At 73.3% G+C, this 115343-nt stretch carries 90 protein-coding genes and 1 pseudogene (1 of these 91 running past the window's edge); 31 read left to right on the forward strand and 60 right to left on the reverse strand.

Annotation, left to right across the window (positions count from 1 at the left end):
* The 3 genes from BUE44_RS27680 to BUE44_RS27690 all read right to left on the reverse strand — a co-directional run.
* Window positions 1-581: sigma-70 family RNA polymerase sigma factor (locus BUE44_RS27680; protein WP_143172598.1), on the reverse strand; the 581-nt coding region annotated here is incomplete at its 3' end.
* A 117-nt stretch (window positions 582-698) separates the two neighbouring features.
* Complete coding sequence (locus BUE44_RS27685; RefSeq protein WP_073501744.1) at window positions 699-1145, reverse strand: DUF2267 domain-containing protein; 447 nt, start codon at window positions 1143-1145, stop codon at window positions 699-701.
* Between the two features lie 139 nt (window positions 1146-1284).
* Complete coding sequence (locus BUE44_RS27690; protein ID WP_073501745.1) at window positions 1285-1716, reverse strand: Hsp20/alpha crystallin family protein; 432 nt, start codon at window positions 1714-1716, stop codon at window positions 1285-1287.
* A gap of 80 nt (window positions 1717-1796) precedes the next feature.
* Here BUE44_RS27690 and BUE44_RS27695 point away from each other — a divergent pair, with 80 nt between their 5' ends.
* Together BUE44_RS27695 and BUE44_RS27700 are read left to right on the forward strand one after the other, a co-directional pair.
* Window positions 1797-2519, forward strand: a complete 723-nt coding sequence (locus BUE44_RS27695; RefSeq protein WP_235002516.1) for a type III effector protein — start codon at window positions 1797-1799, stop codon at window positions 2517-2519.
* A 585-nt stretch (window positions 2520-3104) separates the two neighbouring features.
* Complete coding sequence (locus BUE44_RS27700) at window positions 3105-3446, forward strand: MerR family transcriptional regulator (protein ID WP_073501746.1); 342 nt, start codon at window positions 3105-3107, stop codon at window positions 3444-3446.
* Window positions 3447-3590: 144 nt separating this feature from the next.
* On the opposite strand, the gene BUE44_RS27705 is transcribed toward BUE44_RS27700, so the two are convergent.
* Window positions 3591-3947, reverse strand: coding sequence for a PRC domain containing protein (locus BUE44_RS27705; RefSeq protein WP_073501747.1), 357 nt, complete (start codon window positions 3945-3947; stop codon window positions 3591-3593).
* A 127-nt stretch (window positions 3948-4074) separates the two neighbouring features.
* Complete coding sequence (locus BUE44_RS27710; RefSeq protein ID WP_235002518.1) at window positions 4075-4596, reverse strand: DinB family protein; 522 nt, start codon at window positions 4594-4596, stop codon at window positions 4075-4077.
* A 336-nt stretch (window positions 4597-4932) separates the two neighbouring features.
* Here BUE44_RS27710 and BUE44_RS27715 point away from each other — a divergent pair, with 336 nt between their 5' ends.
* From BUE44_RS27715 to BUE44_RS27740, 6 genes and pseudogenes are all read left to right on the forward strand, one after another.
* The gene (locus BUE44_RS27715; protein ID WP_079190144.1) at window positions 4933-6315 is read left to right on the forward strand and encodes an MFS transporter; all 1383 of its coding nucleotides are present in this window, start codon (window positions 4933-4935) and stop codon (window positions 6313-6315) included.
* A 356-nt stretch (window positions 6316-6671) separates the two neighbouring features.
* Window positions 6672-6995, forward strand: a complete 324-nt coding sequence (locus BUE44_RS27720) for a plasmid stabilization protein (protein WP_073501748.1) — start codon at window positions 6672-6674, stop codon at window positions 6993-6995.
* Window positions 6996-7049: 54 nt separating this feature from the next.
* Complete coding sequence (locus BUE44_RS27725; RefSeq protein WP_073501749.1) at window positions 7050-10142, forward strand: FAD-binding and (Fe-S)-binding domain-containing protein; 3093 nt, start codon at window positions 7050-7052, stop codon at window positions 10140-10142.
* A 64-nt stretch (window positions 10143-10206) separates the two neighbouring features.
* Window positions 10207-12018 carry a thiamine pyrophosphate-requiring protein gene (locus BUE44_RS27730; RefSeq protein ID WP_073501750.1) on the forward strand — a complete coding sequence of 604 codons (1812 nt, stop codon included), beginning with the start codon at window positions 10207-10209 and terminating at the stop codon, window positions 12016-12018.
* Between the two features lie 3 nt (window positions 12019-12021).
* A pseudogene (locus tag BUE44_RS27735) lies at window positions 12022-12213 on the forward strand (enolase C-terminal domain-like protein); the annotation flags it as partial.
* A 145-nt stretch (window positions 12214-12358) separates the two neighbouring features.
* The gene (locus tag BUE44_RS27740; RefSeq protein ID WP_073501751.1) at window positions 12359-13402 is read left to right on the forward strand and encodes an SDR family oxidoreductase; all 1044 of its coding nucleotides are present in this window, start codon (window positions 12359-12361) and stop codon (window positions 13400-13402) included.
* A 15-nt stretch (window positions 13403-13417) separates the two neighbouring features.
* Here BUE44_RS27740 and BUE44_RS27745 read toward each other — a convergent pair whose 3' ends face one another.
* The 3 genes from BUE44_RS27745 to BUE44_RS27755 form a co-directional block, all read right to left on the reverse strand.
* Entirely contained in the window at window positions 13418-14380 is a 963-nt protein-coding gene (locus BUE44_RS27745) for a TIGR03557 family F420-dependent LLM class oxidoreductase (protein WP_073501752.1), read from the reverse strand.
* 30 nt (window positions 14381-14410) lie between these two features.
* Window positions 14411-15115 carry an HAD family hydrolase gene (locus tag BUE44_RS27750; protein ID WP_073501753.1) on the reverse strand — a complete coding sequence of 235 codons (705 nt, stop codon included), beginning with the start codon at window positions 15113-15115 and terminating at the stop codon, window positions 14411-14413.
* Between the two features lie 91 nt (window positions 15116-15206).
* Window positions 15207-15473: a DUF4235 domain-containing protein gene (locus BUE44_RS27755; protein WP_073501754.1), complete on the reverse strand. Its 267-nt coding sequence runs from the start codon at window positions 15471-15473 to the stop codon at window positions 15207-15209.
* Between the two features lie 498 nt (window positions 15474-15971).
* Here BUE44_RS27755 and BUE44_RS27765 point away from each other — a divergent pair, with 498 nt between their 5' ends.
* Window positions 15972-16364 carry an ATP-binding protein gene (locus BUE44_RS27765; RefSeq protein WP_235002521.1) on the forward strand — a complete coding sequence of 131 codons (393 nt, stop codon included), beginning with the start codon at window positions 15972-15974 and terminating at the stop codon, window positions 16362-16364.
* 222 nt (window positions 16365-16586) lie between these two features.
* A complete protein-coding gene (locus BUE44_RS27770; RefSeq protein ID WP_159450309.1) occupies window positions 16587-16889 on the forward strand; it encodes an STAS domain-containing protein in 303 nt (100 codons plus the stop codon).
* A gap of 589 nt (window positions 16890-17478) precedes the next feature.
* Here the strand turns inward: BUE44_RS27770 and BUE44_RS27775 are convergent.
* Entirely contained in the window at window positions 17479-19038 is a 1560-nt protein-coding gene (locus BUE44_RS27775) for a sensor histidine kinase (RefSeq protein WP_073501823.1), read from the reverse strand.
* 248 nt (window positions 19039-19286) lie between these two features.
* Here BUE44_RS27775 and BUE44_RS27780 point away from each other — a divergent pair, with 248 nt between their 5' ends.
* Window positions 19287-20072, forward strand: a complete 786-nt coding sequence (locus tag BUE44_RS27780) for a response regulator (RefSeq protein WP_079190138.1) — start codon at window positions 19287-19289, stop codon at window positions 20070-20072.
* Between the two features lie 56 nt (window positions 20073-20128).
* Here the strand turns inward: BUE44_RS27780 and BUE44_RS27785 are convergent, their stop codons facing one another.
* The 28 genes from BUE44_RS27785 to BUE44_RS27915 all read right to left on the reverse strand — a co-directional run bounded on the left by BUE44_RS27785 (window position 20129) and on the right by BUE44_RS27915 (window position 54001).
* Window positions 20129-21130 carry a Rossmann-fold NAD(P)-binding domain-containing protein gene (locus tag BUE44_RS27785; RefSeq protein WP_073501757.1) on the reverse strand — a complete coding sequence of 334 codons (1002 nt, stop codon included), beginning with the start codon at window positions 21128-21130 and terminating at the stop codon, window positions 20129-20131.
* Between the two features lie 74 nt (window positions 21131-21204).
* Entirely contained in the window at window positions 21205-21717 is a 513-nt protein-coding gene (locus BUE44_RS27790; protein WP_143172595.1) for a hypothetical protein, read from the reverse strand.
* The gene (locus BUE44_RS27795; protein WP_073501759.1) at window positions 21714-22580 is read right to left on the reverse strand and encodes a hypothetical protein; all 867 of its coding nucleotides are present in this window, start codon (window positions 22578-22580) and stop codon (window positions 21714-21716) included. The genes BUE44_RS27790 and BUE44_RS27795 overlap by 4 nt, the downstream gene beginning before the upstream one ends.
* Entirely contained in the window at window positions 22577-24190 is a 1614-nt protein-coding gene (locus BUE44_RS27800) for an AMP-binding protein (RefSeq protein ID WP_073501760.1), read from the reverse strand. The genes BUE44_RS27795 and BUE44_RS27800 overlap by 4 nt, the downstream gene beginning before the upstream one ends.
* Before the next feature lie 12 nt (window positions 24191-24202).
* On the reverse strand, window positions 24203-24562 hold the full coding sequence (locus BUE44_RS27805; RefSeq protein ID WP_073501761.1) for a DoxX family protein: 360 nt from the start codon (window positions 24560-24562) through the stop codon (window positions 24203-24205).
* Window positions 24563-24614: 52 nt separating this feature from the next.
* Entirely contained in the window at window positions 24615-24932 is a 318-nt protein-coding gene (locus BUE44_RS27810) for an acyl carrier protein (RefSeq protein ID WP_073501762.1), read from the reverse strand.
* A 62-nt stretch (window positions 24933-24994) separates the two neighbouring features.
* Window positions 24995-26722 carry an acyl-CoA dehydrogenase gene (locus BUE44_RS27815; protein WP_073501763.1) on the reverse strand — a complete coding sequence of 576 codons (1728 nt, stop codon included), beginning with the start codon at window positions 26720-26722 and terminating at the stop codon, window positions 24995-24997.
* Window positions 26719-28563 (reverse strand): acyl-CoA dehydrogenase family protein, encoded by a 1845-nt coding sequence (locus BUE44_RS27820; RefSeq protein WP_235002522.1) that lies wholly within the window; start codon window positions 28561-28563, stop codon window positions 26719-26721. Before BUE44_RS27820 ends, BUE44_RS27815 begins: the two co-directional genes overlap by 4 nt.
* A 3-nt stretch (window positions 28564-28566) precedes the next feature.
* A complete protein-coding gene (locus BUE44_RS27825) occupies window positions 28567-30336 on the reverse strand; it encodes a fatty acyl-AMP ligase (RefSeq protein WP_073501765.1) in 1770 nt (589 codons plus the stop codon).
* Between the two features lie 437 nt (window positions 30337-30773).
* Complete coding sequence (gene hypE / locus BUE44_RS27830) at window positions 30774-31814, reverse strand: hydrogenase expression/formation protein HypE (RefSeq protein ID WP_079190146.1); 1041 nt, start codon at window positions 31812-31814, stop codon at window positions 30774-30776.
* Between the two features lie 37 nt (window positions 31815-31851).
* Window positions 31852-32976 (reverse strand): hydrogenase formation protein HypD, encoded by a 1125-nt coding sequence (gene hypD, locus BUE44_RS27835; protein ID WP_073501767.1) that lies wholly within the window; start codon window positions 32974-32976, stop codon window positions 31852-31854.
* Entirely contained in the window at window positions 32973-33299 is a 327-nt protein-coding gene (locus BUE44_RS27840) for a HypC/HybG/HupF family hydrogenase formation chaperone (protein ID WP_073501768.1), read from the reverse strand. Before BUE44_RS27840 ends, hypD begins: the two co-directional genes overlap by 4 nt.
* A 74-nt stretch (window positions 33300-33373) precedes the next feature.
* On the reverse strand, window positions 33374-35815 hold the full coding sequence (gene hypF / locus BUE44_RS27845) for a carbamoyltransferase HypF (protein ID WP_073501769.1): 2442 nt from the start codon (window positions 35813-35815) through the stop codon (window positions 33374-33376).
* Window positions 35815-36669 carry a hydrogenase nickel incorporation protein HypB gene (hypB, locus tag BUE44_RS27850; protein WP_073501770.1) on the reverse strand — a complete coding sequence of 285 codons (855 nt, stop codon included), beginning with the start codon at window positions 36667-36669 and terminating at the stop codon, window positions 35815-35817. Before hypB ends, hypF begins: the two co-directional genes overlap by 1 nt.
* 3 nt (window positions 36670-36672) lie before the next feature.
* Window positions 36673-37065, reverse strand: a complete 393-nt coding sequence (locus BUE44_RS27855) for a hydrogenase maturation nickel metallochaperone HypA/HybF (protein WP_073501771.1) — start codon at window positions 37063-37065, stop codon at window positions 36673-36675.
* Between the two features lie 120 nt (window positions 37066-37185).
* A complete protein-coding gene (locus BUE44_RS39860) occupies window positions 37186-37293 on the reverse strand; it encodes a DUF6893 family small protein (protein ID WP_407640067.1) in 108 nt (35 codons plus the stop codon).
* Window positions 37287-37865 (reverse strand): hydrogenase maturation protease, encoded by a 579-nt coding sequence (locus BUE44_RS27860; protein ID WP_079190139.1) that lies wholly within the window; start codon window positions 37863-37865, stop codon window positions 37287-37289. The genes BUE44_RS39860 and BUE44_RS27860 overlap by 7 nt, the downstream gene beginning before the upstream one ends.
* Entirely contained in the window at window positions 37862-39283 is a 1422-nt protein-coding gene (locus BUE44_RS27865) for a hypothetical protein (RefSeq protein ID WP_200804545.1), read from the reverse strand. Before BUE44_RS27865 ends, BUE44_RS27860 begins: the two co-directional genes overlap by 4 nt.
* Window positions 39280-39951 (reverse strand): DUF6084 family protein, encoded by a 672-nt coding sequence (locus tag BUE44_RS27870; protein WP_073501772.1) that lies wholly within the window; start codon window positions 39949-39951, stop codon window positions 39280-39282. The genes BUE44_RS27865 and BUE44_RS27870 overlap by 4 nt, the downstream gene beginning before the upstream one ends.
* A complete protein-coding gene (locus tag BUE44_RS27875; RefSeq protein ID WP_073501773.1) occupies window positions 39948-40595 on the reverse strand; it encodes a DUF5947 family protein in 648 nt (215 codons plus the stop codon). The genes BUE44_RS27870 and BUE44_RS27875 overlap by 4 nt, the downstream gene beginning before the upstream one ends.
* Complete coding sequence (locus BUE44_RS27880; RefSeq protein WP_073501774.1) at window positions 40592-41131, reverse strand: NifU family protein; 540 nt, start codon at window positions 41129-41131, stop codon at window positions 40592-40594. The genes BUE44_RS27875 and BUE44_RS27880 overlap by 4 nt, the downstream gene beginning before the upstream one ends.
* Entirely contained in the window at window positions 41128-42927 is a 1800-nt protein-coding gene (locus BUE44_RS27885; RefSeq protein ID WP_235002524.1) for a nickel-dependent hydrogenase large subunit, read from the reverse strand. The genes BUE44_RS27880 and BUE44_RS27885 overlap by 4 nt, the downstream gene beginning before the upstream one ends.
* 67 nt (window positions 42928-42994) lie before the next feature.
* Entirely contained in the window at window positions 42995-44071 is a 1077-nt protein-coding gene (locus BUE44_RS27890; RefSeq protein WP_073501776.1) for an NADH-quinone oxidoreductase subunit B family protein, read from the reverse strand.
* A 363-nt stretch (window positions 44072-44434) separates the two neighbouring features.
* Window positions 44435-47731 (reverse strand): lectin, encoded by a 3297-nt coding sequence (locus BUE44_RS27895; RefSeq protein WP_235002525.1) that lies wholly within the window; start codon window positions 47729-47731, stop codon window positions 44435-44437.
* 364 nt (window positions 47732-48095) lie between these two features.
* Window positions 48096-50492: a LuxR C-terminal-related transcriptional regulator gene (locus tag BUE44_RS27900; protein WP_235002527.1), complete on the reverse strand. Its 2397-nt coding sequence runs from the start codon at window positions 50490-50492 to the stop codon at window positions 48096-48098.
* A gap of 8 nt (window positions 50493-50500) precedes the next feature.
* The gene (locus BUE44_RS27905; RefSeq protein ID WP_073501777.1) at window positions 50501-51502 is read right to left on the reverse strand and encodes a class I SAM-dependent methyltransferase; all 1002 of its coding nucleotides are present in this window, start codon (window positions 51500-51502) and stop codon (window positions 50501-50503) included.
* Window positions 51499-52701, reverse strand: a complete 1203-nt coding sequence (locus BUE44_RS27910) for a DegT/DnrJ/EryC1/StrS family aminotransferase (protein ID WP_079190147.1) — start codon at window positions 52699-52701, stop codon at window positions 51499-51501. The genes BUE44_RS27905 and BUE44_RS27910 overlap by 4 nt, the downstream gene beginning before the upstream one ends.
* A 166-nt stretch (window positions 52702-52867) precedes the next feature.
* Window positions 52868-54001 (reverse strand): type III polyketide synthase, encoded by a 1134-nt coding sequence (locus BUE44_RS27915; RefSeq protein WP_265737184.1) that lies wholly within the window; start codon window positions 53999-54001, stop codon window positions 52868-52870.
* A gap of 324 nt (window positions 54002-54325) precedes the next feature.
* Between BUE44_RS27915 and ispH the strand changes: the two genes are divergently transcribed.
* Entirely contained in the window at window positions 54326-56347 is a 2022-nt protein-coding gene (ispH, locus tag BUE44_RS27920) for a 4-hydroxy-3-methylbut-2-enyl diphosphate reductase (RefSeq protein ID WP_073501779.1), read from the forward strand.
* A 102-nt stretch (window positions 56348-56449) separates the two neighbouring features.
* A complete protein-coding gene (gene ispG / locus BUE44_RS27925; protein ID WP_073501780.1) occupies window positions 56450-57607 on the forward strand; it encodes a flavodoxin-dependent (E)-4-hydroxy-3-methylbut-2-enyl-diphosphate synthase in 1158 nt (385 codons plus the stop codon).
* A 124-nt stretch (window positions 57608-57731) separates the two neighbouring features.
* Here ispG and BUE44_RS27930 read toward each other — a convergent pair whose 3' ends face one another.
* The 11 genes from BUE44_RS27930 to BUE44_RS27980 all read right to left on the reverse strand — a co-directional run bounded on the left by BUE44_RS27930 (window position 57732) and on the right by BUE44_RS27980 (window position 71146).
* Window positions 57732-59141, reverse strand: coding sequence for an alkaline phosphatase family protein (locus BUE44_RS27930; RefSeq protein ID WP_073501781.1), 1410 nt, complete (start codon window positions 59139-59141; stop codon window positions 57732-57734).
* Complete coding sequence (gene eboE, locus BUE44_RS27935; RefSeq protein WP_073501782.1) at window positions 59138-60307, reverse strand: metabolite traffic protein EboE; 1170 nt, start codon at window positions 60305-60307, stop codon at window positions 59138-59140. Before eboE ends, BUE44_RS27930 begins: the two co-directional genes overlap by 4 nt.
* The gene (locus BUE44_RS27940) at window positions 60307-61158 is read right to left on the reverse strand and encodes a TatD family hydrolase (protein WP_073501783.1); all 852 of its coding nucleotides are present in this window, start codon (window positions 61156-61158) and stop codon (window positions 60307-60309) included. Before BUE44_RS27940 ends, eboE begins: the two co-directional genes overlap by 1 nt.
* Window positions 61158-61835, reverse strand: a complete 678-nt coding sequence (locus BUE44_RS27945; protein ID WP_073501784.1) for an EboA domain-containing protein — start codon at window positions 61833-61835, stop codon at window positions 61158-61160. The genes BUE44_RS27940 and BUE44_RS27945 overlap by 1 nt, the downstream gene beginning before the upstream one ends.
* Window positions 61832-62791, reverse strand: coding sequence for a sugar phosphate isomerase/epimerase family protein (locus tag BUE44_RS27950; RefSeq protein ID WP_107415851.1), 960 nt, complete (start codon window positions 62789-62791; stop codon window positions 61832-61834). Before BUE44_RS27950 ends, BUE44_RS27945 begins: the two co-directional genes overlap by 4 nt.
* A complete protein-coding gene (locus BUE44_RS27955) occupies window positions 62788-63663 on the reverse strand; it encodes an SCO3242 family prenyltransferase (RefSeq protein ID WP_073501785.1) in 876 nt (291 codons plus the stop codon). Before BUE44_RS27955 ends, BUE44_RS27950 begins: the two co-directional genes overlap by 4 nt.
* Window positions 63663-64886, reverse strand: coding sequence for an inositol-3-phosphate synthase (locus BUE44_RS27960; RefSeq protein ID WP_079190141.1), 1224 nt, complete (start codon window positions 64884-64886; stop codon window positions 63663-63665). Before BUE44_RS27960 ends, BUE44_RS27955 begins: the two co-directional genes overlap by 1 nt.
* A 113-nt stretch (window positions 64887-64999) precedes the next feature.
* Window positions 65000-66181, reverse strand: a complete 1182-nt coding sequence (locus BUE44_RS27965) for a ScyD/ScyE family protein (RefSeq protein ID WP_073501786.1) — start codon at window positions 66179-66181, stop codon at window positions 65000-65002.
* Window positions 66182-66460: 279 nt separating this feature from the next.
* Complete coding sequence (locus tag BUE44_RS27970; RefSeq protein ID WP_079190142.1) at window positions 66461-67993, reverse strand: MFS transporter; 1533 nt, start codon at window positions 67991-67993, stop codon at window positions 66461-66463.
* Window positions 67994-68091: 98 nt separating this feature from the next.
* A complete protein-coding gene (locus BUE44_RS27975; protein WP_073501787.1) occupies window positions 68092-69870 on the reverse strand; it encodes an FAD-dependent monooxygenase in 1779 nt (592 codons plus the stop codon).
* Between the two features lie 214 nt (window positions 69871-70084).
* Window positions 70085-71146 (reverse strand): AfsR/SARP family transcriptional regulator, encoded by a 1062-nt coding sequence (locus BUE44_RS27980; protein ID WP_079190149.1) that lies wholly within the window; start codon window positions 71144-71146, stop codon window positions 70085-70087.
* Between the two features lie 585 nt (window positions 71147-71731).
* Between BUE44_RS27980 and dxs the strand changes: the two genes are divergently transcribed.
* Together dxs and BUE44_RS27990 are read left to right on the forward strand one after the other, a co-directional pair.
* The gene (gene dxs / locus BUE44_RS27985; protein ID WP_073501788.1) at window positions 71732-73717 is read left to right on the forward strand and encodes a 1-deoxy-D-xylulose-5-phosphate synthase; all 1986 of its coding nucleotides are present in this window, start codon (window positions 71732-71734) and stop codon (window positions 73715-73717) included.
* Between the two features lie 47 nt (window positions 73718-73764).
* On the forward strand, window positions 73765-74682 hold the full coding sequence (locus BUE44_RS27990) for an aromatic prenyltransferase (RefSeq protein WP_073501789.1): 918 nt from the start codon (window positions 73765-73767) through the stop codon (window positions 74680-74682).
* 87 nt (window positions 74683-74769) lie between these two features.
* On the opposite strand, the gene BUE44_RS27995 is transcribed toward BUE44_RS27990, so the two are convergent.
* A complete protein-coding gene (locus BUE44_RS27995) occupies window positions 74770-75702 on the reverse strand; it encodes a sigma-70 family RNA polymerase sigma factor (protein ID WP_073501790.1) in 933 nt (310 codons plus the stop codon).
* A gap of 208 nt (window positions 75703-75910) precedes the next feature.
* Between BUE44_RS27995 and BUE44_RS28000 the strand changes: the two genes are divergently transcribed.
* Window positions 75911-77728, forward strand: coding sequence for a protein kinase domain-containing protein (locus BUE44_RS28000; RefSeq protein WP_073501791.1), 1818 nt, complete (start codon window positions 75911-75913; stop codon window positions 77726-77728).
* Window positions 77729-78102: 374 nt separating this feature from the next.
* Here the strand turns inward: BUE44_RS28000 and BUE44_RS28005 are convergent, their stop codons facing one another.
* The 3 genes from BUE44_RS28005 to BUE44_RS28015 form a co-directional block, all read right to left on the reverse strand.
* Window positions 78103-79506: a cytochrome P450 gene (locus tag BUE44_RS28005; protein WP_235002531.1), complete on the reverse strand. Its 1404-nt coding sequence runs from the start codon at window positions 79504-79506 to the stop codon at window positions 78103-78105.
* A 135-nt stretch (window positions 79507-79641) separates the two neighbouring features.
* On the reverse strand, window positions 79642-80703 hold the full coding sequence (locus BUE44_RS39385; protein WP_265737183.1) for a ParB/RepB/Spo0J family partition protein: 1062 nt from the start codon (window positions 80701-80703) through the stop codon (window positions 79642-79644).
* Window positions 80704-80903: 200 nt separating this feature from the next.
* Window positions 80904-83084 carry an MMPL family transporter gene (locus tag BUE44_RS28015; protein WP_073501792.1) on the reverse strand — a complete coding sequence of 727 codons (2181 nt, stop codon included), beginning with the start codon at window positions 83082-83084 and terminating at the stop codon, window positions 80904-80906.
* A 286-nt stretch (window positions 83085-83370) separates the two neighbouring features.
* Between BUE44_RS28015 and BUE44_RS28020 the strand changes: the two genes are divergently transcribed.
* Both BUE44_RS28020 and BUE44_RS39390 read left to right on the forward strand, forming a co-directional pair.
* Window positions 83371-84510: an adenine nucleotide alpha hydrolase family protein gene (locus BUE44_RS28020; RefSeq protein ID WP_073501793.1), complete on the forward strand. Its 1140-nt coding sequence runs from the start codon at window positions 83371-83373 to the stop codon at window positions 84508-84510.
* Window positions 84511-84568: 58 nt separating this feature from the next.
* On the forward strand, window positions 84569-87157 hold the full coding sequence (locus tag BUE44_RS39390; protein ID WP_200804546.1) for a type I polyketide synthase: 2589 nt from the start codon (window positions 84569-84571) through the stop codon (window positions 87155-87157).
* Window positions 87158-87386: 229 nt separating this feature from the next.
* Here the strand turns inward: BUE44_RS39390 and BUE44_RS28030 are convergent, their stop codons facing one another.
* From BUE44_RS28030 to larB, 5 genes are all read right to left on the reverse strand, one after another.
* Window positions 87387-91256, reverse strand: a complete 3870-nt coding sequence (locus BUE44_RS28030; RefSeq protein WP_143172596.1) for an amino acid adenylation domain-containing protein — start codon at window positions 91254-91256, stop codon at window positions 87387-87389.
* Window positions 91246-92550: a beta-ketoacyl-[acyl-carrier-protein] synthase family protein gene (locus tag BUE44_RS28035; RefSeq protein WP_073501796.1), complete on the reverse strand. Its 1305-nt coding sequence runs from the start codon at window positions 92548-92550 to the stop codon at window positions 91246-91248. Before BUE44_RS28035 ends, BUE44_RS28030 begins: the two co-directional genes overlap by 11 nt.
* Before the next feature lie 20 nt (window positions 92551-92570).
* Window positions 92571-92843: an acyl carrier protein gene (locus BUE44_RS28040; protein WP_073501797.1), complete on the reverse strand. Its 273-nt coding sequence runs from the start codon at window positions 92841-92843 to the stop codon at window positions 92571-92573.
* A 170-nt stretch (window positions 92844-93013) separates the two neighbouring features.
* The gene (gene larC, locus BUE44_RS28045) at window positions 93014-94219 is read right to left on the reverse strand and encodes a nickel pincer cofactor biosynthesis protein LarC (protein WP_073501798.1); all 1206 of its coding nucleotides are present in this window, start codon (window positions 94217-94219) and stop codon (window positions 93014-93016) included.
* 419 nt (window positions 94220-94638) lie between these two features.
* Complete coding sequence (gene larB / locus BUE44_RS28050) at window positions 94639-95352, reverse strand: nickel pincer cofactor biosynthesis protein LarB (protein ID WP_073501799.1); 714 nt, start codon at window positions 95350-95352, stop codon at window positions 94639-94641.
* 54 nt (window positions 95353-95406) lie between these two features.
* Here larB and BUE44_RS28055 point away from each other — a divergent pair, with 54 nt between their 5' ends.
* The 13 genes from BUE44_RS28055 to BUE44_RS28115 all read left to right on the forward strand — a co-directional run bounded on the left by BUE44_RS28055 (window position 95407) and on the right by BUE44_RS28115 (window position 111248).
* On the forward strand, window positions 95407-96234 hold the full coding sequence (locus BUE44_RS28055) for an asparagine synthase-related protein (protein WP_073501800.1): 828 nt from the start codon (window positions 95407-95409) through the stop codon (window positions 96232-96234).
* A 172-nt stretch (window positions 96235-96406) separates the two neighbouring features.
* Window positions 96407-98713 (forward strand): HAD-IB family hydrolase, encoded by a 2307-nt coding sequence (locus BUE44_RS28060; protein WP_143172597.1) that lies wholly within the window; start codon window positions 96407-96409, stop codon window positions 98711-98713.
* The gene (locus BUE44_RS28065; protein ID WP_073501802.1) at window positions 98710-99936 is read left to right on the forward strand and encodes a zinc-dependent alcohol dehydrogenase; all 1227 of its coding nucleotides are present in this window, start codon (window positions 98710-98712) and stop codon (window positions 99934-99936) included. Before BUE44_RS28060 ends, BUE44_RS28065 begins: the two co-directional genes overlap by 4 nt.
* Before the next feature lie 9 nt (window positions 99937-99945).
* A complete protein-coding gene (locus BUE44_RS28070; RefSeq protein ID WP_235002534.1) occupies window positions 99946-101523 on the forward strand; it encodes a lactate racemase domain-containing protein in 1578 nt (525 codons plus the stop codon).
* The gene (locus BUE44_RS28075) at window positions 101520-102437 is read left to right on the forward strand and encodes a lysophospholipid acyltransferase family protein (RefSeq protein ID WP_073501804.1); all 918 of its coding nucleotides are present in this window, start codon (window positions 101520-101522) and stop codon (window positions 102435-102437) included. The genes BUE44_RS28070 and BUE44_RS28075 overlap by 4 nt, the downstream gene beginning before the upstream one ends.
* A 94-nt stretch (window positions 102438-102531) precedes the next feature.
* Window positions 102532-103095: an outer membrane protein assembly factor BamB family protein gene (locus BUE44_RS28080; RefSeq protein ID WP_073501805.1), complete on the forward strand. Its 564-nt coding sequence runs from the start codon at window positions 102532-102534 to the stop codon at window positions 103093-103095.
* A 193-nt stretch (window positions 103096-103288) separates the two neighbouring features.
* Window positions 103289-105634, forward strand: a complete 2346-nt coding sequence (locus BUE44_RS28085) for a glycosyl hydrolase family 18 protein (protein ID WP_073501806.1) — start codon at window positions 103289-103291, stop codon at window positions 105632-105634.
* Window positions 105635-105811: 177 nt separating this feature from the next.
* Window positions 105812-107434 carry a restriction endonuclease fold toxin-2 domain-containing protein gene (locus tag BUE44_RS28090; protein WP_073501807.1) on the forward strand — a complete coding sequence of 541 codons (1623 nt, stop codon included), beginning with the start codon at window positions 105812-105814 and terminating at the stop codon, window positions 107432-107434.
* Between the two features lie 17 nt (window positions 107435-107451).
* Window positions 107452-107904, forward strand: a complete 453-nt coding sequence (locus BUE44_RS28095) for a hypothetical protein (RefSeq protein WP_073501808.1) — start codon at window positions 107452-107454, stop codon at window positions 107902-107904.
* 88 nt (window positions 107905-107992) lie between these two features.
* Window positions 107993-108727: a dienelactone hydrolase family protein gene (locus BUE44_RS28100; RefSeq protein ID WP_073501809.1), complete on the forward strand. Its 735-nt coding sequence runs from the start codon at window positions 107993-107995 to the stop codon at window positions 108725-108727.
* 113 nt (window positions 108728-108840) lie between these two features.
* Window positions 108841-109713, forward strand: coding sequence for a helix-turn-helix domain-containing protein (locus BUE44_RS28105; RefSeq protein ID WP_073501810.1), 873 nt, complete (start codon window positions 108841-108843; stop codon window positions 109711-109713).
* Window positions 109710-110015: a DUF397 domain-containing protein gene (locus tag BUE44_RS28110; RefSeq protein WP_073501811.1), complete on the forward strand. Its 306-nt coding sequence runs from the start codon at window positions 109710-109712 to the stop codon at window positions 110013-110015. Before BUE44_RS28105 ends, BUE44_RS28110 begins: the two co-directional genes overlap by 4 nt.
* Window positions 110016-110120: 105 nt before the next feature.
* Window positions 110121-111248, forward strand: a complete 1128-nt coding sequence (locus BUE44_RS28115; RefSeq protein WP_200804547.1) for a MerR family transcriptional regulator — start codon at window positions 110121-110123, stop codon at window positions 111246-111248.
* An 80-nt stretch (window positions 111249-111328) separates the two neighbouring features.
* Here BUE44_RS28115 and BUE44_RS28120 read toward each other — a convergent pair whose 3' ends face one another.
* The 3 genes from BUE44_RS28120 to BUE44_RS28130 all read right to left on the reverse strand — a co-directional run.
* Window positions 111329-112900, reverse strand: a complete 1572-nt coding sequence (locus BUE44_RS28120; RefSeq protein ID WP_407640068.1) for an alpha-L-arabinofuranosidase B — start codon at window positions 112898-112900, stop codon at window positions 111329-111331.
* Between the two features lie 137 nt (window positions 112901-113037).
* Window positions 113038-114054: an ABC transporter permease gene (locus BUE44_RS28125; RefSeq protein WP_073501813.1), complete on the reverse strand. Its 1017-nt coding sequence runs from the start codon at window positions 114052-114054 to the stop codon at window positions 113038-113040.
* On the reverse strand, window positions 114051-115343 hold the 3' portion of the coding sequence (locus BUE44_RS28130) for a sugar ABC transporter ATP-binding protein (protein ID WP_073501814.1). It continues 315 nt past the right edge of the window; 1293 of the gene's 1608 nt are visible here — the last part of the coding sequence; its start codon lies off the right edge, out of view — the gene reads right to left on this strand; the stop codon is at window positions 114051-114053. Before BUE44_RS28130 ends, BUE44_RS28125 begins: the two co-directional genes overlap by 4 nt.

The following is a 115343-nucleotide window of genomic DNA, read 5'->3' on the forward strand; positions in this document are numbered from 1 at the left end:
CCCGCGGTGTAGCCGTTGGAGGCCACCAGGCCCTCGATGACCTCTTCCTCGGTGATCTCCAGGTACGCGGCCAGTTCCGCCACGCTCGGCGGCGCGTCCAGCACGGCCGTCAGGTGGTCGCGGGCCTTGGCCAGCTCCACCCGCAACTCCTGCAGGCGGCGCGGCACATGCACCGCCCAGGAGGTGTCGCGGAAGAACCGCTTCATCTCCCCCACGATGTACGGCACCGCGAAGGTGGTGAACTCCACCTCGCGCGACAGGTCGAACCGGTCGATCGCCTTGATCAGCCCGATCGTGCCGACCTGCAGGATGTCCTCCCACTCCTCCGGACCGCGGCTGCGGAACCGCCGCGCGGAGAAGTGCACCAGGGACATGTTCATCTCGATCAGCGTGTTGCGGGCGTAGCTGTACTCGCGGGTGCCCTCTTCGAGGGTCTGCAGCCGGTCGAAGAACAGCCGGGACAGCTCCCGCGCGTCCTTGGGGGCGACCTTGCCCGCGTCCTCGATGAAGGGAAGGCCGGCGGTCTGCTGGTCGGACTCCGCCGAGCGGGCCGCCGGGCCCGAGGGGGCGGACGCGTCCATCACAGCGATCTCGGTGGTCATGTCATCACCTCTCGGGCTTTCGTTCGGCTGCGACTCTAATGCCCCGCTGGGAGCCGGGCATGCACACAATTTCATCCGAACAGGCGTCGGGGCAATTCAGGCGGCCTGGACCAGCTCGGCACGCCCGAACAACAGCGCGTATCCGGAGGGGAGTTCATCCAGGATTCGGGTCAGCAGGCCCGGGTCCGCCAGGGCGGCGACGGCGCCGAGTACGGCACCGGTGTCCCACCGGGCGACGGCGGGGCTCGTACCGGAGCGGGCGGCGACGTCCTGGACGAAGCCCCAGCCGGTGAGGGGTTGGGCCGCGGGCGCCGCGCAGTGGAGGGGACGGGCGGCCTCGGCGGGCAGCTGGGCGGCGAGCTCGGCGCGCAGGTCGCCGCCCAGCTGGGCTGCGAGGGCCGCCAGGACGGTGCGCGTGACCTGCTCGGCTCGCTCACGGGTCGGGTAGGCGCCGTCGTAGCGGATGCGTTCCAGCGTCTGGTCGTAGCTGGGCGCCGGTGCGTTCCGGCGCCGTCCGGGCTGCGTGGGCACGGGAGTGGGCATGGGCGGGGAGCGGACTTTCCGTCTCGGGCGGCGGCCGGCCCGTCAGAGGGACCGGCCGCCGCGTGCGGGGGTGGGCTTCTCGGTGGGCGGCGCGCTCGGCCCTCCGGGAGGCGGTTCCCGCCTCCCGGAGGTGCCGGGTTCAGCCGGCGATCTCCTGCCGGGCCGGCTTCGCGCCGACGGCGATCTTGCGGGGCTTGGCGCGCTCGGCGACCGGGATGCGCAGCGTCAGCACCCCGGCCTCGTAGTCGGCCCGGATGCGCTCGGTGTCCAGGGCGTCCGCCAGCACGATCCGGCGGGAGAAGACGCCGAGCGGCCGCTCGGACACGTCCATCTGCACGCCGTCGCCCTGCGCGGTGGGGCGCCGCTCGGCCTTGACGGTCAGAGTGTCGCGCTCGACGTCGATGTCGATCGCCTCCGGGGAGACCCCGGGCAGGTCGAAGGAGACCACGTACTCCTCGCCGTCGCGGTAGGCGTCCATCGGCATCGCCGCCGGCCTCGACCAAGTGCCGGGGCGCAGGAGCTGCTCGGTGAGTCGGTCCAGTTCACGGAAGGGGTCGGTACGCATCAGCATCGCGGAACACCTCCAGTAGGTCGGGCAGTTGCTGCCGGGTGTCGTTCACCTGCCCACCGTTGTACCATGTCATCCATCCGATGACAAACATCTTCGTCACCCGGAAGGTGACACTGGAGGACACCACCGTGACAGCCGACCGAACCGCGCCGCCCGGTCCCCCGGGAGACGGCACGGCCACCTCCTTCCTCACCGCCGCGGCAGCCCTGGAGACCATCCGGGCGGCACTGAACGACGCCGCCCACGCATCCGCCGGCGACGACCCCGGACCCGCGGAAGGCCCCCAGCAGGCCCTCGCCTCCCTGATGCTGCTGCGCGAAGTACGCGAGCAGCTCGCCGGCTGGGAGACGGGCCTGATCGAGACGGCCCGGACAGCCGGCGCCACGTGGGCCGACCTGGCCACCCCCCTCGGCGTCGCCAGCCGCCAGGCCGCGGAACGCCGCTACCTGCGCCTGCGCCCCGGCACGCCCGGGTCCACCGGCGAGGAGCGGGTCAACGCCACCCGCAACCAGCGCGCCGCCGACCGCACCATCGACAGTTGGGCCCGGGCCAACGCCTCCGACCTGCGCAGGCTGGCCGGCGAGATCACCGCGCTCACGGACCTGCCCACCACCGCCGGCTCCGCACTCGGCCACCTCGACACCGCGCTCGCCGCGGACGACGCCGCCGGTCTCCTCAGCCCGCTGGCCGCCACCCGCCCCCACCTGCGAACCGGCCACCCGGACCTGGCCAGCCGCATCGACACCGTCACCCGGCACACCGACCGGCTCCGCGCCCCGCGGGGCGGCGACTCGCCCGCCTGACGACCGCCGGCGCCTCGCGGCCCAAGTTAGCTCTGCTTCGAACACCGAAAAATCTATCGCGGCGGAAGTAGACATGGCGCGGCGGTGTGGTTAAGGTTTCTCTCGTAGCCAGAAGGACAGCAGGGCCGGGCAGAGACGAACTGCCCGGCAGCGGTACCCGCAGTACAGCAGTCGCAGTGCGCAGGACGGTGCGGTGGTGGAGTTCCGAAGCCAGGGTTGTCGCAGGACGGCGACGGGGCTGACGACCGGACCGGGTGGCCTGAGTGATGAGGGGCCGCCACCAGCAGGACAGAAGTAAGCAAGCAGTTCCGAAGGCAAGTGCTGACAAGAGGGAAGAACGGAGGAGCAGCGCGCCATCAGGATCGCCCGGGTGGATCAGAGAGCCCGGGTACCGCAGGACATCGATAGTGAGGTGGTCTCCGGTCAAGCAACCGCGATCCCCGCAGGTCCCGCCGTCCCCCCGGCAGGCATGCGGACACAGAAGGCCGGCGCAGTCCAGAGGCCGGCAGATGGTGTAACCCGTTCCTTCGGGGCCTTGGTGCCGTACGGCACCAAGGCCCCTCCAGCGTGTTCCAGAGAGGTGCGATGACAGCAGGCGATTCCTACGGCCGGCTCGAAGACGACGACTATCCCGCCTACACGATGGGCCGGGCCGCCGAGATACTCGGCACCACCCAGGGCTTCCTGCGCGCCATCGGTGAAGCCCGCCTGATCACCCCGCTGCGCTCCGAGGGCGGCCACCGGCGCTACTCCCGCTACCAGCTGCGCATCGCCGCCCGCGCCCGCGAACTCGTCGACCAGGGCACCCCCATCGGGGCCGCCTGCCGCATCGTCATCCTCGAGGACCAGCTCGAAGAAGCCCAGCGCATCAACGAGGCACTGCGCCGGTCCGGCCACTCCAGGCTCGGCGACCGGGCCGACGCCTGACCCCTCCGCGCCGACCGGGCCGGCCGCCCCGCCGCGGGTGTTTTTCCCCCGGGCGGCGGTCCGTTCACCTCGGCGCCTGCCGAACGCGACAACAGGGCGGCCCGGACATCTGCTCGTCCGGGCCGCCCTGTGCTGCGCGTGAGGTCACTCGCGGGTGGCCTGCGTGCCGTAGTAGCCGCCGACCTGCTGGTGGTAGTCCGGGTCGGTGGTGTGGCTGTCCTTGTCGAACTCCGGCGCGCCCTTGATCTCGTCCTTCGTCCGCGAGACGCGCACGACCTTGGCGTCGTGGTCGATGGCCTCGATCGTCCCGGCGGGCAGCAGGACCGACTTGCCGAAGATCCAGACTCCGGTGTCGACCACCAGGTAGGCGCCGCCGACCTCGTTCGAGTGCTTGTCGACCTTGCCGATGTGACCGTCCGTCGCCTCGACCTTGTAGCCGACGACGTCGGCGTCCGCCTGATAGCCGGAAGTCGCCCCGTAGCTCCAGATGTTGTCGCTCATAGTTCGCGTCCTTCCGTTGCCGTACAAAGCTGTGAAGCGGTCGCACCACGTGTGGTCGGTCGCTGCTTCACGCAAGGGCGGCTACCCCCGCGCCATGCGGGCACACCTCCGGCTCCGACGTCAGGACCTAGCGGGGGCCGAGGCCGGTGCGGCCGTCGAGGAGTTCGCGTGCGGTGTCGAGGTGGCCCAGATGGCGGGCGGTCTCCTCGATCATGTGGAGGGCGATCCCGCGCAGGTCGGCGACCTCCCCGTCCGGGTCGTTGCCGTGCCCTCGTGCCGGCTTCGCGTCCAGCGGCGTGGTCGCCAGCAGGTCGTTCGCCCGCTCGCACTGCTCACGGTAGAAGGCGAAGACCTCCGCGACCGGATGCGCCGAGGTCATCAGGTTCTCGTCGTCGCCGGGCCACGGCACTTCGGACGCCGTCCCGCCGAAGACCGTCTGGAACCAGTACCGCTCGGCGTAACCGAGGTGCTTGACCAGCCCGAGCGGCGTCCATCCCGAGGGCACGACCGCGGTCCGCAGCTGCTCGTCGGTGAGCCCCTCGAGAATGGCCAGCGCACTGGCCCGCTGCGCGTCCAGGTAGTGCCGCAGGGCAGCGGCTTCCGCGGTCATCGTGCCGGTGGGACGCATGGTCGATCTCTCGGGTGACACGGCCGCATTTTATGCCCGGGGACTCCTGCGGGGGCAAGGCAGGCGGACGGCGCCCGCAGGCAGGCCCCGCCGGCTGTGGCGGCGGGCCGGGGCGCCGGCGCCGGGGGCCGTCCCGGCGCATGATCGGCGCCCGACCGGGCACCCGTGTCCAGGTCGGACGCCTGCCCGGGGGCAGCGGGTGTGACCGCGATCCGCCGGTGGTGAATCCCCGTGCGTCAGGGAAAGGACACCCCACCCGTGCACCTGACTCGTACGACCTCGCAGCAGGACTCGGCCGAGGGGCGGGACACCTCCGCCCGGTGGCGCGCGCTGGCGGTCTGCCTTACCGCGAGTTTCATGACGCTGCTGGACGTGAGCATCGTCAATGTGGCGCTGCCCTCGATCCGCACCGGGATCGGCGCGTCGCAGAGCGGCCTGCAGTGGGTGCTGTCGGGTTACGCCCTCGCCTTCGGCCTGGTGCTGGTGCCGGCCGGGCGCGTCGGGGACATCCGCGGCCGCCGGAATGTCTTCATGGTGGGACTCGTGGTGTTCACCGTGGCCAGCTCGCTGGCCGGCGCGGCGCAGAACGAGGGGTGGCTGGTGGCCGCGCGGCTCGTCCAGGGGGTGGCCGGCGGCATCCTCGTCCCGCAGGTCTCCGGATTCATCCAGCAGATGTTCCGCGGGGCGGAACGCGGGCGGGCCTTCGGGCTGCTCGGCGCCACCATCGGCGTGTCCACCGCCGTCGGGCCGCTGCTCGGCGGGCTGCTGATCCAGCTGTTCGGGACGCATGAGGGCTGGCGCTGGGTCTTCTACGTCAACCTGCCGATCGGCGTCGTGCTGCTGCCGCTCGCCTACCGGCTCCTGCCGGGCGGGCGGCAGCGGGACGGCGGCGGACGGGCGCGCGGCGATCTCGATCCGGTCGGCGTCGTCCTGCTGGGCCTGGGGACGGTGGCGCTGCTCCTGCCGTTCGTCCAGGAGCGGGAGTGGCCGGGCGCGCAGAAATGGGCACTGCTCCCGGTGGCCCTGGCCGTCCTCGGCGGCTTCGTGGCCTGGGAGCGGCACTACGGCCGCAGCCACGAGCCGCTGGTGAACCTGGCGCTGTTCCGCCGGCGCTCGTACGGGCTCGGCACCATGCTGTCCCTGCTGTACTTCGCCGGCTTCACCTCGATCTTCTTCGTCATGACGCTCTTCCTCCAGAACGGGATGCGGTATTCCGCGCTGGAGGCGGGCGCAGCCATCACGCCGTTCGCCCTCGGCTCGGGCACCGCGGCGGCGATCGGCGGCCGCGTCGTGACCCGGATCGGCCGCCCGCTGGTCGCGGCGGGCCTGGGCATGGTGGTCGTCGGGCTGCTCGGCACGGTGCTGGCCGTCCACCAGGACAGCGGCCGGTCCGTGGGACTGGTCACCGCGCTGCCGCTGCTGTTCGCGGGCGTGGGCAGCGGGCTGGTGATCTCGCCGAACCAGACGCTGACGCTCAGTGAGGTCCCGGTGGACCGGGCGGGCAGCGCCGGGGGCGTCCTCCAGACCGCCCAGCGGATCGGTTCCGCGGCGGGTATCGCCGCTGTCGGCTCGGTCTTCTTCTCCAAGGCCGGCGGTGCCCGCCCCGACTGGTCCGCCGGGCTCCAGGCCGGGCTGATCACCTCGGCCGGCCTGGCCGCGCTCGCCCTGGTGGTCGCGCTCGTCGACGTCACGACGGGTCCGCCCAACGCGGCGCAGGAAGCCGGCGACGGGAAGCCCTGACCCGGCTCCGGCACAGGCTCCCCCGGTGAGCGGTGACGGCGGTGCTGCGCCCCACTGGGTGCGGGCCATCGGGACGGAGATTGCGCGCCGCGGGGCGTCCGGTGCGCGGGCCGGGTACGGGGGAAGGGCTGCGGGCCGACGGCCGTGGTGTCCGTCCCGAGGTGAACCGCCGGTAGCCGGGCGGCGCCCGTCCCCTACGGGAGCCGCATGCGTACGGGATGCCGCGCCGGGCAGGCGGACGGCGACGGCCCTTCGGATTCCCCCTGCCGGGCCCGGTGCGCACCGAGATGCCGCGCAGCCGGTCGAGCAGGCCCGTGCATGCCGGTGGGCCGACACACAGAGAGAAGGTGGGTGTGATGCCCAGGGGATCGAACGCCAAGCGCGAACGGCAGTACGAGCACATCAAGGACAGCGCCAAGGACCGCGGCGCGTCCGACAAGCGCGCGAAGGAGATCGCGGCGCGCACGGTGAACAAGGAGCGGGCCCGTGCGGGCGAGTCCCGTACCGCGAGCCGCACCTCCACGCAGGACATGTCGTCGTCGAAGCGGGGCGGGCAGCGCTCCCACTCCGGCTCGCAGGGCCCCACGAAGGACCAGCTGTACAACGAGGCCCGGCAGCGCGGCATCAAGGGCCGCTCGACCATGTCGAAGGCGGAGCTGAACAAGGCGCTCGGCCACTGACGAGCCGCCCACGGCTGAGCCGCCGTTCGTGAGAGCAGCACCGGGGAAGGCGCGATGACCACGACCGCAGGACCGCAGCCGGCGGCGAAGGAGCCCGACGGCGCACTGGACGTCGAAGCCCTGGAGCGCGCGCTGCGCGCCGAGGTGGACGGCGAGGTGCGCTTCGACGCCGGCAGCCGCGGCGCGTACGCCACCGACGGTTCGAACTACCGGCAGGTCCCGATCGGCGTGGTGGTCCCGCGCTCGGTCGACGCCGGAGCGGCCGCGGTGGCGGTGTGCGCCCGCTTCGGGGCGCCGGTGCTGTCCCGGGGCGGCGGTACGAGTCTGGGCGGGCAGTGCACGAACACCGCGGTGGTCCTCGACTGGACGAAATACTGCGACGCCCTGGTCTCGGTCGACACGGACGCGCGCACCTGCGTGGTCGAGCCGGGCATCGTGCTGGACGAGCTGAACCGGCGGTTGGCCGCGTACGGCCTGATGTTCGGCCCGAAGCCCTCCACGCACAGCCACTGCACGCTCGGCGGGATGATCGGCAATAACTCCTGCGGAGCCTCCGCCCAGGCGTACGGCAAGACGGTGGACAACGTCCGCCGGCTGGAGGTCCTGACCTACGACGGCGCCAGGATGTGGACGGGCCGCACGTCACCACGGGAGTACGAGGAGATCGCCGCCGCGGGTGGCCGCCGCGCCCAGCTCTACACGGGCATGCGCGAGCTGGCCGACACCTACCTGGCCGACATCCGGCAGGGCTACCCGAAGATCCCGCGCCGGGTGTCCGGCTACAACCTCGACGACCTGCTGCCCGAGAACGGCTTCCACGTCGCACGGGCGCTGGTCGGCAGCGAGGGCACCCTGGTCACCGTGCTGCACGCCGAGCTGGACCTGGTGCCGGTCCCGGCCGCCCAGGCGATCCTCGTCCTGGGCTATCCCGACATCTTCGCGGCCGCCGACGACGTGACCCCGGTCCTGGAACACAGCGAGCCGGCCCAGCTGGAGGCGATGGACGGCCGGATGGCGCAGCTGATGCGGGAGGAGAGCAGCCATCTGGAGTCGCTGAACTCGTTCCCCGAGGGCGACAGCTGGCTGCTGGTGCAGTTCACCGGCGTCGACAGCCACGACGTGGACCGGCAGGCCCGCGAGCTGCTGCGGGCCCTGGGCCGGCGCACGGACGATCCGACGGTCGCGCTGTCCGAGGACCCGGAGCGCGAGCAGCGGACGCTCAGGGCCCGTGAGGCGGGCCTCGGCGTCACCGCGCGGCCCCCGGACGACCGGGAGACGTGGGAGGGCTGGGAGGACTCGGCGGTGCCGCCGGACCGGCTCGGGGACTACCTGCGCGATCTGAGGAAGCTCTTCGCCGAGTTCGGCTACGACCACCCCTCGCTCTACGGCCACTTCGGGCAGGGGTGCGTGCACACCCGCATCCCGTTCGGGCTGCGGACCGCGGAGGGGGTGGCCGCCTTCCACTCCTTCCTGCTCAAGGCCGCCGACCTGGTCGTCTCCTACGGGGGGTCGCTGTCCGGCGAGCACGGTGACGGGCAGGCCCGCGGAGAGCTGCTGCCGAAGATGTTCGGCGACCGCCTGGTCGGCGCGTTCGGCGAGCTCAAGGCGCTCTTCGACGCCGGCAACCGGATGAATCCGGGCAAGGTCGTGGCGCCTAACGCCGCCGACTCCCATCTGCGGCTGGGCCCGCTGTGGCGGCCGCGTGACGACTCCGACGCGCGCTTCGGCTACCCGGACGACGACCACTCCTTCAACCAGGCCGTCATGCGCTGCGTCGGCGTCGGCAACTGCCGCACCCACGAAGGCGGCGTGATGTGCCCCTCCTACCGGGCCACCGGCGAGGAGGAGCACTCCACCCGCGGCCGCGCCCGGCTGCTGTTCGAGATGATCGGCGGCCACACCGACTCCCCCGTCACCGACGGGTGGCGCTCCACCGAGGTCCGCGACGCCCTCGACCTGTGTCTGGCCTGCAAGGGCTGCAAGTCCGACTGCCCGGTCGGCGTCGACATGGCCACGTACAAGGCGGAGTTCCTGTCCCACCACTACCAGGGGCGGCTGCGGCCCGCGGCGCACTACGCGCTGGGATGGCTGCCGCTGTGGGCCCGCGCCTCGCGGATCGCCCCCGGGCTGGTGAACACGGTGCTGCGCGCACCGGGCCTCTCCCGGGTCGGCAAGCGCCTGGCCGGGGTCGCGGACCGCGACGCGCCGCTGTTCGCCGAGGAGTCCTTCGTCCAGTGGTGGCGGGCTCGCGGCACGCCGGAGCCGTCTCCCGGCGACCCCCGCGCGGTCGTGCTGTGGCCGGACACCTTCAGCACCTACTTCCACCCGTCGGTCGCCAGGTCCGCCGTCCGGGTGATGGAGGACGCCGGATTCCGGGTGTACGTGCCGACCGAGGCGGTGTGCTGCGGGCTGACCTGGATCTCCACCGGCCAACTCGACGCCGCCCAGCGGGTGCTGCGCCGCACGCTCGCGGTGCTGCGGCCGTGGATCGAGGCGGGCACGCCGGTCGTCGGCCTTGAGCCGTCGTGCACCGCCGTCTTCCGCGCCGACGCGCCCGAGCTGATGCCGGACGACGAGGGCGTCAAGCGGCTGGCCGGGCAGTTCCTCACCTTCTCCGAGCTGCTCCTGCACCGCGCTCCCGAAGGCTGGCGGCCGCCGGTGCTCACCCGGGCCGCCACCGTGCAGACCCACTGCCACCAGCACGCCGTGACGAAATTCGACGCCGACCGGGAGCTGATGCGCCGCGCAGGCATCGACGCGGACGTCCTGGACGAGGGCTGCTGCGGGCTCGCGGGGAATTTCGGGTTCGAAGCCGGGCACCACGAGCTGTCCATGGAGATCGGCGAGCTGGGGGTCCTGCCCGCGGTGCGGGAGACCGCGCCCAGCGCCCTGGTGCTGGCGGACGGCTTCAGCTGCCGCACCCAGATCGAACAGGGCGGCACGGGCCGCGGCGCGCTGCACCTCGCCGAGGCGCTGGCCATGGCGCTGGACGGGCCCGCGCCCGCGGACCGTCCCGAGAAGGCCGCCGCCAGACCCGCCGCCCCGTCCCGGGCGGCGGGCCGCGCCGCGACCGGCGCCGCGGCACTGGCCGCCGCCGGGACCGCCCTCGGGGCCGCCTACGCCCTGGCACGGCTGAGGAGACGGTGAACCGCCGCTCGCCCGGAGCACGCATCCGCCCACCGCAGAAACGAGAGGAAGAACCACCGTGTCGATGAAGGTCTCCGACTACGTACTCCAACGCCTGCGCGAATGGGACGTCGAGCACGTCTTCGCCTACGCGGGCGACGGCATCAACGGCCTGCTCGCCGCCTGGGGCCGGGCCGAGAACAAGCCGCGGTTCGTCCAGGCCCGCCACGAGGAGATGGCCGCCTTCGAGGCCGTCGGCTATGCCAAGTTCTCCGGCAAGGTCGGCGTCTGCGCGGCCACCTCGGGGCCCGGCGCGATCCACCTGCTCAACGGCCTGTACGACGCCAAACTGGACCACGTACCGGTGGTGGCGATCGTCGGGCAGACCAACCGCAGTGCGATGGGCGGCAGTTACCAGCAGGAGGTCGACCTGCTGAGCCTGTACAAGGACGTGGCCGCCGACTTCTGCGAGATGGTCACCGTCCCCGAGCAGCTGCCGAACGTCATCGACCGGGCGATCCGCACCGCCTACGGCAAGCGCACCGTCACCGCCGTGATCATCCCGGCGGACGTCCAGGAACTGGACTACTCGCCGCCCACCCATGCCTTCAAGATGGTGCCCTCCAGCCTCGGCATGTCGTCGTCCGCGCCGGTGCCCGGCGAGGCCGACCTCCTGCGGGCCGCGGAGGTGCTCAACGCGGGCGAGAAGGTCGCCGTCCTGGTCGGCCAGGGCGCCCGCGGCGCCCAGGCCGAGGTCGTGCAGCTCGCCGACCTCCTCGGCGCGGGCGTCGCCAAGGCGCTGCTCGGCAAGGACGTCCTGTCCGACGAACTCCCCTACGTCACCGGCTCCATCGGCCTGCTCGGCACCCGCCCCTCCTACGAGCTGATGCAGGACTGCGACACCCTGCTGGTCATCGGCTCCAGCTTCCCCTACACCCAGTTCCTGCCCGACTTCGGACAGGCCCGCGCCGTGCAGATCGACCTCGACCCCTTCATGGTCGGGCTGCGCTACCCCTTCGAGGTCAACCTCGTCGGCGACGCGGCCGGCACGCTGCGCGCCCTGCTGCCGCACCTGAAGCGCAAGAAGCACGGCTCGTGGCGGAAGACCGTGGAGAAGAACACCGCCCGCTGGTGGGAGGTCATGCAGCGCCGCGCGGCCGTGGACGCCGACCCGATCAACCCCGAATACGTCGTCCACGCCCTGAACGACCTGCTGCCGCACGACGTCATGCTGTCGGCGGACTCCGGCTCGTCGGCCAACTGGTACGCCCGGCACCTGAGGATGCGCGGCGAGATGCGCGGCTCGCTGTCCGGCACGCTGGCCACCATGGGGCCCGGCGTGCCCTACGTCATCGGTGCGAAGTTCGCCCACCCCGACCGCCCCGCCATCGCCCTGGTCGGCGACGGCGCCATGCAGATGAACGGCATGGCCGAACTCATCACCGCCGCCAAATACTGGCGTGACTGGCAGGACCGCCGGCTGATCGTGGCCGTCCTGAACAACCAGGACCTCAACCAGGTCACCTGGGAGATGCGGGCCATGTCCGGGGCGCCGCAGTTCCTGCCGTCACAGGCCCTGCCGGACGTGCCCTACGCCGACTTCGCCCGCTCCATCGGACTGGACGGCGTACGCGTGGAGAAGCCGGAGGGCGTGCTGGACGCCTGGCAGCAGGCGCTGGCCGCGGACCGGCCGTTCGTCATCGACTTCCGCACCGACCCGGCCGTACCCCCGATCCCGCCGCACGCCACGCTCGACCAGATCGAGGCCGCCACCGCCGCGATCGTGCACGGCGACAGCGACCGTACCGCCATGGTCCGCCAGGGCATCAAGGCCAAGGTCCAGGAGATGTTGCCCGGCCACCGCCACCGCGACGACCGCCCCGGAGCGGAGGACTGAACCGTGCCCCACGGAGCCACGAGCGGCGCCGGCGAGCCGGGTATCCCCCGGGTCAAGATCAAGATCGGCGGGTCCTGGGGCGCCTCGGAGGCCCGCGACCGGGAGCGGATCAGCCGTGCGCGGCGCAGCATCGGCGACGGCGTGGAGCTCTACGTCGACGCCAACGGCGCCTACACCCGCAATCAGGCGGTCCGGGTGGCACGCCGGCGCGGTGCGTCCGGGCGCCGACGGCGCGCCCGGGCACGGGCTCGCCCTGCGTGCCGATGTGGCGGACCGCTATCGCAAGAGCTGAGGGCGCGCGGTCGCGCCCGGCATTTTCCCGAGAAAGGCAGACGACGACATGCCCCAGACTGTCCTGATCACCGGAGCCAGCGGCGGGATCGGCCGTGCCACCGCCCGCGAGTTCGCCCGCAGGGGCGACCGGATCGGCCTGGTCGCCCGCGGCCGCACCGGCCTGGAGGCGGCGGCCCGCGAGGTGCGGGAACTGGGCGGCCAGGCGGTGGTGGTACCGGCCGACGTCGCGGACCACACCGCCGTGCACGACGCGGCCGAAGAGGTCGAACGGCACTTCGGGCCCCTCGACGTGTGGGTCAACGTCGCCTTCACCTCGGTCTTCGCACCCTTCACCGAGATCCGCCCCGAGGACTTCCGGCGCGTCACGGAGGTCACCTACCTCGGCTACGTCAACGGGACCCGTGAAGCGCTGGCGCGGATGCTCCCCCGCGACCGGGGCACGATCGTGCAGGTCGGCTCCGCCCTGGGCGCCCGCTCGATCCCCCTGCAGTCCGCCTACTGCGGCGCGAAGCACGCCGTGAACGGCTTCACCTCCTCGGTGCGCACCGAACTCATGCACATGAAGAGCAACGTGCACATCACGGTGGTGCAGATGCCCGCGGTCAACACGCCGCAGTTCTCCTGGGTGCGCTCCCGGCTGCCGAAGCAGCCGCAGCCGGTCGCCCCGATCTACCAGCCCGAGGTGGCGGCCCGCGCCGTCCTGCGCGCCGCCGAGCGCCCCCGGCGCAAGCAGTATTACGTCGGCGCCTCGACCGTCGCCACGATCCTGGCCGACAAGGTCGCCGCGGGCCTGCTCGACCGCTACCTGGCCCGTACCGGCTACGACTCCCAGCAGAGCGGGCAGGACGTCCCCGCCGACCGCAAGGACAACCTGTGGGAGCCGCTGGACGGCGCGGGGAAGGCCGGGCCCGGGCACGACTACGGCGCGCACGGAAGCTTCGACGACCGCTCCCACGCCCGGTCCCCGCAGACCTGGCTGTCGCAGCACCCCGGCCTCGCGTGGCCGTCGGCCGGCCTGCTGCTCACCCTCACGGCGGCGGCCACGGCCCGTGCACGCCGCGCGGCCCTGCGGCGTCCCGGGCACCGGTGAGCGGGAAGGGCCCGGCTACCGCGACTCGGTCAGGCGGGGCAGCACCTCGGTCTTGTAGAAGTCGAAGAACTGCCGCTGGTCGGGGCCGATCTGGTTCACGTACACCTCGTCGAACCCGGCCCCGGTGTAGGCCGTCACCGCCTTGACGTGGTCGTCGGCGCTGTCACCGCAGACGACGGCGTCCGCGATCATCTCCTCGGTGACCAGGCTGCTCGCCTGCTCGAAGTGCTCGGGGGTCGGCAGGACCTGCGGCAGCTCCCCGGGAAGCTGCTCGTTCGGCCACAGCCGGTGCACGGTCTTCACCGCCCGCTGCCGGTCGGTGTCCCAGCACACCTTCAGACCGCCGACGACCGGCTTGCCGGCGCCGCCCGCCTGGCGGAACCTGTCCACCAGCGCGGCGTCGGGCTGCATCGTCACGAAGCCGTCGCCGATGCGTCCGGCCACATCCGCCGCGCGCGGGCCGAACCCGGAGATGTACAGCGGCGCCGGCTCGTCGGGGACGGTGTACAGGCGGGCGTTCTCCACCGTGTAGTGGGTGCCGCGGTGGGTGACCCGCTCGCCGGTGAACAGCTTCCTGATCACCTCCACCGCCTCCTCCAGCCTCTCCAGCCGCACACCGGCGTCCGGCCAGCCGCCGCCGACGATGTGCTCGTTGAGCGCCTCGCCACTGCCCAGCCCGAAACGGAACCTCCCGCCGGTGAGCACCGCCGCCGTGGCCGCGGCCTGCGCGTTGAGCGCCGGGTGCATGCGGACCGTCGGGCAGGTCACCAGCGTGGTGATCGGCAGCGACGTCACCTGGGAGATCGCGCCGATCATCGACCACACGAAGGGGCTCTGCCCCTGCTCGTCGTTCCAGGGGTGGAAGTGGTCCGAGATGGCGAGCGCCTGGAAACCGGCCTGCTCCGCCATACGGGCCTGGTCGAGGAGTTCCCGCGGGGTGAACTCCTCGCAGGACAGGAAGTATCCGTAAGCGGTCATGGCGGCCCTTTCCTTACGTGGTGGTGCCGGTCACGCCCAGCCCGGCGGGACGGCGAGGAAGCTGTCGTCGAGGCGGCCCAGCAGCTCGGAAGGCGAGTCGTAGACCACCTCCATCCCGGCCTCGTGCAGCTCCTCCCGGGACCAGCCGCCGGTGAGCACGCCCAGGCAGCGGACCCCCGCCTTGCGGGCGGCCTTGCCGTCCCACGCGGCGTCGCCGACGAAGACCGCGCGCTCGGCCGGCACCCCGGCCTTGTCCAGCGCCTGCTGCACCAGGTCGGGGGCGGGCTTGCTGGACGACACGTCCGAAGCGGTGGTGACCGCGGTGATCGCGTCATCGGCGTCGAGCGCGCGCATCATCACCTCGGCCTCCTTCTTCTTCGCCGACGAGGCGAGCACCACCCGCCAGCCGCGTGTCGCACACGCCCGCAGCAGGTCCGACGCCCCGGGCAGCGGGGCCAGCCGGGACCAGTGCTGCGCGTAGAGGGTGTCGTGGGCGGCGCTGAGCGCCTCGTCACCATCGCGGTCGCGCTCCTCGCTCAGCAGCGCGTCCAGCAGGTGGTCACTGCCCATGCCGATGCACCGGTGGATCCGTGCCATGGGGACCCGGAAGCCCTGCTGGCGCAGGGCCTCGGACCAGGCGACGGTGTGCAGGTAGACGGTGTCCATCAGCGTGCCGTCGACGTCGAACAGCACCGCTCCGCCGTCGTCGCCGTCAGGTGTCCCGGTCGTGGTCATACCTCATCCTCTCCGCGCCCTGGGGATGGCGCATCCCGGCCGAAAGCGTCGGATCGCGCCGCGGGGACCTCGCCGGGGGCCGCGGGCGGCGTCACTGCGGCCAACGGCCGGTGACGCGCTCCACCACGTGGGCGCCGCCCCGGGCGACGGTCGCCTTGACCACCGCGAAGATGGCGCCCTGCACCGCAGCCGCGAGCAGGATCTCCCGCCAGGCGCGGTCCTTGTCGGTGGCCTCCGGGGCATCGTCCCCATGGGTGACGAGCTTCCACGACTGCCGGAACAACGCCCCGGCCGCGGCCCCGCCGGCCACACCGAGAAGCAGGCCGACCGGCTTGTACGCGAGCGCCGCGGCCTTCATGCCCGCCTCCCGGCGCGGAGCCGGAGCAGCAGTACGGCCATCCGCGCCATCGCGACCGCCGCCAGCGGCCGGTGACCCCCGGCTGCCCGTCCGGCGGGCCTTCCCCCACCGGCCGGCGCCCGGAGGACGGCGCCGGCGGACCCCCGGCCCTCCTCAGCCCAGGCGCCCGCGCCCCCCATCCGGTCAGCCGGCATGCTCTCACTGCTCATAGGACGGATCCTCACCATCATCTCGGCCACGTCTGGGTGTCCGCGTGCCCCGCGAACGCCGCATCACCCGCCCGAGGGGCGATGTCTCCGGAGGTGGGCCGCCCGCCCGGTGCCGGCGGCGCAGCCGCTGTTACACGGTCACCGGCCGGTTTCGCGTGTGAGCTGCCCTCCTGGGGAAAAGCGGACATGAGCAGCCACTGCTGCGCGCTCGACGCGCCGAGGTCACGGGGAGCCGAGCGGCCCCACGTCAGTTGCCGTCCTGGGGCAGGCGCCGGTTGAGGGTGGTGTGGTGCGCGTAGGCCAGGTCTACAAGGGTTCGCCAGGGGACATAGCCGCTGCTCGGCGCCTTACCGAGGGGTTGCTCGACCACCTGGGAGACACCGGGGCGCCCGCTCCCGGTGACGTCGTCGCGAACGTGCAGCTGGTCGTCAGCGAGCTGGTCACCAACGCGGTGAAGTACGCCGAAGGTCCGTGCGGGGTCGATCTGCGGGTGCTCGGGGACGCCGTCGAGGTCTGCGTCTGGGACACCTCGGAGCAGCCCGTGGCCGAGATGGGCCCGGACCCCGGCCGGGTGGGCCGGCACGGCCTGGAGATCGTGAGGATGGTCTGCGGCGGTTTCCACGTGACGACCACTGCGACGGGCAAGCGGGTCACCGCACGGATACCGCTCCGGCACCCGTAGCCCCGTAGCCCTTCACCGGCCGCCTGCTCGCGGGTGGGAGGGGCGGCAGCCGGCAGCGGCGGAGTCCGGCGCGGATGGTATGCGATCTTTACCGTGCGTGCTCCCGCCGGGCCCTGTCCCTGTGCCAGGCTTGGCCGACGAGAGTTCGATCCCGGAGCGACCATGGACACCTCCTCTGCCACCGCTCCACCGAGCGGCCCACAGCTGTCGGTGGAGTGCGCCGTGGGTTCCCCCAGCGTGATCACCGTGCGCGGTGAGGCCGACCTGGGCGGCATCGGGCCGCTTCAGGAAGCGGTGGACCGCGCGCTGGCACACCAGCCCCACCTGGTCTTCGACCTGGCCGGTGTGAGCTTCGCCGACTCGACCTTCCTCAGCGTGCTCCTGCAGACCCGCCTCAGCGCCCTGGAGCAGGGCGGGAGCGTCCACCTGCGCGCGCCGAGCACGAGCGTCCGCCACCTCCTGGAGATCACCGGCGCGCTCGTCCTGTTCCCGACCGTCGTGGCCGAGCAGCACAGGCACCCCTGATCCGGGGCCGGTGCGCCGGCCGCGGAGTGGCCGGCCGGCGCCCGAGCGGGCGCGGCGCCCGCGGCCGCCAGATCGGCCCACACCTGTTTGCCGATGCCGCGGGTGACCACGCCCCACGAGGCCGCCAGCTCCTCCACCACCACCAGTCCGTGGCCGCCCGCCGCGGTCGGCCGCGGCATCGGCTGGACCCGCGAGTCGTCACTGACCAGGATCCGCAGCCGCCGGGAGTCGAACACCAGCGTCAGGCCCACCACACCGCCCGCGTACCGCAGGGCGTTCGTCACGAGTTCCGAGACCACCAGCCCCACCGCGGCACCGTCGGGGTGCCAGCGCGTGGGCCAGGCGAATCCGGCCACCTGGTCGCAGGCCCACCGCCGCGCGCGGCCCACCTCGTCGGGAGCGGTCGTCACCGCCAGGAACCTCTCAGACATCACCGATCAACGCCCACACACCGGCCTTCCACCGCTCGCTCCCGCGCCGGCGAGGAGAAGCCGGCGCTCGCACGGCATCGCCTGCCCGGGATGGCTGCTTTCACGTGGCCGGCGGGACTTTCGGGCCCGCCGGGACTTTCACATGGCCGCCGGGACTTTCACGTGACGGCCGGTACCGGATCCGGATCGGGGCCCTGGGGCAGTGCGGCGGCCAGGGTGAAGGTGATCCGGGTGCCGCCGGTGTAGTCGGGGTCGATGCCGATGGTGCCGCCGTGGAATTCGACCACCTTCTTGCACATGGCCAGGCCGATGCCGTTGCCGGGGTAGCTCTCGCGGTTGTGCAGGCGCTGGAAGATCACGAAGACCCGTTCGGTGAACTCGGGCTCGATGCCGATCCCGTTGTCGGTGAAGGAGAACCGCCACAGGTCGCCGTCCCGCTCGCACGACAGGTCGATGCGCGGGCTGCGGTCCTCCGCGCGGAACTTCAGGGCGTTGCTGATCAGGTTCTGCAGCAGCATGCCCAGTTGCGTCCGGTCGCCGGCCACCGTGGGGAGCGGGTCGTGGGTCAGGACGGCCCCGGACTCGGCGATGCCGACGCCGAGCGCGGACTCGGTGGCGTCCCACACCTGGTCGAGGTCGACCAGGGCGTGGTCGTTGTGGACGCGGCCCACGCGGGAGAAGGCGAGCAGGTCGTTGATGAGGGCCTGCATGCGGACCGCACCGTCGACCGCGTAGCCGATGTACTGGCCGGCCCGCTCGTCGAGCCCGTCGGCGTAGCGGCGCTGGAGGAGCTGGCAGAAGCTCGCGATCTTGCGCAGGGGCTCCTGGAGGTCGTGCGAGGCGACGTAGGCGAACTGCTCCAACTCGGCGTTGGAGCGGGCCAGGTCGGCGGCGCGGGCGTCCATCGCCTCGCGGGCCGCCTTGCTGGCGGCCAGCTCCCGGACCAGCCGCCCGCGCATGTCCTCCACGTCCCGGGCCAGCGCGCGCATGTCGGCGGGTCCGCCCACGTCGATCCGCTGGTCGAAGTCGCCGCCCGCCACCGCCCTGGCCTGCCACGCCAGCCGCTCCAGAGGCCTGTTGACGCCGCGGCGCAGGGCGAGGAAGACCAGGACGGCGAGGGCGACGAAAGCCACGGCTATCGCGGAGAAGATCGCGTTGCGCGCGCTGCGGGTGTGCCGCAGGTCGGAACGGGCGGCGGCGCGGCGCTCCTCCAGATGCTGCTGCTGGGTCCGCAGGGCGGCTCGCAGGGAGTCGAACTCGGCCTTGCCCTTGTCGGGTCGGGACACCGACGTGGGCATCGGGGCGCCCGGCGGCCCGGCGGCGATGGGCCCGGCCACGTCGGTCCGCCAGCGCGCGGCGCGGGCCAGGACCAGGTCGAGGTCGGCGGAGGCGGTGCGGTCACCCGACGACAGGGCGCGGAGCCGGGCCACCGCGTCCTCCTGCTGGGCCAGCCCCTGCGCGTAAGGCTGCAGGAACGAGGTCTGTCCGGAGAGGGCGTAGCCGCGGGTCCCGGTCTCCTGGTCGACCAGCGCCACCTCCAGGCGCACCGCCTCGATCAGCGAGGGGCTGCTGCGGTCGACCAACTGGTCGGTGACCGCGCCGGCGTGCCGGAAGAAGGCCACCACGAGGGCGGAGAGGACCAGCAGGATCAGCAGCGCGCCCGAGACCCCGGCCGTCAGCCAGCGCGACGTGGTCCACGTGCCCTCGCCGGGACGCACGGGCGGCGCGACGGCCGGCGCCGGCTCGCCGGGGACCGGGTCACCGCCGTCGGCCAAGCCGTAAACGGGGGGCTGCGACTGCGGCCGAGTGGACACCACTGCCTCCAATTCCGCCGGAAGCCGTGGGCTCCCGCGCACCGGCAACGCGCGGTCCGCACCGCGTCGGTGCGTGCACGGCGGCGACACTCTACCCCCCGCGACAACCATGGTTGTCGCCACCTCGGAGACAGGTGCGTAAAGTGACCCTCATGGCCACCGACGAGCGGTCCCCGACACGGGAGGAGACCCTGCGCCGGGCACACGACGCTCTGCACGAACTGGTGCGCGAACTGGCCGCGATCCACGGGGACGGCCCGGACGGCGAGGGCGGCCCGGACGAACTCGCGGAGACGCTCGACCGGCTGGCCGCCCTGGCCGTCCTGCACGACGCGGTGCAGTCCCAGGTGCTGCTCGCCGCCAGGGACGCGGCGGCCGCGGGAGCCAACTACGCCCAGCTGGGCGCCGCCTGGAACATCACCCGGCAAGGCGCCCGCAAGCGCTGGCCCGGTCTGGTCTTCTCCCGAACCCCCGAGTCCGGCCCGCCACGAGGAGGCCCCATGGACACGACCGCACCCGCACGCTCCTACAGCGTGCTGCTCGTCGAGGACGACGACGCCGACGCGCTGCTGATCGAGGAGGCCCTGCTCGAACGCGGCACGGCACGCGTCGTGCACCGCGCCACCGACGGCATCTCCGCGCTGGCGCACCTGCGCGACACCCGCAACCCGCGCCCCGATCTGCTCGTGCTGGACCTCAACATGCCCCGGATGAACGGCCGCCAGCTCCTGGCCGTCCTCAAGGCCGACCCCGTCCTGGTCACGGTCCCCGTCGTCGTGCTCACCACCTCCTCCGCGCCCGACGACATCGCCGGCGCCTACCGCGAGCACGTCAACGCCTACGTCACCAAGCCCGTCAACCTCGACGACTTCAACCGCGCGGTGCAGGGCATCGACGACTTCTTCCTGGACACCATCACCCACCCGGACCGCCCCTGACCCCGCCCCGGGCCCGGGCCCGGGTCAACCGCGCCACGCGGGGGGACGCACCGGGCTCAGCGGCCTTGCGCCGCGTCCCACGCCGCCAGTAGTTCGCGCTCGCGCGTCGCGCTGAGGCCGGCCCGGCGGAGCCGGTCAAGGCCCTGGTCCCGCTCCCAGCGCAGGGTGTCCGCCAGCAGTTCCGCCCGGGGGCGGTGGCGCAGGCCCGCCGCGAGGGCCGCGGAGCCGTCGCGGGCGCTGAAGCCGGCCCACTGCGGGTCGGCCATCCACATCGCGAGCGACTCCGGGCCCATGAACTGCCCGACCTCCCTGTCGAGCAGCCAGCCGGCGTCGGGCTCCACCACCGGTCCGGTGTGGCCGCCGATCTCCCGTGACATCGCGACCCACTCGCTGAAGGGGACGACCGGGCCGACGACGTCGTACGTCCCCGTGGTCCCCTTCTCCGCGCTGTCGAGCAGCCATGCCGCAAGGTCCCTCGCGTCGACCGCCTGCGTCGTCATGCCGGGCGAGGCGGGTACCAGCATGGGCGCCAGGGGTTCGCGCGCCGCGCGGGCGACCCAGTAGCCGGTGCGGCCGCTGTGGTCGCCGGGGCCGCCGATCAGTCCGGCCCGCGCGACGAGGAGCCGGTCGCCCACCGCGGCAGCCGCGGCCTGCTCGCAGGCCACCTTCGCCCCGCCGTACTCCTCGCTGCCGACCTCGTCCCGTTCCGTCGCCGGGAGCAGGTGCGCCGACTCGTCCGCGCCCGGCCGCGCGTGCGAGGCGTACGCGCTGATCGAGGACACGTACGACCAGTGGGCCGCCCGCCCGCCGAGGGCCGCCAGCGCGCCGCGGACGAACCCCGGCTGCCAGGACACCTCGACCACGGCGTCCCACTCCCGGGCCGCCAGGCTCTCGTACGGCGACGGGTCGCGCCGGTCCGCGACGGCCAGGACCGCGCCCGCGGCCACGTCGCCGCTCTCGCCGCGGGCCAGGCATGTCACCTGATGCCCGCGTAGCAATGCCTGCCGCGCGATCTCGCGGCCCACCCACGCTGTTCCGCCCAGTACCAGTATCTCCATCGGCTCATCCGAACACGGACCGCGCGTCCGCGAGACCCTGATTCGCCGAGGGCGTAGCGACCGGTGCCGGGTGGTCAGCGCAGGTCGTCGAGCAGTTCGGCCAGCGCGTCCAGGTCGCGGACGACCCATGAGGACACCGACATCACCGCGAGGTTGTCCACCAGCGAGGTGACAGTGACGATCGGGACGCCGGCCGCATGGGCCGCCTGCATCTCCATCGCCGTGCCCATGCTGAGGGTGCGGTCGGGGAGGAAGGCGACGCACAGGTCGCACTTCGCCGCCTCCTGGGTCATCTCGTTGAAGGTGTCGCGCAGCGCGGCCAGTTCGGCGGGGAGGGAGGCGAGGTGCAGGATGCGGGGGGCGGAGCCGATCAGCGTGGAGATGACCGACAGCGTGGCCGGGTCGGCGAGCCGGCGGGTGACGTCGGCACTCGGGTCGAAGCACTCCGCTTCGGGGAAGCGCGAGCGCACCGCGGTGGCGATCTGCTCGCGGTAGCCCTGGTCGTCGGTCCTCAGGTCGGCGTTGGACCCCTGGATGGTGCCGGCGATGAAGACCCGCTGGAGGTTCATGTGCGCTCGATTCGTCATGCGTCCTGCAGGGAGTAGTCGGCGAGGTCCGTCCGGGGGTCGGCGATCTTCTGGTAGACCCGCGCGGCCGCCACCAGGTGGTCCTCGATGTCCGCGCGTTCCAGGCCGGTGGTACGCCGCAGGTCCGCCCACACGGCGGCCGCGTGGGCGCCGGCGCCGTTGCGGGACGCGGCGCCCTGGCCCGAGCGGAGCCACACGTCCGCGGGTGAGAAGTCGCGGTCGGCGAAGCCCTTGAGCGGGATGATCGCCTCGGCGGTCACCGCCGTGCCGGCCACCAGCGCGCGGATCGAGACGCTGTTCTGCTCGGGGTGGGTGAGCAGCGACGCCATGTCGGCGGAGAAGGCGGCCAGCGAGAACCGGTTCTCGGAGCGGAGCGTGAAGTGGCGGCTCAGGACGTGCGAGCCGCCGCGGACGCTGTACTTCGAGTAGCTCAGCCGGATCCGGTAGCCCTGGCCGGCGGAGCGGTACTGGGCGGCGAGCCGGGCGGGGTGCTCCCCGCCCCGCGCGTCCAGCCGGACCGGCGCCGCGTCGACCTCGACGGAGGAGTGGCCGCGCCGGACCTCGTCCGCCGGGAAACGGATCGGCGTCAGGTGCAGCAGGTACGGGTCCAGGACCAGCACGTCGCCGCCGGTCTCGAAGACCGCCGCGATATGCCGGAGGTCCTGCAGGACCCGGGCCTGCGGGGCACCCAGCGCCGTCGCGCGCTCCGCCACCTGGAGGGTCTGGTGGATGCACGCCACTCCGTGCCGCGGGTCGGGCTCGCTCCCGTTGTACCAGCGCAGGTATTCCGTCGCGCTGTTGTAGGGGACGTCCCGCAGCACCGATTCCAGGGCGGCGGTGTACGGATCGCGGGTCTGTGTCACGTGAACCTCTCCTCCAGCACGGTGTCGTCGGGGCTCTCGGCGAACACCGTCTCCCGCAGCTCCTTGCGGCGCACCTTCCAGGTGGAGGTCCGCGGGAGGCGGTGCCAGGGGATGAACACCGGTGCCTCCAGCGGTGGCAGACCCCGTGTCACCTCGGCCCACTCCTCCTCGCCGAGGTCGGGACCGTCGAGGCTGACCACCGGGACGGGCTTGCGGTCGCCGCGGGTCAGGACGATCACCTCGACGGCGTTCGCGATCCGGTCGAGCAGCTCGCTCTCCAGCTCGGTGGCGCTCCCGCCCGGGATGGCGTCCACCGCGCGGTCGACGAAGTGGATACGGCCGAGGGCGTCCTTGTAGCCGACGTCGCCGGTGTTCCACCAGGAGCCCTTCCACTTCTCGGCGTAGCGGTCGGACTCGCCGACGTAGTCCACGCAGATCGAGTCGCCCTTCGCGAACAGGACGCCGACCTCACCGCGCTTGACCGGGGCGCCCGTCTCCGGGTCGGCGGCCTTGACGCTCACCAGCCCGGGCCAGGGGTTGCCCATCATGTTCATGTTCCCGCCGGCGGCCGCGCGGCGCTTGATCTGGCCGCGGGTGTAGCCGAAGCCGGCCATCGGCCCGACCTCGCTCTGACCCCAGCTGTGGCCCCACAGCACGAACCGGCGCCGGGAGGCCTCCACGAAGGGCCGGGCGATCGAGGGGTGCATCAAATCGAAGGTGTTCATGTAGTAGCGGACCCGGGCGAAGAGCTCCGGCCGGCGGCGTACCAGCGGCACCCAGCACTGGAAGACGTTCGGGGTGGCCTCGATCGTGGTCGGCCGGGCCCGGTCGAGCACCCGCTCGACGTCGTCGGCCTCGTGGCTGCTGGCGATGACCAGGGCCTGCGGGGCCCACCGCAGCTGCGCCATGGCCCAGGCGTACGCCCGGGAGTGCGCGAAGGATATCGAGCTGAGGGCCACGTCCTTCGGGCCGTTGACGGCGATCGGCATCGGCAGCAGTTCCAGCCGGGTGCCGGCCCGGCAGGAGTCCGCGGTGTGCGCGACGAGCTTCGGCGTGTTCGTCGTACCCGAGGTGTGCGTGATCATCATCAGGTCGGTGTCCGCCCGCAGGTCGAGATCCGGCGTGGCGCTGCCCCGCAGGTCGTCGATCGTCAGCAGGCCGGCTCCCGGGTCCGCGGCCGGACCGTCGATGAGCACGGTCCTGCCGTACGGCGTCAGGTCCGCCCCGGCGCGCTCGGCCCGCTCCAGCACCTCGGAGCCGATCAGGGTGACCGAGGGGTCGAGGCGGCGCAGCATCTCCGCGAGGTGCTCGGGGTAGTTCGCACCCGAGACGGTCGCCGCGGTGGCGCCGATCCGGGCGGCGGCCGCGGCCAGCAGGATCATGTCGAAGTGGTTGCGCTTGACGACGGCGATCCGGTCGCCCTTGCGCGCGCCGGCCGCGTACAGCCAGGCCGACGCCTCCCGCACCAGGCCGGCCAGCGCGGCGGCGTCGTAGTCGGTGCCGGCCGCGGGGGCGATGTCGAAGGGGCGGTCCAGGATCAGCTTCGTGGTGCGCGACTGCCCGGCGTGCCAGTCGAAGAGCAGGCCGAGGTTCTTGGGTGGTTTCTTCACAGGAGCACGTCCTCAGACCGCGAAGGAGATGATGAAGGCGGCGACGGCGGTCGCCAGGAATCCCAGGCAGTTGACCCAGAACTCCATCCGCAGGAAGCGGGCCCGTATGTGCGCGTAGGAGGCGCACAGGAAGTAGACGATCACCCCGACGTTCGCGCTGAAGCCGATGCCGGCGTGCTTGATGCCCACCAGCAGGCCCACGACGGCGAGGGTCTTCACGACGAGCAGCACCCACCACCACTCCCGCGGCAGCCTGACGCCGTCGAGGCAGACCTGGATGAACTTGAGCGGGCGGACGGACATCAGGACGTCCGAGGCCAGGAACGCCGCGAGCACGATCTGCGGCCACGACGGGCTGGGGATGAGGTGCATGGTCTTCGTCCTTTGTGATCGGTCGGCGGCTGCCGCTGTGGGGGGAGCCTCGTCACGCGGTTTCCGGCCGCGGTCCGAGGGCGTCGAGCAGGTAGGCGACGAGGGCCTCGACGGTCGGGTGGTCCCAGGCGACCGTGGGCTCGACGGCCAGGTCGAACTCGTCCTCGATGTCGCCGCACAGGCTGAGCGCCGCCACGGAGTCGAGGCCGTAGCCGGTCAGCGGCGCCGTCCGGTCGATCGCGTCGGCGGACAGCCTGGTGTAGGCGGCGACGTGCTGGACCAGCCATCGGGCCAGCGACTCGGCGGTGGGCTGCCGCGGGGCGGGGTCGAAGGCGGGCTGGGGCGTGCTGCCGGTGCTGGTGTCGATCACGGGTTCCTCCGGGCGGTGCGAACGAGGGTTGTCGGCGGGGGGCGGCGGGCGGTCGGGCGCCGTCAGCCGGCCAGGGCGGTGTCGTACAGGTCGAAGCTGCGGCGCTCCGCGTGGCGGCGCAGTAACTCCTCCTGGACCCGGCCGACGCAGCCCGCGGGCAGGTCGGCCGGCCGGCGGCCGAGGCGCCGGACGAGCCGGTGCAGGGCCGCGGCGGCCCAGGCGGGGTCGGCGAGGAAGGGGTCGTCGCCCCGGTCCCCGGCCCGGCGCCACACCCCGAGCACCGCGGCGCCCGCCAGCAGCACGGCGTAGCGGTCCGCCAGCGCGAAAGCCGCCGGGGAGGCCAGCGCGGTGCGGTCCTGCGGCGGGAGCGCGAGGCTCTCCTGCTGGATCAGGCGCAGTTCGCCGGTGAGTTGCCGTGCCAGCGCGCGTACGGCCGCCTCCTGCGGAGAGCCGTCGGGCGCCGTGTCCGCGGCGGCGACCAGTGAGGCGCTCAGGCCGTCCCGGTCGCCGGTCAGGGCGAGCCGGCCGAAGGGTGTCTCCGGCAGGTCGCCCCGCGGGTCGAACAGCGCGCCCGGGGCCGCTTCCCCGCGGAACCAGGAGCGCCGGGCCAGCCGCGGCAGCTGCGGGATGATCGTCGCCTGGCAGGCGGCGGCGCCGGCGTGGCCCAGGCTGAGCACCGGCAGGTCCCGCAGGTGCTTCTGGAAGATGCCGAACTCGCCCTGGCGCAGGTAGAACCGGGCGCCCAGCACGATCGAGAGGTCGTGCATCGCCCCTTGCAGCAGCGCGGGCACCAGGTATTTCACCGCGGAGGCGTAGACGCTCGCCTCGTCGGGCAGCAGGTGCACGCTGCGGGTGCCGGCCAGGCAGAGGCAGTCGCTGATGAGCAGGTCGAGGAAGGCGTCGCCGAGGGTGGCGCGGGCCTGCGGTATCGCGTCCACGGTCCGCTGGTAGAGGCGCCGCCCCCTGGCGAAGGACACCACCGTGCGCAGCGCCGTGTCGGCGGCGCCCAGCGCCATGCCCGGCAGCGCGCTGCGGGTGAGCTGGAAGGAGCGCAGGGCCAGGTCGGCGCCGTGGCCGAGCTCGCCCACGAGCGCCCGCCCGGGGACCGGTGCCCGGTCGAAGTCCAGGCCGGACAGCAGGCAGCCGCGTACGCCGACGGTGCCGTAGCGGGGCAGGACGGTCAGCCGCTCGGGTGCCACCTCGGCGCGCTCGACCATCAGCACCGAGTGGCTGCGCGGGCCCGGCGCGGGGTCGGTGCGGCTGAACAGCAGCCAGGCGTCGGCGCGGCCCGCGTTGTTGACGACCTGCTTGGCGCCGTGCAGCAGGAACGATCCGTCCGGCTGGACGCGGGCCTCGAACTCGTTGCGCAGGAAGTCGTTGCCGTGCGCGAGCTCGTGGTAGGCCACCGAGACCCGGCCGCCGCCCAGCAGGATCTCCGCCAGCCGGGTCCGCTGCCGCTCGTCGCCCCCGGTCCACACGTTGACCGCGGCCATGAAGGAGGTGACGCCGTAGCCGAGCCCGAGCGCCACGTCCCGCCGGAAGACCTCGCGCAGGACGCGGGCCAGGGAGTCGACACGCTCCAGCCGGCCGCCGAGCGCGGTCGGCACGAATTCCGCGTTGAGGCCGAAGGCGTCCAGCAGCTTCTCGCCGGCCGCGGACAGCTCGCCGGCCTCGTCGGCCTCCAGCAGCCGGTCGTGGCCGACCGGGTTGACCGGGTCGCCGGGATCGCCGAAGGCGGCGTTCAGCTCGGCGACCCGGGCCGCCGTCCGCGCTTCCTGACCGCCCGTCATGACGCGCCTCCGGCCGCATGGGCGTGGGCGCGGACGCCCGGCCGGTCCGGTCCGTCCTGCACGGGAGTGGCGGGGCGCAGCGCCAGCGGCAGCAGCGAGACCAGCCGCCTTTCCGCGTGCAGGGCGCGGGCCGCGTCCAGCACGCCGTCCAGCGCCTCGGGGTCCGCCGCGTCGGGCAGACCCAGCGCGGTCAGCAGCCGGGCGAGCGCGGCCCGCAGCCACAGGGCGTCCCGCCACAGCGGCCCGGTCGCGCCGGCCTCCGCGTCGAGGTGGCTGTGCGTCCACAGGCCGACGCAGGCCACCGCGGCGAAGCACAGCGTGAACCGGCGGGCGGTCTCGAAGGCGGCGGGCGGCACCTCGGTGCGCGCGTCGAGCAGGCCGGCCATCTCCGCGTGCACCTCGTCCATGACGGCCGGCAGCCGTTCGGCGGCGCGCAGGGCGGGCTCGACCGCGGGATTGCGCGCCGCGGCGTCACGCAGCAGCGCGAGGCAGCCGGGCAGTGCGGCCGGCACCCCGCTGCCGTGGCGGGCGAGCAGCGAGAGCCGCTCCAGGGCGACGGGCGGCAGCGGCGCGGTGAGGCGGAAGGCGGCGGCAGCTCCCGCCACGTCCCCGGTGCCGCGCCGGTGGGCCCGTACCAGCGTGCTGAACTGGCTGATCAGCGAGTTGAGGTTGACCAGGGTGTTGCCGTCGAAGAGGCCGACGATCCGGTGGTCCCTGTCCACCTTCTGGAAGCGCCCGCCGGCGTGGACGTCCTTGAGGAAGGCGCGGGCGCCGAGCAGCCCGGTCAGCGCGGTGATCACCGCCTCGGTGCGGGTCGGCACCAGGTACTTGGTGACCGCGGCGACGACCGACAGCTCCGCGGGCGCGGTCTGCACCGTGCGGGCCGCGACCAGCGCCAGCGCCTCGCCGGCCAGCACGTCGGCGGCGCTCTCGGCCAGCGTCCTGCGCGCCTGCGGCAGGTCGATCAGCGACCGGCCGTAGAGGCGGCGCTGCGCGGCGAAGTCCAGGCCGAGCGCCAGCGCGTGGTCGGCGGCGCCCAGGGAGAGGGCCGCGCACATGGTGCGGGTCAGCTGGAGCGACTTGAGCACGGTCTCCAGACCGTGCCCCACCTCGCCGACGACGGCGCCGGCGGGGACCGGGGCGCGGTCGAAGGCGATCCCGGAGATGTCCGCGCCGCGTATGCCGTGCGTGCGCACCTTGTCGAGGTGGCGGTAGGTGCCGGCCGGCAGGTCGCGCTTGTCCACCAGCAGGACGGAGTGGCCGCGGGGGCCGCCGGCCGGATCGGTGCGGCACAGCACGGACAGCAGGCTGCCGCGGGTGGCGTTGTTGATCAGCCACTTCTCCCCGCTGACCAGGTGGCCCGCGGCCTCGTCGGCGGCCGGCTCCGCGACGACGTCGCCGGCCAGCAGGTCGCTGCCGTGGGCGCTCTCGGTCAGCGCGAGGCAGACCGGCAGCCGGGAGGCGATGGCCGCACCGAGCCGCCGGCGCTGCTCCGCCGAGCCGTCCACCCAGACGCAGACCGCGCCCAGATACGTCTTGCCGTGGGCGATGGCCACCGTCAGGTCGCGGCGGGCCACCGTACGGACCAGCTGGACCAGCTGCTCGTAGTCCGCCAGCCGGCCGCCGTGGGCGGTGGGGATGTAGAACTCGTACAGGCCGAACTGGTCGAGCACCGCGCACAGGGCGGCCGGGAATTCCTCCCGCTCGTCCAGCGCCAGGCTGCGGGCGTGGCTGAACAGCGTCCCCGGGTCGTCCGGGTCGCCGAGGTTCCACTCCAGCTGCTCGGCGAGGCGGTAGGGCATGTGGCGGTACGGCGTGCGGCATTTCGCTGTGTGGTCCACGGCTCAGCCCACCGGGGTGGCCATCGGGCCGGCCGCCAGGTCGGCCACCCGCCGGTCCAGGTCCTGGTGCACCACGGCCAGCCGGTCCTCCAGCAGCAGTTGCCGCATCAGCGTGCGCCGGATCTTGCCGCTGGTGGTCTTGCGGACGGTGGCCGGGCGGACCAGGACCACGCTGCAACTGGCCTGGAATTCCCGGCGGACGCGGTCGCGCACCTCGGCGCACAGCGCCGCCGGGTCCTGCGCGGCGCCGCGGCGGAACTCCTGCACCAGGACCAGGTGCTCCTCGCCGTCGTCCACCGAGAAGGCCGCTCCGGCGCCGCCGCGGAAGGCCGGGTGCAGGCCCTGCACCTCGCGCTCGACGTCGTGCGGGTAGATGTTCCGCCCGTTGATCAGGATCATCTCCTTGAGGCGGCCGGTCACGTAGAGCTGCCCGGCGTCCATGGCGCCGAGGTCGCCGGTGCGCAGCCAGCCCGGGTCGGTGCCCGCGGGCGAGACGATCCCGGCGTCGAAGACCTGCGCGTTGGTCCGCGGGCGGTTCCAGTAGCCCGCGGCGACGCTGGCGCCCTTGGCCCAGATCTCGCCGACGTGCCCCTCGGGCCGCTCGGCGCGGCTGTCCGGGTCGACGATCTTCACGGTGAAGTCGTCCGGGGCGACCTCGCCGCTGCCGACCAGCGTCCGGGTGCCGTCACCGGGCGGGGCGTCGTCGAGCCGCCCCTGCTCCAGCGCCGCCGCGTCGACCGTGCGGTGGACGGGGGCCCGGCCCGCCGGCACGCCGGAGACCAGCAGGGTGGTCTCGGCCATGCCGTAGCAGGGGCAGAAGCTCTCGGGGCGGAAGCCGGCCTGCGCGAACCGCTCGGTGAAGGCGCGCACCGTCTCCGAGCGCACCGGCTCCGCCCCGTTGCAGGCATGCTCCCAACTGCTCAGGTCCAGGGTGGCCAACTGCTCGTCGGTGACCCGGCGCAGGCACAGGTCGTAGCCGAAGTTGGGGCTCCCACTGACGGTGACCCGGTGGTCGGTGATCATCTGCAGCCAGCGCGCCGGCCGCATGAGGAAGGAGACCGGGGACATCAGCGCGGCCGAGCCGCCGACGTAGAGCGGGTTGAGTATGTGCCCGATCAGGCCCATGTCGTGGTAGGCGGGCAGCCAGCAGCCCATGCGGGTGCCCTCGTGGGTGCCGAGCGCGCGCGAGATGGCCTGCTCGTTGGCGATCAGGTTCCGGTGCGAGACCATCACGCCCTTGGGCTCGCTGGTGGAACCCGAGGTGTACTGGAGGAAGGCCAGCGAGTCGGCGGTGAGCCGCGGCCGCGTCCACGCCGCCGCGTCGCCCTGGGCGGGGTCGTCGACGGCCAGCACCCGGACGCCGGTGGCGCCGGACTCGCGCAGCCAGGCGCTGACGGCCGGCTCGCCGGCCGAGTCGGTGAGCACCGCGCGGACGCCGGCGTCGCGCAGGATGCCGGTGAGCCGGGCGGACTGGTTGTCCTGGTCGCCCGGCAGCGGCGCCGGGACCGCGACGGCACCCGCGTAGAGGCAGCCGACGAAGGCCTTCACGAACTCCAGGCCCGAGGGGTACAGCAGCAGCACCCGCTCGCCGGCCGCGCTGTGCCGCTGCAGCCACGAGGCGATCCGCCTGGCCTCGGCGTCCAGCGCCGCGTAGGTCAGCTGCCGCGCGACGGCGCCCGGCGTGCTGTCCGGCAGGAAGACGAACGCTTCTTTGTCCGGCAGTTCCGCGGCATGGCGCAGCACGATCTCGGTGAAATTCTCTTGCCTCAGCAAGGCAGACCGCCCCCGATCTAGGACTCGCACACGGCCGGACGTCCACCTGGCGGCGAATGGCTGACGCTGTCCCGACGGGACGGCCCACCCCCCCGGTTTCGGGGCGCGGCCGATCACGACGGCGTCATTTGAATTGATTGCGAATTCGCATCGCCATACCCAGGAATCCCCGGTGCTGGCGACAGTACCAGCCCCTCGGCGAGCGCGCGTGGAGTCGTCGCGCTAAACCAAGCCGGCCCCAAGGGCTTGGGGCCGGCTTGGTTTTACGGGCGCTTCTCCTGGCTTCTCCGCGGCACGGTGACGACGGCGACGCGGCGGTCGCGCCGCCTGCTTTCCGGGGTCGAGTATCGAATTCTGCTATGTCACCGTGATATTCGGGCACCTCGGAATTTCCCGCCAAGGCCCGGACGGAAACACCCCGCCCGAAAAGGGGTCCGTCAGCAGATACGGGGCAGCTGCTCGCCGACCGGCAGGTCGACCACGCGGGTGCCGCCGAGGCCCGTGCGGGCCACGACGGTGCCCGGGTGGTCCGCGACCGCCTCGCCGATCACCACGGCGCCCGCGCCCAGCGGGTGGGCGCGCATCGCGGCCAGTACAGCGTCGGCGTGCTCGGGCGGGACGAAGGCGACCAGCTTGCCCTCGTTGGCCACGTACATCGGGTCGAGGCCCAGCACCGAGCAGGCGTTGGCGACGGCCGGCGGCACCGGGACGGCCCGCTCCCGTACGACCACGCCGACCCGGGCCGCTGCGGCGATCTCGTTGAGCGAGGCCGCCAGGCCTCCCCTGGTGGGGTCGCGCAGCACGTGCAGGTCGGGTGTCACCGCGAGCATCGCCGCCACCAGGCCGCCGAGCGGCGCGCTGTCGCTCTCGATCTCCGCCTCGAATTCCAGGCCCTCGCGGACGCTCATCACGGCGACCCCGTGGGCGCCGATCGCGCCGCTGACGATCACCACGTCGCCGGGCACCACCCGCTGCGGGCGCAGGTCGACGCCGGCCGGGATGAGGCCGATGCCCGCGGTGTTGACGTAGATCCCGTCGCCGTGGCCGGACTCGACGACCTTGGTGTCGCCGGTGGCCACCTCGACGCCCGCGGCCCGCGCGGCCGCGCCGATCGCCTCGGCGACCCGGGCGAGCACGGGCATCTCCACGCCTTCCTCCAGGATGAAGGCGCAGGACAGATACGCGGCCCGGGCGCCGCTCATGGCCAGGTCGTTGACGGTGCCGTTGACCGCGAGGTCGCCGATGCTGCCGCCGGGGAAGAACAGCGGGCGCACCACGTAGGAGTCGGTGGAGAAGGCCAGCCGGGTGCCGCCGAGCGTGACGGCCGCCGCGTCGCCGAGCTGGGCGAGCACCTCGCCTCCGAAGGCCGGGGCGAAGATGTGGTCGACCAGCTCCGCGGACATCGCGCCGCCGCCGCCGTGGCCCATGACCACCCGCGGCTGGTGGCGCAGCGGGGCCGGGCACGTCCAGGACAGCATGTCCACCGGCGCGGGCCTCGCGGGTGCGGGAAGGGTGTCAGACAACGGGGGTCGCCTCCTGGCGCGCGGGGGCGGCGCCGAGCCGCCGGTAGAGGTAGTAGGCGGCGCAGGCGCCCTCGCTGGAGACCATCGTGGCGCCCAGCGGTGTGCGCGGGGTGCACACGGTCCCGAACGCCTCGCAGCGGTCCGGTTTGAGCAGGCCCTGGAGCACCTCGCCCGCGCGGCAGGCCGCGGGTTCCGCGGTGTCGATGCCGGACACCTCGAAGCGGTGCTCCGCGTCGAAGTCCCGGTAGCGCTCGGACAGCCGCCATCCGCTGTCCGGGATCACCCCGATGCCGCGCCACGCCCGGTCGGTGACCTCGAAGACGTCGTCGAGCATCGCCAGGGCCGCCGGGTTGCCCTCGGGGCGCACCGCCCGCTGGTAGGCGTTGTCGACGGTGTGCTCGCCGCGCTCCAGTTGCAGCACGGTCCGCCGTACGCCCTCCAGGATGTCCAGCGGCTCGAACCCGGTGACCACGATGGGGACCCGGTACTGCTCGGCGAGCGGCGGGTATTCGCCGGTGCCCATCACGCTGCACACGTGCCCGGCGGCGAGGAAGGCCTGCACCCGGCAGCTCGGGGACCGCATGATCGCGTCGATCGCCGGGGGCACCCGCACGTGCGAGACCAGCAGGCTGAAGTTGCGGATGCCGAGCTTGCGCGCCTGGTGGACCGTCATGGCGTTGGGCGGCGCGGTCGTCTCGAACCCGATGCCGAAGAAGACGACCTGCCGGTCGGGATGCTGCTGGGCGATACGCAGCGCGTCGAGCGGCGAATACACCACCCGTACGTCACCGCCCTCGCCGCGCACCCCGAACAGGTCGCGGCCGGTGCCGGGCACCCGCAGCATGTCCCCGAACGAGCAGAAGATCACGTCGGGCCTGGACGCGATCTCCAGCGCCTTGTCGATGACTTCGAGCGGGGTGACGCACACCGGGCAGCCGGGGCCGTGGATCAGCTCGACCTGCTCGGGCAGCAACTGGTCGATGCCGTGCCTGATGATGGTGTGGGTCTGGCCGCCGCACACCTCCATCAGCGCCCACGGCCTGGTCACGGTGGAGTGGATGCTGTCCAGCAGCCGCCGCGCCAGACCGGGGTCCTGGAATTCCTCGAGGTATTTCACCGCAGCGCCTCCCGCGTTCCGTCCTGACCGTCCCATTCCTGCCACGGGGCGCCGCCCGCCTGCGCGGCGATCTCCCATGGATCGCCGAACTCCTCCTGGAGCATGCCGAGTTCGGCGAAAAGCTCCAGGGTCTGCAACGCCGACTCCTCGTCGAGCCGCTGCAGGGCGAAACCGACGTGCACGATGGCGTATTCACCGACCTGCAAGTCGGGCAGATACTCCAGGCACACCTCCTTGACGACGCCGCCGAAGTCGACGTCGGCCATCCGGGTGCCGTCCCGCTCCTCGATCTTCAGCACTCTGCCGGGCACCGCCAGGCACATGGGTTCTCCTCGCTGTGGGGGGATGCGATACGTCGCGGGGCCGCGATACGTCCGGGGCATGCGGTCGGTGCCGGTCACCCGCTGTCGCTGCGCCGGGCGGCGACCATCAGCTGGCCGAGGGCCAGCCCGCCGTCGTTGGGCGGCACCAGCCGGTGGACCAGTACGGTGAAGCCGGCGGCGCGCAGGGCGTCGGCGCACAGCCGGGAGAGCAGGGCATTGCCGAAGACCCCGCCGGTCAGCGCGACGGTCTCAAGCCCGTGCCGCTCGCGCGCCGCGGTGCAGCCGCGCAGGACGAGGTCCGCCACCGCCGCGTGGAAGCGGGCGGCGACCGTACGGACACCGGTACCCGCCCGCAGATCGGCGATGACCGAGGCCAGCACGGGGCCGGGTGCCGCGACCAGTTCGGCGTCCCCATCCGCGCCGGGGGCCAGCCCGAAGGCGTAACCGGGGCCGGTCCCGCCGCCTGCGTCGAGTGCCGCCGCCTCCAGCTCCACGGCGGCCTGCGCCTCGTACCCCGCCAGATGGCACACCCCGGCGAGCGACGACACCGCGTCGAAGAGCCGCCCCATGCTCGACGTGGGCGCGCAGTTCAGCCCGCGCTCCACCTGCCGGGCCAGCACCCGCAGTTCGTCGGGCGGGCAGGCCGCGACGGGGCCCAGCCCGGGGTCCCAGGCGATGCCCGCGGCCCACAGGTGGGCCAGCGCCATCCGGTAGGGGCGGCGTACGGCCGCGTCGCCGCCCGGCAGCGGCACATAGGCCAGCCGGCAGAAACGCGTGAAGCCCGCGTAGTCGCCGAGCAGGAACTCGCCGCCCCACACGGCCCCGTCGTCGCCGTAGCCGGTGCCGTCGAAGGCCACCCCGACGACTCGCCGGGTGCCGTCCAGGCCGTGCTCGGCCATCGCGGCGGCCAGATGGGCGTGATGGTGCTGCACCCGCACCAACGGGAGTTCCCCGCGGTCGCGTTGCGCCCAGGCCGCCGAGCGGTAGCGCGGGTGGCGGTCGGCGGCCAGCACCTCGGGCCGGACCGCGGTGACCGCGGAGAGCTGTTCCCGCGCGCGCTCGAAGGCCGCCGCCGCGGCCGGCGCGTCCATGTCGCCGATGTGCGCGGACAGCCAGCCGCGCCGCCCCTCGCCCAGGCAGAAGGTGTTCTTCAGGTCCCCGCCGACCGCCAGCGCCGGCCGCACCTCGACGGGCAGCGCGACCGGCAGCGGGGCGTAGCCGCGCGAGCGGCGCACCATCGACACCGAGCCGTCGAGCACCCGCACCACGGAGTCGTCGCAGGGCACCCGGATGGGCCGGTCGTGGACGAGGAGGGCGTCCGCCAGCGGTGCCAGCTTCTCCAGCGCCTCCCCGTCGTCGGTGACGATGGGTTCGCCGGACACGTTGCCGCTGGTCATCACCAGCACCGAGGGGCCCGGCGGGTCGCCGGGCAGCCCGAGCAGCAGGTGGTGCACGGGCGTGTAGGGGAGCATCACGCCGATGTCGGGCGCACCGGGCGCCACCGCGCCGCCGAGCGCCCGGCGGCGCCCCCGCAGCAGCACGACGGGACGCACCGGCCCGGTGAGCAGCGCCCGCTCCTGCGGGCAGGTCCGCGCCAGCCGTTCGACGGCGGGCAGGTCACGCACCATCACAGCGAACGGTTTGTCCCCGCGCGCCTTGCGCCGCCGCAGCAGCGCCACCGCGTCGGCATTGTCGGCGTCGCAGGCCAGGTGGTAGCCGCCGAGCCCCTTGACGGCCACGACGCCTCCGGCGGCCAGTAGCGCGCGGGCGGCGCCGATCGGGTCGCCGCCGGGGGCGGTGCGGCCGGAGTAGGTGCCGCCTGGGCGGGCGCCGTCCGGGCGAGCACTGTCCACACGAGAGCCCTCCGGACGGTCGCCGTCCACGCGGGCCCCGTCCGGGCGGGCGCCGTCCGGTACGAGGAGGCGCAGGCGGGGGCCGCAGGCGTGGCAGGCGATCGGCTGGGCGTGGAAGCGCCGGTCGGCCGGGTCCGCGTACTCCCCCGCGCAGGCCCCGCACATCGGGAAGCCGGCCATCGTGGTGTGCGCGCGGTCGTAGGGCAGTCCGGTGACGATGGTCAGCCGCGGCCCGCAGTTGGTGCAGCTGATGAAGGGGTGGCGGTGCCGCCGGTCGCCCGGGTCGGCCAGTTCTGCCAGGCAGTCCGCGCAGGTCGCCGTGTCGGGAGGCACGAGGGTGCGGACCTGGCCCTCCGTACGGGACGCCACGATGGCGAAGCCGGAGCCGCCGGTCACGGCCAGGGTCTGGTGGTCCACCGACTCCACCCAGGCCAGCGGCGGGGCGCCGGGGCCGATCCTGGCGCAGAAGGCGGCCACCGCCTCGGCGCCGCCCTCCACTTCGGCGACGACACCGTCCGGGGTGTTGGTCACGTGCCCGGCCAGTCCCAGCCCGGTGGCGAGCGCGTGGACGTACGGCCGGAAGCCGACGCCCTGCACCACGCCCCGCACCGTCACCCTGCTGCGCCGCGGCGGTCCGGCGGCCGCCCGCGTCGCGACCCGCATCACGACTCCCCGGTGACCGCGGCGAGCCGGTCGGCCGCCGGCTGCTCGTGGCCGTGCGGGTGGTCCGCGCCGTCGCAGCCGTCGAGGTGGGCGCCGTGACCGTACGGGTGGTCCTGGTCGTGGTGGTGCACGTGTCCGTGGCCGTGCAGGTGGCCCTGCGCGGCCCCGTTGCGGGACATGACCGGGGTGTGCACCGGGCCGCCGGCGGCGGCCGCGGTCGCGCGGGCGAGCAGCTCGCCGGCTCCCAGGCCGCCGCGTACCGACGTCAGGAGCACCTCGACGCCCGGGTTGACCTGCGCCACGTGGGAGCGGAAGGCCGCCTCGTCGAAGGCGGCGGGACCGGCGAGGTCCATCTTGGTCACCACGACCAGGTTCGCCAGGCCGAAGGCGGTCGGATACTTCAGCGGCTTGTCCTCGCCCTCGGTCACCGAGGCGAGCACCACGCGCAGCGTCTCGCCGAGGTCGTAGGAGGCCGGGCACACCAGATTCCCGACGTTCTCCACGAAGAGCAGCTCCGTGGCGTCCGGCAGCCAGCCGTCCAGGTGGCGGGCGAGCATGCCGGCCTCCAGGTGGCACAGCCCGTCCGTCAGCACCTGCTTGACGGGGGCGCCGGACCTGGCGAGGCGGGTGGCGTCGTTCTCGGTGGCCAGGTCAGCGGTCAGGGCGGCGATCCGCGTGCCGCGCGCGCGGGCCAGCGCCAGTTCCTGTTCGAGCAGTGCGGTCTTGCCGCTGCCGGGGCTGGACAGCAGGTTGACCACGGTGGTGCCGCGGCCCGCGAGGTCGGCGCGCAGTTGCTGCGCCCGGAGGTCGTTCCCGGCCAGTACGGCCTGCTGGAGGTCCACCACTCGGCACATCGTTCAGCGCTCCCCGCCGGTCGGTTCGAGAACAGGCCCGCCGGCGGTGCCGTCGGCGAACCGCACACCGGTGATCTGGAGTTCGCGGCCGGACAGCAGCTCGTCCGCGGCCGTGCCGCACACCGGGCAGCACAGGTCGGGCGGCATCCCCACCGCCCACTCGTCCGCGCAGGGCCGGCATCCGGCCCGGCCCGGCACGGTCTCGATGACCAGCCGGGCGCCTTCGAGCACGGTGCCCGCGCAGGCCAGCCCGAAGCCGAACTCCAGCGCGTCGGGGACGACTCCGGCCAGCTCGCCGACCTGGAGGTGCACGGTGTGCACGGCGGTTGCCCCGGCGGCACGCGCCGCGTCCTCCACCTGTCCGATCACCGCCATCGCGATGGACAACTCATGCATCGCCGTCCTCCGCCGCCGACTTGCCGCCGGCACCACTAAAGGAGCCGGGGGCGGCGGCCGGCCGCCGCCACTCCGCCGCCGCGCCGGCAGGTGACCCGTTCGGCGCAGCGGCGCGCGGGCTCACATCGCCCGCATCCGCAGGTAGCGCCTGATGTCCGGAAGCATCTGGACGAGCGCCGCGCCGACTGCCGCGCCGACGACGCCGACAGCCAGGATCTTCTTCACCATGGAGATGGGCTCCTCTCGTAGTCGCTCTCGTGGTCCCTCTCGCAGGTGACCCCGTCGTCCCCGCCGGGCCGTCCGTCCCCCTCCTGCGCGCCGACCAGGCCGAGGACCAGCCCGACCGCGGCGGGCACCGCCGCCTCGACGGCGGGGCTCAGGCCCATGCCCTCGTCGACGCCGGCCGGCTCGCACCCGACGACCATGATCCGGCGCGGGGGTGTGCCGCCGGTGCCCGCGCACAGCGTGCCGAGCAGCGCCAGGACGGCGTCCGGCGTCATCCGGTGGCCGTCGAGGACCGCGTCGGGGTTCTCCACCGCGCCGCACTCCCCCGCGTCCAGGACGTACAGCGTGCCGGGCACGCCGCCCCGGGCGGTGGCGTCGACCAGGACGAAGGTGTCGTAGCCGTCCAGCAGCCGGTAGGCGAGGTCGACCCCGCGCACCCCGGCGTCCAGCACCTCGACGCCTGCGGGCAGGTCCTCGGCGGACAGCCGCCGTGCGGCCTCCACGCCGAAGCCGTCGTCGCCGAGGAAGATGTTGCCGACGCCGGCCACCAGGATCCGGCCGGTGGCGGTGTTCACGCGTCCTCCAGCGGGGTGACCTCGTCGGGCTGGAAGTAGAGGAATCTGCCCTGCTCGCGGCGGATGTCGGCGCCCGGGTCGCCCTCCACGGTGACCGCCAGGTGCACCCCGCCGTCCACGTCGTGCAGCACCGCCTCCACCAGGGCGCTGCGGCCGACCAGGAAGAGGTCCTGCGCGTCGGTGCGCCGCAGGCCGGGACGCAGCGCGACCCGGCAGCCGGCGCCGACCTGGCGGCCGTCGATGACGACCCGGTCGGTGTCGGGGTCCACCGTGCGGTCGCCGGCCGGGTCCCACCACGGGGTGCCGGGCTCCAGCAGCAGGTCGGCGTCGCCCGCGGGTGTGCCCGGACCGGTGATCTCGCGCAGCGACCGCACCGCGCCGTGCAGCCGTTCGAGCACCTCGGGCGGCATGGAGTCGGCCAGGTCGATGACGGCGGCGGCCCGCGGGTCGGTGCCGCGGGCCTCACGCTTCTCCTGGTCGGTCAGCGTCGCGGTGCGCAGCGCGAGGATCTCGTCGATCTCCAGGCCGTCGTAGAGCGCGCCGGGGCTCTCCGGGGCGATCGCCGGATGGTCCTCAAGGATGATCGGCGAGGCAAGCACCACGTCCGCGCGGCCGTCGCACCCGGCGAGTACGGGCCAGGAGCGGACGTTCTCACAGGCCTGCGAGGCGGCCGCCGCCCACTGCGGCGGGTCCGTCAGCGACAGGAAGCGGCCCGCGTCCAGACCCAGCATCAGGTGCGCGGAGATCAGCGAGCGGGGCAGCGCCGCCGTACGGTCGGCGCCGTCCCGGCCCTGGTCGGTGTCGGCAGGCGGCCAGTCGGCGGTGTTGTCCACCACCGCGGTCAGCCGCCGCACCGCGTAGGGGCCCGGCAGGTCGGCCGCCGACAGCACGATCCGGCCGTTCAGCTCCTCGCGGGTGTGCACCAGCCGGCCCACGAGCCGGCCGTCCTCGCGTACGTCCTCGGTCTCCTCGCGGGCCGGGACGGTGAAGGGGACGGTGTGGCCTTCACCGATCGCCGCCACGGGGACGGTGAAGCCGACGCGCTCCTCGACGCCTTCGTCCCAGGGCGTGAGCACCCGGTCGGCCAGCTCCAGTTCCGCAGCCGGGGCGAATCCGCCGCCGGGCAGCGCCCGCTGGACCGTACGCCGCCGCGCGTGCAGGAAGCGCAGCTCGGCGAAGAGCCGGGCGCCGCCGCGCGGCTCCATCAGGCACTCGGTGCGCTGGAAGGACGACTCGCCGCTGTCCCGGCCCCACCGCGGCGGCACCAGCACGCCGAACTGCCAGCGCAGCCGGTTCTTCGCGGCCGAGGCCCGGTAGGGGTAGAGGACGTAGCCCTCGAAGAGCACCGCGTCCGCGACCGCCCGCGCTGCGTCGAAACGGCTGCCCACGTCCGCCGCCCCCGCTGTCGCCGCGCTCACGACGTGGCTCCGCCGGTGACGAGCGGCGCGGTGTCCGCGGGCCGGGGCGCCGCGCCGAGCAGCGCCTCCACGGTCGCCTCCCACGACGGCAGCGCATGCCGCGATCGGTAGGCGAGCAGCGCGTCCATCGTCGAGCGCGGCAGCCGCAGCCATCCGCAGCCGGGGAAGTGGTGATCGACCATCTCCTGCCACACCTCGACGGGCATCGCGTACGAGGCCTCCCGGTCCCACGGCACCGGCTCCACCTGGAAGCCGCCGGGCCCGGCGAAGGCCGTGCCGGAGAACAGCACGAGCAGCGGCACCGTGCCGCCTTCCAGCGCGCGCAGGTAGCGCGTCGCGGCCACGTCCATGTCGTACGTGCACGGTACGGGCAGGTCCACCTCGGTCTCGCCGGTGAAGCCGGGGACCACGAGCGAGACCTGTGCGAACTGCACCGGCAGCAGCGTGCTGCCCCAGCGGGACCGCTCGCCGAACAGGTCGGCGAGCCCGGCCGCCTCCGCCGCGCCGTAGCCGCGGCGGGCCGGCTCGATGCGGAACTGGCAGCGCAGCGCCATGGCGTGCACGCGGGTGCCGGGTGTGGCGGTGATCCGCAGCCGGAAGACCAGGGTCGGGCCCGCGGCATAGCGGTCGGAGCGCACGCCGGTGCAGGCGAAGGAGAACCGCGTCACCGGTCGGCCTCCCGCAGCGGCCGGGCCCGTGCGGCGGCGCGGGCGAAGAATTCGCCGAGTGCCGCCCGCGCCTCGGCGCCGCCGTCGAAGCCCTGCCAGAGCAGCCGCATGCGGCCCACCAGTTCGTAGCAGACGTCGATCGGCACCAGGTAGCAGTCGCATCCGGTGTCGCCGCGGCGCAGCAGCAGCGCCTCGACGTCGGGTTCGAGCAGCGCGGCGAGGCGGGTGCGGTCGAGCACCTGCCGCCAGTCCGCCGGGTCCAGCTCGCTCTCGGTGGCGCCCGCGGGGCTCGGGTAGAGCGCGGCATAGCGGCCGAGTTCGGAGTTGCGGAAGAAGAAGACGACGCCGACCGGGATCTGCAGGGCCTCCCAGGCGCCGTCGTCGACCGTGTGGCCGGGGTCGGCCAGCCAGCGGTCGGGCACGGTACGAAAGCGGCCGCCGGTCGGGCCGGGGTTGTCGAAGAGCAGCGCGCACGCCGTGCAGGCGCAGGCCAGGACCCGCCTGTCGGTGTCGACCAGGTGCCGGTGGCCGCCTTCCGCGACCTCCACCCCGCACAGCTCGCACCGCTCGGGGCGCGGCGGGGCGGGCGCGGTGAAGCGCCGCAGGCCCGGCAGGCTGCCTTCCGCGGCCTGTTGCAGGGTCATGTGCTCACCAGGCCGGGGCGCGGGGTGATCTGGAGCAGCACGGGTCCGTCCGCCGCGGCGGCCGGCTCGAACTCCACCCGGGTCACCTCGCCGGCGAAGCACGCCAGCGCGTCCTCCACGGCCTGGCCGGACGCCGCCGGGGTGCTCCCGCAGCCGCAGCCGCCGGCCGGCGCGGACCGCAGCCGCAGCACACCGGTGTCCTGGTCGAAGCCCACCAGCTCGACCGGCCCGCCCGGCAGGTTGCGCAGCGCGCGCCCGATCCGCGCCTCGACGCCTTCGGGGTGCAGGTCGTGCAGCACCAGCATCCCCGACACCAGGTCGTCGCCCAGCAGCCTCTCCAGCGCCTGCGGCCCGGCCTGCCCGGTCAGCGCCAGCACCCTGGCGAGACCGGCGCCGTAGAAGTCCATCAGCGCCCGCACCAGGTCCTCGGCGGCGGCGCAGGCGGCGCGGTCGCCGGTCGCGGCGAGCCGGTCGAGCACCTCCTCGACGCGCCGGCCGGCCCTTTCCGCGTCCCGCGCCGGTGCCTGCGCGGTCATCCGCCCATCCCGCTCAGGCCGGTCGGCACGTGCATGGTCTGCACGGTCCTGCCGCCGCCGACGTACATGTGCACCCCGCAGGGCAGGCAGGGGTCGAAGCTGCGCACCGCGCGCATGATGTCGATTCCCTTGAAGTTCTCCGGCGTGTTCTCCTCGAAGATCGGCGTGTTCTGCACGGCATCCTCGTAGGGCCCGGGGGTGCCGAAGGAGTCACGGGTGCTGGCGTTCCACGGCGTCGGGGGGTAGGGGTGGTAGTTGGCGATCTTGCCGTCCCTGATCACCATGTGGTGGGACAGCACACCGCGTACGGCCTCGGTGAAGCCGACGCCCAGGCCCTCGTCGGGCACCTCGAACTTCTCCCAGGTCTGGGTCCGTCCCGCGCGGACCTCGGCGAGGCCCTTCTCGGCGAAGTGCAGGGCGACGGCCGCCGCGTAGGCCTGGAAGTAGGTGCGGGCGCGGTTGCGCTCCAGCGCGTTGCTCCACTTGGGGATCTTCCACTCGAAGCTGGTCTCCGGCTTCGTCATCGTCCTGGGCAGGTTGATGACGACGCTGTGCCCGGTCGCCTTGACGTAGCCGATGTCGACCAGGCCCGACAGGGCGGTGGACCACAGGCGGGCGATCGGGCCGCCGCCGGTGTCCAGCGCCAGGTGGTCCTTGCCGTCGAACCAGCGCGGCGACATCACCCAGCTGTACTTGTCGTCGAAGTTCCGCTTCTGCGGCGCGGGAATGGTGTGCTGGTTCCACGGGTGCCGCGGGTCGACCGGGTTGCCCAGCGGGTCGTGGGTGACGAACTGCTCCTGGCCCTCCCAGTCCTTGTAGTAGGAGCTGCCGAGCAGGATGCGGATGCCGAGGTTGATCTCGGTGAGGTCGTTGGTGACCAGCTTGCCGTCCACGACCACGCCGGGCGTGACGAACATCCGCCGGCCCCAGTCGGTCATGTTGCGGTAGGTGAAGTCGCAGTGGTCGGGGTCGTTCAGCGCGCCCCAGCAGCCCAGCAGGATCCGCCGCCGGCCGACCTCCTCGTAACCGGGCAGCGCCTCGTAGAAGAAGTCGAAGAGGTCGTCGTGCAGCGGCACGACCCGCTTCATGAATTCCACGTAGCGCATCAGCCGGCTCAGGTAGTCGGTGAAGAGCTGGACCGAGGCGATCGTGCCGACACCGCCGGGGTAGAGCGTGGAGGGGTGCACGTGCCGCCCCTCCATCAGGCAGAACATCTCCCGGGTGTAGCGGCTCACCTGGAGTGCCTCGCGGTAGAACTCGCCCTCGATGGGGTTGAGCGAGCGCATGATGTCGGCGATGGTGCGGTAGCCGTGCTCGCCGGCGTGCGGCGCCTCGGTCCGCTCGGCCAGTTCGAGGACCCCGGGGTTGGTCTCCTTGACCATCCGCTCGCAGTAGTCGACCCCGACCAGGTTCTCCTGGAAGATGTTGTGGTCGAACATGTACTCGGCGGACTCGCCCAGGTTGATGATCCACTCGGCCAGGTGCGGCGGCTTCACCCCGTAGGCCATGTTCTGTGCGTAGACCGAGCAGGTGGCGTGGTTGTCGCCGCAGATGCCGCAGATGCGGCTGGTGATGAAGTGCGCGTCCCGCGGGTCCTTGCCGCGCATGAAGACGCTGTAGCCGCGGAAGACCGACGAGGTGCTGTAGCACTCGGCGACCTTCTTCTGCTTGAAGTCGATCTTCGTGTGGATGCCGAGGCTGCCCACGATCCGGGTGATCGGGTCCCAGGACATCTCCACCAGGCCGCTGCCGTCCCCGGCCGTCTTCGTCGTCGGTGATGCCATCGCTTGTGCCATGCCCTTCAGTGGAAGCAGGTCGGATCGGCGCGGTGGTGCTGCGGCCGGCGGGGTGCCGGCCGGCGGGTCACCACGGGGGCCGGTAGCCGGTGGTGAGGGTGTCGCCCCGGGTGCGCCACTTGGGCTCCGCGTCCACGGTGTGCATGGTCACCGCCCGCAGCCTGCGGACCACCGAGCCGTAGACGGTGCTCGCGGCGCTGGACACCTTGCCGCCGGGCGGCTCGTCCATGAACGGCATGAACTTGTCGGGAAAGCCCGGCATCGTGCAGGCGATGCAGATGCCGCCGACGTTCGGGCAGCCGCCGATGCCGTTCATCCACCCGCGCTTGGGCACGTTGCACTTCACGACCGGCCCCCAGCAGCCCAGCTTGACCAGGCACTTGGGCGAGTCGTACGTGTCGGCGAACTGCCCCTGCTCGTAGTAGCCGGCGCGGTCGCAGCCCTCGTGGACGGTGGCGCCGAACAGCCAGGCGGGCCGCAGCTGCTCGTCCAGCGGGATCATCGGTGCCGCCCCCGACGCCTGGTGCAGCAGGTAGACCAGCGTCTCGGCGAAGTTGTCCGGCTGGATGGGGCAGCCGGGCACGCACACCAGCGGGATGCCCGCGTGGGACTTCCAGTCCCAGCCCAGGTAGTCGGGTACGCCCATCGCCCCGGTCGGGTTGCCGGCCATCGCGTGGATGCCGCCGTAGGCGGCGCAGGTGCCGATCGCGACGACGGCCAGCGCCTTGGGGGCGAGCCGGTCGAGCCACTCGCTGGTGGTGATCGGCTGGCCGGTCTCCGGGTCGTCGCCGAAACCGCACCAGTAGCCCTCGGGCTTGATCGCCTCGTTGGGGATCGACCCCTCCACGACCAGCACGAACGGGTCGATCTCGCCCCGCTCGCCCTTGAAGAACCACTCGATGAAGGTGTCCGCGCCCTGCACAGGGCCGCACTCGAAGTCGATCAGCGGCCAGTGCACCTCGATCTTCGGCAGACCGGGCAGCACGCTCAGTGCGATCTCCTCGATGCTCGGCTGGGTGGCCGCGGTCAGCGACACCGAGTCGCCGTCGCAGCTCAGCCCGGCGTTGATCCAGAGGATGTGGATCGGCTTGTCCTCCTGCGGCTCGGGCGCCGGGGCCTGCGCGGCCGGTGATGAGGTCGTCATGGGGAATTCCTCCTCTGGGCGCGGGCGACAGGGCGAGGACCCGCACGTCAGACACCACTGTTCTGGCGGGGGCCGGACGGTGTGACATCGGACTGCGCCGTTCCGGTGGCGGCCCTGGCGCACGGCCCTCGGGAGGACGAGCCGACCCCGGCGACGCTACGGGCGGCCCGCGCCGCGGCGGCGGCGCCCCGGCCGCGCCGTCACACGAATGCATCCGGGGAATTCGCCCGCATGGCCGACCGCGGCCGCGCCGGTCGTAGGGCCCGGGACGCGCGACCGCCCCGGGCGGCGACGGATCGCGCGCCCGGGGCGGTACGGGTGGGGCAGGTTCAGCTGTCCTGGAGGCTCAGCTGCCGCAGCGGCTCAGCTGCCGTAGCCGAAGGCGAACAGGTGGACCGTGCCCGCGGCGCCGGTGACCGGGAGGGTCAGGGAAGCCACGGTCTTGGCCGGGTCGAGCGGGACCTTCACCGAGAAGACGTAGGCCTTGACGGTGTCGCGGCCGCCGCTCGCGGTGTCGCGGTAGGCGGTGGTGATCGCGGCGGTGTTGCCCGGGAGGGGCTGGGCGGAGCCGCCGTTGAGCGTCCAGTCGGAGAAGGCGACGGTCGCCTTGGCGGTGCTGCCGTCGGTGTAGGTGACGGTCAGCTCGCCGGGGACGCCGCTGCCGTCGGTCGGGGCGTTGGTGGCGGAGCCGAGCAGGCCGAGGAAGTGACCGGTGGAACCGGCGGGTTGGGGGATGGTCTGGCCGCTGACTTCGAGGTTGTCCGGCTGGCCCGCGACGGTGGTGGTGGGCCAGGTGTACGTGATCCCGTCCGCGGTGACCTTGCCGCCGCTGGAGGCCCCGGCGGCGCTCAGGGCGTTCTGCGAGTAGGCCCAGCCGCCGTCGTCGAAGCCGCCGGTGAAGTGGGTGCCGTCGGCGTAGACGCCCTTGTTCGACTCGTACGGCCACAGCGCGCCGGGCTGCGCGACGGCGACCCGCAGGGTGGCACTGCCCAGGTCGGCGCCGCTGGTGTGGTCGGTGAGCGCGAAGGAGACGGAGTAGGCGCCCTCGGTGTCGCCCGCGGTGACCGGGACCGGGGCCTGCGCGGACTGCGAGGGCGGCACGGTGAGCGAGCCGGACGTGGCGCCCAGGGTCACGCCGGGCGGCGCGGTGGCCGTCCAGTCGACGGTGGCCGCCTTGCTGCCGAGGTTGGTCAGCCGGAGCGTGGCGTCACCGCTCGCGCCGGGGGCGAGGATCAGCCCGTCGCTGGTCGGGCCGGTCGCGGCGAGCACGCGCCCGCTGCCGGTGGTGTCCGACGGCGGCGCCGCGTCCGGGCCGCTCGCCCATGACGTGCTCGGCTGCGTCGAGAGCGCGAAGTCCAGCGTCTTGGCGGTGCGGAACTGGTCGAAGGTCAGCCAGGCGGTGTTCCACTCCTTGCCCTTGACGTCGAGTGCCTGCACGTAGGGGGCGTCGGGGGCGGCCTGCGGGGCGTTGACGGTGACCTGCTTGCCGTTGCCGAAGGTGACCTTGGCGACCGGGAAGGCCGGGCTGCCCAGCGCGAGGGTGTCGGTGCCCGGCGTCTGCGGGTACATGCCCAGCGACGACCAGACGTACCAGGAGCTCATCGCGCCCAGGTCGTCGTTGCCGAAGGAGCCGACGGGCGCGTTGAAGTACAGCCCGGTCTGCGCCCGCCGCACGGCGTCCTGGGTCTTCCACGGCTGCCCGAGGTAGTCGTACTCCCAGGGGATCTCCAGGCTGGGCTCGTTGGAGAGGTCGGCGTCGGTGCCGCCGGGCTCGGTGATGTCGTCCAGCAGGCTGTCGAGGTACGAGGCGTACGCGGCCGCGCCGCCGCGGGCGGTGATGAGCTGCTTGAGGTCGAACGGCACCATCGGCGTGTACTGCGCCGAGGTGCCCTCGACGAAGCCGTTGGAGGTGCCGGGGGTGAAGCCGCCGGCGAAGCTGCCGTCCTTGTTGCGGCCCTGCATGTAGCCGGTCTGCGGGTTGAAGACGTTCATCCAGTCCTGGGCGCGGGTGGCGAACGTGGTGTAGTCCGCGGTCTTGCCGAGGGACTTGGCGAACGAGGCGAGGGCGTAGTCGGCGCTGTCGTACTCCAGCTGGGTGGACACCGGGCCGTAGAAGTTGCAGCAGCCGTAGTCGTTCTCGTCCAGCGGGAGGTAGCCCTTGGCGGCGCGCACGGCCTCGCCGGGGCGGTCCTGGTTGGGCGTGGTCGCCTGGTGCTTCATGGCTTCCAGCGCGTGCGCGGAGTCGAAGTTGCGCACCCCGAAGGCGTAGGCGTCGGCGATGATCGACGTGCCGGGGTCGCCGACCATGACGTAGCTCTCGCCGTTGTTCGAGGCCCACTTGGGCAGCAGGCCGGTCTGGTCGTAGCCGTTGAGCATCGAGGTGACGACGTCACCGGTCTGCCGCGGGGCGACCGTGGCCATCAGCTGGGTCTGGGAGCGGTAGGTGTCCCAGCCCGAGTAGTTGGCGTACTGCGCCTTCTGGCCCTTCGCCAGCTTGTGGACCTGGTTGTCCATGCCCATGTACTGGCCGTTGTCGTCGGAGAAGACGTTCGGGTGCAGCAGCGCGTGGTAAAGCGCGGTGTAGAACTGCACCTGCTGGTCGTGGCTGCCGCCGCCGACGGCGATGCGGCCGAGGACGTCGTTCCAGGCCTGGTGGCTGGCGTCGCGCAGCTTGTCCGGGTTCCAGCCGCTGACCTCCGAGGCGAGGTTGGCGGCGGCGTTGTCGTCGCTGGTGTAGGAGATGCCGACCGCCGCGGTCACCGCGGTGGACGACGCGGTGTCGAAGGTCAGGTACATCCCGTTGGCACCGGTGACCGGGGCGGCGGCCGGCTTGGCCGCACCGCCCGCGGCCGCGGACGACGCGGCGCCGGCGACCGGGTGCACGACGGGGGACGGCGCGGCCTTCGCCGTGGAGGTCCGCCCGCTCGGCGCGGGCGCGGCGGTGCGGCCGGCCGTCAGCGCCTTGGCGTCGGGGTTGATCGTGCCGCCGACCCAGGTGCCGCTGGTGGTGAAGGGGCGGTTGAACTTGATGTCGAAGTGCAGCGTGTAGCGGTTGGCCGCGCCGCAGAAGTGGCCGCTGTCGACCGAGCCGCTCACCTCGCGGTTGCCGACCACCTTCACCCGGGTGCCGTCCACCTGCGTGGCGCCGCCGCTGAGCTTGAGCAGCAGGTTGCCACGGGAGCCGGCGGGGAAGGTGAAGCGGCCCAGGCCCGCGCGGGTGGTGTCGGTCAGCTCGGTGGTGACGCCCGAGGCGTCGGTCACCGTGTACGAGCCGATGCCCGTCTTCTCGTTGCTGTGGGCGAACTGGGCCGCGGTGTCGGACAGGTTGCCCGACAGCGCCCCGGACACCGGCAGGATCGGTACGTCGCCCGCGACGTCGCAGCCGGGCCCCGAGACGTGGGTGAGGCTGAAGCCGCTGATCTTGGTGCTGTTGTACTCGTACCCGCCGCCCTGGGCGCGGTGCGGGGTGGTGTCCGGGCCCCACTGCATCATGCCGAACGGCATGTCGGGGCCGGGGAAGGTGTTGACCGCACCCGAGGTGCCGATCAACGGGTTGACCAGGGACGCCGGGTCCGTGACCGGCGCCGGCGCCGAGGCGGCCGACGCGCTCTCCAGGGACTGCAGCGGCAGGGCCGCCAGGCTCAGCAGGGACCCCGCCACGGCGAGGCGCCGCAGCGCGGCACCGCCGGATCGGGAACGGCCGCCGGAGCGAGGGTGGTCCGGGCGACGCAAGGAAATCATCGAGACTGCCTCCGCGATTCGTGCGCACGGGTGCCCAGGGAGGACTGATGGTGTCCTCGGCCCGGAAACGGCGTCACGCGTTCGCCCGCTGTGGTTCAGGAGGCACGGGTGAACGATGACAACGTTGCCAAGCCTGCACGAGCGATGAGTCAAACGTGAGTGGCGAAGCCATGTCAATGCCTCTGCGCGAGTTGGGTGGTTGCTGCACCCGTCCGGACGCGGGTCAGCCGCCCTCGACCGCGCCGACGCCGGCCCCGGCGGACCGGGTGGGCGACGGGGGAGGTCAGGCGGACAGCCGGCGGGTGACCTGGACGCGGGACTGGCAGCCGAGCTTGCGCATCACCTTGCGGAGGTGGTTCACCACGGTCCACTCGGCGATGCCCAGTTCACGGGCGATGATCCGGTTGGTCAGGCCCTCGGCGACCAGCAGGGCGACCTCCAGCTCGCGCTTGGTGAGGGTGGCCGCGACGTCGGAGCGTACGTCGGCGGACGCCTCGGAGGGCGGCGCCGGGGGCTCCGCGGGGATCAGGCGCAGCGCTGCCTGCCAGCCGAGGTCGGGGCCCGACCTGCGGGACCGGGCGTATTCCGCGGCGGTCAACTCGCCTGCCGCGGCGGCGAGGACCGGCGCGACCCGGTCGTGGAGGTGCTTCGGGCGCGGCCGGCCGCCGCGGCGGCGGAGGTGGTCGGCCAGCGCCAGGGTCGCGGCGACGCGCTGCCAGTCGGCGGCGCGGTGCCACCTGGCCAGGGTGACCGTCAGGAATTCCAGGCACTCGGGGCGCTCGGGCGCCGTGTCGGGCAGGGTGCCGATCTGCTCAGCAGCGTCGGCGAAGAGGGCGCGGGCCTGCGGCGAGTCGTGCTCCGACCAGCGGACGGTCGCCAGGACGTACCGGGCGAGCAGCGCGCCGGCGCCGCCCTCGGGGTCCCGCCCCAGCTCCGCCCCCAGCGCGGTCATGGCCAGCTCGCCGGCCCTGGGCAGGTCACCGGCGTCGCGCAGGACGGCCGCCAGCCGCAGGGCCACCTGCCGCCCGGCAATCACTGCGGGGCCCGCCCCGGACGCGTACGCCTCCTCGAAGAGCCGTCGCGCCCGGTCCAACTCCCCCGCCGCGTAGGCCTCCTCGCCGAGCAGTGCGAGGCAGCGCGCCGCGCCCTGCTCGTCGCGGGCCGCGCGGTGGGCTTCGCGGGCCCGGGTGAGGTGGGCGCGGGCGGGCGGGGCGCCCAGCCGCAGGGCCAGTTCGCCGGCCGCCTCCAGGGCGCCGGCGTGCAGCCGGGGGTCGTCGACACCGGCCCGTAGCGCCTCCTCGGTCAGCCGCAGGCAGTGCAGGGCCTGCGCCGCGGTCGGCGACTGCTCCCGCAGGGCCCGCGCGATGACCGCCATCGCCCCGCCGTCGCCCGCCTCCCGCCAGTGGTCGAAGGCGGCGAGCAGGTCGGCCCGGGTCTCGGGACCGGTGCCCGTCCCGGCGGCCGCCGCGCGGCGGAAGTGCTCGGCGTGCGCGCGCCGCAGTGCCGCGTGGGCGGGCAGCCGGGCCAGCAGGCCCGCGGCGGCGAGCCGTACGGCGTGCGGGATGGTCAGCCGCACCTCGCCGCCGTGCCCGTCGTCGGGGACCAGCACGCTCTTGTCGATGAGCCGTTCCATGGTGCGGTGGTCGGCGCCGTGGCAGCCCGCCAGCACGCCGGCGGCCGCGCGCATCGTGAACGGGCCCTGGAAGACGGCCAGCCGGACGAGCTGCGCCCGCTCCTCGGTCCCGAGCCTGGCCAGCACCCAGGAGACCATGCCGCCGACGCTGGAGTGCCGGGAGTACGGGTGGTGGTCGGGCCGGTGCAGGGCGCCGGGGTCGTGCGCGAACCGCTCCAGGATCAGGTCGGGCTCGGCCAGCGTGATCTGGGAGGCGGCCAGTTCGATGGCCAGCGGCAGGCCGCCGGCCTGCCGGCACAGGGCCAGCACGAAGCGCGAGTTCTCCGCGGTCAGCGCGAACTCGGGCCGCACGGCACGCGCGCATTGCACGAACAGCTCCACCGCGGGAACGGCGGACAGCGGCGCGTCCTGCGCCGGGTCGCCGGCCGGCAGCGGGCCCAGCCGTACGACCCGTTCCCCGTACAGCCCGAGCCGGGTCGTGCCGACGCAGACGATACGGACCTGCGGGCAGGACCGGCGGAATTCGGCGAGCAGCGGCGCGAGGTCGTCGGCGACGTCCTCGTAGTGGTCGAACAGCAGGGTGTGCTTGCCCGCCGCCACGCGTTCCAGGGCCTTCCTGACGGCGGGCGAGCCCTCGTAGCACTGCTCCCTGAGCTGGCGCAGCATGAGGCCGGCCACCGAGGTGTCGGTGACCTGGGCGAAGTCGAAGACCTCGACACCGCCGCCCGGGCCGGTGCCGCGGTGCCGGAAGAACTCCATCACCAGCCGGCTCTTTCCCACCCCGGCCGGCCCGGTCACGGTGACCAGGCCGGCGTCCGGGTCGGCGGTCACCGCGGCGAGCCGCTCCAGGTCGGCGGAGCGGCCGATCAGCCCGGTCGGGGTGGTGCCGATGTAACCGGCCGGTGTGGTCATCCGGTTGAGCAGCAGGTCGCCGAGGCCCGAGGTCCCCTCGTGGCCCTTGGCGCCCGTGCCCGGACCTGTCCCCGTGCCGGTGCCCGTGTTCGTAGTCGTGCCCGTGTTCGTCGGAGCTGCGGCGGCGCCGGTCACCGCTACCGCTACCGGGCGAAGATCAGCGTCGTCGGCGACAGCGTGGTCTGGAAGGTGACGTCGTCGTAGCCGGTCTTGCCGAGCCATGCCTGGTAGTCGGCCCGCCGCCAGCTGCTGCCGTGCCGGCTCTTGAGCAGCATCTCCGAGGCGAAGGTCAGCGGGTACTTCGGCCCGCTGCGGTCGTCGTCCACCACGTAGTCGGAGATGACAAGCGTGCCGCCGGGCTTGAGGACCTCCCGCACCCGGGCGAAGAGCGCCATGTTGTCCTCGGGGCCCTCCTGGTGCGCGATGTTGGAGTAGACGACGATGTCGTACGCTCCGGCGGCGCCCAGGTCGGTGGTGTGGAAGTCGCCGTCGACGTAGGTCACGCGGTCGGCCAGGCCCCGCTCGGCGAGCAGCCGGCGGGCGATCGCGTTGATGGGTGCCCAGTCCAGCTGGGTGGAGCGCGCGGCCGGGTTGCGCTCGAGCCAGGCGGCCGAGTAGACGCCGGAGCCGCCGCCGATGTCGAGGATCGCGATCTCGCCGGCGTCGGCGATCCGCAGGGCGTCCGCGGCGGTGTGCGCCACCGGTACGGACTGGGCGGCGAGGGCCTGCACCAGCTCCTCCCAGTGCGGGTTGTCGGCGACCTCGACCACAGCGTCGGTGAGCGGCCCGCCGGCGCGTACGACGTCGGGCAGCCCGGCCAGCGAGGCCATGTGGCCGGCCTTGAGCTTGGCGAAGCCGCTCAGGCAGGTGGGGCGGCCCTCCACCAGGAAGGCGGAGGCCTCTGCGGTGTTGCGGTAGCGGCCGTCGTGCACCTCGACCAGGCCGACGCTGACCAGGCCGTCGAGCAGCGCCTGGGCGCCGCGCGGCGAGATCGCGGCGCGGGCGGCGACGTCGTCGGCGGTGGCGGCCCCGTCCTCCAGGTGGGTGAACACCGCGTGGGTCGCCGCCGCACCGACGATGCCGGTGGCCCAGTAGCCGGTGATGAGCCCCATGATCCGATCCGACGTCGGCTGGCTGCTGGTCATGACGTACCTTCCTGGTTCTCGTGCGGGCTTGCGGTGGTGGCGGCTGCCGCCACGGCCGTACGCGGCTTCGGCCCCACGTGGGCGCGCAGGGCCGTACGCAGCGCGTGCGCGACGCGTTCCGCCTGGTCGACGGTCAACTCCGCGTGCATGGGGATGGCGAGTTGGCGGGCGAAGAGGTCCGCGGAGACCGGGCAGGTCTGCTTGGACTCGTAGACCGGCTGCGTGTGGCTCGCCCACGTACCGTGACCGCAGCCGATGCCCTGGGCCCGCAGGTCGGCGGCGACGGCGGCGCGGTCCACGGCCGGGTCGAGCGCGACCAGGTAGGACTGCCAGGCGTGGGTGCGGTCGGCCGGCACGTGCGGGAGCGTCAACAGCTCCTCGTCCGCCAGCAGTTCGGCGTACCGGGCCGCCACCGTGTTGCGCCGCTCCAGCAGTTCGCCGATCCGGCCGAGCTGCACCTGGAGGATCGCGGCGGCGATGTCGGAGAGCTTGTAGTTGTAGCCGATCTCGGTGAACTCCGGGATGGGCAGGCCGATCAGCTGCGACTTGTCGAAGATGCTGCCGATACCGAAGGACGACCGCAGCCGCACGTCGGCGCCGATCGCCGGGTCGGCGGCGAGCAGCGCGCCGCCCTCGCCGCTGGTGATGCCCTTGCGGCCGTGGAAGGACAGGCAGGCGATCGGGGCGAGCGCGCCGGCCGGCTTGCCGCGGTAGGTGGCGCCGACCGCGCAGGCCGCGTCCTCGATGAGGAAGAGGCCGTGGCGGCCGGTGAGCGCCTGCAGTTCGGCGTAGTCGGCGGGCAGGCCGACGGTGTCGACCGCGATCACCCCGACGGTCCGCGGGCCGATCAGGTCGGCCACCGCCCGCGGGTCGATCGTGCCGGTGTCGGGCCGCGCGTCGGCGAAGACCGGGACCGCGCCGACGTAGCGTGCCGCATGGGCGGGCGCCGGGAAGGTGTAGTCGGCGACGATGATCTCGTCGCCCGGCTGGACGTTCAGCGCAAGCAGCGCCAGGTGCAGCGCGGCGGCGCAGCTGCTGAGCGTGACGGCGTCGCCGACGCCGTAAAGCTCGGCCAGCTCCTTCTCCAGCGCCTTGCCGCGCGGGCCCTGCCCTGCCGTCCAGTCCGAGGCGAACACCTCCTCGACGGCGGCGAGTTCCAGCTTGCCCAGACTCGCGTGAACCAAGGGGATCGGGTCCAACGTGGCCACCTCCGGCGACACTTCGGGGAGACCGGCGGCCCGCGTGCGGACTTCCGGTGGATACGGTCATGCGGTTGTGCTGGGCCGCGCGCACGACGGCCCGGTGCGCGGTGCGCGCGGGGTGACCCCCGCGCGGGTCACACCGCGCGGGTCGAGGCCGCGCGGGTCACACCACGGGTGTCGCGGAAGCGGCGATCGGCGTGGCCAGCCGGGGGCGCGGTACGTCGGTGACCCAACTGCCCACCGCCATCTCGGCGGTGATGCCCGGGCCGAAGCCGGCGATGATCCCGGTGCCGCCGGGCAGCATCTCGTCCTCCTCGAACAGCCTGCGCAGGGCTTCCAGGACGACGGCGCTGGCGATGTTGCCGTAGTCGCTCAGCGTCGACCAGCTGTGCCGGAACATGTCGCGGTCGACGTTGAGGTACTTGCACAGGTCGTCCAGGATCCGCGGGCCGCCGGCGTGGATGATGTAGAAGTCCAGGTTGGCGACGTTCCACCCGTGGCTCGCGGCGAGTTGCCGCAGGATGGGCGCGAGCGGCTCCATGGTGCCGGGCACCCGGCGGTCCAGCTGGAAGTGGAAGCCGGTGGAGCGCACCGCGTAGGAGATCCAGTCCTCGGTGTTCGGGATGAGGTAGGAGGCGTTTCGCTCCAGGCGCACCCCGGTGCCGCCGTTGCCGCGGACGACGGCGGCCGCCACCGCGTCGCCGAACAGGCCGTCGGACAGCAGCGATCCGACGTTGTCGTCGACCGGCTGGTAGCACAGCGAGCACAGCTCGCAGGAGACGATCAGGACGTTGGAGTCCGGGTGCGCCTCGCAGAAGTCGTTGGCGCGGTTGATGGCCGCGCCACCCGCGGCGCAGCCGAGCTGCGCGATGGGTATCTGCCGGGTGTCGTAGCGGAAGCCCATGGCGTTGATCAGCCACGCCGTCAGCGACGGCATCATGAAGCCGGTGCAGGACACGTAGATGATCGCGTCGATGTCCTGCGCCTGCACGCCCGCGTTGACCAGTGCCCGCTCGATGACCGGGGGGCACAGCAACTTGGACTGCTGCTCGTAGACCCGGTTGCGCTCCTCGAAGCCCGGGTGGCGGAGCGTCTGCTCGATGGGCTGGACGATATGCCGCTTCCTGACCCCGGTCTTCTCGATCAGCCGAAGAGCCAACGGAAGCTGTGGCTTTCCCTTGTGCACCTTCTTAGCGAATTCAAGGGTGTCTTCCATGGTGATGACGTATTCCGGCACGCTCACCGCTGGCTTGCACAGAGTTGCCATACCTCGCATCCGCCTTCTGTGGGTAGAGATTTCCCCGAAGTCTCCCGACACGGTACGTCTTATCGTTGCCCATTTAACTTGCGATCGACTTGGCGACGGCTTGGCAGGGTGCACAAAAGACCTGAAGGCACATGTCAGCGCAGGTCACAGTGCTTTCCCCGGATATCTCGCGCCCTGTCGCGAGGCGCTGCGACCACCGTCGGGGCATGCCGCCAAGCCGCCGCCAACTCACCGAACAGTCGCGGCGCCCCGCACGGCCGCGACGTACCGGCCGGATCATTGTGACGGGGTGACAATAATCTGCCCCACGCGGAAGCTTGTGTTCGGCTCCGCGGCTCCAGCACCCTTTTCCATATGGCTACCACACTGGACAACGAGCGGCAATCGGGCGGCAAGAAGGTCATTCTGGCGGAGCCGCGCGGCTTCTGCGCCGGTGTGCGCAGGGCCATTGAGATCGTGGAGCGCGCTCTTGAGCTGCACGGCGCCCCCGTCTACGTGCGCAAGCAGATCGTGCACAACGAATACGTGGTGCGGGAACTCCAGGAGCGCGGCGCCAGGTTCGTCGACTCCGAGACCGAGGTGCCGGACGGGTCGGTGTGCGTCTTCTCCGCGCACGGCGTGTCCCCGCAGGTGCGGGCCAACGCCGCCGAGCGGAATCTCACCGTCATCGACGCGACCTGCCCGCTGGTGGCCAAGGTGCATCAGGAGGCCCGCAGATACGCCCGCGACGGGCGGACGCTGATCCTGGTCGGGCACGCCGACCACGAGGAGATCGAGGGCACGTTCGGCGAGGCGCCGGACCGTACCGTCATCGTGCAGGACGCCGACGAGGCCAGGCGGCTCGAACTGCCGCCGGGGGCCCCGGTCAGCTATCTCACCCAGACCACGCTGTCGCTGGACGACACCGAGGAGATCGTCTCGATCCTCCAGGACCGCTTCCCCGGGCTGACCGGTCCCGGCACCGACGACGTCTGCTACGCCAGCCAGAACCGGCAGAATTCCGTGAAGTCGCTCGCCGGCCGCAGCGACCTGGTGCTGGTCGTCGGCTCGGCCAACTCCAGCAACTCCGTACGGATGGTGGAGGTCGCCCAGGACGCCGGCGCCCGGGCCCACCTGCTGCCCGACGCGAGCCACCTGGACCCCGCGTGGCTGGACGGCGTCACCACCGTGGGCCTGAGCGCCGGGGCCAGCGCGCCCGAGATCCTGGTCGAGCAGGTCGTCGCGCGGCTCGCGGAACTGGGCTGGGCCGACATCGAGACCGAGGTCACCGCGACGGAGACCGTGGTCTTCCGCCCGCCGTTGGGGCTGGAGCCCGCGTCGGCGCGGGCCGCGGACACCCGCGACGACAGCGCGGAACTGCTCGCCCGGGTCAGCGCCCGGATCGAGGGATTACTGGACGCCGAGGCAGCGCACTGGGGTTCGGTCGACGCGCGGGCGGCGGTGCCGGTCGAGGCGGTCAGGGAACTGGTCGCCGCGGGCGGCAAGCGGCTGCGCCCCACCTTCTGCGTCAGCGGCTACCTGGCCGCCGGCGGCACCCTCGACGACACCGCGGGCGCCGACGCGGTCGTCGCCGCGGCGGCGGCCCTGGAGCTGCTGCACGCCCACGCCCTCATCCACGACGACGTGCTGGACAACTCCCCCACCCGGCGCGGCGTCCCGACGGTGCACGCCAGGCACGCCCGCCTCCACGCCGAGCTGGGCTGGACCGGTGAGGCCCGCCGGTACGGCGAGGGCGTCGCGATCCTCGCCGGCGACCTGGCCTTCGGCTACGCCCACCGGCTGGCCGGCGGGCTGCCCGCGCAGGCCAGGGACATCTGGATGCGGCTGGGCACCGAGATGCTGGTCGGCCAGCACCTCGACATCGCGCTCGCCGCCGAGGCAGCGCCCGACCCGGACCTGGCCCGCTGGATCGCGGTGTGCAAGTCGGGCCGCTACACCATCCACCGCCCGCTCTCGCTCGGCGCGTCACTGGCCGGGCGGCCCGACCTCCAGGCGGCCTTCGAGGTGTACGGCCTCGCGGCCGGCGAGGCCTTCCAGCTGCGCGACGACCTGCTGGACGCCTTCGGCGACGCGGCGGCGACCGGCAAGCCGGCCGGACTTGACGTCAGCGAGCACAAGATGAACCTGCTGCTGGCGCTGGCCGCCACCGGCGACGCCGAGGTGGCCAGGCTGCTGGAGGCCGGCCGGCAGGGCGACTTCGACCCGGCAGCGCTGCGCGCCGCGCTGCTGGACTGCGGGGTGCGCGAGGAGGTCGAGAAGCGGATCGACGCGCTGGTGACGACCGCCCGCACCGCGCTCGACACGGCACCGCTGGCGGACGGCTGGCGGGAGCGGCTGGGCGAGATGGCCACGCAGGTGGCCTACCGGGACCGCTGACGTGCCCCTCCCGGGGGCCGGTCGACGGCCCCCGGGAACGGGCGACGGGCGGGGCACCCGATGTGCCGGCCCGGCACGACCGAACGGAGAGGATGACCGCACATGGTGGATCTCGGCATACCGCAGATACCGCTGTCCCTCGCCCCGCGCCGGGTGAGCAGGCAGCTCAGACTCGGCCACGACGACAGAGCCGTACTGGTCGGCGGCGGGGCGCCGGTGAGCGTGCAGTCGATGACGACCACGGTGACCGCGGACGTCAACGCCACGCTCCAGCAGATCGCCGAACTGACCGCGTCCGGCTGCCAGATCGTACGCGTCGCGGTGCCCTCCGCCGACGACGCGGAAGCGCTGCCGGAGATCGCCCGCAAATCGCAGATCCCGGTGATCGCCGACATCCACTTCCAGCCCCGGTACGTCTTCGCCGCGATCGACGCGGGATGCGCGGCGGTGCGGGTGAACCCTGGCAACATCAAGGAGTTCGACGACAAGGTGGGCGAGATCGCCAAGGCCGCGGCCGACGCGCAGGTGCCCATCAGGATCGGGGTCAACGCCGGCTCGCTCGACAAGCGGCTGCTGGCCAAGCACGGCAGCGCCACGCCGGACGCGCTGGTGGAGTCGGCGCTGTGGGAGTGCTCGCTGTTCGAGGAGCACGGCTTCCGGGACATCAAGATCTCCGTCAAGCACCACGACCCGGTCGTGATGATCGCCGCCTACCGCAAGCTCGCGGCGGCCTGCGACTACCCGCTGCACCTGGGAGTGACCGAGGCAGGGCCCGCCTTCCAGGGCACGGTGAAGTCGGCGGTCGCCTTCGGGGCGCTGCTGGCCGAGGGCATCGGCGACACCATCCGGGTGTCGCTGTCCGCGCCGCCCGCCGAGGAGGCCAAGGTCGGCATCGCGATCCTGGAGAGCCTGGCGCTGCGGGAGCGCCGGCTCGAGATCGTCTCCTGCCCGTCCTGCGGCCGCGCCCAGGTCGACGTCTACAAGCTCGCGGACGAGGTGGCCGCGGGCCTCGACGGCCTCGAAGTCCCGCTGCGGGTGGCGGTGATGGGCTGCGTCGTCAACGGTCCGGGCGAGGCCCGCGAGGCCGACCTCGGCGTCGCCTCCGGCAACGGCAAGGGCCAGATCTTCGTCAAGGGCAAGGTCGTCGCGACGGTGCCCGAGTCGAAGATCGTCGAGACGCTCATCGAGGAGGCGATGCGGTTGGCTGAGGAAGCGGTGGAGCAGGGGCTCACCGGTAAGCCCGAGGTCATCACGGCCTGACCCCGGGCGACGCCGCCCCGGCCCGGTGGGGGCTGGTCGCGCAGTTCCCCGCGCCCCTGAAAAACGCGTGCCCTCCTGCGCAGAGCGCAACACGCCGCAGGCAGCAGCGGACCGCAAGGGGCAGTCACTCCAGGGGCGCGGGGAGCTGCGCGGAGGTCAGGGAGAGGAGGAGGGACTTGACCTCCGTGGCCTCGTAGTGGGGGCGGGCGCCGCGGGGGTCGGAGCACAGGAGGACCGGGCCGTCCTGCGGGCTCGCGGGGAGGCGGCCATGGGTGCCGCGTACGGCCGCGGCGCCCGCGTCGAGGCCGATCGCGGTCATCAGGTAGCGCATGCCGAGCTTCTTGCGGGCCAGCGCGACGCCCGCGCGGCGCTTGGCGGCGGCGGGAGCGGACGGGTCGAAGAACAGCTCGGCGGGGTCGTAGCCGGGCTTGCGGTGGATCTCCACGAGGCGGGCGAAGTCGGGCGCGCGGGCGTCGTCGAGCCAGTAGTAGTACGTGAACCAGGCGTCGGCCTCGGCGACCAGGACCAGGTCCCCGGCGCGCGGGTGGTCGAGCCCGTACGCCGCCTTCTCCGGTTCGCCGAGCACTTCCGCCACGCCGGGCAGCTCGGCGCACAGTTTGCGCACCAGGGGCAGGTCGGCGGGGTCCGGCACGTAGACGTGCGCGATCTGGTGGTCGGCGACGGCGAAGGCCCGGGACGTCCAGGGGTCCAGGTACTCCATGCCGGCCTGGGTGTGGACGCGCAGCAGGTTCTCGCGGCGCAGCAGGCGGTTGACGTCGACCGGGCGGCTCGCCTCGGTGATGCCGTACTCGGACAGCGCGACGACGGTGGCGCCCCGGTCGCGCGCCTGGTCCAGGAGCGGCCCGAGCACCGCGTCCAACTCCGCCGCCGCGGCGGCGGCTTGCGGGCCGGAGGGGCCGAACCGCTGGAGGTCGTAGTCGAGGTGCGGGACGTAGACCAGCGTGAGGTCGGGGTCGTGCCGCGCCATGATCTGCTGGGCTGCGGCGCAGATCCACGCCGACGAGGGCAGCCCGGCGCCCGGGCCCCAGTAGCTGAAGAGCGGGAACGTGCCGAGTGCCGCGGTGAGTTCGTCGTGCAGCTCGGGCGGGTCGGTGTAGCAGTCGGGTTCCTTGCGGCCGTCGGCGTGGTAGACGGGGCGGGGGGTCACCGTCCAGTCGGTGTCGGCGCCCATCGCGTACCACCAGCAGATGTTGGCGACCGTGTAGCCGGGGTGCAGGCGGCGGGCGGCGTCCCACAGCTTGTCGCCGCCCATGAGGCCGTTGTGCTGGCGCCACAGCAGGACTTCGCCGAGGTCGCGGAAGTACCAGCCGTTGCCCACGATGCCGTGCTCGCGCGGCGGCGCGCCGGTGAGCAGGGTGGCCTGCACCGAGCAGGTGACGGCGGGCAGCACCGGGGTGAGCGGGGCCTGCCAGCCGGTGTCGGCGACGGCGGCGAGGCGCGGCATGTGCCGCAGCAGCCGCGGGGTGAGGCCGACGATGTCGAGGACGACGAGCGGGGTCGGCGGTGGGGTCACCGGGTCATCTCCCTCACGGGTCGGTCGTGCAGGCCCAGGGCGAGCAGTTCGCCGCGGGTGAAGGCCAGTTCCGCCGCGATGCCCTCGGCGAGCTCGGCGGGCCCGGCGGGGCGCCGGTCGGGCGGCAGGACGTTCCAGGTGTACGTCTCCACCTCCAGGTGGTCGCACAGGGCCCGCTCGCCGCCGACGATCTCGGCGAGCGCGGCGCGCAGCACGTCGACGGTGGAGCGCAGCGGCGGCTGCGGGTCGGCGTGCAGCGGCACGTGGTAGTGGACCCGCCAGGGCCCCGGCAGGCTCGCGTCAAGCGCCTCGTCCAGGTCGTCGGCGGCATGCCCGGCCGCCGAGCGGGTCTGGTGCAGGAAGCGCGGCTCGGCGTACGAGCGCAGCGCCGCGGCCGTGGCCGGCTCCTGGGGGTGCTCGGCGGCGAGGGCCGCCGACACCTGGACCTTGACGACGGGCAGCCCGGCCGCCGACAGCCGGGCGAGCGCCGCGGCGGGTTCCTCCCAGGCGCAGGCGAGGTGGGCCAGGTCGAGGCACACCCCGAGGTAGCGGGTGTCGACGCCGGCCAGGCCGGTGGCGACCTGCTCGGTGGTCTCCATGACGCAGCCGGGTTCGGCCTCGAAGCCGACTCTGACCAGCCGGCCGGTGCGCGCGTGCACGGCGGCGAGCCGGTCGGCCAGCTGGGCGAGCCGCCGCCGCGCCGCCGCCTGGTCGGCGCCGGTCCAGGGGGTGCGCCAGGCGAGCGGCAGGGTGGAGACCGAGCCGCGGGCGGCGTCGTCGGGCAGCAGTCCGGCGAGGACCAGGGCCAGGTCGGCGGTGTAGTCCATCCGCGCGTCGGTCAGCCAGTCGGGCCGGTAGACGGCGTGCTTGACGACCGGGGCGTGGAAGGCGCGGTAGGGGAAGCCGTTGCAGGTGACGACGTCGAGGCCGCGGACGTCCAGGTCGTGCCGCAGCCGGGCCACCACGCCCGGATCGGCGGCGAGCCGGGCGGCGACCGGGGCGGCCAGCCACAGGCCGACGCCGAGCCTGTCGGTGCCGAGCAGCTTCCTGGCGGTGACCGCGTAGGTGTCCAACTGGTCGATGATCTCGGGTAGTTCCTCGCCCGCGTGCACGTTGGTGCAGTAGCCGAGGTGGACGGTCTGCCCGTCGCGGTGCCGCAGCCGCATCAGCTGCCCCCGCGGGCCAGGGTGTTGCCGGCGAAGTCCGCGGCCTGCTCATGGGTCCCGGACAGGTCGAGCCGGCCGGACTGGCCGTAGAAGTCGACGGGGTTGCGCCACAGCACCCGGTCCACGTCGTCCTCGGTGAAGCCGGCCGCCAGCATGGCGTGCCCGGTGGCCAGCGTCAGCAGCGGGTCGCTGCGGCCCCAGTCGGCGGCGGAGTTGACGAGCATCCGCTCCGGGCCGTACTCGCGCAGCAGCGCGACCATCCGGTCGGGCGACATCTTGGTCCCGGGGTAGATGGAGAAGCCCATCCAGCAGCCGCTGCCGGCCACCGAGCCGACGGTCACCTCGTTGAGGTGGTCCACGACGACATACGCCGGGTCGATGCCGGACTCCTTGACGACGTCCAGGGTGCGCAGGGTGCCGCGCTGCTTGTCGCGGTGCGGGGTGTGCACCAGCGCGGGCAGCTCGTGTGCGACGGCCAGGGCGAGTTGGGCGGCGAAGACCTCGTCCTCGTCCGGAGTCATCGAGTCGTAGCCGAGTTCGCCCACCGCGACGACGCCGTCCCTGGCCAGATAGCGGGGCAGCAGGCCGAGCACCTCGCGGCAGCGCGGGTCGTTGGCCTCCTTGGGGTTCAGACCGATGGCGCAGTGGTGGCGGATGCCGAACTGGGCCGCGCGGAAGGGCTCCCAGCCGATCAGCGCGTCGAAGTAGTCGGTGAAGGAGCCGGCGTTGGTGCGCGGCTGGCCGAGCCAGAAGGCCGGTTCGACCAGTGCCCTTACGCCGGCAGCGGCCATCCGCTCGTAGTCGTCGGTGGTCCGTGAGGTCATGTGGATGTGCGGGTCGAAGATGCGCATCAGCGTGCCTTCCCGTCGCGTTGGTCCTGCCGGTCCGCCGGGTCGCCGCGTCCCGGCAGGTCGCCGATCAGCGCCAGCAGGACGCCGGCGTCCTCGGGCAGGGACCGTCCCGCGGCGTGCCGCTCGGCGGCCAGGTCGGCGAGCATGCGGCCCAGTTCCCCGTCGGCCCGCCGGTCCAGGTCGGCGACGGCGGTCAGCGGGATGTCCATGAAGACGCACTTGAGCACGGCCTGCCGCCACATCGCGTCACCGAGCTGGCGGGCGCAGGGTCCGACGGCGGCGGCGACCAGCCGGGTGTCGTTGGTACGGAGCGCGTCGTGCAGGATCTCCACGCCGGCCGCCCCGAGGTCCAGCAGCGGCAGGGCGCGCAGCACGGCGCGCTTCTCGTCGGCGCCGCCGTGGCGGTAGAGCGCGTCGACCTGCGCGGCCAACTCGGGCCCGTGCAGCGGCAGCGCGGTCAGCAGCAGGACGCGGGCCGCGTCGTCCACGGTCCAACCAGCGTTGCCCGGCTGGGAGTCGGGGCCGGGCAGCGGGCCGCGTCCGCAGCGGCGGCCGGCCGCGGGGAAGAGCGTGGCGACCGCGTCCGGGTCCCGCGCCACCCGGTCCACGGCGTCCGCCAGCCAGCCCGGGTCGGCGACCCGGCCTTCGAGCACGTCCGCGAGCTGTCCGCCGGTCATCGTCCGACCTCCTCGGTGTCGCGCGGTCCGCGGGCCGCTTCGGGCACGCGCGGGCCGCCGGCTGCCTCGGGCACGCGCGGGCCGCCGGCTGCCTCGGGCACGCGCGTCCCGCGGGCCGCATCGGACGCCGCGAGCGCGTCGCCGAGGAAGGCGAGCGAAGCCCGCGCCACGTCGGGGGCGGCGTGGGAGTGGCGGGGCAGTTCCACGGCGGTCAGGCCGCCGTATCCGGTGTCGGCGAGCGCGCCAAGGGCCGCGGGGAAGTCCACCTCGCCCCGGCCGAATTCCAGGTGCTCGTGCACATCCCTGACCATGTCGTCGATCTGGACGTTGACCAGGTACGGGCCCGCCTTGGCGACGCATTCCGCGACCGGCCACGGCTCGATGCACCGGCAGTGGCCGATGTCGAGGGTGAGGCCGAAGCAGTCCGGACCGCCGAGCCTGGCGTGCAGGGTGGACCAGTCCTCGATGGTCTGCACGAGCATGCCCGGTTCGGGTTCGAAGCCCAGCCGCACGCCGGCCGCGTCCGCCACGGCCGCGACCTGGTCGCAGCCCCGTACCAGCCGGTCCCACGCGGCGGCGGCCGGCACCGCGGCGGGGCGATTCCCGGCCCAGAAGGATACGGCCTCGGCCCCCAGGTCGGCGCCGACGCGGACGGCCCGGCTCAGGAAGTCCAGCCGCAGGCCCGGCTCGTCGTCCAGCAGGGTCGGGGCGTGCTTGCGCCACGGGTCGAGGAGGTAGCGGGCGCCGGTCTCGATGACGACGGCGAGCCCGAGCCGGTCGAGCCGGGCCGCCAGCGCGCTCGTCCTGCGGGGCAGGTCGGGGCCGAACGGGTCGAGGTGCTGGTGGTCCAGGGTGAGCGCGACGCCCTCGTAGCCCAGGTCGGCGATGACGGCGAGCGCGTCTTCGAGGCGGTGGTTGGCGAAGCCGTTGGTGCCGTAGCCGAAGCGGACGCTCACGTCGGGGACACCCTCCTGGCCAGGGCGCGGCCGAGCGGTGCGCAGGCGGCGACGACCGCGGCGGGCAGCGCTCCCGCCGACCGGGCGATCAACGCGCCCTGGAGGGCCGGCAGTCCGGTGATCCCGGCGCCGACCGCGGCCCTTACGTTGCCGGCGCCGGGCGCGACGACGGCCCGCGCCTGGGGCGCCCCGTAAGCGGCGGCGTACCACCCGGCCAGGCCGCGGGCCGGCCAGGTACGCCACGGCCGGACCGGGCCGCCGGTCGGGACCTCCGACGCCGCGAACGCGACGCCCGCGGTGCCGGCCAGCGTCACGGCGGGCAGCAGGCGGCCGCTGCCGGTGACCTCGCGGCGGGACAGGGCGGTCACCGTATAGGTGTGCGCGGCGACGGTGAGCGCGGGCAGCGCCGCACGCCACCACCTGCCGGGGCGGGTGGTCGCGCCGAGCAGCACGTCGAGCCCGCGGCAGGCGGCCATCGCGGCGGGACCCGCCGGGGTGTCCTTGAGCTTCAGGTCGTACGCCCACACCGCCGCGGTCAGCGGCACCGCAACGGCGAGCGCGCGCGGGCCGCCGGTGAGCCCGGCGAGCGTGAGGCCCGCCGCACTGAGGCCGGCCGCGACGCCCAGCGCGGCGGCGGCAGGTACGCGGCCGGACGGGATCGGCCGCTCGGGCCGCTCCTTGGCGTCCAGCTCGCGGTCGGCCCAGTCGTTGGCGGCCATGCCCGACCAGTACAGGCACACGGCCGACGCGGACAGCCCGGCGGTCCTGGGCCCGAGCCCGCCGGCCGCCGCGGCGCCCGCGACGGCGTCGCCCGGTACGGACAGGGCGGCGGGCGCCCTGACCAGCTCCACGAGGTCCCGCAGCGCGGCCATCACGCGCCCCCGGACCCGGCGCCGGCCCCGCCACCAGGACCGGCGTCCACTGCGGCGCCACCAGGACCGGCGTCCACCGCGGCGACGGCCTCACCGAGCCCCGCGAGGTACCGGCGCAGCGCGTCCCACTGCGCGTGCAGCGCGTGGTCCACGTCGCCCATCGGGTCCTTGAAGAAGTACGCCAGCGCCTCCAGCGGCCCGCTGCGTCCCGCCTCCTGCGCGGCCAGGGTGATCCTGGCCAGGTCGAGGACCAGCGGGGCGGCGAGGGCCGAGTCGCAGCCCTGCCAGGTGAATTGCAGGCACATGCCGGTGCCGAGGAAGCCCTCGAAGGTGATCAGGTCCCAGGCGGTCTTGAAGTCGCCGATGTTCGCCACGTAGTCGATGCGGGTGTCGCCGTCGGGCGCGTAGCCGAGGGTCTCGCGCAGCACCCGCTGCTTGCTGGCGGACTTGGCGGCGTTCGCCCCCGGGTCCACGAGGCTGGCGCCGTCGCCGCCGCCGAGGAGGTTGACGCCCGACCAGGAGCGGACGGCGAGGTTGCGCATCGCGAACATCGGGGCGAGCACCGACTTCAGCAGCGTCTCGCCGGTCTTGCCGTCGTGTCCGGCGTAGGGCAGGCCGCGCTGGGCGGCGAGTTCGGCCAGCGCCGGCAGCCGGGCCCCGGTGGAGGGGGTGAAGTCGACGTAGGGGCAGTCCGCGGTGAAGGCGGCGTACGCGTAGAGCGAGCTGGGCTGCAGCACGCTGCCCGGGGCGTCCAACGCGGCCGTCAGGGCGGCGAGTTCGGCGTGGGCGGGGTGCGGCGGGGCGGCGGCCTCGGTGGAGGCGACGTTGACGACCACGACCCGGTCGAGGCGGTGGCGGGTGCGGAATTCGGTGAGGTCGCGGGCGATCGCCGCGGCGGTCAGGTCCTGCGTGGCGCCCTCGGGGGCGTGCCGCAGGTCCGCGTCGACCGCGTCGAGGTCCGCTGCCAGGGCCTGGACCAGCCGGGCCGGCAGGACGCCGGCGGCGGCGAGTTGCTCGGCCTTCTTGACCAGCGGACCCGTGGCCACGTCATGGCCGCCGAAGAAGAGGTCGCCGAAGCCGGGCAGGGCCGCGCTGTTCAGTTCGGGGTGGGCGGTCACGCAGCCCACGGGTTCCGTCAGTCCCGCGCGCAGCGCGAGCGCGCCGACCACGCTGGTGGTGGCGACGGATCCGCGGGCGCCGATGAGCCAGATGCCGGCACGCACGTTCTTGTCCTCCGATCACGATCACAGCGAACACAGCGAACGGATCTGCGGGTTCCCGCCGCGGGCCGCGTTCCCTTCAGGTACGCGGCCCGCGGCAGGGGGCCTGGGCGAGGTCAGCCGATCTTGACGATCTCGCCGTCGTGCGCGGTGACGTCCGAGGAGCTGGTGCAGGCCGGAGCGTCGTCGCAGGCGGGCCACATCATGGTCTTGTTGGCCACGTAGATGGAGCCGTCGCGGCCGGCGAGGAAGCCGGTGGGCGCGAAGAGCTTGCCCGCCGCCAGCACGGTCCGCTCGCCGGTGCGGTGGTCGATCTGGACGACGTCGCCGATCGGGTCGCCGGTCGGCAGGAAGCCGGTGGTGTCGAACTCGGTGACGTAGAAGTCGCCGTTGGCGCCGAAGCCGCAGCCGCTGATGGCGCTGAAGCCGCTCTGCCACACCGTCAGGCTGCCGGTGTGCGGGTTGTACTTGTACACCTTGGCCTCGGTGGACGAGCTGGGCTTGCCGGTGATCTCACCGACGTAGACCGAGTCGTCGGGGCCGACGGCGACGCAGGACGGCACGGAGTCGACACCGGTCGAGGTCTTGGGGATGAAACTGAGGACGTGGACATTACCCCGGCGGTCCACCGAGTCCAGGACGTTGCTCGCCGCGTCGACGAGGTAGAAGCCGCCGCCGGGCTTGGTGGTCAGCGCGTACGGGTTGGACTCGGGGTAGCTGGTGCCCTGGTCCTTGTGCGCGTTCGTCCACTCGTAGTCGACGTAGCCGGGGTTCGCGATCGCCTTCACGGAGTGGCCGGTGACCTTGAGCAGGCCGCCGTACTGCGTGATGAGCTGCGCCTTGAGGTCGGCGGGGATCGTGTCCGGGGTCTGCTGCGCGGAGCCGGTCTCCAGGACGTAGAGGTGGCCGTCGGAGTAGGTCAGGCCGTTGGCGCCGACCACCTCCTCCTGGTTGAAGTTCGACGCCAGGCCGTCGACGATCCGCACCGGGGTGCCGGAGGAGACGTCGGCGAGCGATCCGGTGAAGCCGAAGCACCTGGTGGGGAATCCGGTACCGACGCAGGTCGGCGGGGTCTCGCCGACCTCGGAGACGATGAGGTGTCCGCGCGGCCCCCAGACCAGGCTCCGCGGCGAGTTCAGGCCGGCGGCCACGACGGTGACCGGCGAGTCACCGGTCAGATGGGCGGGGCGGCCGGCCGCCTGGGCCTCCTGCCCCGACGGTCCTGCGCCCACGCCGACGAGCGCTGTCGCCGCCGCCACGCCGGCGAACAGCAGCCGGCTCGTTTTGAGACGCCACATCTTGGCTTCATCTCCTCCGGGTTCGGATGATCTGGCTGACCTGACCGCACGCGGCCGTCTGCGACCGCACGTGGCAGGACGAACACCAAGGCGCGCGGGGAAACACCCGTCACAGTGGTGATCGGCCGTTTCCCGCTGCTCCGGGCGCCTCAGCATTGATCAAGCCGCTTGGCCGTCACTGTTGGGCAACTTGGCACCGACTTGGCGGCGGCCACGAAAAGGCGGCGGACCCGGCACAATGCCGGGCCCGCCGCCGTCCGTGCGCGAGGGGGGAAGCCGTCAGGAGCGTGCTTTTTCGGCCGGTGCCGCCGGCTTGGCCGGGGCGCCGAAGGCGGGCGCGGGCAGCGGGCCGCCGCGCAGCAGCGCGGCGCAGACGACCGCGCCGACGCCGAAGATGGCGGTGCACCACCAGAAGACGGTGCTGTAGCCGTGGATCGTCGCGAGGTGGATCTGCGCGGCGGTGGGTTTGCCGTGCGCGTGGCTGCTCAGGTAGGTGCCGGCGGAGCTGGCCGCGATGGTGTTGAGCAGCGCGGTGCCGATCGCGCCGCCGAGCTGCTGCCCGGTGCTGATGGACGCCGAGGCGATGCCCGCGTCGTGCGGCGCCACGCCGGCCGTGCCGGTCCGCAGGGCCGCCGCGTAGATCAGGCCCATGCCGAGGCCGATCACCATGGTCGGGCCGAGCAGGGCGGCGGCGTAGCCCGAGTCGGGGCCGATCCTGGTCAGCCAGGCCATGCCGCCGGCGTTGAGCAGCATGCCGACGCCGATCAGCGGGCGCGGGCCGACCTTCGGCATCACCACGATGTTGCCGACGTTGGTCGCGACCGCGGTGACCACGACCATCGGCAGCAGGGCGACGCCGGAGGTGATGGCCGAGTAGCCGAGGTCGGTCTGCATGTAGTAGATGAGGAACAGCAGGACGCCGAAGGCGCCGACGCCGACGATCAGCGCGGTCAGGTAGGCGCCGCCGCGGTTGCGGTCCAGGACGACGCGGGGCGGCAGCAGCGGGTGCGGGGCGCGGGACTGCCAGAAGGCGAAGACGACCAGCAGGACGCCGCCGGTCGCCAGCACGCCCCAGGTGGTGGCCGCGTGCCAGCTGTGGGTGGCGGCGTTGGAGAAGCCGTAGACCAGGCAGAACATCCCGCCGGACGCCACGATCACGCCGGGGATGTCCATCTTGGCGCCGGTCCTGGGCTGCCTGGGCAGCAGCATCAGGCCGCCGACCAGCGAGAAGACGGCGAAGACCAGGTTGACGTACATGCACCAGCGCCAGTTGAGGCCGGAGGTCAGCGCGCCGCCGAGCAGCAGGCCCAGGCCGCCGCCGCTGGCCGCGACCGCGCTGAAGACGCCGAAGGCCTTGCCGCGCTCCTTGGGGTCGGTGAAGGTCGTGGACAGCAGCGACAGGGCGGTCGGCGCCAGCAGTGCGGCGAAGACACCCTGGCTGGCGCGGGCCGCCACCAGCATGCCGAAGCTGCCCGAGGCGCCGCCGACGGCGGAGGAGATCGCGAAGCCGCTCAGCCCGATGAGGAAGGTCTCCTTGCGGCCGACCAGGTCGGCCAGCCGCCCGCAGAAGAGCAGCAGGCTGCCGAAGCACAGGGCGTACGCGGTCAGGATCCACTGCTTGTCCGCGTTCGAGAAGTGCAGGGCCTCCTGGGCCGACGGCAGCGCGAGGTTCATCACCGTCACGTCGAGGGTGATCATCAGGTAGGCGGTGCAGATGACGGTGAGGATCAGCCACCGCCGGGAATCGCCGGGCGCCGACCCGGCCGCCCCCGAACCCGGTCCGGCCGCAGGGGCTGCGCTCCGTACTGACATGTTCGTCTCCTCCTCGCAGTTGGCGGACAGGCTCCGCTCGTATGACAGACCCGCGCGACCGGATGTGACCGGGCCCGGTCCGGGCGGAGCCCGCCGTGTCATTCGGCGGCTTCGTGGTCCAGGAGGTACGACAGCGCCTGCCCAAGGTCGTCCGCGGGGGTGTCGCCGGCGCCCGGGCAGCGCCAGGCCACGTGGTTGTCGGGCCGTACGAGGACGGCGCCCGCGTCGGTGATCTCCCGTACGGCCGCCCAGCCGCCGTCGGCGTCGGTGTACGGCGCCCCGTCGGCGGGAGAGCCGATGCGGGCCGTGGTGATCGGGATGGCGAACTTCTCGGCGACCTGCGCGGCCGCCTCGCACCACGGCGTGCCCTCGGGGCCGGTGATGAGGACGAAGCCGGTCCCGGAGCCCGTCAGGTCGTGGGTGGACAGGCGGCGGCCCTCGTGCTCGATCCAGGCGTGCGCCAGCAGGTGCCCGGGGCGGGTGGTGGGGTGGTAGGCGTCGCCCATCGGCGAGCGGGCCGGCGGCGGGGTGCCGTCGGGCAGGACGGCGCCGTCCTCGTACGCGAAGCCGATCTCCAGGTCGTGCGCCTGGCATTCGGCGCGGTGCGTGCCGAAGATCTCCGCGGCCCGTGCCCTGACGACCTCGCCGACCGGTGACGGGTCGAAGTAGGCGGCGAAGGCCGAGGGGCGGCGCTGGGGCGGGATGTGCGCGCCCAGGCCCACCGCGGCCTCGGTCATCAGCCGGTGGTGGAACCAGGTGGACAGGCCCCATTCGACGTTGCGCCGGCCCAGCGGGCGCCGCTCCGCCTCGTAGGTGTCGAGCAGGCTGTCGTGCGCGCGGCCCGAGACGACGGCGGCGAGCTTCCAGGCGAGGTTGTGCACGTCCTGGATGCCGCCGTTCAGGCCGAGGCCGGTGGTCGGCGGCTGGCGGTGCGCGGCGTCGCCGACGATCAGCACCCGGCCGTCGCGGTAGCGGTCGGCGAGCACGCCCTCGACGCTCCAGTGCGAGACCTTGTGCAGTGTCAGGTCCAGGTCCGGCAGCCCGAGGACCTCGCGGATCCTGGCGGTGACGGCCCGGTGGTCGGCGCGGTCCGCGTCGCCGAGGGCGAAGTGCAGGCCCCACTCCTCGCAGTCCTTGCCCCAACTGGGCCCCATCTCCAGCAGGGTGCTCGACAGGTCGGGGCGGTAGGGGTTGAGGAACCAGGTGATGATGGTGCCCTCGTGCCACCACCGCGACAGGTCGGCGGAGAAGTACGCGGTGGTCACGTCGGCCATCGCGGACACACCCTCCATCCGCACCCCCAGCGCGGGGCCGAGGGTGCGGCCGCCGTCGGCCGCGATGACGTAGCGCGCGGCGACCGTGGTGGTCCCACCGGTCGCGGTGTCGCGGATCTCGGCGACGACGCCGCCGGCGTCCTGGGTGAAGGACACCAGCTCGTGGGCTAATCGCACCCCGCCCGGATTGCGCCGCTCGGCCTCGGCGCGCAGGATCGGCTCCAGGCGGAGCTGCGGCAGCTTGACGGGCAGTACGGGACCGGCCGCCGCGTACGTCCCGGTGAGCGCGCCGCCGCCGAAGGCGTCCATCTCGTGGATGACCCGCCGGTCCAGCGGCCCCTCGCCGGTCAGCGTGGTCTGCCAGCGGACCCGGCCGAACCGCTCCGGCGGCGCCGCCCGTTCGACGACCGCCTCGTACAGGCCGTGCTGGCGGAAGACCTCCATCGTGCGCTGGTTGAGATAGTGCGCCTTCGGCAGTCGCGACGTGTCCGGGTGCCGTTCCACCAGGAGGTGGTCGACCCCGTGGTCGGACAGGAAGACGGACGCGGACAGCCCGCACCCGCCGCCGCCGACGATCAGAACCGGAACCTCGATAGCCGCCATGATCTGCCTTCCCTCGCATGGCGGCCCGGGCCGGAGGGCCCGGGCCGACGTGTCACGGGCGGTGCTGGGGGCACCCAGCATCGGCCGCGGGAGTTGGGCGGCACTGGTCGGCGGGTTGGCGCCGGCTTGGCGCCCGCAGGACAGGTCGGGACGACGCGAACTGCGGCTCGCCGCGTACGGGGGTGGTGCTGTTCAGGCGGACCCGGGGTGTGGCTCAGGCCGACTTGGCGACCACCCGGGGATGCGGGCGCCAGTCGAGGGCCGGGGCGTGGTTCAGTATCTCGTTCTCCAGGTGCTGGAGCGCCGGTCTGGGGTCGATGCCCAGCTCCTCCGCCAGCCGCTTCTGGTTGGTCCGCAGCACCCCCAGCGCGTCGGCCTGCCGGCCGGCCCGGTAGAGCGCCAGGCTCAGCAGCTCGCAGCCGTACTCGCGCAAGGGGTGGGCCCGCGTGAAGGCCTCCAGTTCGGCCACCGCCATCTCGTGGGCGCCGACGGCCAGCAGCGCCGCGCAGCGTCCCTCGACCACCGACAGCCGCAGTTCCTCCAGCCGGGCCACGTCCGGCCGCACGTAGGTGGTGTCGGCGACCTCCGCGTAGGCCTGCCCGCGCCACAGGGCGAGGCCCGCCTCGAACTCGCGCACCGCCTGCTGCGGTTCGCCCCAGTCCAGCGCCTGCCAGCCGGCGGTGGCGCGCTCGCTGAAGCGGTGGACGTCGACCTCGACGACCCGGCTGTCCAGCAGATAGCCGCGGCCGTAGGTCCGCAGCACCGTCGCCGGGGTACGCGGGGCGCGGGCGGGTTCCAGCACCCGCCGCAGGTTGGCCACGTAGGCCTGCAGCGAGGTGATCGCCGACGGCGGGGGCTTCCCGGTCCACAGCTCCTCGACGATCATGTCGACGGCCACCGGCTGGCCCACCTTGCTGACCAGCAGCGCCAGCAGGGCCCGCTGCTTGGGCGCCCCGGGGTCCACGAGGCGGTCGCCGACCACCGCTTCGATCGGGCCGAGCGCCCGGAACTCCGCCAGGGGCCGCGGGCCTCTGTCGCTGACGACGCGCGGCGGGGGCGGCGGTCTGAGGTCGACGTCTGCGCCGGAGCCGAAATGCTCTTTCAGGAACTCGTTGGTGCGCCGCAGCTCCCACACTTCGCGTTCCAGCTCCGCGATGCGGCGCGCATCACCGCTGCCGGTATCTGACGACCGCCCGCCATCAGTCTGCGCGGGGCGGCCGCGGGCTAAGTCCGCGCCGATGACAGGGGTATTGACGTTGATTTCCTCGTTCGCCATCCCGAACTCCCAACATCTCACCGCCTGGTCCGGGCGCCCGACCACGACCGGTTTGCGGCCTGGCAGGCTGCCGGGCATCTCGGCCAGGCAGTATCCGATCACCGAACGCTCCGTATAGCGTGCGCGAACGGTCTAAATGAGACGACATTTCAGAGCGCACTCACCACACGCGGGCAAGCAAGAGGTCACGCACCCTCGCATAGGATGCGTGACCTTGGACACGGTGCGTTGCCCAATACGGCAACCACGACTGGAGTTGTGCTGCTTTCTCTTTCCAATAACTGCACTTCGCGCCCCCGCTGCGCTACATTACCCAGTCAACCCGGGAGAGTGTAGCCGCGAAGTGATTGTCAGTCAAGGGTGCCAACAATCCACGGCAGAGCGCCAAATAGGCACTAATCCGGTGCAATGAAGATATCCCTTGCCCACCCTCCCACCGGCCGCCCGCGGGGTCCGGGAGACGGGGCCGGAGCACGACGCCGGGCACGTACAGTGACAGGAAACTGTCACGTGCCATGGTGACAACAATATGTTGCCGTGGGCAGCGGGTTGACCGTATTTCACCGCCGCCGGGAGTGTAGCCGTATGACACTCCTCGATTCGATCCGCGGCCCGCGGGATCTGCAGGATCTCGGGCCGAATGAGCTGACCTCGCTGGCCGCGGAGATCAGGAGCCGCTTGATCTCCACGGTGTCCGCGAACAGCGGGCACCTGGGCCCCAACCTCGGCGTGGTGGAACTGACCATCGCCCTGCACCGGGTCTTCGACTCGCCGCGCGACCCGCTGGTGTTCGACACCGGCCACCAGGCGTACGTGCACAAGCTGCTCACCGGCCGCCAGGGCGACTTCGGCACGCTGCGGCAGCCCGGCGGGATGTCGGGCTACCCGAGCCGGGCCGAGTCGCCGCACGACCACGTGGAGAATTCGCACGCGTCGACCTCGATGTCCTACGCCGACGGCCTCGCGAAGGCCTTCAGGCTGCGCGGGCAGCGGGACCGCACGGCGGTGGCGATCATCGGCGACGGCGCCCTGACCGGCGGCATGGCCTGGGAGGCGCTCAACAACATCGCGGCGGACCGCACCAACCGGGTGGTCGTCGTCGTCAACGACAACGGCCGCTCGTACTCCCCCACCCACGGTGCCCTCGCCGCGCACCTGGCCCAGGTGCGCACGACGCGGCGGTACGAGAACGTGCTCGACTCCGTCAAGTCGACGCTGCCGCGGGCCCCGCTGGTCGGCGCCCCGCTGTACGAGACGCTGCACGGGATCAAGAAGGGCATCAAGGACGTACTCCAGCCGCAGGTGATGTTCGAGGACCTGGGACTGAAGTACGTCGGCCCGATCGACGGCCACGACCAGGCCGCCGTCGAGCGGGCGCTGGCGCACGCGCGGGGCTTCGGCGGGCCGGTCATCGTGCACGTCCTGACCCGCAAGGGCCACGGCTACGCGCCCGCGGAGAACAACGACGAGGACCGCCTGCACCAGGTCGCGGCGGGCACCGACCCGCTGACCGGTACGACCGCCAAGGCGGCCGCGCGCACCTGGTCGCACGTCTTCGCCGACGAGATCCTGCGGATCGGCGCCCGGCGCGAGGACGTGGTGGCGATCACCGCGGCGATGCTGCACCCGACCGGTCTGGCGCCCTTCGCGGCCGCCTACCCGGACCGGGTCTTCGACGTCGGCATCGCCGAGCAGCACGCGGTGACCAGCGCCGCCGGCCTCGCCATGGGCGGCCTGCACCCGGTGGTGGCGCTCTACTCCACCTTCCTCAACCGCGCCTTCGACCAGCTGCTGATGGACGTGGCCCTGCACCGGCTGCCGGTCACCTTCGTACTGGACCGCGCCGGCGTGACGGGCCCCGACGGGGCGAGCCACAACGGCATGTGGGACGGCTCGATCAGCCAGCTCGTGCCCGGCCTGCGGATCGCCGCGCCGCGGGACGCGGTACGGCTGGCCGAGCTGCTCGCCGAGGCGCTGGACGACGCCTCGGGACCGACCCTGCTGCGCTTCCCGAAGGCCCCGGCCGGCGACGAGGTGCCCGGCCTCGGCAGGCTCGGCGGCATGGACGTGGTGGCCCGGCCGCGCGAGGGGACGGCGGTGGACGTGCTGCTGGTCGGCGCGGGGGTGATGGCCGGCGTCTGCGCGCAGGCGGCGGCCCGGCTGGCCGACCAGGGCATCGGCGCGCTCGCGGTCGACCCGCGCTGGGTCAAGCCGGTGGACCCGGCGCTGGCCCCGGCGGCGCGCGAGGCGCGGCTGGTGGTCACCGTCGAGGACAACGGCATCGCGGGCGGCTTCGGCGACGCCGTGGCCCGCGCGCTGCGCGAGGCGGGCGTCGACACGCCCGTGCTGCCCTTCGGGCTGCCGCAGGAGTTCCTCACCCACGACACCCGGCGGGACATCCTGGAGCGGGCCGGGCTGACCGGCCGGGACATCGCCAGGTCGGTCACCGAGGCGGTTTCGGGGCGCGACGGCGGCGAGGCGGTCTCGGGTCGCGACGGCGACGGCGCGGTCGACGCGGGGAGCCGCCAAGCCGGCGCCAACCGGCCGCACAGTCCGGCCCAAGGCGGGTGACGAATGCTGGGGCCACAGACCGTCACGATCGACGCGTGGAGGATGCAATGTCCGGAGCCGCTGAAGTCGAGCGCGTGTATTCGGCCATGGAGGAAGCGGCCGGACTGCTCGATGTCGCCTGCTCGCCCGAGAAGGTCCGGCCGATTCTGACCGCGTTCCAGGACGTGCTCTCCGACGGCGTGATCGTCTACTCGATGGCGAGCGGCCGGCACGCGACGGAGCTGGACTTCAGCATCTCGGTGCCGGCCGACCACGGTGACCCGTACACCGCCGCGCTGGCGCACGGGCTGATCCCCGAGACGGACCACCCGGTCGGCAATCTGCTCGCCGACACCCAGAAGGCGCTGCCGGTCTCGATGTTCGCCGTGGACGGTGAAGTCACCGGCGGCTTCAAGAAGACGTACGCATTCTTCCCCACCGACGACATGCCGGGCCTCGCCCAGCTGATCGACATCCCGTCGATGCCGCCGAGCGTCGCGGAGAACGCCGAACTCTTCGCCCGCTACGGCCTCGACAAAGTACAGATGACGTCGCTCGACTACAAGCGCAAGCAGGTGAATCTGTACTTCAGCAATCTCCAGCCCGAATTCCTGGCACCTGAGCCCGTCCTGTCGATGGTCCGCGAGATGGGGCTCGAACTGCCCGGCGAGAAGGGGCTGAAGTTCGCCCGGCGGTCGTTCGCCATTTACCCGACGCTCGGTTGGGAGTCGGGGAAGATCGAGCGGCTCTGCTTCGCCGTGATATCGACCGACCCGGGACTGGTCCCGGCGCCGGACGAGGCGGACCGCGCGCTCTTCTCCACCTACGCGAACAACGCGCCCTACGCGTACGCGGGTGAGAAGCGCACGCTCGTCTACGGCCTCACGCTCTCGCCGACCGAGGAGTATTACAAGCTCGGCTCGTACTACCAGATCACGGACATCCAGCGGACGCTGCTGAAGGCGTTCGACGCGCTGACCGACTAGCGGAACCGGAGAGCGGAATTCCGGCGGCGATTCCGCCGGGCGGTTGAAGCCAGGGGCGGCCTCCCGGAGGCCGCCCCTGGCCTGCGCTCAGGACATGACGATGTCGACGCCGGCCAGGTCGGCCCGGATGTCGATGGCACAGATCCTGTCGTCCTCGATGGTGAAGCGGAAGACGGCCCGCGGTGCGCCGTTCTGCACCCAGACCAGGCCGGCCGAGCCGTTGACGAGCGCGGGGACCGGGGACCAGACGCGGTTGAGGAAGGCGCGGGTGACGGCGTCGGCGCCGTGGATCTCGGGGGCGAAGCCGCCCACGTTGGCCTGGGCGCTCATGTTGATGGCGGCCTGGTCGGTGCGCACGACGATGTCCGGGTCGAGCACCGCGAGCAGCGCCTCGAACTCGCCCTCGCGGGAGGCCGCCAGGAAGGCGCGGACCAGGTCGGCCCGGCCCGCCTGGGCGACGGCGTCGCCCGCGTCGTCGAGGGCCCTGGCCCCGGCGCCGCCGTCCGCGGCCGTGTCGGAGGCCGCCTGCTGCACGCGGCGGCGGGCGCGGCTGGCCAGCTGGCGCGCGGCGGCAGGGGTGCGGTCCACTATGGGCGCGATGTCCTCGTACGGGACCGCGAACATGTCGTGCAGCACGAAGGCCAGCCGCTCGGCGGGAGTCAGGGTGTCCAGGACGACGAGCAGGGCGAGGCCGACGGAGTCGGCGAGCAGCGCCTCCTGCTCCGGGTCGGCGGTCCCGCCGGCGCCGTGCGCGGGGCCGCCCGTCTCCGGCACGTCCACCAGGTCCTCACGGCGCGATCTGCGGGACTTGAGCATGTTGAGCGAGACCCGGGCGACGATCGTGGTGAGCCAGCCGCTCAGGTTCTCCACGGCGTCGACGTCCGCACGGCTCGTCCGGATCCAGGCCTCCTGGACGGCGTCGTCCGCCTCGGCCAGTGAGCCGAGCATCCGGTAGGCGACCGCACGCAAACGCGGTCGGTCGGTCTCGAAGCGTTCGACCAGCCAGTCGTGTTCGTTCATCACGTCACATTCTCTCACCGGTGCCTGCGAAGGTAATGACGCCCAGGAGCCCGCCGATGTGACGAGAGGGCGCGTCACCGGCTGCCACACCCGTCACCCGGGGCTCCGCTCACCACTCCACCGACGATACGGGCCGGGCCCCCGGGCGCCACGGTGTCCCCCCTGCACCGGTCGCCCGCCGCGGAGGCCTTGGGTTAACCTGGCGCGCATGCAAGCGGGTTGGGACACCGACATCGATCTGGGCGGCAGTGGCGCCCTCCCGCTCGGCGAGCGCGATCCGCGGCGTATAGGGCGCTTTCCCGTAGTTGGCGTCCTGGGTTCCGGCGGGATGGGGCGGGTCTACCTCGGGGTGTCCGCGCCCGGGCGCTACGCGGCGGTCAAGCAGGTGCTGCCGGCCCTCGCCGAGGACGACGGTTTCCTGCGGCACTTCGGCGGGGAGCTGGACAACCTGGCCCGGCTGCCGGCCGGCGTCGGCGCCACGCTGCTGGACAGCGACCGTGACGCGCGCCCGCCATGGTTCGCCACCGCGTACATACCGGGGCTGACGCTCGCCGACGCGCTGCGGGCGCACGGCGGCCCGCTGCCGATCGGCGCGCTGTGGGCGCTGCTGCGGGACGCGGCCGCCGGCCTGGCGGAGCTGCACGCGCGGGACATGGTGCACCGCGGCCTCAAGCCGTCCAACGTCCTGCTGACCGAGGACGGCGTCACCCTCGTCGACTTCGGCGTCGCGCGCGAGGCGGACGGCAGCAGGCCGGCCAGGGCCGGCGCGGCCGTCGGCGCCCCGGCGTACACGGCGCCCGAACAGGCCTCCGGGAAGGAGCCGTTGACCGGCGCGGCGGACGTCTTCGCGCTCGCCGCGGTGCTGTCGTACGCGGCGATCGGCGCACCGCCGTTCGGCGAGGGCGCCGGGTCCGACGTGCTCGACCGGGTCCTGCACGGCGAGCCGGAGCTGGGGCCGGTACGCGCGGTCGACGCAGGGCTGGCCGACGTGCTGGCCGGGTGCCTGGACAAGGACCCCGAGGCCCGGCCCACCGCGGCCGAGGTGGTCGGGGAGGCCCGCAGGCGGGGGGGCAAGGGCGCCGGGGCCGCCGAGCTGTGGCCGGCGTCCGTACGGGACCGGATAGCGCTGCGGGCCGCCTTCGCCTCGACGGCTCCCGACCCCGACGCGCTCACCGCGCCGGCCGACCGGCCGGCGCCGCCGCCGCCGCCGCAGGACGCGTCGGCCGCCGGGCCCGACGCGGACAGGCGGCGCAGGCGGCGCAGGAAGGCCCTGCTGCTGGCACTGCCCGCGGTGCTGGTCGCCGGGGCGGTCCTGGCCCTCGTGCTCGTCCCCGACAGCGGCTCCGCGCAGGACTCGGCATCCCCCGGCTCCTCGGCGCCGGCCGCGTCCGGCCCCGCGACGCCCGGCCCGCGCACCTCGGCCGGTACGGTCGCGCCGGCGCCGTCCTCGTACGGCCCGTCCGTCGCCGACCCGGCGCGCCGGGGCGGCAGCGGCCTCACGGGCGGCGGCACGCCGGGCGCGCCCGGCCCCCTGGCGGGCACGGCCACGGCGACGGCCCCGGACGGGATCGGCGTGACGGGCGGCGCCCCCGGGTTCCCGACCCCCACGGCGACCTCGCAGACGCCCACCGGAACGGGCCAGGTGCGCAGTTACGCCGACGCGAAGTGCCTGGCCGACATGTCCTTCCTCACCGGCCACGCCCCGCAGGTCGCCGCCTGCGACTCGAAGAGCCCCTACGGCCCGGTGACGTACGGCTGGACCTTCTCCGCCGAGCCGGGCGGCGCCTTCCTGCTGGTCAGCCAGAGCGGCGGCTGCCTCGCCGTGAACTCCCTCACCAGCACCGCTGCTCTCGGCAAGTGCGACGGCTCGTCGGGCCAGCAGTGGCGGATCGGGACCGCGACCGCCCACGGCAGCACCTACCAGAACGTGTCGAGCGGCCGGTGCCTCGCGGCCTCCTCGGTCGGCAAGGCGGTGACCGACCCGTGCGACAGCGCCCAGGCGGGTCAGGTCTGGTACCGGCACTGACCGGTGCCGCGGCCGGCTCCCCAGCGGAACGGACCCGGCGGCCGCGCGTCATCGGGGGGACCCGGAGGGCTCGGCAGCGTCGGCCCGGATGATTCGACACCACTGCGGGCGCCTCCCGCCGAAGGCAGGGGGAAAGGTGCGGTGCCGGGCGTCGCAGACCCGGCAGGATCCGCCGGACAGGCCTAGGGCCTGTCGTGTGGATCTCCGTGGAGGAAGGAGCGGTGCTCGGTGCGTGCAGCTGCAAGGCGGAGGAAGGAGGCGACGCGGTGGGGGCACCTCCCGGCCGCCAGGCCAGGGGGAGTCGTCGACTGACGACAACGCGGCAGATGTGCGTGCCGGGCGCCGCGACGCCGCGGAGATCCGAACGACAGGCCCTAGCGGGGTCTGCCCAACCGCACCGGGAAGGTCTCGTAGCCGCGCAGGACCGCCCGGTCGCGGCGGGTGGGCGGTGCGGCCGGGGCGAGGTCGGGGAAGCGGGCGAGCAGCCGGGGGAAGGCGACGGCGGCCTCCAGGCGGGCGAGGCCGTTGCCGAGGCACACGTGGGCGCCCACGCCGAAGCTGAGCGGTTTGACCGCGGTGCGGGACGGGTCGAAGGTGTCGGGGTCGCGGTAGCGGGCCGGGTCGCGGTTGGCCGCGCCGAGCAGCAGGATCAGCCGGGAGCCGGACGGGACCGGCACGCCGGCCACCTCCAGGCCGTCCGCGAGCGCGACCCGGGAGGTGAGCTGGACCGGGGACTCGTAGCGCAGCACCTCCTCGACGAAGGCCGCCACGTCGCCGTCCGCTGAGCGGAGCCGGCGGGCGGTGGCCGGGTGGTCGAAGAGCGCGCCGAGTCCGTTGCCCAGCAGGTCGGTCGTGGTCTCGAAGCCGGCGACCAGCAGCAGGGTCAGGTTGGCGAGCAGTTCGGCCTCGGAGAGCCTGGCGTCCTCCGCGTCGCGGGCGGCGAGCAGCGCGCCGACGAGGTCGTCCTCGCCGTCCTCCCGGCGCCCGGCCCGCCGGTCGGCGATCAACGCCGTGAAGTAGTCGGCTAGTTCGGTAGCCGCCGCGTCGGCGGGCGCGAGTCCCTCCGGGTCGGACATGAATTCCAGCGCGGTCGTCAGGCCGGCGGCCAGCGTACGGAAGCGCTGCCGGTCGGCGTCCGGCACGCCGAGCATCTCGCAGATGACGGCGACCGGGAGCGGGAAGGCGAACTCCGCCATGAAGTCGACGGCCTCGCCGTCCGCGCGCCGCGCGCCGGTCTCGGCGAGGCGGTCGAGCAGCGCGTCCACCGCCGCCGTGATCATCGGTTCGAGCGCGCTGATGCGGCGCTGGGTGAAGACCGAGCCGATCAGCGAGCGCATCCGGGTGTGCTCGGGCGGGTCGCTCTCCAGGATCGAGGGTGCGAGCAGCGCCAGCGAGGCGTGCTCGGCCAGCCGCTGCGGGCTGATCTGCGCCCCGCTGACGCCGAAGCCGGTGCGCCGCAGCACCTGGTTGACCGCGTCGTAGCCGACCACCAGGAACCAGCCGTCGCCGATCCCGGATACCGGGCCGAGCCGGTGGGCGGCGGCGTACAGCGGGTACGGGTCGGCCCTGCCCTCGGGGGAGAGCAGTTCCATGGCGACGGTCACCGCGTCCGGCGGGGTCCGGGCCGGCGCGGTGGGTCCGTCACCCCCCGGGTCACCCTCGGGGGCCGGTTCCCCGGCCCGCTCGCGGGCTTCCCCGTGGGCCTGTTCGAGCGACGCCGCCAGGGCCGTTCTGCCCATCGGGGCCGGGCGGTCCGCCGGGTCCGGGGCAACGGCCATGGTGGCTCCTCTCCTTGACCGGCCCGGGGAATGCCGGTGCCGGTCTCGCCGAACTCGTGCGCACTCTTGCGAAACACTGTGTCGCTGTCAATACACATCGACGGTCCCGTCGCCGCGGTGGGGCGACAGCCCCGGTCAGCGGCGTTCGTCCAGCTCGTCGGCCAGCGTCAGCCACGCCGTCGCACACGCGCGGGCCAGGTCGGCGACGGGGGCGGACCAGTGGTCGGGGATGGTGCCGCCGACACCGCGGCAGGCGTCGAGGTCCACCGCGTGGTGGTGCAGCCAGCGCAGCGCCACCCGGCCGGCCTCACTGAACCGCAGCGAGGGGTCGCTCATCAACTTGGACAGCAGCGCCCTGCCGTCCACCCCGGGCCCGCCGGCCGGGCGGCGTACCGGCGGCGTGTCGGGCGCCTGCTCCCGTACCGGCTCCGGCGCCGGCGGGCAGGGCCGCGCGGCCGGGCCCGCCGGGTCAGGGGCCTTGCGGTATTTGGCCGGGACCGGATCCTCGCCCCGGTCGGTGCGGAGCCGTACGTCCCTGACGGTGGCGGGCGAGAGTCCGGTCGCCCTGGCGATCTCCCGCAGGCCCGCCTCCGGGCGCTCGGCGATCAGCACGGCCGCCTGACGGCGCTTGGCGGCGCTGTTGAGCGGCCTGACCCGGCCGTCCCTGCCGATGCGGTCGCGCGGCTGCGGGGACTCGGCCGCCGGGCTGGTGCGCAGTCCGGAGACGGTCTTGTCGGAGAGCCCGGCGGCCGCCGCGACCGCGCGGTCCGACCAGTTGGGGTGCAGGGCGATGATGAACTCGGCGGCGGTCCTGCGGTCCTGCGGGGACAGCGGCAGGCCGTGCGTGACGTTCGCCCGCACCGCGAGCACGAAAGCGGTGGCCGAATCGCAGTCCAGGAGCCTGGCCTTGATGACGGAGCGGCCGTTGAGCAGCGCCGCCCGCACCCGGTGCATCCCGTCGATCACCTGCATCGTCGCGCGGTGCACGAGAATAGGCGGCAGGTCGGCGATATCGGCCAGCGTCCGCGTGTGCACCGGGTTCTCGCCGCCCGACCGGGGCGAGCCGATCAGTACCAGATGTCTTATTTCCACGATGCGGATCGGATGGTTCTCCACGGACATCGCGGGCGCGGCCTCCTTGCGCCCGGTCGTGGCTCCGACATAGCCCTCGTCCGGCATCCGGACCAGATCCAACATGTTCCCAACCCCTCGTGTCCGCATGTGTTCGGGACATTGGAACGTGCCTGTGATCTTGTGAAACGGCTGCGACCTCGTCGTGCGCCGCTCCCCCGAACGGCCGGGACGCGCCCGCGAGATGGGCGGGACGTACCCGGGAGGTACAAGGGACAGCAGCCGACCCCCCGGGGGAAGGGGTCGGCCGCTGTCGGTTCATGAGGTCACACCAGGTCGGACTCCTCCACGCGTGGCTCGGGCCCGTCGCTCTCGCTGACGCCGACCCGGCCGTGCAGCTTCGCCAGCGGGCCGGGCGCCCACCAGGCCGAGCGGCCGAGCAGCCGCAGCACCGCGGGCATCAGCACCACGCGGACCAGGGTGGCGTCCACGATCAGCGCGATGACCATGCCGATGCCGATCATCTTGGTGAAGACGATGCCGCTGGTGGAGAAGCCGGCGTCGACCACGCCCAGCAGCAGGGCCGCCGCGGTGATGATCCGCCCGGTGCGCTGCAGGCCGCCCGCGATGGCCTTCCGCGCGCCGGCGGCGCCCTCTCCGTCGGCGCCGGCCGGCCACGCCTCGCGGATCGCGGAGACGAGGAAGAGCTCGTAGTCGGTGGCGAGGCCGTACAGCGTGGCGAGGATCAGCACCGGGACGGTCGGTTCGAGGAAGCCGGTCGGGGTGAAGTGCAGCATCCCCGACAGGTGGCCCTGCTGGAAGATCCAGATGATGACGCCGAAGGAGGCGCCGATCGACACCAGGTTCATCACGACGGCGACCAGCGGCAGCACGACCGAGCCGAAGGCCAGGAAGAGCAGCACGAAGGTGGCCGCCGCCATGATGCCGAGCATCCAGGGCAGCCCGTCGCCGAGGGTCGCCAGCCGGTCCACGTCCATCGCGGGCCTGCCGCCCACCAGTACCTGCACACCGGCGGGTTCGTCCAGCGCCCTGATGCCGCGCACCGCGTCGTAGGCGGTGTCGCCGGTCCGCTCGCCCTGGTAGCCGACGGTGAGCATCGTCGAAGTGCCGCGCTGGGCGGCGACCTTGACGTCGGTGACGCCGGGGACCTTGTCGATCCTGGCGCTGACATCCTGGAGTTGGGCAGCGGTGGCGTGGCCGACGTAGACCTCCATCGGCGCCTCCGAGCCGCCGGGGAAGTCGGCGGCGAGCCGCTCGGAGACGACCCGCGCCTCGGTGGACTTCGGCAGCACCCGCTCGTCACTGCCGGCGAAGTGCACCCTCATGAAGGGCGCGGCGAAGACCCCGAGGATCACCAGGACGCCGACGGTGTAGAGGACCGGGCGGCGCATCACGGTGTGCGCGATCCGCTCCCAACTGCCGCCGCCGCCCTCCGCGGCCGCGGCTTCGCGGCGCCGCCGCCCGGGCAGCGGGACCCGCCAGGAGTTGATCCGCCGGCCGAGCACCGCGAGCATCGCCGGCAGCACGGTCAGCGCGCTGAGCATGGCCACGAAGACCGCGGACATGCCGCCGAAGCCGATCGAGCGCAGGAAGACCAGCGGGAAGATCAGCAGGCTGGACAGGGCGAGCACCACGGTCAGCCCGGAGACCAGCACGGTGCGCCCGGCGGTGGCCATGGTGCGGGCGATGGCCTCGGCCGGTTCGTGCTCCAGCAGTTCCTTGCGGTAGCGGCTGACGATGAGCAGCGAGTAGTCGATGGCAAGGCCGAGCCCGAGCAGGGTGATGGTGTTCACCGCGAAGGTGGAGACGTCGGTGAACTCGGTGATCACCCGGGTCGCGGTGAAGGCACCGAGGATGGCCAGGATGCCGACCAGCAGCGGCATTCCGGCCGCCACCACGCCGCCGAAGATGATGGTCAGCAGCACCAGCAGGGCGGGGAAGGCGATCATCTCGCCCTTGCTGATGTCCTTCTTGGCCATGTCGTCGGTGACGACGGCGAGCGGTACGACGCCGCCGACCTGCTTGGTCAGCCCGGGGGCGGCCAGGTCGTCCCTGATGTCCTTGTACTGCTTGCTCTTGATGTCCTGGTCCTGCGACTTCAGGGTGATCAGGACGCCGGTGGAGTGCCCGTCCCTGGAGCGCAGCGACGGCAGGTGCGTGTCGGCGTACGTGGCGATGTTCGCGATCTCCGGGCGGGCGTGCAGCCGGGCGACGGCGGACCGCACGGCGCCGGCGAAGGCGGGGTCGTCCACGGTGGCGGTGGGGCTGGAGTACAGCACCACCACGTCGACGTCCCGCGCGCCGAGTTCGGCGGCGATACGGGCCGAGGCGCGCCCCGACTCGCTGTTCGGGTCGTCGAAACCGCCGGACTTCAGGGTGTTGAACACGCCCCCGCCCCAGGCGCCGCCGACCAGGACAACCGCGATGCCGGCGGCGATCGCCGCCCAGCGGAACCTGACCAGGAGGCGGCCCCAGGTGGTTAACATGAGAACTCCCGTAGTTGTACGTCGCAACCCTTGGGGGGACAATACCCAAAGAGGGTTGTCCGCGGCAACCCATACCGGCGGTCCGCCGCGCACGCTTTCGCGACCCTCCGGCCCCGCCAACACCCGCTCTGCCAGCGAGCATTGACCGGCAGCGTTTGACTGCGCGGCCGCCGCGCGCACCTCCGCAGTTGAACCGCCCGGGGTCCGCGGCGCGCGTGGTTAGTCTGGTGCGCGCCGTCGGCGGACCGGCACGCGCCACCCTTCCCGTCGCCCACCTGGAGCGGTCGTGACGAACTGCACTGTCTGCTCGCTCAGCGGCGAGCACCCCGGAATCAGCGTCGACGCGACCGGCCTGTGCAATCTCTGCCGCCTCGACATCGCGGGCGACCTGCTGGTGAACTTCCGCTACACCAGCGCCGTGTTCGACGAATTCCAGCGGGCGCCGCGGGATCCCGCGGCGCGGTACGACTGCCTGTTCATGTACAGCGGCGGCAAGGACAGCACGTACATGCTGGACAAGTTCGTCAACGAGTACGGCAAGCGGGTGCTCGCCTACACCTTCGACGTCCCCTTCGAGAGCGCGCACGCCGCCGACAACATCAGGCTCGCCCGGGAGCGGATCGCCGCCGACTTCGTGCTCGACGCCGACGACGAGAACATCAAGAAGGTGATGCGGGAGGTCTTCAACCGACCCGCACCCGCCAAGCCCGGGTCCTACCTCGACGAGAAGCTGCCCTGCGCCTCCTGCCGGACCTTCTTCGTCCTGCGGGCCGTGCTGCACGCCCACCGCGGCGGCATCAAATACATCGCCATGTGCGCCGACCCGCAGCAGATCCTGACCATGGAGTCCAACGTCAGGGAGATAGTCCGCGGCTTCTACCAGCGCTTCGGCGACCGGCTCACCGACGAGGTCTTCCGCGGCGAGCTGGAGCAGCTCCTCTTCGCCGAGGACGACGAACTGCCGCGGATCGTCTTCCCTTTCATCGCCATGCGGCACGACTACGACCCCGACGCGATCGTGGCCGAGCTGAAGGCCAAGGGGCTCTACGAGTCCTCGCCGATGGAGACCCACTGCACGCTCTTCCCGCTGCTGAACTACTACGCGTTCAAGCACTGGGACTGCATGTTCTACAAGCTCAACGCCGCCAGCCACGCGCGGGCGGTCCGGCGCAACGGCACCGGGACCGAGCGCTCGACCTTCAGCATCAGATTCCCGCAGGTGCTGGACATCACCGGCATCGAGGAGCGGCTGCGGAAGGTGACCCTGGAGATCGCCGCGGGCCAGGGCGACCGCGCGGAGCAGCTCCGCGAGGTGACCGCGATCTTCCGGGACCTCGACGCGGACGAGGACGCGGCGCGCTTCGTCGCCGAGAGCTTCGTCGCCATGCCCGAGGTCGCCGCCGACGTGGGCATCCGGCTGCCGTGACGGGACCGCCCCACCGCTGTGTCGGCCGAGGACGGCCGAGGACGTAAGGACGCAATCCATGGCTCTAGTGGACCCTTCAGACGACGTCCGGGAGTCGGACGTGGCGATCGTCGGCATGGCCTGCCGCTTCCCCGGAGCGGAGGACACCGAGCGCTTCTGGCGCAACCTCCGCGACGGCACCAGGACGACGACCTTCTTCACCGTCGAGGAGCTGCTGGCGGCCGGTGTCAGCCCGCGCGACCTGGCGGACCCGCAGTACGTGAAGGCCGGGCAGGTCCTCCCGGGGATCGACCGGTTCGACGCCGGGCTCTTCCGCATCCCGCGGGACGAGGCGGAGATCCTCGACCCGCAGCAGCGGATCTTCCTCGAATGCGCGCTCACCGCCCTGGAGGACGCCGGCTGCGACCCGGACCGGCACGCGGGCCCGATCGGCGTCTACGCGGGCGTCGGCCTCAACGCCTACGCGCTGCACCGGCTGGCGCAGCGCTACCGGGACGCCTCCGAGGTCGAGCGCTACCGGCTGATGATCGCCGTCGACAAGGACTTCCTGGCCACCCGGGTCTCCTACAAGCTCGGCCTGCGCGGGCCCAGCGTCAACGTCGGCACCGCCTGCTCCACGTCGCTGGTCGCCGTCCACCTGGCGTGCCTGGCACTGCTCGGCGGCGAGTGCGACGCGGCGCTCGCCGGCAGCGCCCACATCCGCTTCCCGCAGGACCAGGGCTACCTGCACCAGCCCGGCATGATCTTCTCTCCCGACGGCCACTGCCGCGCCTTCGACTCCAAGGCCCAGGGCACCGTCATCGGCAGCGGGGTCGGCGTGGTGCTGCTCAAGCGGCTCGCCGACGCGCTTTCGGCCGGCGACCGGGTGCACGCCGTCATCAAGGGCTCCGCGATCAACAACGACGGCGCGGTGAAGGCCAGTTACACCGCCCCCAGCATCCAGGGCCAGGCGTCGGTCATCGCCGACGCGCTGGCCGTGGCGCAGTGCCCCCCGGAGACGATCGGCTACGTCGAGGCGCACGGCACCGGCACGGCGCTCGGCGACCCCGTCGAAGTGGCCGCGCTGAACGAGGCGTTCGCCGCGGCGGGCCCCGCGCACTCGTGCGCGCTCGGCTCGGTGAAGTCCAACGTCGGCCACCTGGACACCGCCGCCGGCATGGCAGGGCTCATCAAGACCTCGCTCATGCTGCGGCACGCGAAGCTGGTGCCGACCCTGGACTTCGAGGCGCCGAACCCCGACATCCCCTTCGCCGACGGACCCTTCCGGGTCGCCACCGAGCTGTGCGACTGGCCGGCTCCCGACGGCTCACCCCGGCGGGCGGGCGTCAGCGCCTTCGGCATCGGCGGGACCAACGCCCACGTCGTCCTCGAAGAGGCGCCGCCTTCCGCCCGGCGGCCCGAAGACCTCCCGACCGGCCCCGAACTGCTGCTGATCTCCGCCGCCACCCCGGCGGCCGCCGACCGCGCCACCGCCGACCTCTCCCGCCACCTGCGCCGCCACCCCGACACCCCGCTGCGCGACGCCGCCGCCACCCTCGCGCTCGGCCGCCGCGCCCACCCGCACCGCCGCTTCGTGGTGGCCAAGGACACCCGCGACGCCGCCATGGCCCTCGCTGTCGCGGACCCGGCCCGGGTCCCCTCGGCGGAGGCCGCCCTTTCCGCACCGGGCGCCGCCTTCCTCTGCACGGGCGAGCCCGTTCCCGAGGCAGCGGACTTCTACGGCCGGTCCCCCGCCTTCCGCGCGGCGGTGGACGAGTGCCTGGCGGCGGCGGGCGCGGACGCCGACGCGGTGGCCGCGCTGAGCGCGGGCGACGCCCTCTCCGCGGCGCTGGCCGAATACGCGACGGCGCAGTTGCTGCGGGCCTGGGGCATCCAGCCCGCCGCCGTGCTCGCCACGGCCCCGGCCGGCTGGCGCGCGGCGGGCTGCCTGGCGGGGGCCTTCCCGCCGGCGACGATGCTCCACCCGACGGCGACGTGCCCGCCCTCGCCGGGCGCTCTGCCGCTGTGGGTGGCGGGCGCGTGGGCGGGCGCGGAGGCGGCGCCGGGCAGCCAGGGCGGCGGTGCGGCTGAGGGCACGGGCGGCGGTACGCACGCCGGTGCGGGTGCCGCGGAAGCGGCGCTGGAGGGCACGGGATGGACGCCTCTCGTCCTGGCGCCGGGCACGGGCGCCCTGCTCACCGCCCTCGGGCGGGCCTGGCTCGCGGGCGTGGCGGTCGACTGGGCCGCCTTCTACGCCGAACGCCCCTTCCGGCGCACGTCCCTGCCGACCTACCCCTTCCAGCGCGAGCGCTTCTGGTACGACCCCGCGCCCGACCCGGCTGCCACCGACCCCGAACGCATGCCGCTGCGCGCCCAGTTGGCGGGCCGCCCGGTCGTCGTCCAGGTCTCGCTCCTCACCGAATACCTCCGCGACGAGATCGGCCGGGCCCTCGGCCCGCAACCCACGGAGGACGGCCTCCCCGACCCGGCGGCCGAACTGTTCGACCTGAACGCGGAGTCGCTGATGCTGATCGAACTGACGGCGAAGCTCAGCGACGAGCTGTCCTACCCGGTCCCGGCGACCGGCTTCATCGACTACCCGACGATCGACGCCTTCGTCGAGAACCTCTTCGAGGAAATGCACGCGGCGGGCACCGTCCTGGAATGACCCGGCCGACGCGGTGCCACCCGACCCCCGCCGGGTGGCACCGCCGCAGCGCCCGCGCCGACCGGCCATCCGCCCGGCGCACTCCGGCGCTGTCGCCGCCGCGCCGCCCTCACGGGCGGATCGCGGCCGCTCCGGCGGAACAAGCTACGCGCCGAAACAGTCGCCGCGCGACCGCAGTTGGGCATCCACGCCGCCGGGCGCCCCGAGCGGACCCGGCACGCCCCCCGCGTCAGCCGCGCCGGCGGCGGTGCAGCAGAGAGCGGTCGATGCGCGGCGCCCCGGGGTGCGCGGGCGGGGACGCGGTCGTCCGGGGGGCGAGGCTGGCTGCCATCGTGCGGACGGTGGGGTGGCGGAACATGTCCACGGAGGTCAGCCGCAGGGCAAGGGCGGCGTTCAGGCGCTTGACCGCCTCCACCAGGAGCAGGGAGTTGCCGCCCGCGTCGAAGAAGTTGTCGTCCACGCCGATGTCGTCGCGGCCGAGGACCGCGCGCCAGACCGAGGCGACGGCCTCCTCGGGGCCGGGCCGGGGGCGCACGGTCGACGGCAGCGGAAGGTCGCGGGGCGGGGGCGGCAGGGCCCGGCGGTCGACCTTGCCGTTGCGGGTCAGCGGGACCTCGGCCAGCGGGACGAAGACCGCCGGGATCATGTAGGCCGGGAGGTCGCGGGCGAGGTGGCGGCGCAGGTCCGCCGGGGACGGGGACTCGGGGGCCGCGGAGTCGCCGGCGGCCGCGGGCACGACGTACGCGACCAGCCGCCGGGTGCCCGCCGCGTCCTCGCGGGCCGCCACCACGGCCCGCCGCACCCCGCCATGCCGCTGCAACACCGCCTCGACCTCGCCGAGTTCGATGCGGAAGCCGTCGATCTTCACCTGGTCGTCGATCCGGCCGAGGCAGTCGAGCCTGCCGTCCGCCAGCCACCGCACGAGGTCGCCGGTGCGGTACAGGCGGCCGGTCCCGCCGAGGCCGTCGGGTACGAACTTCTCCGCGGTCAAGTCGGGACGCCCGTGGTAGCCGTCGGCCACACCGGCGCCGCCGATGTACAACTCCCCCGCCACGTACGGCGGCAGCGGCCGCCCGCGCCGGTCCATCACGTAGCAGCGCGTGTTGGCGATCGGCCGGCCGAGGGTGACCCGGTCGCCGGGCAGGACCTGGCCGGCCGCCGACCAGACGGTGGTCTCCGTCGGACCGTAGAGATTCCACAAGGCCCGGACCCGGCCGAGCAGTTCGCCCGCCAGATCGGCGGGCAGGGCCTCGCCCCCGCACAGGGCGCGCAGCGCCGGGTCGCCTTCCCACCCGGCTGCGACGAGCAGCCGCCAGGTCGCCGGGGTGGCCTGCATCAGCGTCGGCCGCGACCGTTCGAGCCGTGCGCGCAGCGCGAAGCCGTCGGCGGCCGCCTCCTGCGGTACCAACTCCACGCAACCGCCCGTGACCAGCGGCAGGAAGAGTTCGAGGCCCGCGATGTCGAAGCACACGGTGGTGACGGCCAGCAGCCGGTCGTCCGCCGTACAGCCCGGCTCCGCGGCCATCGCGCGCAGGAAGTTCGCCAGGGCGCGGTGCGTGATCCGTACGCCCTTCGGCCGGCCGGTCGAGCCCGACGTGTAGATGACGTAGGCGAGGTCCTCCGGGCCGGGCGGCGCCACGGGAAGTCCCGCCGGGTCCGCGTCGACCGCCTCCGCGACGTCCAACTCCTCTATGCCCAGGCTTCTCACGGCACCTGGCAGCGGCAGCTCCCCGCCCGTCAGCAGCAGCCGTACGCCCGCGTCCTCCACCATCGCCCGGACGCGGTCCGGAGGGTAGACGGGGTCCAGCGGCACGTACGCGGCCCCGGCCTTCATCACGCCGAGCAGGGCCGCGACCAGGTCGCCGGAACGGTCGAGGTAGACCCCGACCAGGTCACCGCGCCCGACGCCGGCGGCGGTCATGGCTGCCGCCAGACGCTGCGCGCGCACGTCGAGTTGGGCGTAGGTGAGCGTCTCGCGCTCCGCGATCACCGCCACGGCGGCGGGCCGGCGGGACGCCTGCTCGGCGAACAGTGCGGGCACGCACGCGGCGGGCCCGGGGCCGGGGCCGGTCGCGGTGGCGTTCCACCCCTCCACGACCTGCGCCCGGCGCGCCCCGGACAGCAGCGGCACCTCGGCAACGTCGCCGGGCGCGTCGCACAGCGCCGCGAGGAAGGCGCCGAAGTCCGCGACCAGCGCTGCGGCCGCCTCGGGCTCGACCCGGTCCGCGGCCGGCAGCACCCGGTAGCCCCCGGGCCCGACAAGGACCCGCGCCACGGCGCCGGTTGCCGGCTCCCCCTCCCCTCCGACGCCCACCTCGACGGGCAGCCCCCCGCTCCCGGGCGCCGCCGCCGGGTAGCGGGCGGCGAGATCCGTCAGGTACGAGCCGGCTTCCACCTCCGCCGTCGCCGCCGCGACCTCGGCGCAATACCCGGCGAACGTGAGCCCGGCCGCGGGCACCGGAAGGCGCAGCGGCACCGTGGCAGCGAAGAAGTCGCCTGGCGGCGCGGCCGGCCGAAACGAGACGTCGACGTTCGGCTCGTCCGCGGTGCGGGCCAAGAACAACAACACCGCGGCCAAGGCGGCCACTTGCGGCTCGACCCTCCCGACCCCACCGAGCCCCTGCGGGGCAGCCACAACCCAGCCCATCCCTGGCGCGCGCGACCCACCACCCACCGGTGGCCCGGAACGAACCGAACTGCCCCCTCCGGACGGCGACGACCCACAGCCCGTCGACGGCTGATCGCGCAGTTCCTCGCGCCCCCGAGGGGCACCCGGAAAAGGCGCGGGGAACTGCGCGCGCGACCCACCACCCACCGGTGGCCCGGAACGAACCGAACTGCCCCCTCCGGACGGCGACGACCCACAGCCCGTCGACGGCTGATCGGGCAGTTCCTCGCGCCCCCGAGGGGCGCCCTGAGGGGGCGCGGGGAACGGCGCGCGCAAGCCATCACCGGCCGGGGGGCCGGGACGGATCGAGGAGGCTTCATCGGACGGTGACGTCCAGCCCCCCGCGGGCCGAGCGGGTCCGTGGGGGTGCGCCCAGGGGAGTTCGTACGGGCTGACGCCCGCAAGGCGGCGTGCCCAGCGGGACTCGTAGGGCCGGGTCGATGTCATGCGGGCGACGAGGGCGGCCACGTCGGCGGGGTCCGGGAGGGGCAGGCGGTCGCCGGGGCGCAGGTCGGAGCGGGCGAGGAGGTCGGCGACCGCGGCGGGGGTGCCGTCGGGGTGGCGCAGCCCGCTGACCGTGAGGGCACCGTCGGCGGTGGCCACCGTGAGCCCGGCCGCGTCGGCGGCCAGCAGCGTACCCGGCGCGGAAGGCGCGCAAGGCGCAGAAGGCGCAGAAGGCGGCGGCAAGAGCCGGGCCGCGCCCACGACCACGTACCCGTCGGGAACGAGGAGCTTGGCCGTACCGAAGCCGTTGTCCCCCCGCCCCAGCCCCGTCGCGCGGACCAGCGCGTGCAACTGGCGCCCGCGGCGCGTCCAGCGGAGCAGGCCGCCGTCCGGCAGGACGTCACCGCGGCCGTGGTAAGTGCGCAGCAACAGATCTTGCGGCTCCGCCACGGCGCGGCCGGCCGCCAGCAGGTCCGCCAGTTCGGCGAAGGAGTCCATGCCGGCCTGGAAGCAGGCGGTGTTGAGGTCGTAGGCGGTGTCCTCGGGGCCGACGGGGAAGCGGCGGCGGAGCAGGATGTCGCCCTCGTCGGCGCCCGCCGTCATCACGTGCCAGGTCACGCCGTGTTCGGCGGGCGACTCCAGCAGTGCCCAACTGGTGGCGTGGACACCGGCGTGGCGCGGGAGCAGCGCGTCGTGGAAGTTGATCGGCAGCCGGCGCGGCAGGTCGAGGAGCCTGCGGGGCACGATCCGCATGTTGGTGATGCTGAACAGGTAGTCGAACGGCTCCCCGTTCAGGGCGGTTTCGACCTCGCCGGGGCGCAGGCTCGCGACGGTCGGGACGCCGCGCGCACGGGCCCAGGCCCTCAGGTCCGGGTCGGGGGACACCAGCAGCGAGAGGCGGTGGCCGCGCGCCAGCCACGCGGCCGCGCACTCGGCGAGCAGCGCCTGCTCGCCGGCCATGACGGCGGAAAGCGGCTCACCCGGCATGGTCCGTACCGCCGGCGGCACCGGCGGCTGTCCTGGCGAGGCGGGTGCTGGGGGGCTGGAAGACCAGGGCGACGTTGTGGCCGCCGAAGGCGGAGGACGTCGACAGGGCGGCCCTGACCGGCGCGGTGCGGGCGCCGCCGCGTACGTGGTCGAGGTCGCACTTCGGGTCCGGGTCGTCCAGGTTGTGCGTCGGCGGCAGCGTGCCGCCGGCCAGTGCCAGCACGGTGGCCGCCGCCTCCACCGCGCCGGAGCCGCCGAGCAGGTGCCCGGTGACGCCCTTGGTCGAGCTGACCGCGGGCTGGTCCGGCCCGAACACCTGCTGGATGGCAGCGGCTTCCGCCATGTCGCCGATCTTCGTACCGGTGCCGTGCGCGTTGACGTAGCCGATGTCGGCGAGGTCGAGCCCGGCTCGGGCGATCGCGCTGCGCAGGCAGGCGGCGACGCCGGAGCCGTCCGGGTTGGGCATGATCAGGTGGTAGGCGTCGGTGGTGGAGCCCCAGCCGACCAGGTCGGCGTATCCGGCGGCGCCCCGCGCGTCGGCGAAGTCGGCGCGCTCCACGACCAGCATGCCGCCGCCCTCGCCGAGGACGAAGCCGTTGCGCCGGGAGTCGAAGGGGCGGCTGGCCGCAGTCGGGTCGTCCTCCCAACCGGTGGCCAGCGCACGGGCGTTGCGGAAGCCGGCGATGCCGGTGAGGCCGCCGAGGGTGGCCTCGGTGCCGCCGCACACCACGACGTCGGCGTCACCGGCGGAGATCAGCCGGAAGGCCTCGGCGATGGCGTGCGCGCTCGCCGCGCAGGCGGTGGTGACGGTCGAACTGAAGCCGCGGATACCGTGCTTGAGCGCGATGCGCGCGGTCGCCATGTTCGGCAGGAAGGCCGAGTAGAGGTACGAGCTGACGCCGGGTGCGCCGCGCTCGCCCGAGGCGCGGGCCTGCCGCTCGAAGGTGATCATGCCGCCGGCGCCGGTGGCGGCGACGACGGCCACCCGGTAGGGGTCCACGTCCTGGCCGATCGTGATGCCGGCGTCGGCGAGCGCCGCGTCGGCCGCGGCGACGGCCATCAGCGTGAAGCGGTCGGCGACGCTGCGGTCGTGCCGCGGCACCAGGGCCGCGGCGTCGAGGTCGGGGGCGATGCCCGCCGAGTCGATGAGGCCGTGCGCGACATGGCCTTCCGGGGGGCGTACGAGTCCCGAGCGCGGCTCGCACAGCGCCTCGAAGAATTCCGCCACGTCCGTGCCCAGGGGAGTGACCAGGCCGATGCCGGTCACCACCGCCCGCGGTGCTGTGCTGTTCACTGCCCGGCCGCCTTCCGTGCTCAGGCCGCGGGACCGGCGGCCGACGTCGTGCCCATCCGCTCGACCACCAGCGAGGCGAACTCGTCCAGGGTCAGGTCCGCCATGCCCGGCAGTTCCTCGTCGGCGAACTTCACGCCGAAGTCGTCCTCGATGCGGACCGCGAGTTCCGCGACGGCGAGCGACTCCAGGTCGAGCCCGGCCGGGCCGAGCACGGTGGTGTCCGTCAACTCGCTGACGTCGTAGTCCATTTCGGTCAGGGCCGTCTTGACCGCGTCTCGTATCGTCTCGAACACACCGACTCCTGATTCCTGGCCACCGCGTGCCATGCCTCGACGCAGGTCCCTCACTGACTGGCACCCTGGCATGGGGTGCGGCCCGAAGGCACGCCGTGGCCGGGTTGCACACGGGGCGCTGTGCGACCTCGGAGAATCCGAGGTTGCACAGCGCCCCGGTGGCGCCGCCCCTACGCCGGCCCGGCTTCCGCGCCGAGGGCGCGGGCCTGGTCCAGTACGTCCGCGAGCGGCAGTCCGGTGCGGCGGGCCACCGCGGCGGCCTCGTCGTACTCCGGCTGGACCGTGACGATCCGGCCGGCCAGATAGCCCCGCTTCACCCCGATCGGGCAGCCGGCGACGATGACTTCGACGCGGTCGCGCGGCAGCGAGCGGCGGGCCACCGGGGAGACGCGTACGCCCAGGGTGGTCGTCTGCTCGAAGACCAGGGCGCAGACCAGGTCGAGCCGTTCGTCGTCCACGAGGACGCTGAGCAGCTGGGCCGGGCGGCCCTTCCTGGTCAGCGCGGGCACGCACCAGGCGTCGGCGGCGCCGGCGGTGCGCAGTGCCTCCAGCAGGTCGGGCCAGACCCGCGGGTCGAGGTCGTCCACGGTGGTGTCCACGCGGTGCAGGGCCGAAGTCGCCCACCGCGCGGGCTCGTCGGCGCTCTCGCCGAGCAGGACGCGCAGCACGTTGGGATGCGTGCGCGGGTCCGCGGTGCCCGCGCCGACCCCGACGGCTCGCGGCGTCATCGCGGGAGGCGGCCCCCACTCGGTCGCGAGCGCGCACAGCAGGGCCGCGCCGGTGGGCGTGCACAGCTCCATCGCCGCCGGGTGCGCGGCGATCGGCGCGCCGGCGGCGGTGAGCAGCTCCAGCACGGCGGGCCCGGGTATCGGGATCACCCCGTGCGCTCCCGCGACCGTCCCCGACCCGACGGCGACGGGCCCGACCACCCGCCGCACGCCGGGCCCGAGCAGGCCGAGGCTGTGCAGTGCGGTCGCGCACCCCACGACGTCGGCGATGGCGTCGAGGGCGCCGACCTCGTGGAAGTGCACGGCGGCGGGGGCGATCCCGTGCACGCGCGCCTCGGCTTCGGCCAGTCGGCGGAACGCCGCCCGAGCGAGCTCCTTGGGCTCCTGCGGCAGTCCCGCGGCCCTGTCGAGCACCCCCAGGATGTCGTCCAGCCCCCGCCGGACCCCGGTCTCCCCCGCTTCCACGCGCACGTGGGCGGCCCGGAAGCCATGCCGTCTGACCTCCCGTCGGGTGAGCCCGATCCCTTCGACGTCCAGCCCTTCCCAGGCGGCCTCGACCGCCTCCCCCTCGGCTCCCGCGTCGAGCAACGCGGCCAGCAACATGTCGCCGGCGGCCCCGTTCCCAGCATCGACCCACACGACCTTCACCGGCCCGTCACCCCCGCCGGCCGTTCAGCACCACTGCCCGGTGGCCCGGGGCGCACCCAACGCCCCCGACCCCGCCCCAGGGGCGCGCGCAACCACCCACCCACCGGCGGCCCGGAACGCACCGAACAGCCCCCTCCGGCCGGTGACGACCCCCAGCTCGTCGACGGCTGGTCGCGCCCGCGCGGCGCCAGCCGCACATCGGAAGCAGCCCCGCGCCCCTGACGGGGCGGCGGTCCGTCGCCAGACGACGGTCGTGGTCGCCACGTCGGGCAGGTCCCCGCCCGGGAGGGCACCCCCCAGGGGCGCGGGGAACGGCGCGCGCAACCACCCACCCACCGGCGGCCCGGAACGCACCGAACAGCCCCCTCCGGACGGTGACGACATCCAGCCCGTCAACAGCTGGCCCCCGCAAGGGCCGCTCACGCGTCGGGCTCCGCGCCGAGGGAGCGGAGGGAGGAGAGGGAGCGGCGGGCTATGCGAGCCGCCGCGACACCGGCTCCGAAGCCGTTGTCGACGTTCACGGTCAGAACACCTGGCGCGCAGGTGTTGAGGGTGGCGAGCCAGGCCGTCAGGCCGTCCATGTGCCAGCCGTAGCCGATGCTGGTGGGGACGGCGATGAGGGGGAGGCCGGTGAGGCCGCCGAGGACGGAGGGGAGGGCGGCCTCCATGCCGGCGACGGCGACGATGACGTCGGACGCGGCGATGCGGTCGCGCTGGGCGAGGAGGCGGTGGAGGCCGGCGACGCCGACGTCGACGATCTCGTCGGTGTGGGCGCCGAAGACGTTGACGGTGGTGGCGCATTCGCGCAGCACCGGCAGGTCCGCGGTGCCGGCGCACACGACGGCGACGCACCCGGTGCGCGGCGCCGACGGCCCGAGGGTGGCGGTGCGGCCGACGTCGTCCACCGCCGCCCCCGGCAGCTCGCGCCGGCACAGCTCGCGGGCCTCGGGCGACAGCCGGGTCGCGAGGACCGGCCGGTCGGGGTGCGCCTGCGACAGCGCGCGCATGGCGCCGACGATCTGCGCGGGCGTCTTGCCCGCGCCGTAGACGACCTCGGCGTCACCCGTGCGGGCGGCGCGGTCGACGTCGATCCTGGCGTATCCGAGGTCGACTTCGGTCGACTTCTGATCCATCGTGTTGCGACCCTTCCTTCAGACGGGCTTTCCGACTCCCCGGAGGTGGCGCACGTGGCGGAGTTCGATTCCCCGGCGGACGCGGCGCGCGCGCTGCTCGCCGAGACCGCCGCCTACGGCGGCACTCTGGTCGCATTCTCCGGCGGCGTCGACTCCAGCGTGGTGGTCGCGGCCGCCGCGCGGGCGCTCGGCACGGGCGGCATGGCGGCGGTGACCGCGGTCTCCCCCGCACTGCCGGCGGCGGAGTTGGCGGCGGCCCGGCGGTTCTGCGCCGATCTGGGGGTGGTCCACCACCTCGTGGACACCCGTGAACTCGATGTCGCGGGCTACCGCGACAACGGCCCGCAACGCTGCTTCTTCTGCAAGAGCACCCTGCTGGACGCCGCCCTGGAGGTGGCGGCGCGGCTGGACTTCGGGTGCGTGGCGACGGGCACGAACGCCACGGACGTCGCCGACCGCTTCCGCCCGGGCATCGCGGCGGCGGCCCGGCGGGGGGCGCGTACGCCGCTGGCCGATGCGGGGCTCGGCAAGGCGGCGGTGCGCGAGGTGGCCCGGCTGTGGTCGCTGCCGACGTGGGACAAGCCGGCGATGGCGTGCCTGTCGAGCCGGATCGCTTACGGCCTGCAGATCACTCCGGGCCGGCTGGCGCGGGTGGAGCGGGCGGAGGTGCTGGTACGGGCGGCACTGGGGACGGGCGCGGACCGTACCGACGTACGGGTCAGGGACCTCGGCGAGGCGGGCGTGCGGGTCGAGGTCGATCCGCTCGTCGCGGCCGACCCGGGCGCCCACCCGCCGCTGGTGGAGGCGGTACGGCTGGCGGGCTTCGCCGAAGCCCCGGTCAGCGTCGAGGTGTTCAGGTCGGGCTCGATGAACACCCGGTAAAGGGGCCCTGACCTGGGGCGATGCCAACTCCCGTGCGAGCGGCGGGCATTGTGCGCCCGAGAAGGGGTGACCTAACCTGAGCCGCGTCGACGGGGCGGCACACTTCTTCACGCTTTTCCGGGCCGCGTCCGCCTGCTCTGCCAACTCCCGGATTCCGTACGGAGGTCCTGCCGTGGCGCCACCACTACCGCCGCCGGCCGGCCCGCGGGCGGAACCGCCGGCGGCAGGCCTCGGCGGCCATGTGCTGCTGACCGGCGCGACCGGCTTCCTCGGGCAGGCGATGCTGGAGCGGCTGGTCGTCGCGCACCCCGGCGTCCGGGTCACCGTGCTGGCCAGGCGCCGCGGCGCCGCCTCCGCCGCCGACCGCCTGGCGGCCCTGGCCCGCAAGCCGGTCTTCCGCACGCTGCGCGAACGTGTCGGCTACGCCGGGGTGCAGGCGGCGCTGGCCGAGCGGGTGGACAGCCTGGAGGGCGACCTGGGCAGCGGCATGCCACCGCTGCCCGGCACGGTGACCACCGTGCTGCACTGCGCCTCCACGGTGTCCTTCGACCCCCCGGTGGACGAGGCCTTCCGGATCAACGTGCAGGGCGCCCGCGACCTCTACGGGGCGGTCGTCGAGTCTCCGAACCGGCCGCATGTGGTGCACGTGTCCACGGCGTACGTCTCGGCGCTGCACCGCGGTGTCGTCGCCGAGCGGGGGCTGGAGCACGACGCCGACTGGCGTGCCGAGTTGCGGCACGCGCTGGCCGCACGGGAGGAGGCCGAGCAGCGCTCGCGCACGCCGGAGGTGCTGGGGCCGCTGCTGGAGGCGGCCCGCGCCGAGCACGGCAAGGCGGGGTCCACGGCGACGGCCGCGGCCGCGGAGCGGGCCCGCCGCGGCTGGGTGCAGGACCGGCTGGTCACGGCCGGGCGGCTGCGCGGGCAGAGCCTGGGGTGGACGGACGTCTACACCTTCACCAAGGCGCTGGGTGAGCGGGTCGCCGAGGAGTACGCCCGCGAGGCCGGCGTGCGGCTGTCCGTCGTGCGGCCGACGATCGTGCAGGCCGCGCTGGAGCGCCCGTACCCCGGCTGGTTCGAGTCGTACAAGATGATGGACCCGATCACGCTGGCCTACGGCCGCGGTGAGATCCCCGAATTCCCCGCCCACGCCGAGAGCGTGGTCGACATCGTGCCGGTGGACTTCGTCACCTCCGCCGCGCTCGCGGTGGCCGCGGCGCCGCCCCCGCCGGGCGAGCCGGCGTACTTCCACGTCGGCACCGGCTCCCGCAATCCGCTGACGCAGGCGGAGTTGCACCGCCACGTGTCGCGCTACTTCACCGAGCACCCGCTGCCCGACGCCGGGCGCGGCCACGTCAAGGTGCCGCCGTGGCGCTTCCCCGGCGCCGCCCGGGTGGAGCGGACGCTGAAGGCGGGCGAGCGGGCGGCCGGCCTGGTCGACCGGGCGCTGCCGCTGCTGCCGGCCACCGCCGGGATCAGGGACCGGGTCGACCGGGCCCGCGCCGACACCCAGCGCACCCGCACCCTGCGCAGGCTGCTGGACCTCTACGGCGGCTACGGCGGTGTGGAGGCGGTCTACGGCGACGGCAACGTCGTCGCGCTGCACCGCGCCCGCCCCGCGGGCAGCCCCGGTTTCGACGTGGCCGGGATCTCCTGGGCGCACTACGTCGCCGACGTGTACTGCCCCGCGGTCACGGCGGTGGCCCGGCGCACCGCCGCGCCGCGCAGGAAGCGGGCCGCCGACGTGCTGCCGCAGGGCAGGGACATCGCGGCGGTCTTCGACCTGGAGGGCACGGTGCTGGCCTCGAACCTGGTCGAGGTCTTCGTGTGGACGCGGCTGGTCGGCGGGCCGCGCTCGTCGTGGGCCGGCGAGATCGCCTCGCTGGCACTGGCGGTGCCCGGGTATCTCCAGGCCGAGCGGCGCGACCGCGGCGACTTCGTACGGGCCTTCATGCGACGCTACGCGGGTTGCTCCGAGGCGGAGTTGCGGGCCGCGGTGCGGGACCGGATCGGGGACGCGCTGCTGCACCGGTCCTTTCCCGAGGCGATCCGCCGCATCCGGGCGCACCGGGCGGCCGGCCACCGCACGGTGCTGGTCACGGGTACCGCAGACCTGTTCGTGCAGCCGCTCGGCCCGCTCTTCGACGAGATCGCGGCCACTCGCCTCCAGGTCCGCGGCGGCGTCCTGACCGGGCGTCTCGAACGCCCTCCGGTGGTCGGCGAGGCGCGGGCGGCGTGGGCGCGGCGGTACGCCGAGACGGCCGGCGTCGACCTGAAGCGGTCGTACGCGTACGGCGACAGCTTCTCCGACAGCGCGCTGCTCGGCCTGGTCGGCAACCCGGTCGCGGTCAACCCCGACCACCGGCTGCACCGGCACGCGGCGCGGCGGGCCTGGCGGGTCGAGGAGTGGGGCGCGCACACCGGCGGCCGGATCGACGCGGCGCTGACCGCGATGTCGGGGCCTGCGGAGGCGCTGCGGTGAGCCAGGCACTGGAGTTCTACCGGTCGCCGGCCCGCTACCTGGCCGCCCGCGGTATCGCCGCGGCAGGGGCGGGCGGGCGGCTCGCCGGTGCGGTGGCCGGTTCCGTGTCGCCGCTGCGGCTGGTGGACCGGCCCGCGGAGCGGCGGGACGAGCCGGGCTGGGTGCGGCTGCGGCCGCTGCTGTCCGGGATCTGCGGGTCCGACCTGGCGCTGCTCGGCGGGCACTCGTCGCCGTATCTGACGGCGCTGGCCTCGCTGCCGTTCGTGCCGGGGCACGAGATCGTCGCCGAGACGGTGGCGGCCGCGCCCGGCCTGCCGGCGGGCAGCCGGGTGGTGGTGGACCCGGTGCTGTCGTGTGCGGCCCGCGGTACCCGGCCCTGCCCCGAATGCCGGGCGGGCCGGCGGAACCGCTGCGGGCACATCACCACCGGATCGCTCAGGGCCGGGCTCCAGACCGGTTTCTGCGCCGACACCGGGGGCGGCTGGTCCCGCTCGGTGGTCGCGCACGTCTCGCAACTGCACCGGGTGCCGGACGAGTTGGCGGACCGCACGGCGGTCCTGGTGGAACCGCTGGCGTGCGCGGTCCACTCGGTGCGGCGGGCGGCGATCGCCCCGGGCGCCTCGGTGCTGGTGGTCGGCGCGGGCACGGTCGGGCTGCTGACGGTCCTGGCCCTGCGGGAGTTCACCGCGGCCGGGCCGATATACGCGGTGGCCAAGCATCCGCACCAGCGGGCGCTGGCCGAGGCGCTGGGCGCGACCGAGACCTTCGGGGTGCGGCGGCTGGCTCGGGCGCTGCGGATGCTGACCGGCGGCACCCTGGAACACCCGGACCTGGGCGCTGACTTCCTGCTCGGCGGGGTCGATGTGGCCTTCGACTGCACGGGCGGCGCGGGCGGCCTGGACACGGCGCTGCGTACGGTACGGGCCGGCGGCACGGTGGTGATGTCGGGGATGCCGTCGGGGGCGGTGGACCTGGCGCCGGTGTGGTTCAGGGAGTTGCACCTGATCGGTTCGTACGCGTCGGCGGGCGGGCCCGAGGCGGAGGCCCCCGCGCAGGCGCCGGACTTCGCCGAGGCCGTACGACTGGCGGGGCGGGTGGCGCCGCTGGCCGGCTTCGTGGACGCGGTCTACCCGCTGTCCCGCTGGCGCGAGGCGATCGGGCACGCGCTCTCGGCGGGCCGCCTGGGCAGCGTCAAAGTCGCTTTTGATCCGAACCGGAGCTAGGAGCAGCACGTGGGCAGACCGGGTTTTGTGCTCGAAGTCGACGAACGCACACCGGCGTTGCTGGTCAACGAGGGCGAGGCGGCCCGGCTGGAGCGTTTTCCGCTGGGCACCAGGGTGATCTACCCGCCGGACTCGCTGCCCGGCATCAGGGATGTCGGCGGCGCGATCCGGCAGGCTCTGCTGCACCCGCACGGTGAGGACCCGCTGCCGGCGCTGCTGCGCCCGGGGATGCGGCTGACGATCGTCTTCGACGACATCTCGCTGCCGCTGCCGCAGATGCGGGCCCCCGACATGCGGCAGCGGATCATCGAGCAGGTGCTGGAGATGGCGGCGGCCGCGGGCGTGGACGACGTCGAGCTGCTCGCCGCGAACGCGCTGCACCGGCGGATGACGGCGGCGGAGCTGAAACGGACGGTGGGCGACCGGGTGTTCAGGTCCTTCTTCCCCGGCCACCTGAACAACCACGACGCCGAGGACCGGGCCAATCTCACCGAGGTGGGCACCACCCGGCACGGCGAGGTGGTGGAGATCAACCGGCGGGCCGCCGAGAGCGATCTGATCGTCTACGTCAACATCACGCTGACCGGCATGAGCGGCGGAGCCAAGTCCGTCGCGGTGGGGCTCGCCTCGTACCGCAGCCTGCGGCACCACCACAACGTGCACACGCTGCGGCACTCGCGCTCCTTCAACGACCCGCCGCAGTCGGCGATGCACCACTCCTACGACCGGATGGCGGCCGTACTGGCCGGCCATGTGCGGGTGTTCACCGTCGAGTCGACGGTGAACGGCGACTCGTACCCGCCGCAGGTCGGCTTCATGAACAAGCGGGAGTGGGAGTGGTCGCCGGCCGACCAGGCGTCGTACCTGGCGTTCAGGAAGCTCAACGCGATGGCGCCGGCCAAGATGCGCCGGCAGATGTGGCAGCGCAGTCACGCCCCCTACGGCATCACCGGCGTCCACGCGGGCGCACCTGCCGAGGTCCACCCGCACACGCTGGCCAACGTGCACCGCCAGCAGCTCACCGAGATCGACGGGCAGAGCGACATCGGGGTGTGGGGCCTGCCGTTCATCTGCCCCTACAACGTCAACTCGATCATGAACCCGATCCTGGTGATGTCGCTGGGCCTCGGCTACTTCTTCAACCTCTACCGCAACAAGCCGATCGTGCGGCAGGGCGGGGTCGGGATCTTCTACCACCCGATGCCGGAGGAGTTCCATCCGGTGCACCACCCCAGCTACATCGACTTCTACGAGTCGGTGCTGTCCAGGACGAAGGACCCGGCGCTGATCGAGGAGAAGTACGAGGAGCAGTTCGCCACCGACCCCTGGTACACCCACCTGTACCGGACCAGCCACGCCTACCACGGAGTCCACCCGCTCTACATGTGGTACTGGGGCGCGCACGCCCTCCAGCACCTGGGCGACGTCATCTTCGTCGGCGCCGAGCGCGGCACCGCCTCCCGGCTGGGCTTCCGCACCGCGAGCACGCTGGGCGACGCGCTGGAGATGGCCCGCGAGACGGTCGGGTCGAGCCCGTCGATCACCTACCACCACAGCCCGCCGCTGGCCCTGGCGGACGTCCGATGAGGCGCCCGGGCAAGGCGCGGGCCGGTGTCGCGGAGTCCCTGCGGCTGCTCGCGCAGGGCAGGGACCTGCGCGGCAGGGCCACCGTGCCGCGGTCGGCGCAGGAGTGGGAGGAGGAGCCGGAGCGCGGCCGCTTCCCGACCGCGTGGGCCCGCACCCCGGTGGCCGGCGCGGTCCGCTACGGCCTGCAGCGCGGGCTGCTCAAGCCCACCGCCTGGTCGGTGTGCGCCCCCGACGTGCGGGGCCTGGAGCGGCTCGAAGGGCTGCGCGGCCCGGTGGTCTTCGTCGCCAACCACGCCAGCCATCTGGACACCCCGCTGATCCTGGGCTCGCTGCCGCCGAGGTTCGCCCGCAGGATCGCGGTCGGCGCCGCGGCCGACTACTTCTTCGACACCCCCTGGCGTGCCGTGCTCACCGCGCTGGCCATCAACGGCTTCCCCGTCGAGCGCAAGGGCTCAGGCCGGCTCAGGAGCCTGGCGCCGCAACTGGTCGCGGAGCGCTGGAGCCTGCTGCTCTTCCCCGAGGGCACCCGCTCGGAGGACGGCTGGATGAAGCGGGTACGGGCCGGCAGCGCGCACCTGTGCTGCGGTTTCGGCATCCCCGCGGTCCCGATCGCGGTCCGCGGCTCCTATGCCGCAATGCCGCGCGGCCGCGGCTGGCCGGTCCCCGGGCGCCCGCGGGTGTCCGTACGCTACGGCGACCCGCTGTACCCGGAAGCCGGCGAGAACGCCTGGGACTTCAACTCCCGGCTGTCCACGGCGGTGGCCCGGTTGTGGAACGAGGAGGACATCGGCTGGTACGCCGCCCTGCGCGAGCCGAGGGACGCCGCCGTCGCGCGTCCGGCGGGCCCGCCCGCGGCCGGGTCGTGGCGGCGCAGCTGGGAGGCCGGCCGGCCGCTGCCGAAGTCCCGGCCGTAGCGCGAGCACCAGGGCGAGGGAGTGCCAGATGCCGTCGTAGGCGGTGAGGGTGAACTGCTTCTTGTTGTCCGCGCAGTAGTCGTCGACGAGTACGGTGCCGGCACTGACCGGCAAGACGCTCTGGACCCAGGCCCAGGACGCCCACACCGACATCGCGCACGTCTTCTCGGGGTCGCCGCTGATCGCGGCGGTGCACAAGGCGGGCGAGGACAGCGTACGGGTCTTCACCGCCTCCGGGAGCAGCCGCAAACTGAACGTGGGGAACACCGAGTTGGCGCCCGGGAACGACACCGCCGCCGACCATTCCGCCCGCCTCGTCGGCACCGTCCTGGTCACTCCGGCGACCACGGCCGCGGGCAGCGAGATCGACGCCTTCGACACCGCCACCGGGACCAAGCTCTGGAGCTGTCCGGCCGTGGCGCTGGCCGCGGCCGTCGCGGGTGACGAGCGCGTCCACGCCCTCGCGGGCCCGCCCGCCTCCCCGCAACTGGTGCGGCTCGACCCGCGCACCGGCCAGGCGACGCCGGTGGCCGCGCTGCCCGCCGCCACGACCGGCAGGCAGCACTTCGCCGCGGGCACGGTCTATGTGACGCCGGACGGCGGGGTGTTGGAGCTTAACGCGCAGGGCACGGGCGTCGGCGTCCGCTTCTCCCGCTGACGGACGGGACCGCCCACTTGGTCAAGTGCGGGTAAAATTTCGGCAATTGGTCTAGTCCACTCCATCAGCAATGGGACCGCCGGAAGCCCCCGCGTGGTCCAGTCCCATCCTCGTCCGGCGCATTGCCGACGCGGCCCATCTCGGTTGTCCTGTGGGAGCCGCCCTCGCGCTTCCCCACACCCCGAGGAGAGCCGTGCCCACCGGACGCAGCACCAGATTACGGAGATCACCCCGCACCCTCGACCGTGCGCGCCGGCGGCTGGCCGCCGCGGTCGCCGGCTTCGCCACCCTCGCCCTCGCCCTCGCGCTGGCCGGCCTCACCGGCCTGAGCGCGCCGGCCGCGCAGGCCGCCGGCGCGGTCACCGCCGAATTCAGCAGCAGCGGCAGCGGCTCGTCGTGGACGGGCACCTACGTCGTCAAGAACGGCACCGCCGCCGCGGTGAACGGCTGGACCCTGGAATTCGACCTGCCGGCCGGCGTGAAGATCACCAGCGAGCTGTACGGCACCTCCACCGTCACCGGCTCGCACGTCGTCGCCTCCCCCGCCTACTACAACTCCACCGTTCCGGCGGGCGGTTCGACGTACCCGTACAGCTACACCTTCACCGCCTCGGGACCGCTGGGCACGCCCACCGGCTGCCTGGTCAACGGCGCCAAGTGCGACGGCAGCCCGGCCGTGCCGCCGCACGCGCCCACCGGCGTCGCCGTCGCGGACGCCACCGCCCACACCGTGAGCCTGCGGTGGACGGCCGCGGCCGTCGGGGACTTCCCGGTGGCCTCCTACGACGTGCTGCGCGCCGGGGCGGTCGTGGCGTCCAGCGCCACCACCACGGCGACCGTGCAGGGCCTGTCGCCCGCGACGGCCTACCAGTTCACGGTCAGGGCGAAGGACACCCGCGGCAACACCGGCGATCCCAGCGCCCCGGTCACCGCCACGACCTTCGACCCGGCCTCCGACACCGTCCCGCCGACAGCGCCCGGCAACCTCCGGGCGAGCGGCGTCACGTCGAGCACCGTCCAGCTGTCGTGGGACGCGGCCACCGACAACAACCGGGTCGCCGCCTACGACGTCTACCGCGGCGGCACGCTCGCCGCGACGCTGCCGGCCGACACGCGAACGACCACACTGACCGGCCTGGCCCCCGCCACCGCCTACACCTTCACCGTCAAGGCCCGCGACCTCGCCGACAATCCCTCGCCGGCGAGCACCGCGGTCACCGTGACCACCCTGGAGGCGGTCGGCAGCGGCGGTTACGCGAAGGTCGGCTACTTCGTGCAGTGGGGCATCTACGGCCGCCAGTATTTCGTGAAGAACCTGGACACCTCGGGCGCCGCGGCCAAGCTGGACGTCATCAACTACGCCTTCGGCAACGTCGATCCGGTGAACCTCACCTGCCTGAACGGGGTGACCAAGGCCACCACCGGCGACCCGGAGGACCCCAGCCAGGGCGACGGCGCCGGTGACGCCGAGGCGGACTACGGGCGGGCCTTCCCCGCCTCCCAGTCCGTCAACGGCCAGGCCGACGACGGATGGGGCAAGCTGCGCGGCAACTACAACCAGCTCAAGGAGCTGAAGGCCAAGTATCCGAACCTCAAGGTCGTGATCTCGCTGGGCGGTTGGACGTACTCGAAGTACTTCTCGAACGTCGCCGCGACGGACGCGTCCCGTAAGAAGTTCGTGTCGTCCTGCATCGACATGTACATCAAGGGCAACCTGCCCTCCTACGAGGGGGCGGGCGGCCCCGGCGTGGCCGCCGGCATCTTCGACGGCTTCGACCTGGACTGGGAGTGGCCCGGCTCGCCCGACGGCCACCCCGGCAACCACTACGCGGCCGCCGACAAGGCGAACCTCACCGCGCTGATCACCGAATTCCGTACCCAGCTCGACGCCCTGGGCGGCAGCCACAAGCTGCTCAGCGCCTTCACCCCGGCCGACCCCAACAAGATCGCCGCCGGCTGGGACCTCCCCCAGGTCTCGAAGTCCCTGGACATCGAGAACATCCAGGGCTACGACTTCCACGGCTCGGCCAGCGACAACTCCTGGGAGCCGGGCCGCACCGGCAGCCAGGCCAACCTCTACCCCGACCCCAACTCCCCCTACCCGCACGACTTCAGCGTCGACGCCGGCGTCCAGCTCTACCTCAACGCGGGCATCAGCCCCCGCAAGCTCACCATCGGCCTGCCCTTCTACGGCCGCGGCTGGCAACAGGTCACCGACGGCACAACCCACGGCCTCTGGCAGCCGGCTGGCGGCGCCGCACCCGGCCAGTTCGCCGAGGAAGCCGGCACCCGCGGCTACAGCAACCTCGTCACCGCCGTCCCCGGCCTGACCATCTACCACGACGACCAGTCCGTCGCGACCTACGGCTACACCGGCAACGGCGGCCAGTGGTGGTCCTTCGACGACACCTGGTCGATCGGCAAGAAGGCCGCCTACATCAAGTCCAAGCACCTCCTGGGCGCCATGATCTGGGAGATGTCGGGCGATACCCCGACCGGCACCCTGCTCAACGCCCTGTCCACCGGCCTCCAGCCCTGACCCCACCTCCCCACCCCTCCGCGGGCCCCGCCCCCCTTCCCCCTGGCGGGGCCCGCGGCCCCGGGCCCCGGCCGGGCCCGGCGGATTCCAGCCGTTGTCCGCCGGCACCGCCCGGCGGAGCGGGGGCCGCTTCTACCCTGCGGGCAGGGGGAGTTGTTCGAGGGGGGGGAGAGACGCATGGGGTTGCCGCCGGACTTACAGGTCGTCGCCGACGCGATGATGGGTGCGTCGATGGAGATGGTCACCACGGTGATGCCCGGCGCCCGGGACACCGCGATCGCCGTCTTCCACGAGCTGGACCGCCAGAAGGGCATGGCGGGTGGCGACGACGCGGGGCACGACTTCGCGAAGGTCTACACGTCCGCTGCCGCGGAGACGCTGGACCAGATGGGTTACAGCGCATACGTGATGGGCGCGAGCGGCCGGGCGCTGATGCGCAGCGCCCGGGAGTTCATCGCCCAGGAGGACGCGACCGCCGCGCTGTTCATGGGGCGGCAGCCCGACCCGACCACCTCCATGGGCGATCCGGCCGAGGACTGCGAGGAGTCCTTCCTCGGCCTCGGCGAGGACCTGCCCGAGGTCGTCGGCGAGACGGCCTTCTCCGATCAGTACCTCGGCACGGGCGCCTCAGGCGGGCGCTTCCGCGGCTCGCCGGACAAGCTGCGGGACGTCGCCGGCACCTGGGAGCGGGCCGGGACCCTGATGCAGCGCTTCCTTGTCGACGCGCAGGGCTGCGGCCACACCGCGGACAAGGCCCACTCCGGCCTGGCGGCCGACGCCTTCCGCGCCCACTTCACGGCCTTCATCGGCTTCGACCCGCCGCCGACGCTGGCCCAGCAGGACGAGACCCTGGTCGCCAACCTCGTCGCCGCCTGCGACCAGCTCGCGCAGGCGTGCCTGCAGTACGCCGCGCACATCGAGCAGGCCCTGCAGACCATCCGGCAGGACCAGCTGAATCCTTTCCACTCGGAATCGCCCTTGCACAGCCCGCTGTTCGGCGGCAACGGAGACGACGGCGGCCTGAAGGACGCGATACGCGAAGACCCGTGGATCCACGCCCTGGGCGATGTCGCCCATGCCCTGGACACCTCCCGCAGCCGCGTCAAGCTCCCCCATGACGACGGCCCCCACCACCACTGGTACGACCTCCCCGGCCTCCCTCTGATCCCGGTCCCGATCCCCGAGCCTGTCCCCCTGGTCCTGGCCGCCTATCCTGGCGCCGCACCGGGGCTGCTGCCGGCCGCGTACCGGGACCCGAACGCGACCATCCCGTGGGCCCCGCCGATCCCGCCCGCGGCGGGCACGACCACGCCGCTGAGTCCAGCGCAGCGGCAGGAGTTCATCACCTGGGTCGACGGACTGCGACCAGTCGACTTCGGCGGTGCCAGGAACCCGGGCAACCCGGACAACGCCTACCAATTGCGGGTGGCCGGGTACCCGGAACGAGTGATCCCACTCAGCGGTGTGCCCTGGCCGGCCATCGCCGCGGACGGAATGCGCCCCTCCGACGGCTATATGGTCGACGCCAAGTACGTGCGGAACGAGCAGAACTGCTACCGGCGGCCCAGCACCTTCGAGATAGAGCAGGAATACCGCGCCGACGGGACACCGAAGTGGAACCCCGACACCTTCGCGGTCCCTGACGACCGCAAGGAGCTGCAGAAATACAAGGCAGCCATCGCACAGCACCAGCAGATCCGCGGCCTGGAGATCGACACCAACTTCTCCGAATCGCAGGCTTACTGGCAGACGCTGATGGAGGAAGAGGGCGTGACCGGCGTCGCACGATATGTACCGTGAAGGCACAGGATGGTGACATGGACGAGGATTCCCCGACGCTCTTCTGCTTCTACCCCGCCTCGGGCGACTGGCATGGCTGGAATCTGGAGCTGGCGGGTTTCGACGCGGCGCTCGGTGCCGGGTTCCCGCACACGCACAGCGACTTCAGAGGGCGCGGCGGGCCGGCCGACGTGCCGCGGCTCGATTTCGTGGCGACCACCGACGACGACATCGTCTACGAAGGGCACGCCAGCGTGGTGTCCCGGGACTATGTCGCGGTCAGCGGGACCGCCGCGGAGGTCTCCCGCTTCGTCATCTGGCTGCGAGCAGCCGTCGTACCCCCGGCGGGGGCCGTCTGGTTCACCTCCCGCGCCGCCCTCGACGCCGGTCTCCGGGAGCGCGAGTGGCCGGTCCCCGACACCGGCGGTCGACCCGAGGTCGAGGAAGCGCTTCTCCAGCACCTCCGTGACGTGGAGGCCGCGCAGGCGTAGGGCTCATCGGGGCCCGCGGGCTTGGCGGCGGTTCTGCCGGGGGTGAACTCCGGCCCGGGCGGCGCCCGCGGTCGCTAGCGTCGGATTCATGACGACGGTGACCACGCGTACGGTCGAATACCCCGCTGACGGCCTGACGATGGTCGGGCACCTCGCGCTGCCGGCCGGTACCGGCCGCCGGCCGGCGGTTCTGGTCGGGCCCGAGGGGCCGGGGCTGAACGACTTCCAGCGGCGGCGGGCCGACGCCCTGGCCGAACTGGGGTACGTGGCCATGGCCTTCGACATCAACGGCGGGCGGTGGTTCACCGACCCGGAGGAGATGCTGGCCTACGTGATGCCGATGCTCGCCGATCCCGACCGGATGCGCGGCATCGGCCACGCGGCGCTCGACGTCCTGCGGGCGGAGCCGCGTACCGACCCCGACCGTATCGGCGCCGTCGGCTACGGCACCGGGGGCGCGATCGCGCTGGAACTCGGGCGGGACGGCGTCGACTTCCGGGTGATCGCGACGGTCAACGCGCTGACCACGGGCCGGCCGGGCGAGGCGGCGCGCATCCGCTGCCCGGTGTGGGTGGGGGTCGGGTCCGAGGACCCGATCATGCCGCCCGCTCAACGGGACGCCTTCACCGCCGAGATGCAGGCCGCGGGCGTCGACTGGCGCCTCGTGGTCTACGGCGGCGCCGCACACGCCTTCCACCACCCGTCGGTGGGCCACGCCGTCCGCCCCGGCGTGGCCCACCACGAACTGCACGCGCGGCGAGCGTGGAACGACGTGGTCAACCTGCTCGCCGAGTGCCTGCCGGTGACGGCGCAAGCCGCGTAGTACGCGTACGCTGCGGCAGCGTACGCGCACAGATCGTAGACAGTACGCATCACCGTCAGTAAGGCTTGCTTCCGGAGAGTGCCCATGGGCGGCACCCCGGGAGGAGGCCGGAGATGGCCGATGGTACGGGCGGGACGGAAGACGAGGACGAGGGCGGCAAAGCCGGAGGTGAACCCGAGTCGTCCGACAGCTTGCGGACGTTCGGGGCGGTCGTGCAGGCGCTGCGCAACCACTCCGGCCTCAGCCGGGAGGAGTTGGGGCGCGAGGTCGGGTATTCGAAGCACACGGTCGCCTCCGTCGAGGTGGGCCGCCGCATGCCGGACGTGGACTTCATCGACCTCGGCGAGGCGGCACTCGGCAATACCGGCGCTTTAAAGGCGGCCTACAAGCACCTCACGCGGGAGCAGGGGCTTGCCGCCTGGTTCCGGCGGTGGGCGCGGCTGGAGCTGACGGCGATCAGCTTGTACACGTACGAATGCCGCGTGATCCCGGGCCTGCTGCAGACCGAGGCCTATGCGCGGGCGGTGTCGTTGAGCGTGCCGCCCCTCGCGGGTGAGGCCGCCGTCGGACAGCGGGTGGCCAAGCGGCTCGACCGGCACAAGCTGCTCTCGACGGACCGCGAACGGCCTTGCGCGTTCAGCTTCATCCTGGAACAGGCTGTCCTGGAGAGGTGGACAGGCGGACCCGACGTCACACGGGAGTTGTACGACCACCTGCTGGACGTCAGTGCCCGGCACTGGAACGTCGAGTTGCAGATCATGCCGCTGCGGCAGCCAGTGCATGCTGGCCATGACGGCCCGTTGCAATTGCTGGAGACGCCCGAGAACCGCTGGTTCGCCTACTCCGAGGGACAGAAGAACGGGCGGCTCATCGCTGACCCGAAAGAGATCAGCGTCCTCCAGCAGCGATATGCAAAACTGCGCTCACAGGCCCTCACCCCCGACGACTCCAGGGGCCTGCTGGAGCGAATGCGAGGAGCACTATGACCACGCCCGGCCTGGTCTGGTTCAAGAGCAGCTACAGCGGCTCGCAGGGTGACGACTGCATCGAGGTCGCCGTGGACTGGCAGAAGTCCAGCTACAGCGGCTCGCAAGGCGACAACTGCGTCGAGGTCGCCCTCGGCTGGCACAAGTCCAGCCACAGCAGCGGCAGTGAAGGCGACTGCGTCGAGGTCGCCGAGTGCCCGGGCACGGTCCACGTACGGGACTCCAAGGACAAGGAGGGGCCGCAACTCGCCTTCTCCCCCACCGCCTGGGCCGACTTCATCGCCTACGCCCGCGCCCTCTGAACCCTTCCGCCACGCGCCCCGCACCGGATCATCCCGGCTGCGGGGCGCGGCCGTGACGTCAGCGGGAATAGCGACCTGCTTGACCCTCACGTGACGTCATGCCGCATGGTCGGTGGCGTGGAAGAGCACCTGACCGTGGGACGCGTGGCCGAGCTGGCCGGCGTCACCGTCCGCACCCTGCACCACTACGACGAGATCGGGCTCGTCCGTCCGTCCGCCCGGACCGCGGGCGGATACCGGGCCTACGCGGCGGGGGACGTGGAGCGGCTGCGGGAGGTGCTCGCCTACCGGCGGCTGGGCTTCGGACTCCGCGAGATCGCGGATCTGGTGGACGACCCGGCCACCGACGCGGTCGCGCATCTGCGCCGGCTGCGCGGCCTGCTGCTGGAGCAGCGCGACCGCGCCGCCGCGATGGTGACGGCCATCGACAGGGAACTGGAGGCACGCGCCATGGGGATCAGCACACCACCGGAGGAACAACTCAGGGTGTTTGGAGCGCAGTTGTACGAGGCCATCGGGTCGGCCTACCCGGCGACCCGGCGCACAGAGCCGCGGATCGCCGCGAAGGTCTGGGAGGCGCTCGGGGACGCGCGCACGGTGCTGAACGTCGGGGCCGGCACCGGCTCGTACGAGCCGCCGGACCGCGATGTCACGGCGGTGGAGCCGTCGGCGGTGATGCGCGCGCAGCGTCCCGCGGGGGCGGCGCCGTGCGTGGCCGCCAGTGCGGAGAGCCTGCCGTTCGAGGACCAGTCCTTCGACGCCGCGATGGCCTTCAGCACCGTTCACCACTGGCAGGACCCGATCGCGGGGCTGCGCGAGATGCGCCGCGTGGCCCGCCGCGTGGTGGTGTTCACCTACGACGCCAGCACGACCGGCTGGCTGGAGCGGTTCTGGCTCACCCGCGACTACCTGCCGGAATTCGCCGGGCTGCTCACCGAATGGCCGTCGCTGGCCGACCTGACGCGCGCGATCGGGGGCCGCGCCGAGCCGGTGCTCGTGCCGTGGGACTGCGCCGACGGCTTCTTCGAAGCCTACTGGCGCCGGCCCGAGGCGTATCTGGACGAGGATGTGCGCCGCGCGGTGTCGGTGTGGACGCGGGTCGGGGCGCGGGCCGAGAAGCGGGCCGTGGACGCGCTCCGCGCCGACCTTGACTCAGGCAGGTGGGCCGAACGCAACCGGGACCTCGTCGCCCTCGACTCCGCCGAGTTGGGCCTCCGCCTGCTCGTGGCCTGACCCGCCGGTCGGGGCCGGCCAGCGCCGGCCGGGGCCGTACCACCGGCGCCACCGGTGGTACGGCCTCGGCGCGTGGGGGTTTACGGCGTCCAGGGGGACGCGGTCGCCCAGCTCACGTCGTCCGCCCAGGAGGTGGCGGAGTCCCAGGCGTTGGAACCGCCGTTCGAGGCGATGTAGACGTTGTAGTTGAAGTGGCGCAGGTACTTGTCGGGGAAGTTGACGGACTGGAGCGAGTAGCCCTGCCCGTTCTGGCCGCTCTGCGGGCAGAAGGTCGCGTCCTGCTGGAAGGTCGAACTGCCGTCGCTCGCGGCCAGTTGGAGCTTGTAGTTGTAGTGGCGCAGGTACTGGCCCGACTTGTTCGCGGACTCGAAGGACACGCAGGAGCTGTTGGCGAGGCCCGCGCGCACGATCCAGGTGGCGTCGGCCTTGGCGGTGGCCGTGCTGGACGAGGTGACCGAGGAGATGACGACGTTGGTGTCCGCGTCGTCGTGCGTGATGTAGTCGCCGGTGCAGCACGAGGTCGTCGCTCGCAGGGACAACCTGCTGCCGGCGGCGGGGAAGCCCGAGCCGCCCCCGGACGAGCCGTTGCCGTAGGCGACGGAGGTGATGTTCGCCTGGACGGCGTTCTCCGTCGCGTCGGAGGGGTAGCCGGAGGTCATCACGCCCTCGTAGAAGGTGCCCTGGGCGCCCTTGCTGTTGTCGCCGCCGATGCCGAGGATGATCGCGCCCTGCTTCTTCATCGGGTTGTAGCCCGAGACGTTGGGGCGTACGCCGTCGTAGAAGGTGGACAGGCCGCCGGACTGCGCGTTGCCGCCGCGGATGGCCCAGTGGTTGGGGCCGCCCTTGATGATGGCGGTGGTGTAGCGGTAGTTGATCGTCGGGTCATTCGAGTTGAGGTGCTGGTTGACGCCGGAGAAGAGGCCGTTCTCCAGGTCGGCCATGATCCAGGGGCCGTTGCCCGAACCGTAGCCCCAGACCTTGATGTTGCCGAAGTAGATGGCTTCCATCGTGCCGTTGCCGTCGTCGCGGCTGTCGGTCTCGGCGTTGCCGTAGTCGAAGCAGCAGCCGCCGTTGTAGTGGGTGCCGTCGAAGATGGCGTACATGCCCTCGGGGTTGTCGCCGGTGGCGATGCCGCTGGTGTGGTCGTTGCGGTAGCCGGTGCCGGGGGCGACGAAGACGCCGTAGGCCTTGTGGCCGGCCACGGTGGTGGGCGCCGCGGTGGCGTTGGCGAGGTTGTCCGGGCCGCCGGCCGCGCCGCCGGCGGGCGCCTGGGTGAGGTTGTTGCCGCGGCCGGACTGGTCGTAGATCACCGTGATCACGCAGCTCGTGCCGGAGCAGAAGGAGTCCTGCGCGGCGGCGTTGGCGTAGCCCCCGGCGCTCAGGACGCCGATGTTCTGCGTGGCGTTGTCCGACGCGCGCCTGACCTGGTAAAGCGAGCCGTTGTACGAGCCGTACAGCGCGCGGGTGGTGCTGTGTGCCGCCACGCACGGCGTACCGCCGGACGCGTAGATGTCGCAGGGCCCGGAGACGGCCGCCTGCGAGGCCGGCGAGGTGCCGGCCAGGATTCCGGCGATCAGCGCGACGACGGCGGTGACCGCCAACGCCCACTTTCTGACGTGCTGTTGGAGATGTGCTGCCACGGGTACGGACACGGAGTCCTCCTCCGGTGTGGGGGGTGGGGAGACGCACGGCCTGGGGGCGCGGGCTGTCCGCGGGCAGGCCGAAGGGCGGCCCGGCGCCCGTGGGGGGCGCCGGGACCTGCACGGGTGGAGCGGGGTGGAGCGGGGGCTCAGCTGCGGCGGGCGACGCTTCTGGCGCGCAGCCGGTCGGCGGTGATGGCCACCCCGAGGACGCAACCGAGCACGATGTTGGTGTAGTTGGAGTTGATCTGGAGTGTGGTGAGCCCGTTGTTGATCAGTTCGAGCAGGATGGTGCCCGCCACGATGCCGACGATGCGGCCCTGGCCGCCGACCAGGCTCACCCCGCCGATGACGGCCGCGGCGATCGCGGACAGCTCCCAGCCGACGCCGACCCCGCTGGCCGAGCCGACACCCATCCGGCCCAGCACCATGATCCCGGCGAAGGCGGACAGCAGCGAACTGGTCACGTACATCGAGATGATGCGCCGGTCCCCGCGGATGCCGGCCAGCCGGGCCGCCTCCGCGTTGCCGCCGACCGCGTAGACCTGGCGGCCCGCGTAGGTGCGTTCCAGGAAGAACCAGGCGACGACGGCGACGATCACGAAGAGGATGAGCGGCAGCGGGACCTGGGCCACGTACGTCTGCCCGACGTCGCCGAAGAAGCCGCCGATGCCGGTGATCGAGGTGCCGGAGGTGATGGCGAGCGTGACGCCCTGGGCGACGGTGTAGGTGACCAGGGTGACGACGAAGGGCGGCATCTTCAGCCGGGTGACGGCGAGTCCGTGGATGAGGCCCACCGTGCCGGCGATGACCAGGGTGACCAGGACGGCGAGGACGGGCGGCAGGCCGGCCCGTACGTTGAACCACGACATCAGGATGACGCTGGTGCCCAGCAGCGCCCCGACCGACAGGTCGATGCCGCCGGTGAGGATCACCAGGGACTCGCCGATCGCGATGAGGCCGTACTGCGCCAGGTCGAAGCCCATACCCTGGAGGTTGACGGCGCTGGCGAAGGTGGACTTGTCGATCGCGAGCGCGGCGAAGACGACCACGCAGGCGGCCACGACGCCGACTTCGGGGGTCTCGGCCAGCCGCCGGACCAGGGACGTACGCGGCGACGTACCGTCGTCCAGGTCCGCGAGGGCCGGGGCGGTGCTGGTCTTCATGCGTGAGCCTTCCCTTCGCCGGACGTGCCGGCGTCCTCCGTGCGGCCGGACGGCGCACCGGCCCCGGAACCGGCCGCCGCGGTCATGATCACTTCCTTGCCGAACCGCTCCCGCGGGATGTCCGCGACGATGCGGCCGCGGGCCATCACCACGATGCGGTGGCAGATCCAAAGCAGTTCCTCCAGTTCGGAGGAGGCGACCAGGACGGCGAGGCCGTCCTGCGCGGCCGTGTCGATCAGGTGGTAGATCTCCGCCTTGGCGCCGACGTCGACCCCGCGCGTCGGCTCGTCGAGCAGCAGCAGCTTGGGCTTCGCGGCGAGCCAGCGGCCGAAGACCGCCTTCTGCTGGTTACCGCCGGACAGCGAGCTGATCGGCTGCTCCTGGCTGTGCAGGCGCACCCCGAGGTCCTTGACGATGCGGGCCGCGTGCTCCTTGTCGTGCCGGGGCCGCAGCACACCGCGGCGGCTGATCCGGCGCAGGGTGGTGAGCGTGACGTTCCAGCGCACGGAGTGCGCCGGCAGCAGCGACTGGACCTTGCGGTCCTCGGGCACCAGGCCGATGCCGGCCGCGACCGAGTCGGCCGGGTGCCGCGGGTGGAAGTCGGCGCCGTCGAAGGCCACCGAGCCGCCGGTGCGCGGCTGGGCGCCCATCACCGTGTGCAGCAGCCGGCTGCGGCCGGAGCCCATCAGGCCCGCCACGCCCACGATCTCGCCGGCCCGTACGTCCAGGTCGACCGGGCCGAGGCCGTCCGCGGTCAGCCCCCGTACGCTCAGCGTCGCCGTACGCTCCACGGACGACGGCGGCGCCAGGTCCGCGCGGGCCAGCTCGCTGCCGACCATCTCGCGGATCATCCGCTCCTCGGTCGCCTCGGCCGGCGTCAGGTCCGCGACCAGACGGCCGCTGCGCAGCACCACCACCCGGTCCGCGACCGACCGCACCTCGTCCAGCCGGTGCCCGATGAAGAGCACCGCTCCCCCGGCGGCGGCGTGCGTACGTGCCAGGTCCAGCACGCGCTCGGCCTCGACCGGGCCGAGGGAGGAGGTCGGCTCGTCCAGGATCAGCACGACCGGGCGGTGGCCCCAGGCCTTGGCGATCTCGATCATCTGCCTTACGGGGACCGGGAATCGGCCGACCGGGCGGTCGACGTCGACACCGGTCACCCCGACCTCGGCCAGCAGCGTCCTGGCCTCCGCCCTGGTGCCCGCCCGGTCGACCACCACCTTGCCGAGCGGGCGGGTGCCGGCGCGCTGCGGGCGGCGGCCGAGCAACAGGTTCTCGGCCACGCTGAG

Source organism: Actinacidiphila paucisporea (assembly GCF_900142575.1).
Lineage (GTDB): Bacteria > Actinomycetota > Actinomycetes > Streptomycetales > Streptomycetaceae > Actinacidiphila > Actinacidiphila paucisporea.

Bases quoted from the DNA above. Each gene is read 5' to 3' on its own strand.
- BUE44_RS27685 (WP_073501744.1), bottom strand. From the start codon at position 1,145: ATGCCCACTCCCGTGCCCACGCAGCCCGGACGGCGCCGGAACGCACCG.
- BUE44_RS27690 (WP_073501745.1), bottom strand. From the start codon at position 1,716: ATGCTGATGCGTACCGACCCCTTCCGTGAACTGGACCGACTCACCGAG.
- BUE44_RS27695 (WP_235002516.1), top strand. From the start codon at position 1,797: ATGACAAACATCTTCGTCACCCGGAAGGTGACACTGGAGGACACCACC.
- BUE44_RS27700 (WP_073501746.1), top strand. From the start codon at position 3,105: ATGACAGCAGGCGATTCCTACGGCCGGCTCGAAGACGACGACTATCCC.
- BUE44_RS27705 (WP_073501747.1), bottom strand. From the start codon at position 3,947: ATGAGCGACAACATCTGGAGCTACGGGGCGACTTCCGGCTATCAGGCG.
- BUE44_RS27715 (WP_079190144.1), top strand. From the start codon at position 4,933: ATGACGCTGCTGGACGTGAGCATCGTCAATGTGGCGCTGCCCTCGATC.
- BUE44_RS27720 (WP_073501748.1), top strand. From the start codon at position 6,672: ATGCCCAGGGGATCGAACGCCAAGCGCGAACGGCAGTACGAGCACATC.
- BUE44_RS27725 (WP_073501749.1), top strand. From the start codon at position 7,050: ATGACCACGACCGCAGGACCGCAGCCGGCGGCGAAGGAGCCCGACGGC.
- BUE44_RS27730 (WP_073501750.1), top strand. From the start codon at position 10,207: ATGAAGGTCTCCGACTACGTACTCCAACGCCTGCGCGAATGGGACGTC.
- BUE44_RS27740 (WP_073501751.1), top strand. From the start codon at position 12,359: ATGCCCCAGACTGTCCTGATCACCGGAGCCAGCGGCGGGATCGGCCGT.
- BUE44_RS27745 (WP_073501752.1), bottom strand. From the start codon at position 14,380: ATGACCGCTTACGGATACTTCCTGTCCTGCGAGGAGTTCACCCCGCGG.
- BUE44_RS27750 (WP_073501753.1), bottom strand. From the start codon at position 15,115: ATGACCACGACCGGGACACCTGACGGCGACGACGGCGGAGCGGTGCTG.
- BUE44_RS27755 (WP_073501754.1), bottom strand. From the start codon at position 15,473: ATGAAGGCCGCGGCGCTCGCGTACAAGCCGGTCGGCCTGCTTCTCGGT.
- BUE44_RS27780 (WP_079190138.1), top strand. From the start codon at position 19,287: ATGGCCACCGACGAGCGGTCCCCGACACGGGAGGAGACCCTGCGCCGG.
- BUE44_RS27785 (WP_073501757.1), bottom strand. From the start codon at position 21,130: ATGGAGATACTGGTACTGGGCGGAACAGCGTGGGTGGGCCGCGAGATC.
- BUE44_RS27790 (WP_143172595.1), bottom strand. From the start codon at position 21,717: ATGACGAATCGAGCGCACATGAACCTCCAGCGGGTCTTCATCGCCGGC.
- BUE44_RS27805 (WP_073501761.1), bottom strand. From the start codon at position 24,562: ATGCACCTCATCCCCAGCCCGTCGTGGCCGCAGATCGTGCTCGCGGCG.
- BUE44_RS27815 (WP_073501763.1), bottom strand. From the start codon at position 26,722: ATGACGGGCGGTCAGGAAGCGCGGACGGCGGCCCGGGTCGCCGAGCTG.
- hypE (WP_079190146.1), bottom strand. From the start codon at position 31,814: ATGCTGTCCTGGACGTGCCCGGCCCCGCTGCGCCACCAGCCGCGGGTG.
- BUE44_RS27840 (WP_073501768.1), bottom strand. From the start codon at position 33,299: ATGTGCCTGGCGGTGCCCGGCAGAGTGCTGAAGATCGAGGAGCGGGAC.
- hypF (WP_073501769.1), bottom strand. From the start codon at position 35,815: ATGCGGGTCGCGACGCGGGCGGCCGCCGGACCGCCGCGGCGCAGCAGG.
- hypB (WP_073501770.1), bottom strand. From the start codon at position 36,669: ATGTGCCGAGTGGTGGACCTCCAGCAGGCCGTACTGGCCGGGAACGAC.
- BUE44_RS27855 (WP_073501771.1), bottom strand. From the start codon at position 37,065: ATGCATGAGTTGTCCATCGCGATGGCGGTGATCGGACAGGTGGAGGAC.
- BUE44_RS39860 (WP_407640067.1), bottom strand. From the start codon at position 37,293: ATGGTGAAGAAGATCCTGGCTGTCGGCGTCGTCGGCGCGGCAGTCGGC.
- BUE44_RS27875 (WP_073501773.1), bottom strand. From the start codon at position 40,595: ATGACCCTGCAACAGGCCGCGGAAGGCAGCCTGCCGGGCCTGCGGCGC.
- BUE44_RS27880 (WP_073501774.1), bottom strand. From the start codon at position 41,131: ATGACCGCGCAGGCACCGGCGCGGGACGCGGAAAGGGCCGGCCGGCGC.
- BUE44_RS27885 (WP_235002524.1), bottom strand. From the start codon at position 42,927: ATGGCACAAGCGATGGCATCACCGACGACGAAGACGGCCGGGGACGGC.
- BUE44_RS27890 (WP_073501776.1), bottom strand. From the start codon at position 44,071: ATGACGACCTCATCACCGGCCGCGCAGGCCCCGGCGCCCGAGCCGCAG.
- BUE44_RS27905 (WP_073501777.1), bottom strand. From the start codon at position 51,502: ATGACCAGCAGCCAGCCGACGTCGGATCGGATCATGGGGCTCATCACC.
- ispH (WP_073501779.1), top strand. From the start codon at position 54,326: ATGGCTACCACACTGGACAACGAGCGGCAATCGGGCGGCAAGAAGGTC.
- ispG (WP_073501780.1), top strand. From the start codon at position 56,450: ATGGTGGATCTCGGCATACCGCAGATACCGCTGTCCCTCGCCCCGCGC.
- eboE (WP_073501782.1), bottom strand. From the start codon at position 60,307: ATGCGGCTGCGGCACCGCGACGGGCAGACCGTCCACCTCGGCTACTGC.
- BUE44_RS27940 (WP_073501783.1), bottom strand. From the start codon at position 61,158: ATGCGCATCTTCGACCCGCACATCCACATGACCTCACGGACCACCGAC.
- BUE44_RS27945 (WP_073501784.1), bottom strand. From the start codon at position 61,835: ATGACCGGCGGACAGCTCGCGGACGTGCTCGAAGGCCGGGTCGCCGAC.
- BUE44_RS27955 (WP_073501785.1), bottom strand. From the start codon at position 63,663: ATGGCCGCGCTGCGGGACCTCGTGGAGCTGGTCAGGGCGCCCGCCGCC.
- BUE44_RS27965 (WP_073501786.1), bottom strand. From the start codon at position 66,181: ATGTGGCGTCTCAAAACGAGCCGGCTGCTGTTCGCCGGCGTGGCGGCG.
- BUE44_RS27970 (WP_079190142.1), bottom strand. From the start codon at position 67,993: ATGTCAGTACGGAGCGCAGCCCCTGCGGCCGGACCGGGTTCGGGGGCG.
- BUE44_RS27975 (WP_073501787.1), bottom strand. From the start codon at position 69,870: ATGGCGGCTATCGAGGTTCCGGTTCTGATCGTCGGCGGCGGCGGGTGC.
- BUE44_RS27980 (WP_079190149.1), bottom strand. From the start codon at position 71,146: ATGGCGAACGAGGAAATCAACGTCAATACCCCTGTCATCGGCGCGGAC.
- dxs (WP_073501788.1), top strand. From the start codon at position 71,732: ATGACACTCCTCGATTCGATCCGCGGCCCGCGGGATCTGCAGGATCTC.
- BUE44_RS27990 (WP_073501789.1), top strand. From the start codon at position 73,765: ATGTCCGGAGCCGCTGAAGTCGAGCGCGTGTATTCGGCCATGGAGGAA.
- BUE44_RS27995 (WP_073501790.1), bottom strand. From the start codon at position 75,702: ATGAACGAACACGACTGGCTGGTCGAACGCTTCGAGACCGACCGACCG.
- BUE44_RS28000 (WP_073501791.1), top strand. From the start codon at position 75,911: ATGCAAGCGGGTTGGGACACCGACATCGATCTGGGCGGCAGTGGCGCC.
- BUE44_RS28005 (WP_235002531.1), bottom strand. From the start codon at position 79,506: ATGGCCGTTGCCCCGGACCCGGCGGACCGCCCGGCCCCGATGGGCAGA.
- BUE44_RS39385 (WP_265737183.1), bottom strand. From the start codon at position 80,703: ATGTTGGATCTGGTCCGGATGCCGGACGAGGGCTATGTCGGAGCCACG.
- BUE44_RS28015 (WP_073501792.1), bottom strand. From the start codon at position 83,084: ATGTTAACCACCTGGGGCCGCCTCCTGGTCAGGTTCCGCTGGGCGGCG.
- BUE44_RS39390 (WP_200804546.1), top strand. From the start codon at position 84,569: ATGGCTCTAGTGGACCCTTCAGACGACGTCCGGGAGTCGGACGTGGCG.
- BUE44_RS28030 (WP_143172596.1), bottom strand. From the start codon at position 91,256: ATGCCGGGTGAGCCGCTTTCCGCCGTCATGGCCGGCGAGCAGGCGCTG.
- larB (WP_073501799.1), bottom strand. From the start codon at position 95,352: ATGGATCAGAAGTCGACCGAAGTCGACCTCGGATACGCCAGGATCGAC.
- BUE44_RS28075 (WP_073501804.1), top strand. From the start codon at position 101,520: ATGAGGCGCCCGGGCAAGGCGCGGGCCGGTGTCGCGGAGTCCCTGCGG.
- BUE44_RS28090 (WP_073501807.1), top strand. From the start codon at position 105,812: ATGGGGTTGCCGCCGGACTTACAGGTCGTCGCCGACGCGATGATGGGT.
- BUE44_RS28095 (WP_073501808.1), top strand. From the start codon at position 107,452: ATGGACGAGGATTCCCCGACGCTCTTCTGCTTCTACCCCGCCTCGGGC.
- BUE44_RS28100 (WP_073501809.1), top strand. From the start codon at position 107,993: ATGACGACGGTGACCACGCGTACGGTCGAATACCCCGCTGACGGCCTG.
- BUE44_RS28105 (WP_073501810.1), top strand. From the start codon at position 108,841: ATGGCCGATGGTACGGGCGGGACGGAAGACGAGGACGAGGGCGGCAAA.
- BUE44_RS28110 (WP_073501811.1), top strand. From the start codon at position 109,710: ATGACCACGCCCGGCCTGGTCTGGTTCAAGAGCAGCTACAGCGGCTCG.
- BUE44_RS28115 (WP_200804547.1), top strand. From the start codon at position 110,121: ATGGTCGGTGGCGTGGAAGAGCACCTGACCGTGGGACGCGTGGCCGAG.
- BUE44_RS28125 (WP_073501813.1), bottom strand. From the start codon at position 114,054: ATGAAGACCAGCACCGCCCCGGCCCTCGCGGACCTGGACGACGGTACG.